101 protein-coding genes (2 of these 101 cut by a window edge) are annotated in these 115,343 nt (G+C 51.2%); 50 read left to right on the top strand and 51 right to left on the bottom strand.

Features of this window, described 5'->3' with window-relative positions; all coding sequences use genetic code 11:
* The 3 genes in view from ONV78_RS24185 to ONV78_RS24175 are tightly spaced (at most 18 nt apart) and all read left to right on the top strand, a layout consistent with a single transcriptional unit that may run on beyond the window.
* Positions 1-215, top strand: the 3' portion of a protein-coding gene (locus ONV78_RS24185; protein WP_011399364.1) for a DUF6127 family protein. 76 nt of this gene lie to the left of the window's left edge; only the last 215 of its 291 coding nucleotides appear in the window; its start codon lies off the left edge, out of view; the stop codon is at positions 213-215.
* A gap of 18 nt (positions 216-233) precedes the next feature.
* Positions 234-638, top strand: a complete 405-nt coding sequence (locus ONV78_RS24180) for a DUF5675 family protein (protein WP_279507014.1) — start codon at positions 234-236, stop codon at positions 636-638.
* On the top strand, positions 638-1,174 hold the full coding sequence (locus tag ONV78_RS24175; RefSeq protein WP_279507013.1) for a hypothetical protein: 537 nt from the start codon (positions 638-640) through the stop codon (positions 1,172-1,174). Before ONV78_RS24180 ends, ONV78_RS24175 begins: the two co-directional genes overlap by 1 nt.
* Positions 1,175-1,257: 83 nt before the next feature.
* Here the strand turns inward: ONV78_RS24175 and ONV78_RS24170 are convergent, their stop codons facing one another.
* Complete coding sequence (locus tag ONV78_RS24170) at positions 1,258-3,129, bottom strand: methyl-accepting chemotaxis protein (protein ID WP_279507011.1); 1,872 nt, start codon at positions 3,127-3,129, stop codon at positions 1,258-1,260.
* A gap of 607 nt (positions 3,130-3,736) precedes the next feature.
* Between ONV78_RS24170 and ONV78_RS24165 the strand changes: the two genes are divergently transcribed.
* From ONV78_RS24165 to ONV78_RS24095, 16 genes are all read left to right on the top strand, one after another.
* Positions 3,737-4,465, top strand: coding sequence for a PEP-CTERM sorting domain-containing protein (locus ONV78_RS24165; RefSeq protein WP_279507009.1), 729 nt, complete (start codon positions 3,737-3,739; stop codon positions 4,463-4,465).
* Positions 4,466-4,823: 358 nt separating this feature from the next.
* The gene (locus ONV78_RS24160) at positions 4,824-6,509 is read left to right on the top strand and encodes a sensor domain-containing diguanylate cyclase (protein ID WP_279507008.1); all 1,686 of its coding nucleotides are present in this window, start codon (positions 4,824-4,826) and stop codon (positions 6,507-6,509) included.
* Between the two features lie 985 nt (positions 6,510-7,494).
* Positions 7,495-7,803 (top strand): hypothetical protein, encoded by a 309-nt coding sequence (locus tag ONV78_RS24155; protein ID WP_279507006.1) that lies wholly within the window; start codon positions 7,495-7,497, stop codon positions 7,801-7,803.
* A 120-nt stretch (positions 7,804-7,923) separates the two neighbouring features.
* Positions 7,924-8,196 (top strand): hypothetical protein, encoded by a 273-nt coding sequence (locus tag ONV78_RS24150; protein WP_279507005.1) that lies wholly within the window; start codon positions 7,924-7,926, stop codon positions 8,194-8,196.
* Positions 8,197-8,241: 45 nt separating this feature from the next.
* On the top strand, positions 8,242-8,607 hold the full coding sequence (locus ONV78_RS24145) for a hypothetical protein (protein ID WP_279507004.1): 366 nt from the start codon (positions 8,242-8,244) through the stop codon (positions 8,605-8,607).
* Positions 8,608-9,079: 472 nt separating this feature from the next.
* The gene (locus tag ONV78_RS24140; RefSeq protein ID WP_279507003.1) at positions 9,080-11,452 is read left to right on the top strand and encodes a PAS domain S-box protein; all 2,373 of its coding nucleotides are present in this window, start codon (positions 9,080-9,082) and stop codon (positions 11,450-11,452) included.
* A 122-nt stretch (positions 11,453-11,574) separates the two neighbouring features.
* The gene (locus tag ONV78_RS24135; protein ID WP_279507002.1) at positions 11,575-12,018 is read left to right on the top strand and encodes a response regulator; all 444 of its coding nucleotides are present in this window, start codon (positions 11,575-11,577) and stop codon (positions 12,016-12,018) included.
* A gap of 4 nt (positions 12,019-12,022) precedes the next feature.
* Positions 12,023-13,123, top strand: coding sequence for a response regulator (locus tag ONV78_RS24130; RefSeq protein WP_279507001.1), 1,101 nt, complete (start codon positions 12,023-12,025; stop codon positions 13,121-13,123).
* Positions 13,120-13,752 (top strand): response regulator transcription factor, encoded by a 633-nt coding sequence (locus ONV78_RS24125; protein WP_279507000.1) that lies wholly within the window; start codon positions 13,120-13,122, stop codon positions 13,750-13,752. Before ONV78_RS24130 ends, ONV78_RS24125 begins: the two co-directional genes overlap by 4 nt.
* Before the next feature lie 168 nt (positions 13,753-13,920).
* Positions 13,921-14,316 carry a response regulator gene (locus ONV78_RS24120; protein WP_279506999.1) on the top strand — a complete coding sequence of 132 codons (396 nt, stop codon included), beginning with the start codon at positions 13,921-13,923 and terminating at the stop codon, positions 14,314-14,316.
* Positions 14,309-14,920 (top strand): hypothetical protein, encoded by a 612-nt coding sequence (locus ONV78_RS24115; RefSeq protein WP_279506998.1) that lies wholly within the window; start codon positions 14,309-14,311, stop codon positions 14,918-14,920. Before ONV78_RS24120 ends, ONV78_RS24115 begins: the two co-directional genes overlap by 8 nt.
* The gene (gene kaiB, locus ONV78_RS31940; protein WP_347815427.1) at positions 14,913-15,203 is read left to right on the top strand and encodes a circadian clock protein KaiB; all 291 of its coding nucleotides are present in this window, start codon (positions 14,913-14,915) and stop codon (positions 15,201-15,203) included. The genes ONV78_RS24115 and kaiB overlap by 8 nt, the downstream gene beginning before the upstream one ends.
* Positions 15,204-15,216: 13 nt before the next feature.
* A complete protein-coding gene (kaiC, locus tag ONV78_RS24110) occupies positions 15,217-16,743 on the top strand; it encodes a circadian clock protein KaiC (protein WP_279506996.1) in 1,527 nt (508 codons plus the stop codon).
* Positions 16,744-16,797: 54 nt separating this feature from the next.
* A complete protein-coding gene (locus ONV78_RS24105) occupies positions 16,798-19,362 on the top strand; it encodes an EAL domain-containing protein (RefSeq protein ID WP_279506995.1) in 2,565 nt (854 codons plus the stop codon).
* Between the two features lie 593 nt (positions 19,363-19,955).
* On the top strand, positions 19,956-20,342 hold the full coding sequence (locus ONV78_RS24100) for a hypothetical protein (RefSeq protein ID WP_279506994.1): 387 nt from the start codon (positions 19,956-19,958) through the stop codon (positions 20,340-20,342).
* 33 nt (positions 20,343-20,375) lie between these two features.
* Positions 20,376-21,038, top strand: coding sequence for a hypothetical protein (locus tag ONV78_RS24095; protein WP_279506993.1), 663 nt, complete (start codon positions 20,376-20,378; stop codon positions 21,036-21,038).
* Positions 21,039-21,230: 192 nt separating this feature from the next.
* Here the strand turns inward: ONV78_RS24095 and ONV78_RS24090 are convergent, their stop codons facing one another.
* The 12 genes from ONV78_RS24090 to ONV78_RS24035 all read right to left on the bottom strand — a co-directional run bounded on the left by ONV78_RS24090 (position 21,231) and on the right by ONV78_RS24035 (position 34,097).
* Positions 21,231-21,695, bottom strand: a complete 465-nt coding sequence (locus ONV78_RS24090; protein ID WP_279506992.1) for a hypothetical protein — start codon at positions 21,693-21,695, stop codon at positions 21,231-21,233.
* 319 nt (positions 21,696-22,014) lie between these two features.
* The gene (locus ONV78_RS24085; protein ID WP_279506991.1) at positions 22,015-22,209 is read right to left on the bottom strand and encodes a hypothetical protein; all 195 of its coding nucleotides are present in this window, start codon (positions 22,207-22,209) and stop codon (positions 22,015-22,017) included.
* A 149-nt stretch (positions 22,210-22,358) separates the two neighbouring features.
* Positions 22,359-22,874, bottom strand: a complete 516-nt coding sequence (locus ONV78_RS24080; protein WP_279506990.1) for a DUF1629 domain-containing protein — start codon at positions 22,872-22,874, stop codon at positions 22,359-22,361.
* A 25-nt stretch (positions 22,875-22,899) separates the two neighbouring features.
* Positions 22,900-23,475, bottom strand: a complete 576-nt coding sequence (locus tag ONV78_RS24075) for a DUF1629 domain-containing protein (RefSeq protein WP_279506989.1) — start codon at positions 23,473-23,475, stop codon at positions 22,900-22,902.
* A 24-nt stretch (positions 23,476-23,499) separates the two neighbouring features.
* The gene (locus ONV78_RS24070; RefSeq protein WP_279506988.1) at positions 23,500-24,063 is read right to left on the bottom strand and encodes a hypothetical protein; all 564 of its coding nucleotides are present in this window, start codon (positions 24,061-24,063) and stop codon (positions 23,500-23,502) included.
* Positions 24,064-24,247: 184 nt separating this feature from the next.
* Positions 24,248-25,099 carry an immunity 49 family protein gene (locus ONV78_RS24065; protein ID WP_279506987.1) on the bottom strand — a complete coding sequence of 284 codons (852 nt, stop codon included), beginning with the start codon at positions 25,097-25,099 and terminating at the stop codon, positions 24,248-24,250.
* Between the two features lie 18 nt (positions 25,100-25,117).
* Positions 25,118-26,251 (bottom strand): hypothetical protein, encoded by a 1,134-nt coding sequence (locus ONV78_RS24060; protein WP_279506986.1) that lies wholly within the window; start codon positions 26,249-26,251, stop codon positions 25,118-25,120.
* Positions 26,248-27,213 (bottom strand): DUF4123 domain-containing protein, encoded by a 966-nt coding sequence (locus ONV78_RS24055; RefSeq protein ID WP_279506985.1) that lies wholly within the window; start codon positions 27,211-27,213, stop codon positions 26,248-26,250. The genes ONV78_RS24060 and ONV78_RS24055 overlap by 4 nt, the downstream gene beginning before the upstream one ends.
* A 71-nt stretch (positions 27,214-27,284) precedes the next feature.
* Positions 27,285-27,827, bottom strand: coding sequence for a hypothetical protein (locus ONV78_RS24050; protein WP_279506984.1), 543 nt, complete (start codon positions 27,825-27,827; stop codon positions 27,285-27,287).
* Between the two features lie 52 nt (positions 27,828-27,879).
* On the bottom strand, positions 27,880-28,404 hold the full coding sequence (locus ONV78_RS24045; protein ID WP_279506983.1) for a hypothetical protein: 525 nt from the start codon (positions 28,402-28,404) through the stop codon (positions 27,880-27,882).
* Complete coding sequence (locus tag ONV78_RS24040) at positions 28,401-32,660, bottom strand: RHS repeat-associated core domain-containing protein (RefSeq protein WP_279506982.1); 4,260 nt, start codon at positions 32,658-32,660, stop codon at positions 28,401-28,403. The genes ONV78_RS24045 and ONV78_RS24040 overlap by 4 nt, the downstream gene beginning before the upstream one ends.
* A 564-nt stretch (positions 32,661-33,224) precedes the next feature.
* Positions 33,225-34,097 (bottom strand): LysR family transcriptional regulator, encoded by an 873-nt coding sequence (locus tag ONV78_RS24035; RefSeq protein WP_279506981.1) that lies wholly within the window; start codon positions 34,095-34,097, stop codon positions 33,225-33,227.
* A gap of 215 nt (positions 34,098-34,312) precedes the next feature.
* Between ONV78_RS24035 and ONV78_RS24030 the strand changes: the two genes are divergently transcribed.
* The 5 genes from ONV78_RS24030 to ONV78_RS24010 all read left to right on the top strand — a co-directional run bounded on the left by ONV78_RS24030 (position 34,313) and on the right by ONV78_RS24010 (position 37,137).
* Positions 34,313-34,921, top strand: a complete 609-nt coding sequence (locus tag ONV78_RS24030; RefSeq protein ID WP_279506980.1) for a glutathione S-transferase family protein — start codon at positions 34,313-34,315, stop codon at positions 34,919-34,921.
* 45 nt (positions 34,922-34,966) lie between these two features.
* A complete protein-coding gene (locus ONV78_RS24025) occupies positions 34,967-35,368 on the top strand; it encodes a nuclear transport factor 2 family protein (RefSeq protein WP_279506979.1) in 402 nt (133 codons plus the stop codon).
* Positions 35,369-35,395: 27 nt separating this feature from the next.
* A complete protein-coding gene (locus ONV78_RS24020) occupies positions 35,396-35,599 on the top strand; it encodes a 4-oxalocrotonate tautomerase family protein (RefSeq protein ID WP_279506978.1) in 204 nt (67 codons plus the stop codon).
* A gap of 192 nt (positions 35,600-35,791) precedes the next feature.
* Complete coding sequence (locus tag ONV78_RS24015; RefSeq protein WP_279506977.1) at positions 35,792-36,262, top strand: RDD family protein; 471 nt, start codon at positions 35,792-35,794, stop codon at positions 36,260-36,262.
* A gap of 50 nt (positions 36,263-36,312) precedes the next feature.
* A complete protein-coding gene (locus tag ONV78_RS24010; RefSeq protein WP_279506976.1) occupies positions 36,313-37,137 on the top strand; it encodes a hypothetical protein in 825 nt (274 codons plus the stop codon).
* Here the strand turns inward: ONV78_RS24010 and ONV78_RS24005 are convergent.
* The 4 genes from ONV78_RS24005 to ONV78_RS23990 all read right to left on the bottom strand — a co-directional run bounded on the left by ONV78_RS24005 (position 37,134) and on the right by ONV78_RS23990 (position 42,744).
* On the bottom strand, positions 37,134-37,358 hold the full coding sequence (locus ONV78_RS24005) for a hypothetical protein (RefSeq protein WP_279506975.1): 225 nt from the start codon (positions 37,356-37,358) through the stop codon (positions 37,134-37,136). The genes ONV78_RS24010 and ONV78_RS24005 overlap by 4 nt on opposite strands.
* 145 nt (positions 37,359-37,503) lie before the next feature.
* The gene (locus tag ONV78_RS24000; RefSeq protein WP_279506974.1) at positions 37,504-37,950 is read right to left on the bottom strand and encodes a hypothetical protein; all 447 of its coding nucleotides are present in this window, start codon (positions 37,948-37,950) and stop codon (positions 37,504-37,506) included.
* Positions 37,951-38,055: 105 nt separating this feature from the next.
* Complete coding sequence (gene parE / locus ONV78_RS23995; protein WP_216736857.1) at positions 38,056-39,948, bottom strand: DNA topoisomerase IV subunit B; 1,893 nt, start codon at positions 39,946-39,948, stop codon at positions 38,056-38,058.
* Between the two features lie 237 nt (positions 39,949-40,185).
* Positions 40,186-42,744 carry a S8 family serine peptidase gene (locus ONV78_RS23990; protein ID WP_279506973.1) on the bottom strand — a complete coding sequence of 853 codons (2,559 nt, stop codon included), beginning with the start codon at positions 42,742-42,744 and terminating at the stop codon, positions 40,186-40,188.
* Positions 42,745-42,920: 176 nt separating this feature from the next.
* On the opposite strand from ONV78_RS23990, the gene ONV78_RS23985 reads away from it, so the two are divergent.
* A complete protein-coding gene (locus ONV78_RS23985) occupies positions 42,921-44,612 on the top strand; it encodes an amidase (protein WP_279506972.1) in 1,692 nt (563 codons plus the stop codon).
* 37 nt (positions 44,613-44,649) lie between these two features.
* Here ONV78_RS23985 and ONV78_RS23980 read toward each other — a convergent pair whose 3' ends face one another.
* The 6 genes from ONV78_RS23980 to ONV78_RS23955 all read right to left on the bottom strand — a co-directional run bounded on the left by ONV78_RS23980 (position 44,650) and on the right by ONV78_RS23955 (position 51,572).
* Positions 44,650-45,282: an MBL fold metallo-hydrolase gene (locus ONV78_RS23980; protein ID WP_279506971.1), complete on the bottom strand. Its 633-nt coding sequence runs from the start codon at positions 45,280-45,282 to the stop codon at positions 44,650-44,652.
* Positions 45,283-45,360: 78 nt separating this feature from the next.
* Positions 45,361-47,859 (bottom strand): EAL domain-containing response regulator, encoded by a 2,499-nt coding sequence (locus ONV78_RS23975; protein ID WP_279506970.1) that lies wholly within the window; start codon positions 47,857-47,859, stop codon positions 45,361-45,363.
* Entirely contained in the window at positions 47,859-49,520 is a 1,662-nt protein-coding gene (locus ONV78_RS23970) for a diguanylate cyclase (RefSeq protein ID WP_279506969.1), read from the bottom strand. The genes ONV78_RS23975 and ONV78_RS23970 overlap by 1 nt, the downstream gene beginning before the upstream one ends.
* Complete coding sequence (locus tag ONV78_RS23965; RefSeq protein WP_279506968.1) at positions 49,510-49,902, bottom strand: response regulator; 393 nt, start codon at positions 49,900-49,902, stop codon at positions 49,510-49,512. The genes ONV78_RS23970 and ONV78_RS23965 overlap by 11 nt, the downstream gene beginning before the upstream one ends.
* Positions 49,903-50,043: 141 nt before the next feature.
* Positions 50,044-50,829 (bottom strand): transporter substrate-binding domain-containing protein, encoded by a 786-nt coding sequence (locus ONV78_RS23960; RefSeq protein WP_279506967.1) that lies wholly within the window; start codon positions 50,827-50,829, stop codon positions 50,044-50,046.
* Positions 50,830-50,969: 140 nt separating this feature from the next.
* Entirely contained in the window at positions 50,970-51,572 is a 603-nt protein-coding gene (locus ONV78_RS23955) for a TetR/AcrR family transcriptional regulator (protein ID WP_216736849.1), read from the bottom strand.
* A gap of 287 nt (positions 51,573-51,859) precedes the next feature.
* Between ONV78_RS23955 and ONV78_RS23950 the strand changes: the two genes are divergently transcribed.
* The 9 genes from ONV78_RS23950 to ONV78_RS23910 all read left to right on the top strand — a co-directional run bounded on the left by ONV78_RS23950 (position 51,860) and on the right by ONV78_RS23910 (position 65,950).
* Positions 51,860-53,659, top strand: a complete 1,800-nt coding sequence (locus ONV78_RS23950) for a DUF1446 domain-containing protein (protein WP_279506966.1) — start codon at positions 51,860-51,862, stop codon at positions 53,657-53,659.
* 1 nt (position 53,660) lies between these two features.
* Positions 53,661-54,524 (top strand): SDR family oxidoreductase, encoded by an 864-nt coding sequence (locus tag ONV78_RS23945; protein WP_279506965.1) that lies wholly within the window; start codon positions 53,661-53,663, stop codon positions 54,522-54,524.
* A 16-nt stretch (positions 54,525-54,540) separates the two neighbouring features.
* Complete coding sequence (locus tag ONV78_RS23940; protein WP_279506964.1) at positions 54,541-56,157, top strand: acyl-CoA carboxylase subunit beta; 1,617 nt, start codon at positions 54,541-54,543, stop codon at positions 56,155-56,157.
* A gap of 42 nt (positions 56,158-56,199) precedes the next feature.
* On the top strand, positions 56,200-57,375 hold the full coding sequence (locus ONV78_RS23935; protein WP_279506961.1) for an acyl-CoA dehydrogenase family protein: 1,176 nt from the start codon (positions 56,200-56,202) through the stop codon (positions 57,373-57,375).
* A gap of 3 nt (positions 57,376-57,378) precedes the next feature.
* Complete coding sequence (locus ONV78_RS23930) at positions 57,379-58,185, top strand: enoyl-CoA hydratase-related protein (RefSeq protein ID WP_279506958.1); 807 nt, start codon at positions 57,379-57,381, stop codon at positions 58,183-58,185.
* Positions 58,182-60,143 carry an acetyl/propionyl/methylcrotonyl-CoA carboxylase subunit alpha gene (locus ONV78_RS23925; protein WP_279506956.1) on the top strand — a complete coding sequence of 654 codons (1,962 nt, stop codon included), beginning with the start codon at positions 58,182-58,184 and terminating at the stop codon, positions 60,141-60,143. Before ONV78_RS23930 ends, ONV78_RS23925 begins: the two co-directional genes overlap by 4 nt.
* A 34-nt stretch (positions 60,144-60,177) precedes the next feature.
* Positions 60,178-61,008 carry an NAD(P)-dependent oxidoreductase gene (locus ONV78_RS23920; protein ID WP_279506954.1) on the top strand — a complete coding sequence of 277 codons (831 nt, stop codon included), beginning with the start codon at positions 60,178-60,180 and terminating at the stop codon, positions 61,006-61,008.
* A gap of 111 nt (positions 61,009-61,119) precedes the next feature.
* On the top strand, positions 61,120-62,955 hold the full coding sequence (locus ONV78_RS23915; RefSeq protein WP_279506952.1) for a long-chain-acyl-CoA synthetase: 1,836 nt from the start codon (positions 61,120-61,122) through the stop codon (positions 62,953-62,955).
* A gap of 187 nt (positions 62,956-63,142) precedes the next feature.
* Entirely contained in the window at positions 63,143-65,950 is a 2,808-nt protein-coding gene (locus ONV78_RS23910; RefSeq protein ID WP_279506950.1) for an EAL domain-containing protein, read from the top strand.
* 449 nt (positions 65,951-66,399) lie between these two features.
* Here the strand turns inward: ONV78_RS23910 and ONV78_RS23905 are convergent, their stop codons facing one another.
* Complete coding sequence (locus tag ONV78_RS23905) at positions 66,400-68,181, bottom strand: DEAD/DEAH box helicase (RefSeq protein ID WP_127968742.1); 1,782 nt, start codon at positions 68,179-68,181, stop codon at positions 66,400-66,402.
* A gap of 262 nt (positions 68,182-68,443) precedes the next feature.
* Entirely contained in the window at positions 68,444-68,590 is a 147-nt protein-coding gene (locus tag ONV78_RS23900; protein WP_158304996.1) for a hypothetical protein, read from the bottom strand.
* A gap of 119 nt (positions 68,591-68,709) precedes the next feature.
* Between ONV78_RS23900 and ONV78_RS23895 the strand changes: the two genes are divergently transcribed.
* From ONV78_RS23895 to ONV78_RS23875, 5 genes are all read left to right on the top strand, one after another.
* Positions 68,710-69,807 (top strand): WYL domain-containing protein, encoded by a 1,098-nt coding sequence (locus ONV78_RS23895; protein ID WP_216736839.1) that lies wholly within the window; start codon positions 68,710-68,712, stop codon positions 69,805-69,807.
* Between the two features lie 20 nt (positions 69,808-69,827).
* Entirely contained in the window at positions 69,828-70,631 is an 804-nt protein-coding gene (locus ONV78_RS23890; protein WP_279506945.1) for a hypothetical protein, read from the top strand.
* A gap of 1 nt (position 70,632) precedes the next feature.
* Positions 70,633-71,148, top strand: coding sequence for a gamma-glutamylcyclotransferase (locus ONV78_RS23885; protein WP_279506943.1), 516 nt, complete (start codon positions 70,633-70,635; stop codon positions 71,146-71,148).
* A gap of 388 nt (positions 71,149-71,536) precedes the next feature.
* On the top strand, positions 71,537-72,559 hold the full coding sequence (locus tag ONV78_RS23880; RefSeq protein WP_279506942.1) for a YHYH protein: 1,023 nt from the start codon (positions 71,537-71,539) through the stop codon (positions 72,557-72,559).
* A gap of 2 nt (positions 72,560-72,561) precedes the next feature.
* Positions 72,562-73,086, top strand: a complete 525-nt coding sequence (locus tag ONV78_RS23875) for a hypothetical protein (protein ID WP_279506940.1) — start codon at positions 72,562-72,564, stop codon at positions 73,084-73,086.
* Between the two features lie 99 nt (positions 73,087-73,185).
* Here the strand turns inward: ONV78_RS23875 and ONV78_RS23870 are convergent, their stop codons facing one another.
* Entirely contained in the window at positions 73,186-73,680 is a 495-nt protein-coding gene (locus ONV78_RS23870; protein WP_279506937.1) for a GNAT family N-acetyltransferase, read from the bottom strand.
* A 77-nt stretch (positions 73,681-73,757) separates the two neighbouring features.
* Positions 73,758-74,360 (bottom strand): short chain dehydrogenase, encoded by a 603-nt coding sequence (locus ONV78_RS23865; RefSeq protein ID WP_279506936.1) that lies wholly within the window; start codon positions 74,358-74,360, stop codon positions 73,758-73,760.
* 102 nt (positions 74,361-74,462) lie between these two features.
* On the opposite strand from ONV78_RS23865, the gene ONV78_RS23860 reads away from it, so the two are divergent.
* A complete protein-coding gene (locus tag ONV78_RS23860; RefSeq protein ID WP_279506934.1) occupies positions 74,463-75,383 on the top strand; it encodes a LysR family transcriptional regulator in 921 nt (306 codons plus the stop codon).
* Positions 75,384-75,404: 21 nt separating this feature from the next.
* Here ONV78_RS23860 and ONV78_RS23855 read toward each other — a convergent pair whose 3' ends face one another.
* The 3 genes from ONV78_RS23855 to ONV78_RS23845 form a co-directional block, all read right to left on the bottom strand.
* Positions 75,405-75,647, bottom strand: a complete 243-nt coding sequence (locus tag ONV78_RS23855) for a DUF6429 family protein (protein ID WP_216736831.1) — start codon at positions 75,645-75,647, stop codon at positions 75,405-75,407.
* Positions 75,648-75,873: 226 nt separating this feature from the next.
* Positions 75,874-76,677, bottom strand: a complete 804-nt coding sequence (gene iolB / locus ONV78_RS23850) for a 5-deoxy-glucuronate isomerase (RefSeq protein ID WP_279506931.1) — start codon at positions 76,675-76,677, stop codon at positions 75,874-75,876.
* A 61-nt stretch (positions 76,678-76,738) separates the two neighbouring features.
* Positions 76,739-77,878: a Gfo/Idh/MocA family oxidoreductase gene (locus ONV78_RS23845; RefSeq protein WP_279506930.1), complete on the bottom strand. Its 1,140-nt coding sequence runs from the start codon at positions 77,876-77,878 to the stop codon at positions 76,739-76,741.
* 569 nt (positions 77,879-78,447) lie between these two features.
* Between ONV78_RS23845 and ONV78_RS23840 the strand changes: the two genes are divergently transcribed.
* From ONV78_RS23840 to ONV78_RS23820, 5 genes are all read left to right on the top strand, one after another.
* Positions 78,448-79,299 (top strand): MurR/RpiR family transcriptional regulator, encoded by an 852-nt coding sequence (locus ONV78_RS23840; RefSeq protein ID WP_216736828.1) that lies wholly within the window; start codon positions 78,448-78,450, stop codon positions 79,297-79,299.
* A 126-nt stretch (positions 79,300-79,425) separates the two neighbouring features.
* Positions 79,426-80,406: an inositol 2-dehydrogenase gene (gene iolG, locus ONV78_RS23835; RefSeq protein ID WP_279506927.1), complete on the top strand. Its 981-nt coding sequence runs from the start codon at positions 79,426-79,428 to the stop codon at positions 80,404-80,406.
* Positions 80,407-80,618: 212 nt separating this feature from the next.
* On the top strand, positions 80,619-81,752 hold the full coding sequence (locus ONV78_RS23830) for a TRAP transporter substrate-binding protein (protein ID WP_216736826.1): 1,134 nt from the start codon (positions 80,619-80,621) through the stop codon (positions 81,750-81,752).
* A complete protein-coding gene (locus tag ONV78_RS23825; protein WP_216736825.1) occupies positions 81,749-82,270 on the top strand; it encodes a TRAP transporter small permease in 522 nt (173 codons plus the stop codon). The genes ONV78_RS23830 and ONV78_RS23825 overlap by 4 nt, the downstream gene beginning before the upstream one ends.
* Before the next feature lie 17 nt (positions 82,271-82,287).
* The gene (locus ONV78_RS23820) at positions 82,288-83,595 is read left to right on the top strand and encodes a TRAP transporter large permease (RefSeq protein WP_279506926.1); all 1,308 of its coding nucleotides are present in this window, start codon (positions 82,288-82,290) and stop codon (positions 83,593-83,595) included.
* 5 nt (positions 83,596-83,600) lie between these two features.
* Here the strand turns inward: ONV78_RS23820 and ONV78_RS23815 are convergent, their stop codons facing one another.
* The 7 genes from ONV78_RS23815 to ONV78_RS23785 all read right to left on the bottom strand — a co-directional run bounded on the left by ONV78_RS23815 (position 83,601) and on the right by ONV78_RS23785 (position 90,385).
* Entirely contained in the window at positions 83,601-84,380 is a 780-nt protein-coding gene (locus tag ONV78_RS23815) for a crotonase/enoyl-CoA hydratase family protein (RefSeq protein WP_279506925.1), read from the bottom strand.
* 147 nt (positions 84,381-84,527) lie between these two features.
* Positions 84,528-85,580: a DUF2156 domain-containing protein gene (locus ONV78_RS23810; RefSeq protein ID WP_279506924.1), complete on the bottom strand. Its 1,053-nt coding sequence runs from the start codon at positions 85,578-85,580 to the stop codon at positions 84,528-84,530.
* A 251-nt stretch (positions 85,581-85,831) separates the two neighbouring features.
* Positions 85,832-87,082: a sodium:proton antiporter NhaD gene (nhaD, locus tag ONV78_RS23805; RefSeq protein WP_279506923.1), complete on the bottom strand. Its 1,251-nt coding sequence runs from the start codon at positions 87,080-87,082 to the stop codon at positions 85,832-85,834.
* A 194-nt stretch (positions 87,083-87,276) separates the two neighbouring features.
* Complete coding sequence (locus ONV78_RS23800) at positions 87,277-88,023, bottom strand: tRNA pseudouridine(65) synthase TruC (protein ID WP_279506922.1); 747 nt, start codon at positions 88,021-88,023, stop codon at positions 87,277-87,279.
* 140 nt (positions 88,024-88,163) lie between these two features.
* Positions 88,164-89,141 carry a hypothetical protein gene (locus tag ONV78_RS23795; protein ID WP_216736820.1) on the bottom strand — a complete coding sequence of 326 codons (978 nt, stop codon included), beginning with the start codon at positions 89,139-89,141 and terminating at the stop codon, positions 88,164-88,166.
* A gap of 301 nt (positions 89,142-89,442) precedes the next feature.
* Complete coding sequence (locus tag ONV78_RS23790) at positions 89,443-89,844, bottom strand: PaaI family thioesterase (protein ID WP_279506921.1); 402 nt, start codon at positions 89,842-89,844, stop codon at positions 89,443-89,445.
* Between the two features lie 40 nt (positions 89,845-89,884).
* A complete protein-coding gene (locus ONV78_RS23785) occupies positions 89,885-90,385 on the bottom strand; it encodes a hotdog fold domain-containing protein (protein WP_279506920.1) in 501 nt (166 codons plus the stop codon).
* A gap of 48 nt (positions 90,386-90,433) precedes the next feature.
* Here ONV78_RS23785 and ONV78_RS23780 point away from each other — a divergent pair, with 48 nt between their 5' ends.
* Together ONV78_RS23780 and ONV78_RS23775 are read left to right on the top strand one after the other, a co-directional pair.
* A complete protein-coding gene (locus tag ONV78_RS23780; protein ID WP_279506919.1) occupies positions 90,434-91,027 on the top strand; it encodes a TetR/AcrR family transcriptional regulator in 594 nt (197 codons plus the stop codon).
* Between the two features lie 67 nt (positions 91,028-91,094).
* Entirely contained in the window at positions 91,095-92,318 is a 1,224-nt protein-coding gene (locus ONV78_RS23775; protein WP_279506918.1) for a hypothetical protein, read from the top strand.
* Positions 92,319-92,329: 11 nt separating this feature from the next.
* Here ONV78_RS23775 and ONV78_RS23770 read toward each other — a convergent pair whose 3' ends face one another.
* The 7 genes from ONV78_RS23770 to ONV78_RS23740 all read right to left on the bottom strand — a co-directional run bounded on the left by ONV78_RS23770 (position 92,330) and on the right by ONV78_RS23740 (position 105,568).
* Positions 92,330-92,740, bottom strand: a complete 411-nt coding sequence (locus ONV78_RS23770; RefSeq protein ID WP_279506917.1) for a hypothetical protein — start codon at positions 92,738-92,740, stop codon at positions 92,330-92,332.
* A gap of 264 nt (positions 92,741-93,004) precedes the next feature.
* Positions 93,005-95,632, bottom strand: a complete 2,628-nt coding sequence (locus ONV78_RS23765; RefSeq protein WP_279506914.1) for a M9 family metallopeptidase — start codon at positions 95,630-95,632, stop codon at positions 93,005-93,007.
* A 362-nt stretch (positions 95,633-95,994) separates the two neighbouring features.
* Positions 95,995-96,312, bottom strand: a complete 318-nt coding sequence (locus ONV78_RS23760; protein WP_279506913.1) for a hypothetical protein — start codon at positions 96,310-96,312, stop codon at positions 95,995-95,997.
* A gap of 15 nt (positions 96,313-96,327) precedes the next feature.
* Positions 96,328-96,657, bottom strand: coding sequence for a hypothetical protein (locus ONV78_RS23755; RefSeq protein ID WP_279506912.1), 330 nt, complete (start codon positions 96,655-96,657; stop codon positions 96,328-96,330).
* A gap of 28 nt (positions 96,658-96,685) precedes the next feature.
* Positions 96,686-97,162: a hypothetical protein gene (locus ONV78_RS23750; protein ID WP_279506911.1), complete on the bottom strand. Its 477-nt coding sequence runs from the start codon at positions 97,160-97,162 to the stop codon at positions 96,686-96,688.
* The gene (locus tag ONV78_RS23745; RefSeq protein WP_279506910.1) at positions 97,149-104,054 is read right to left on the bottom strand and encodes an FG-GAP-like repeat-containing protein; all 6,906 of its coding nucleotides are present in this window, start codon (positions 104,052-104,054) and stop codon (positions 97,149-97,151) included. Before ONV78_RS23745 ends, ONV78_RS23750 begins: the two co-directional genes overlap by 14 nt.
* A 377-nt stretch (positions 104,055-104,431) precedes the next feature.
* The gene (locus tag ONV78_RS23740) at positions 104,432-105,568 is read right to left on the bottom strand and encodes an acyl-CoA dehydrogenase family protein (protein ID WP_279506908.1); all 1,137 of its coding nucleotides are present in this window, start codon (positions 105,566-105,568) and stop codon (positions 104,432-104,434) included.
* Between the two features lie 179 nt (positions 105,569-105,747).
* Between ONV78_RS23740 and ONV78_RS23735 the strand changes: the two genes are divergently transcribed.
* Positions 105,748-106,239: a pyridoxamine 5'-phosphate oxidase family protein gene (locus ONV78_RS23735; protein ID WP_279506906.1), complete on the top strand. Its 492-nt coding sequence runs from the start codon at positions 105,748-105,750 to the stop codon at positions 106,237-106,239.
* A gap of 37 nt (positions 106,240-106,276) precedes the next feature.
* On the opposite strand, the gene ONV78_RS23730 is transcribed toward ONV78_RS23735, so the two are convergent.
* The 6 genes from ONV78_RS23730 to mpl all read right to left on the bottom strand — a co-directional run bounded on the left by ONV78_RS23730 (position 106,277) and on the right by mpl (position 112,270).
* A complete protein-coding gene (locus ONV78_RS23730) occupies positions 106,277-106,603 on the bottom strand; it encodes a YdbL family protein (protein ID WP_127968713.1) in 327 nt (108 codons plus the stop codon).
* 77 nt (positions 106,604-106,680) lie between these two features.
* A complete protein-coding gene (locus ONV78_RS23725) occupies positions 106,681-106,872 on the bottom strand; it encodes a YnbE family lipoprotein (protein WP_041598940.1) in 192 nt (63 codons plus the stop codon).
* Between the two features lie 74 nt (positions 106,873-106,946).
* Entirely contained in the window at positions 106,947-109,448 is a 2,502-nt protein-coding gene (locus ONV78_RS23720) for a YdbH domain-containing protein (RefSeq protein WP_279506904.1), read from the bottom strand.
* Between the two features lie 3 nt (positions 109,449-109,451).
* Positions 109,452-110,213, bottom strand: a complete 762-nt coding sequence (locus ONV78_RS23715; RefSeq protein ID WP_279506902.1) for an ATP-binding protein — start codon at positions 110,211-110,213, stop codon at positions 109,452-109,454.
* A 48-nt stretch (positions 110,214-110,261) separates the two neighbouring features.
* Positions 110,262-110,900 (bottom strand): UbiX family flavin prenyltransferase, encoded by a 639-nt coding sequence (locus ONV78_RS23710; RefSeq protein WP_279506901.1) that lies wholly within the window; start codon positions 110,898-110,900, stop codon positions 110,262-110,264.
* Positions 110,897-112,270: a UDP-N-acetylmuramate:L-alanyl-gamma-D-glutamyl-meso-diaminopimelate ligase gene (gene mpl / locus ONV78_RS23705; RefSeq protein ID WP_279506899.1), complete on the bottom strand. Its 1,374-nt coding sequence runs from the start codon at positions 112,268-112,270 to the stop codon at positions 110,897-110,899. The genes ONV78_RS23710 and mpl overlap by 4 nt, the downstream gene beginning before the upstream one ends.
* A 469-nt stretch (positions 112,271-112,739) precedes the next feature.
* Between mpl and ONV78_RS23700 the strand changes: the two genes are divergently transcribed.
* The gene (locus ONV78_RS23700) at positions 112,740-114,002 is read left to right on the top strand and encodes a 6-phosphofructokinase (protein ID WP_216736807.1); all 1,263 of its coding nucleotides are present in this window, start codon (positions 112,740-112,742) and stop codon (positions 114,000-114,002) included.
* Between the two features lie 71 nt (positions 114,003-114,073).
* Here the strand turns inward: ONV78_RS23700 and ONV78_RS23695 are convergent, their stop codons facing one another.
* On the bottom strand, positions 114,074-114,718 hold the full coding sequence (locus ONV78_RS23695) for a TetR/AcrR family transcriptional regulator (protein ID WP_279506898.1): 645 nt from the start codon (positions 114,716-114,718) through the stop codon (positions 114,074-114,076).
* A 246-nt stretch (positions 114,719-114,964) separates the two neighbouring features.
* Between ONV78_RS23695 and ONV78_RS23690 the strand changes: the two genes are divergently transcribed.
* Positions 114,965-115,343, top strand: the 5' portion of a protein-coding gene (locus ONV78_RS23690; protein ID WP_279506896.1) for a DUF2214 family protein. The gene runs 68 nt beyond the window's last position; 379 of the gene's 447 nt are visible here — the first part of the coding sequence; its start codon is at positions 114,965-114,967; the stop codon falls past the right edge of the window.

Genomic DNA, 115,343 nt, shown 5'->3' with positions numbered 1-115,343 from the left:
ATGCTGCGGAAAAAGGCGCCTTGCGCGTGTTATCTCATCTTGGCTTGGAGAACGGTCATGCCGCTCGCGACATCAGAGAACTACGAGACTTGCTTGAAGCTTGGCGCGATGCTCGACGCACTGCCTGGCGCACGTTGGTGAAAGCCATGACGACCGGGCTGTTAGCGGCATTTTTGGTCGGTGCGGCGATTAAGTTGAAACTGTTTCAGTCTTGATCGCGCAAGGAGCAAACGATGATTGAGGCAATGATGATCCGAGATGAAATTCACTCGGGGTGTATTCTCAGTACGCTGACAGTGAAAGGGGCGACGTTTCAGATCCTCGAGCGGCCCTGGTTGGATAACCGGCCGAAGGTGAGCTGTATTCCTGCCGGCGTTTACGATGCAACGTTTATGGAGCGTTCCAGCAGCGGCAAGTACAAGAACGTGTACTGGCTGCAGGATGTGCCAGATAGAACCGGCATCCTGATTCACAATGGCAATATTGTCACCCACACGCAAGGATGCCTTCTGATTGGCGATCGCCGTGGCTGGCTCTCTGGTAAACCCGCCGTCCTCAACTCTCGCTCAGCCCTTCATGCTTTCACCGAATTACTGAATAAAGAGCCACTGCGGCTGACAATTCAAGGGGAACACTAATGCTGGAAGGATTGCTGGCGCTGTTCTCCTCCTCAGGGTTAGGCGCGTTGGTGGGTATGTTTGGCAGCTGGTTAACCAAACGAGAAGAACGCAAGGATCAACAGTTCAGGCTCACCTATGAGCTGAAAATGGCCACGCTTCGAAAACAGGAAGCAGAGCTTCAATACAACCATGAACTGGCGCTGGCGGACAAACAAATTCTAAGAGCGGACACGGAAGGAAGGATAAACCGAGATATCGCGGAGACTGCTGCCTTCAAGGATGGGCTAAAAGAGCAAAGCCAAACTTATGGGATGTGGTTTGTGGACGCTATCCGGGGCCTGATGCGGCCTCTGATTACTGTCTATCTGCTTGTTCTAGCGACGTTTGTCACCCTTAATATCAGTAGTCATCTCGGTGGCGTTGGCGCGCTGAGCCCGGTCGAGTTAATGATCCTGTACAAAGAGGCCATCGCACAGATGTTATTTCTGACCACGACGGCCGTTACTTGGTGGTTTGGATCAAGACCAAGCAGCATACGAGGAAAAGCGCTTTGAACAAATGTCATCAGCAACAAATGGCGTCTTACGTTAGCTCGGCTTGACTATGCATATACGGCGTTGCGGAAATGCGTGAATATTCATACTTTAAATTGCAATAATTGTTCTTGAAGCTTCTTACCAAGAAGGGTCAAGTTGCGAACCGCTTGTTCTGTTTGCTTCGTTCCTTTCACATTTTCGTTGCTTGCTGACCGGATACTTTCCATCGCTTGGGCAACTTGATCTACGCCTGCGAGTTGTTGTTGGCTGGAAGCGGCAATTTGTAGGGCTGCGCCAGATGATTCTTCAATGCTTTTCGCCAGGGCTTTGATTGAGTTATCAGATAACAGAACTTGCGAATAGCCACCTTCCACAGCTTTACTGCTTTGTTCTGCGACAATAACGGCTTTGCTCAATGCTTTCTGTATGTCATTAAGAATCGTTCTGGCTTGTGTGGTTGCTCGCTTAGATTGATCCGCAAGCATCTTCACTTCTTGCGCAACGACGGAGAAACCTCTTCCTTGCTCTCCTGATTTGGCTGCCTCGATGGATGCATTAACGCCAAGTAAGTTAGTTTGCTCCGCCAAATCATCCACTGTCGTAACGATTTCTGCAATCGCTTGGCTTTGTTCGCTCAGACGTAAGATGCTTTCCGCAACGGCATGCATTTGTTCTCTTATCGATTGCATCTCTTTCAGCATTGAAGCAATGGCTTCTTGGCCTTCTTTGGATGTTAGTAATGTTCTAGGTGCAGTATCGTTGACCTTTGTTGCCTTTTGGCTGGTGACTACAGCTGTTTGTTTTATTTCCTCAATAGTCGCAGTAATCTCGCTTATTGATGTCGCTGTTTCCTGCGCACTGGTGGATACCTGTGTGGCTGATGACAGAATTTCTTGATTAGCCTCGCTGAGTATTGATACTCCGCTTTGTAATTCGCTAGCTAACCGACGCAGGTTTCTTACCATTGATGAGAAGGCTAGTCCTAGCTCGTCCAGCTCTGATACGGGAACAACCTCAATCGTCAAATCTCCTTCGGCGATAAGGGAGGATTTATGCGCAAGCCTTTTAAGATAATGAACCATGTTAATAAAGGCATTGCCAAGCTGGTCCGTACTTGAGACCGGAGAGACATCTATTGCGAGATCTCCATTTGCAATTTTTTCAGATTTTTTTGCGAGGTTTTGAAGATATAATGACATGCGTTGAAAAGCTTGGCTAAGCAGTCCAACCTCATCCTGACGATCATCAAACTTAGGTTTTCCTGAAAGATTACCACATGCAATTTCATTGGCCCAAGCTGTTAACTGTGCAAGGGGAAGAGCAACCAAGTTTGAGGTGAGCCTGATTTGAAACAGAATAATCACGATTATTAACACAACAGCGATAGCCATAGACCGTTGATAGTCATTAACTAGTTGCCTTGCGTCGAGCAAGCTTTTCTGAGCGTTTTCTGTTTCGAGTGCAGTTAGTTCATTGGAAAGTTGACGTATTTGATCTATTTTTACTGCAATTATTCCCTTTCCTAGATTATTTGCTTCGTCAAATGCGCCACTTTCTAAGTAAGGGAACTCTTGTTCTATCCTAATCTGATGAACTTCATCCAATAGTTCGTGAATCCGTTGAACTATATTGTGCATTTTTGAGTTATCTTTCACGCGACTGCTAAGACTCGATAAGAATGTCTTATTTTTCTCTCTGACTTCAAAAAGATTTTTCTTTACTTCGTCTATTCTGTTTGTGTCTTCAGCTAACAATAGCTGAAGAATATCTCCTCTTAATGAGTTGATGTCGATTCGCATATCTCGAATTTTAACCACTTCCGCGAATTCTTTATTAAATATATCTTCTTGTGAATTTTGTATTTTTATTATTTCGAAATACGAAAATATCAATGCAATAAAAAACAATGCTGCTATTGACCCATATCCTATAAACAGCTTGCTTGATGTCATTAAATTTTTATACCAAGCCATAGCTATCTCCTTTTTTATTTTATATTCCTTAAATTCTTTCTAATAACGGGCATTGTTCTAACAACGGCAAGTGGCGATTTTTTCACTCCTGCCGCTAATGATTACCATTAATAATGGTTTTTTGCATGGTAGTGTCATGCCTGAAGTCCCACAATGAGGTAGTATGGCCCAACTTTAGAGAATTTTCTTGTCGACTCATCGTTTGAGGCAGTCCAACCTGAGGCCGTGTCTTTCAAGCGTAAATACCAGTACAACTAGAGAAGCGCCGACCGCTCCTTATAATTCATGCTTGATGCTGGAAAATTCCTGAAGAAATAAAAGTGTAAAGTTTTTTAAGGACAGGGTGTTTAAACTCAAAAATAAATGTTGTGAATTTTTAATAAATCATTCAGCTGGTTGCCATATCTTTTGAAAAATCTGTCACGTATTTTGGTTGAAATCATTAAAAAGCAGTGTCAATAGCTTTTACAAGTAATCTGGTTTTTCAATGAGCCAAAAAACGTGACACATTGAATCCATTCATTAATTTTTACTTGGCATGTGTAATGCCTTCGGATTGCTCGCTGTACCTCGATCTTCTTTTACCACATTTATAAAAGGAGTTGGTATGAACGCCATAATAAAACAAGCCCTTGCAGTGTTTTCTCTCTGCACTGCCGCAGTTAGCGTGCAGGCTGTGACTATCATGGATGGCTATAATGGCGCGGGTCTTTCTTATAACGGTGATGTATTGGGCAATCCAGACGTATACCAAATCACCCATATGGAAGTGACTTTCGATAGCAGTAATCTATACGTCTCTATCTTTACAAACTTTTTTGAAGGCGCTGATTCCCTTGGCTATAAGTACGGTGATTTGTTCATAAGCACCAATGGCTGGCATCCTAATGGTACAGCCTCTAACCGCTATGGAACCGATGATGTAAGTAACGGTGAGCACTGGGAGTATGCGCTGGATACAAGTACAAGCGACCTATACAAGTTATCAGCGGTCGATTACTTAGATCAGTTAGTTTTATCTGGACCTGGAACCAATCTACGGCATAACCAAGAAGTGAGCGTTAACACATCCAAGTCGACAAAGGTTGCAGCTGAAACATCGAGCGCAGACCTAAGCGGCGTAAGCCATACTGTTGGAACGCTTGGGGTTATCTCTTATACGCTTGCTCTGGCGGATATAGGAATTACAAACCTAAGCGTGCCGACCGCTCTGGGGTTTCGTTGGTCTGCTACCTGCGCCAATGATGTTATAGAAGGTGGACTGAGCGTTCCGGAGCCAGGGGTCATGGCCCTGTTAATGTTGGGGCTGATTAGTTTAGGGCTTTCCCGCCGCTAGGAGGAGCTGAAGCCCCCGATAATAAAAGTTGATGACGTATGAAATTATAGTGTGAGTCTTAATATTCGGGTGTATGATTAGTACACAGATCTATAGCTTTTAGGGTTCAGATAGGAGTATAGCGTTCATAGCTGTGCTCCTTGCTCTTAACTCCCTGATGATAGGGGGGGAAAGGTATGGGTGCGATGGTGTCTGAGGGGGCTGTTTCTCTCTCATGGCAAGAATGGAATGAATCATTCGCCCTATACTTTTATAGCCTACCTACTTCAAAAAAGATTTCTTTCCTGTTGCTTAGTAGATTTGTACGAACTACTTTCTATGTGTGGGTGCGTTGGTTAATCATTGCAGGGAAAAGCAAATGAGGCTAAAACACGTACTGACTATCAACTTTATTGTTCTAGCGGCGCTCCCTCTTCTAGCAAGCTTGGTATATCTTAATTTTACCCTCTCTCAAAACTACAGAAATCAAATAGAAGAGCGAATTCTCTCTCTTTCGTTAGTAAAGAAAGGAAAAATTGTGTCCCTTGTTGAAGGGCTTTCAAACGAAGTTTCTCTAATTGCTAGCGGAGCGCTCTTAAGAAGTAGTTTGCTGAACTGGAATCTAAGTGGAGATGAAAGGTCTGCGCCTTTAATAAGAAAGCTTATTACTGGTGCGCGCGTTACGATAGGAGATATATATAATATCGCTGTTTACGATAGCGATGGAAATTATGTTTCGTCGATACTTAACGAGCATGGAAATAAATTTAACAACGTAGAAGGAAAGGCTTATCCATACTTTCTTGTGCATCAAGAAAGTGCCGTCCCTTGCTTAGCCGTGATAATGGAAATTCGTGTAGATGGTGTTGGTGTAGGAATCATTCAGGTTGACTACTACCTAGAATCTCTTATTTACGATTTAAAAGACCAAAACGGTTTGGGGAAATCCGGAGAGTGGCTTTTCACTATTCGCGCGGATGATGGCGGAGCTTTGTTTGTCACTCCTTTGAAATATGATAAGGATGCAGCCTTCAAGAGAAGCGTTTCTACGAACATAACACAATCACCCATTACTCAAGCAATGATGGGGAATGAGATTCTTATGAGAAATTCAATAGGCTACCTTGGAGAAAAAATTCTAGCTTCTACTCGATACATTTCAAGACTTGATTGGGGGTTAGTGGCAAAGATTAATGAGGATGAAGTTAATGCGTTAATTAATTCTCATAATAAAAATTTATATATTATTGAGCTTTTTATTGTGGCCTCCTCAATGTTTGCTGGTTTTCTTGTAAGTTTTTTTATTTCAAGACCTTTAGACAGGTTGAAGTCATACACTTCTGCTTTAAGAGGAGGAATAGATGAAAAAATACTTTCTAATGGCTGGACAGAAATCCGCCAAATAGCTGGTGATGTTGGTGAAATATCACGCTTTGTTAGAGAGCTGAAAGACGATTTTAATAAAAAAGTAGCTGAAAGAACAAAAGAATTAGACGCAGCGAACCTTGCCCTCAAAGAAATGGCGTCTAGAGACCCCTTGACTGGTCTCTATAACCTAAGATATTTCAAGGAGAAGCTAAACTATGAACACACAAGGGCATGCAGGTATAAGTCTAACTATATACTTGTTGCATTTGATATAGATTATTTTAAAAAAATTAATGATACATGGGGGCATGCCGCAGGAGACGAAGTCTTAATCTGCTTGTCGTCGTTTTTAAACCGCTCACTTAGAAGTACCGATTTGATAGCACGGGTGGGAGGAGAAGAATTTGCGATATTGCTTCCTGAGCAGTTAGACCAAGGGGTTCGAACTTTCCTTGAACGACTCAGACATGATATTTCAATGCTTGAGTTCGATTTTAATGGTCATAGGCATCACATTACTTGTAGTTTTGGGGTTGCTACTTTTTGTGGTGACACTAGAACACCAGCTGAAGTTATTAAGAAATCTGATGATGCTCTATATCAAGCCAAAGCATTAGGACGCAATAGAGTGGTATATGAGTCTTCATTGGATAATGTCGTGGATATTTCGAGAGACTTAGCAAAAAATAGCGACTAATATTCGCTTGATACCGTATATACGGACATACAGGTAAGGCGCATGGTAAAGACGCTTACATGTAAGTTGTATTATGTGGTTAACCTTCTAACTGTATTATTTTCTGCCCTATGTGCCCTGAATTCGCTGCCGCTCGCTAGGGTCATGGATAAAAGGTTGCGCAAGGAGTCATTGGAATTCTGCAGGAACTTTAACGCAAGCTTCACGCTGCTATCAGGGATAAACAGGGGGAGCTTCCTTGCCTCCCACTGCCAGAGCAGATCTCAACGGTTTTTCACCCAATAAAACTAACCTTTGTTTCATTACCGAAGTGGCGAAAAAAGAGGCCTGTCAAAACAAGCCCCAAAGATGCCATTTCGTTAACGCGTACTTTTCAGTACATATCAAAGCGTAGAACATAATTGAGAAGCTGTTGTGACGGGAGATAACAAAGGTGGAAGGAAAGTCAGGCGCCCCAGCTTTCCCTTGCTTGGCGTAGTCTGACCCAAAGGCCAACCTCTCGCTCAAATCTATCGTAATCCCTGGGGCAAAAACAGAAAGGAATTGATAGGAGTTTTAGGTTTTACGGACAAAAGGGAGGCGTCCTGACCTCCCAACCTTAGACAAAACGGCTTCCCAAAAGGGGGTGACGTAAGCCATACCCTAATTATAGGTTAGCCTTGCAGTATGTGTAGTAAAGACCAAAGGGGCATTCATATGGGGGCGGCGCTATGAGGAAAGGATACTGCAAAAACGGAGAGGGATATACACGGAGGGCGAACAAACTAAAAACATAAGTGAAGAGAAGTGTTCATCGCTTGGTAGACTCCGCTTGGCTATATCCCTCACTTCCTTATAAGAAATTTGTATAGCCTTTTAGCGATGCGCCTCTTTCATTTGGTTAACATTTAACCAAAACTAAAGGGTGGAGCTAGGATTCAAACGTGTCCACCGTAGATTGTGATAGCAGCGGGAGATATGTTTCACCCCTAGGAGGGAGGATAACATGTTAAAGCCTTTTGTTGATTCTGAATGGATTAGCTCAGGAAGTAAAAGGGACACGGATGAACTGATTAGGGAGTGCATAGAAAAAAAACTATTGCGGCTTAGAGAGCTTGAGGAGCTTGCTACTGAAATTCCTGAGTGGCTTAACCAGATACGAGCGTGTGAAAGCGCGTTAAATAATCTAACTGCTAACCTAGGTGAAAATTTATATTTCATGTTTTATTACAAGGCGGATACCGAGTTGCGAAAACTCGATGGGCTAATTTATTTACATGGCTACGTCTGCAACTATAATCTTGGGGTTATATGATATTGCGCAGCAACCTTTAGAGTTCACGCTTTAGAAACTAAGGCAAAAATCACGATGCTGATCCATACTTACCTCTAAATACGGATGGTTTCGCTAAACATAAAATGTGTAAGAGGGATAATGGTGGTGGAGATTTTGGTTGATCCAGATTGGAAGCTCACATTAAAGGATGATAGAGCCAATGTAGGGATAAGGTTTGGCTTGATTGTGGCTAAGCAGCGTCAGCTGGAACGGCTTAAATCAAAATCGGGCTTGCCAGCTAAGACAGTCTACTTAATAGATACGACCATTAGTGAGCTTAGCTGGCTAAGGGGCAGTATTGCCTCTAACGAATCTGCATCAAACTATGATCGTATTACTTATCTATTGCATCAAATAGAAAAAGAATTGTGAGAAGGGAACTGCGGGAGATGGCAGGTAAATCACAAGGACCACGATATGGATACTATTCACACGGTGCTTGTTCTTTATGAACTGAACCGCTCAAAGGTTGACTGGTTGCAGCTTGGTTACCCATATAGGCCCACTCATAGCCTCGTAAAGGAAGAGGCTATACAAGCGATTATACGCAAAGAAGGCCTTAATCAAGTTAGTGTGTGGTGGATTGCGGCCAACGATGGGGCTTATGGAGCAAAAAAAAAGTTTTGTGCTATTCGTGCAATGGCGACCTTTGGGATTACGTTTTTGCAGATCGTCATTAATGGTAAGCCATCAGCGCTTCTGAGCTATCGACCATATGCTCAGGTGGGCAGAGCAGCAGCTAAAAAGGGGGGCGTTCTCTACAATTTTGAGAACTCGGTATAGGGTGCCGTCAAGACATAGTACTTCATTTACTTTGATCCAACGAACATTCTACGCTTCAGAGTTCTAATGTCGTTTTACCCATAGAAAAGCCACCTGAGCTAACCAGATTTCAGGTTAGCCTAGATAGCCACAGTTAACTACTATATTGCTCTCCGACAACTCGTGTATTGGCTGTCTTGATCTGGCTGATAGGTCCCTACGCTACGCAGCCATCAACAAAGCGTGAGAGCCAACTCTTAGGTGTTCTTCTGCTGTATAGACCAACCTGTCGTATAAATTCCCAGTGAGTCACTTATAAGCGGCTAACCAATTCCCCTATCTCTGCCTATCGTCATGCTCGTTTTTCTGACTCTGTAATACCAATAGTCCTCTACTGGAAGTCAGGATCAAAAAAGCTCTACGTGCTGGTCTAGCCACAAGTCATAGTAGAGACTAAAGCTTAGTGGTAGTATTTCGGTGAGGAGGGAAGTTTATGTCAAAGGAAAGAAATGTCGCTACGCTCATACCCTGGGAGCAGTCTGCTCAAAAAAATTACTTCAAAGCACCCAATGCTATTGGTCTATTTACTGCTGTAATAGGCTTCAGTGTTCTATTTGGTTGGCTGCTTGATATCAATGAAATTAAGAGCCTATTACCAGGTTTGGCAACTATGAAGGCCAACACTGCGCTTTGTTTCATTCTATCGGGCATGTCCCTCTACCACCACCAAGAATACTCCCCAAACGCTGCTTTTTCTCGAGCGCTCATAGCGAGAGCGTGCGCCGGAATAGTGTGCGCAATTTCCTTCATAACCTTGGTCGAGTATGGCTTTGGTGGAAACTTGGGAATCGATGAGCTGCTGCTTTCTGATAGTAACACAGCAAAGGGAGCTTGGCCTGGAAGGATGTCATTAGCCACGGCTTTAGCATTCATGTTCACTGGCTCGGCATTATTATTAATTAAAGTCGAATCAAAATATTATATACAGCCAGCTCAAATACCAGCACTACTGACCATAATACTAGGCGGCGCATCCCTAATCGGGTATATCTACGGCATCAAAAAGTTTCAGCTAATGATGTTTTCTACGATGGCCATTCATACAGCAGCGCTATTTGTTATAATTGGCATAGGTATATTTATGTCCACATCTCACAGAGGCTTCATTGCTGAGTTAAATAGTCAACATACCAGTAGACAATTAGCATTGATTGCAACGCTAACTGCAATCTTGACGCCATTATTAGTTGGTTGGCTAACTCAAAAGGGAATCGAAAGTAATATGTTTAGTGTTGCTTTTGGCCTTGCTATAAACTGTATTGCCACTATTATTATTCTTTCTTTTATGGTTTTTGTCTGTGTCTGCTCTTTTAATGGAATGCAAACGCAGATAAATATTTCAAATTGTCAGAAATCGCTCTTGGCTTCGATTGTGGACTCTTCAGCAGATGCAATTATTAGTAAAGATATTCATGGCAATATCACAAGTTGGAACTCCAGTGCAGAACGTATTTTCGGATATACTAAAGAGGAAGTGCTTGGAAAACCAGTCAACATTCTGTTCCCAAAAGACCACTTAAAAGAAGAAAAAATTATACTGGAGAAAATTAGCCGCGGAGAACGCGTAGAACAAATTGAGACTTTGCGTAGGTGCAAGGATGGCAGCTTAGTTGATATGTCTATCACAGTTTCTCCAATTATCGACGAGCACGGCGTTGTCATTGGTGCATCTAATGTTGGCCACGATATTACAGAACGCAAACGTAATCATGAGCGTATTAGATTAATTGTCGACTCGGCGCCTAGCTCGATGATTATGGTGGATATTGATCATGACGGGAGGATAGTGATGGCCAACTCTCAAACAGAAAAGATGTTTGGCTATTCGAATGAGAACTTAGTTGGACAAAAAGTTGAGACACTATTCCCAAAACGTATTCCCCCCTATAACTCTTTTAGGGAAAAAGATTTTTTATTACAACTGAAAAATTCAAATGTTGATGGTGGCAAGGATACTTACGCTTTACGGGCTGACAGCACTGAGTTTCCAGTAGAAGTTACAGTAACAACGCTAGATACACGTGATAAAGCTCTTACACTAATATCTATTGTAGATATTACTGAACGCAAGCTATTTGAAGAAAATATTTTGTCTAAAACCAGGGAGTTGGAGCGCTCTAATCGGGACTTGGAACAATTCGCTTATGTTGCCTCGCACGATCTACAAGAACCGCTGAGGGCGATTTCAGGTTGCGTACAATTATTGAAGCAGCGTTACCAAGGACAGATTGATTCACGTGCAGATGAATATATCTCTCATACTATTGATGGGACTGCTCGAATGCAGGCTTTGATTGATGACTTACTACTGCTTTCGCGTCTAGGAAAACCAGAAGATAAGTTTTTAAGGACTGATCTAAACAAGTCTTTTAATTCTGCATTGGGCAACCTATTTACTGCGGTGGAAGAAAGCAACGCAAAAGTGATATGTAATATATTGCCAGTACTAAGTGTAGTGCCAACACAAATTATATTGCTATTCCAAAATCTAGTTTCAAATGCCATAAAATTTAGACGCACAGATCAGCCATTAATCATAGAGGTTAATGCGACTGAACAACCTGAAGAGTGGTGTTTTTCAGTCAAGGATAACGGGATTGGAATTGAAGCCAAATACTTTCAGCGTATATTTGAAATATTTCAAAGATTACATACACGAAGAGAATATAAAGGCACGGGTATTGGGCTTTCTTTGTGTAAGCGCATTGTAGAACATCACAATGGATCTATTTGGGTCGAGTCTACTCTTGGGCAGGGAACAACCATATATTTCACGTTGAAATCCTGCTCAAATACAGAAAGATAGAAATACAAAATAACAATAAAATGGCTTTTATTTATATATAAAAATATCTTTACTTTTTGTTTTTCTCACATCGCATTTAAATTAAAAATAAAAGTTTGTGAAGTTAACTTAGGAACATGGAAATGAAAGATTTAAGCAATGGAAAGCTGGTGGAAATACTACTAGTGGAAGACAGCCCCACCGACGTTATGATGACAAGAGAAGCCTTGGCGTATCATAAAGTTATGAACCCTCTGCACGTTGTAGAGGATGGCGTCTCAGCCATAGAGTATTTATTGAGCAAAGCAGCAGAAGACCCAATACGCTTACCAGGTCTCATTATCCTAGATTTAAATCTACCTAGAAAGAGTGGCCGAGAGGTACTCAAGGAAATAAAAGATCACTCTAGACTTATGCGCATTCCTGTTGTGGTCCTCACAACATCTAAAGCGGAAGAGGATGTAATAAAGTCTTATGGACTTCACGCTAACTGCTATATTACAAAGCCCGTAGATTTCTCAAAATTTATTGATGTTGTCAGAGCAATTAACGACTTTTGGTTTGGCGTTGTAACGCTGCCGGTGTGATGCAATGAACAACACTTCCTCTATACGCATTCTCTTAATCGAAGACGATTTGACAGATGTTCTTCTAATCAAAGAAGCATTAAAAGATGTATCTGACTTTGATTACGAATTAATACACACAGAATTCATAAATGATGGAATTGAGCAGTCCAGGAAGCATAAAATTGATGTTGTCTTGTTGGATTTAGGCTTACCTGACTCTCAAGGAGTTAACACATTTCTAGAATTTAATCATCGCTTTCCCCTTCTTCCAGTGCTCGTACTGACTGCACTGGATGATCTTTCTATTGGCTTGCACACACTTAGTGAAGGAGCTCAGGATTATCTGATAAAAAAAGAAATAAACCCTCAAATACTCGGTCGCGCTATTCGTTATGCTATAGAACGGCAAGAGCTTCATATTGAACTGCAAAGGTCTCATGATCAATTACGGATATTCGCTGTCTATCTTCAAACTATACGTGAGCAAGAGCGGACACGAATGTCACGTGAGATTCATGATGAGCTGGGACAAAAGCTATCAGCACTTAAAATGGATTTGAAATGGGTTGACAACCGATTAAATAAAAATCTTGACACAGTGACAATTGGCACAATTCACAATCGGATAATACAAACAAATAACTTGGTTGATGATGTAATTAGCTCTGTACAGCGTATTGCCATTGAGCTTCGTCCAAGCACCTTAGATCATCTTGGACTAGTTGACGCGATCCGCGATGAAACACGCAGGTTCGAAGCTAATACTGAGATTGAAGTTCAGCTAGACTTACCGAAGACAATGAAGATTACAGATAAAGATATTTCTACCACACTATTTAGAATATATCAGGAACTATTGACTAACATCCTACGTCATGCGAATGCGCATTGCGTTAAGGTTCAATTCAAGCAAGTTGGTGAAACATTAGTGCTGGATGTTCGCGATGATGGAGTGGGTATGAGCATCAACCCTGGCAACTCAATGCTCTCATTGGGATTGATGGGGATGAGAGAGCGAGCAGGTTCACATGGTGGCACTATAGAATTTAGTAGTGAAGCTGGCCATGGAGTACATGCTAACGTAACTATTCCACTGAAACATTCCCATGTAGAGTACGTATGATCAATATATTAATTGCAGATGATCATGAAATTGTAATTAGGGGCCTGAAAGACTTGCTTCAAAGTGAGTTTTCGGAAATAGAAATAGGCACCGCGTGCAATCATAATGAGTTGATATCACAGTTGGCACTGCGCCAGTGGAACCTTATTTTACTTGACATCGTAATGCCAGAAATGAACGTAATCGATATGCTCACCCAAATTCGGCATAGTAATCCAGATGTTCCTGTACTAATACTGACGGCCATATCCGAGACAGAGTATGCTGTACGGACTTTATCGGCTGGTGCCAATGGGTACATTACGAAACAACAAGCGGCAAATGAACTGATAGAGGCAGTGCATAGTGTTCTAGCTGGTGGAACATATCTCAGTAAGGAGGCAGTTATTGCTCTGGCGGCAGACCTTAAGAAAGAGAAGCCATGCAATCCCCATGAGAGGCTCTCTAGTCGAGAACTGGAAGTATTCTGCATGATCGCTAAGGGAAAGACCATTAAGGAAGTGGCCTACGAGCTATCAGTTAGTGCAAAGACTATTAGTACGTATGTGATGAGGATTAGAGAAAAAACTGGCCTGGAAAATTACGTCGATATTGCCCGTTATGCGCTATTGCATAAATTAGTGGATTAGCTTGCTTAGATTTTATATGAAGGTTCGTATTGACGATACGCCCCTTCATATTCAAATCATTTCTCAAAGATCCCGCCTCTTTAAACATCCACAGTGTCAGTAATTTACTGACACTGACTCAGGCTTTTCCCTACGGCGGCGCGGGCCATTCATGATTATTCTTAGTTCATGAAAAAGAAGGATACTGCGCCGAAAAAGCTATTGATTGCTGATGATTCAGTCGAGATTACTCAACGCCTGATAGAGCAGCTTAACGAAATTGATGGCATAAAAATTCTTGGGCCAGCCCGTAGCGGTCGCGTCGCGTTAGAGCTTTTCGAACAGCATACTCCCCACTATATGGTACTTGATCTGCAAATCCCTGAATTAACCGGATTGGAGGTGTTAGCTGCTGTCCGCGAATGTGATCAGTCCTGTGTGGTGATAATCGTCACATTCCACAGCAGTGCTACCTTCCACGACCGCTGTTTGGAGGCTGGCGCTGACTATTTTTTCAACAAAGCTGAAACGCTCGACTCCGTCGTGGAAGTTGTGCGCAAGTTAGTGGAGCATTCGAATGAATAGCAAACGCCAAATACGCGTCCTATTAACAGAGGGTAATCAGGAAGACATCTCTGAGATTAGGGATGCCTTGGCGAAGGTACAAGGAGTAGATTGCACCATCACTTATGCTGAGTGCCATACAGATAGTGCAGATCGTTATTCGATAGAAAAATCGAACGCTAGAACCTTGGACGAAGAGCGGGAACAGGAATATCGGTCAATGGAACGCCTGTCACATCCCAAACCAACTTCCGTAACTGCGGGAATCTATTCAGGGGAGCCTTTAAGTGAAAGTGCTCAAGATGTGTTTAATGAGATGGTGAGCCGTTACGCCACTATTCTCGATATGGCCCTCGAAGAACAGTTACATCACGAAGACAACAGGCGTTCTCTGAAATTACGCCAGTTAGGGATAGATTTAGGTTTTCTCAGAGCTAGTCCGAGAGACGTAATTGACATACATACCACCGCAATAAAATCAAAAGCCGCTATAGCATCTTGGTTGAAAGTCCAGGCATACCGCGATGAAAGCAGACTCACAGTGCTAGAGCTAATGGGAAACCTCACAGGTTACTATCGCAGCCTTTGCGCCGGATTAGTGCACATGGAGGTTACAGATGAATAGGTACACTTTAAAGCTATACGTCACTGGTTGTACGCCCAGAACGGAACGTGCAGTCAGTAATTTACGACGTTTATGTGAGGAAGAACTACGAGGGCAGTATGTCATGGAGGTCATAGATATTCTTGAGCGCCCTCAACTTGCGGAAGATGAGAAAATTTTCGCGACACCAACGCTAATTAAACACTTACCGCCCCCGCTTCGGCGGATAATCGGCGACTTATCCGATACAGAGAAAGTGCTACTAGGGTTAGACATTCAGGCGACTGGACACACAGTGAAATAATAAGGAGGGCATCATGCCAGCTCAAAAGTCTAATGTTGAACAAATTGAGAAGTTGGCTACAGGCATACCAGGCCTCGACCTTATTACTGAGGGAGGGCTCCCGACTGCTCGTACGACGCTTGTAACTGGAACAGCTGGTAGTGCGAAAACTGTATTTGCAATCCAGTTTCTTGTTGAAGGCATACGCTTAGGGCAAAGCGGGGTTTTAGTTACTTTCGAAGAGTCTCCAGAAGATATCCGAACCAATATGAAGGGATTGGGCTGGAACATCGCTAAGTGGGAGGCTGAAGGAAGTTTAGCGTTCGTAGATGCATCACCTCAACCGGAGGAAACGGTTGTTGCTGGTGCATATGATTTAGGTGCGTTGCTAGCTCGTATTGAAGCTGCTGTGGCCAAAGTCAAAGCCAAACGTGTATCACTTGATTCCCTGGGAGCCATATTCACGCAATTTTCTGACGCGGCGATTGTTCGACGTGAACTATTCAGAATTAGTACGGCATTGAAGCGAATGAAAGTAACCTCAGTCATGACGGCTGAGCGAAATGAAGAATATGGGGAGATAAGCCGCTTTGGCGTGGAAGAGTTCGTCGCAGATAATGTCATCATACTCCGTAACATACTAGAAGATGAAAAGCGTAGGCGAACCATTGAAACATTGAAGTTTCGTGGTACACACCACCAAAAAGGAGAGTACCCTTTTACAGTTATTCCAGATGAAGGACTTATCGTTATCCCCTTATCCGCCATAGAGTTGAAGCAGCGTTCTACTAATATTCGCATTACATCTGGAAATTCTGCACTAGATAAAATGTGTGGCGGAGGATTTTTTCGTGACTCCATTATCCTGGTAACAGGCGCCACCGGATGCGGCAAAACACTAATGTGCACCGAATTCATAGCCGGTGGCGCGTCTAAAGGGGAACGCAGCTTATTATTTGCATTTGAGGAAAGTCGCGACCAACTGTTTCGCAACGCAAGCGGTTGGAATGTGGATTTTGAGCAAATGGAAAAAGATGGTTTGTTAAAAGTAGTTTGCGTATACCCAGAGTCTGCAGGGCTTGAAGATCACTTAATAAAAATGAAAAAAGTTATCGACGAGTTCAAGCCTAATAGACTAGCTGTAGATAGCTTATCCGCGTTAGAGCGGGTGTCCACACTCAAGGGATATCGCGAGTTTGTCATTGGGCTAACATCATTTATTAAGCACCAAGAAATTGGGGGATTGTTTACAGCGACTACACCGACGTTGCTAGGCGGTAGTTCAGTCACTGAAGCTCACATTTCTACTATTACTGACTCAATAATTTTACTGCGATATGTCGAAATTTTCGGAGAAATGAGACGAGGTATTACGGTTTTAAAAATGCGTGGCTCTATGCACGAAAAAGATATCCGTGAATTCACAATTGACAACAAAGGAATGCATGTTGGTAAGCCATTTCATACTGTCTCAGGAATACTATCAGGATTTCCTCAACAAGTAGCCTCAGAGGAAATGGCGCGTTTATCCAATATGTTTACTGATCCTCCTAAAATTTAGAAGGCATAGTATTTTTTCTTACATATAAGAGCAGGCAGAAGAAGGGACACACATATGGCTGTATCAACTGTTAAACGAGAGGTGCGAATTCTACACTTTGAGGATAGCCCAACAGATGCTTTGCTAGTCCAGAACCAGATATTTGATGATGAGAGACTACTGTCTCAGATAAAACAGGTTGAGTGTTTATCAGATGGTCTGCTAGAGCTTGAACAGCAAAGCTTTGATACAATACTTCTTGACTTAGATCTTCCCGATAGTCAAGGAATTGAGACATACAATAGACTATGCAAGGAAGTTTCAAACTTACCTCCCGTTATTATCCTAAGTGGAAATGATGACAGGTCACTAGCGAGAAGGATATTGCACCATGGAGCTCAGGACTTCCTGGTTAAGGGGCAAGTGGCAAATGGTAAAATCGTCGATACAATTGAGAACTCTATTAGCCGCCAGCAGTTCTCTGAAGATTTGAATAAAAGAACCCGCCAGCTTCAAGAGAGTGAGAATAGGATTAGGTCTATTATTGAAGTGACGACAGATGCAATTATCATTGTCGACTCAAAAGGGGTGATTCAGTTCGTTAACCCTGCAGCCACCAAAATGTTTGGACGTAATGTATCTGATATGATCGGTACTGAATTTGGGTTTCCTCTCTTCCCTGATAAACACTTTGAGTTAGATATATGCCGACCAGATAGAGAAGTTGGCGTCGCTGAAGTAAGAGCTGCTCACCTGATATGGAATGGAAAGTTAGCCTTTCTAGCCTCGCTAAGAGATATTACAGAAAGAGTTGAGAGTGAGAAGAGAATCTATCGATTGAGCCGAATGCATAGAGTATTAAGTGCCATAAATAATCTAATTGTCAGAACAACTGATAGGGATGAGTTATTTACTGGTGCAGTCCGAATCGCAGTTGAGGGTGGAGGGCTCCCTGCCGCATGGATTGCTGCTTTAGATGGAGAAGAAAATAAGTTCAGGTTGGCGTCTTCTTTTGGTGGGGATAATGACTTTTTCTTCTCCGTGATTACATGGCTTCGATCTTTAATTATTATGAATTCAGATGAAGTTTTGAAAGCCAAGATTTTTAAGGAAAGAACTCTCTTTGTAATTAATGATATAGAAAACAGCTCATCAACTTACTTGCGGCAACAATGCCTTGAAAGAGGCATACAATCCTTCGCTCTGTTCCCTTTAACCCTTAATAACTCAGTGGAAGGTATTTTAGCTTTACATGCGACTGATAAAAACTTTTTTGATGATCAGGAACTAGGCTTGCTTACTGAGCTTGCAGGCGATATATCTTTCGCTCTGGACCATCTGGAGAAAGAGAAAAAACTGGAGTACCTTGCTAATTACGACTCTGTAACTGGTTTGCCAAATCGCAATCTATTTTACGATCGCTTAAAGCATGCATTAAATCTTGCAAGCCGCTGCCAGATCAATATATCCGTATTATTTATTGACCTTGATCGTTTTAAGATTGTCAATGATACTCTTGGTCACTCTTGTGGCGATGATGTTTTAAAAATAGCAGCTGCTAGAATCGAAAAGTGCGTACGAAAATCTGATACTGTTGCTCGCCAAAGCGGAGATGAATTCATAGTTCTACTAGCTAACAAAAGCACGGACGAGGATAATATTAAAACTACTGTTGATCGCATACTAGATGCATTTGTAAGCCCATTTACGCTGAACGGTACAGAAGTATTTATAACCTGCAGTATTGGTGTGGCTGTATACAGTGGAGGAACCGTAGATCCTGATAGTTTAATCAAGAAAGCTGACATCGCGATGTATCGGGCGAAAAAAGAAGGCGGGGCAAGCTATCGCCGCTACCATTCTGATTTTGACAGAAACCACCAAGAACGATTAACTTTAGAAACAGCCCTTCGACATTCAACTGAGCGCAAAGAAATTCACCTTTTATACCAGCCTAAAGTTAACTTTGAGAGTGGAAAAATCGTTGGAGTAGAGGCGTTAATTCGCTGGTGGAATCCTAAACTAGGATTTATATCTCCTTCTGAATTTATACCAATAGCCGAGGAAACCGGCTTAATTTTACAAATAGGAGAGTGGGTACTGGACACAGCATGCTCACAAGGTGCCAACTGGGGAGGATTACCAGTAGCTGTAAACCTATCAGCTAGGCAATTCAGGCAGAATAACTTAGTTGAATTAGTTGCTCGGACATTAAATAGAAGTGGATTTCCTCCAGCCTTACTTGAGCTTGAACTTACTGAAAGTATGCTGATGCAAGACGTAGAGTCTGCCATCCTGACAATGCGCGCACTTAAGGACTTGGGTGTACGCATCGCTCTTGATGACTTTGGTACAGGTTACTCAAGCTTGAGTTATCTTAAACGTTTTCCTATTGATACGATAAAAATTGATCGCTCATTCGTCTGTGAAATTACTTCTGACTCAGGTAGCTTAGCAATATCTGAAGCGATAATCTTGATGTCCCGTAGTCTCGATTTAAGCGTAGTCGCAGAGGGGGTTGAGACTCAGGCGCAATACGACATACTAAACAGCCTGAATTGTGACCAGTTTCAAGGATACCTCTTTTCCAAACCAGTATTGCCCCAAGAATTGGATACACTACTAGATACGAAGAGTTAGCCGGAATATCTTCAACTTAATCTGGCCTGGAAATTGATCCCTCTGCTATTACAGTGCCGAGGAATACGATTAAAGCCAGACCTTATAGGAGCGCATTCAGCTGACCTAATCTGGCTAAAATACAACCAGATATACTTGATAATAGTCTGTAACTATTGTCGTTTCTAGATAAACAGAGTTTGATCCAAGCTGCCGTCCCACCACCAAATTTGAAAGGCCAACCTTCTCGGGTTGGCCTTTTTTATTGCCTGTGACCCGATATCAAATACGAACCACGCGAACTGACCCTGCAAGAGCCACACTCCATACAGTTGCATGCCACTCCAGATCAGGTCACACGGATTGAGGAAACCCTACCAGAATAACCCGGTGAACGAAGCCTGGGGTAGCTCGGAGCTTACCGGATACCTTGGGTAGTCATTGCTCGATAAACCTGTTTCCCCATAACCTCTGCCCGGTATTATTGGCATGGGGCGTTACTATAAATTGCGGCATGTTTAAACGAACCGTGATGCAAACTATGGTAAAGTTTTTAAGGCGTCTCGAGTTGATTGAATTAAACGCATATTTGAATTTTTCACTGGGATATTGATATGACAGAAAAGCAAACGTGGATTGTTGTGATAAAAGGTCGGCCTCTTGAGGGCTGTGAAATTGATATTGATGGATGTGAATTTTATTTTACAGACGCCTATGTTTCACTCTCAAGACAGATAGGTGGCGCAAAAGCTCTGGTTAGTATTCTCGAAAAAGTTCAAAAAAAGCTGGAAGATGATCGTCTGGAGCTTAGTGAAGTGAAGATGTGCGTACAGTTTCTTCCAGAAGAGTGGGTTGATCAGACTGACGGAGTATATCCAATGCATGAACTTGCCACTTCATCTCTTGATACTGAAGATGTAGTCCTAAGCGGTTATCGTTCCCAGGAAATTCAGGATCTTTTACTGTATCACCATAACGTTAGAGAACTCGAAGCGGAATAATTCAGGGAATTATATTTAGGCGAGGATAAATTCATGCAAGATCGTTTTGGCGCCATGTCTCTTGGTGAAAGCCAGCATATATTTAAGACGGATGTCGGTTTGATTTTTGGTCGACAAAGAAAGGAAAGGCAGTTTATATTGCGCACTACACTTCACTCTCTGTCAGTTTGGAAAACAAGAAATCCTGGTGTTGGTACATCGCCATTCAAACTGAAGAACATGAGCATTCAAAAAGACGCGGCTGTTATCGACAAAGAAGTCTGGGTGTTTAATGTAAATGGAACACTGGCTCAAGATATCATTATATCAGTCAAAATGGCGAGCATATATTACAATATATCTCCGGCTGTAATATTTTCGGAAGTTTATGCAAAGAATTTGAATATTGACAGAGAAAACGACATGTCCAACCAAGCGCTGATTCGCGCCAACAAGTCGTTGTATTCAAATACATGCAAAGCAATTTTACAAGCTGCTAAGCAGCTTGGAATTTCTTCGGAAATAAACTTTTACGTTTTCAGCCGAAATGATAACTTTAAAATTCCCGGCAACGATCTTCACGAAGCTCTCACAGACGGTGGAGCAACTAATGTTATGACAGACCAAAACCGTTACAAAGTTTCGATTGGAAGGAACGACAACTCTGCTTTTACTACTCAAATGACAAACTTTCATATGGCTTCCTTGAAAGCTTAGCAGCATTGAATTATCTGGGGGAGGATTTATCCGTGCTGCCTGCCCAAGAAGCGCGTGACACAATTGACGTTTTGACCTGCCCCCAGCATTTTGAGCAGAACCCACAATAGCATAACAATATTCGAAGTTAGGGCAATGGACTTTGATGGATTTAAGAGTTCTTGTCGTATCCATAATTAATTACATCTTAAATCATGCGATTATTACGCTATTAGAAATAGGGTCGCGGCGAATCATAATAACAACCACTTTAGAATCTGGTGTGTCGACAGGAGCGCTTAGTTGTGCGTGAATATACCCTGAATATTGATATGACGGCTTTAATACCTTGGGGAAAGCGTAGTTGAATGGTCGGCCGCCTGGACTGGTTGGGACCCTTCTATACTCTCCCCAGTATTTTCTCAAATCTTCTAGGAATAGAGCTATTTCAGGAGAAAGGTGGAGTTTCAATGATTCTGATGATGAAGGATTTTTCACGGTACAAAAGGATAGGAACCCTGAATCAAAAATGGTGTTGGAAGGTGTAAATGAAATATCACCTAAAGATGCGAACTCTTTATCATGGTCTACTGCGATAAGTGTCAGTAAATCAAGGCCATTACTTTTCCCGCTTAGGTATAGGTCTACAATTTCTTCTAACTCTTTAAGCTCTCCCATCTTAAATTATCCAAGTAGTGGGTTAATAACTAGTTCGCTTTTCTACCAAGCTTTTCGCGCCTTGGTCCCGATAGCCCATGGGTCAGCTTCTTCTGGAAAGTTTTGATATCGTTTACGATATCTCACCCTGGCTTTAGGTCAATGTCATCAACTTAAGACCAAGATATAGCTCAAAGCGGTTGAAGGCAGCGGCAAGATGCGCTTCTGCTTACAATCTCGGGCGACCATGGTTCCTGATGATCTGTATAATAAGCGTGTTTCTCAGCCGGTTCCCCTTGGGGCTGGACTAAAGGGTATTTGAAGGCTTGGCTGCATGATTTCAAACACTGAACATTTCTTCAGCTAGTTCAACTATTTTTTCTTTTATATCGAATATTTCTTCTTGCTCTTTTTCAGAGTACAGCGAGCCTGCTCTTTCAAATGGAGTCGATATATCTATAAACTCCATGGCGAGCTCTTTGGGTACGAGCCTGCTATTTTTATAGATGGTTTCTATGGCTTCATTCTCAGTCATATCAAGCCGAGTTAACTAAAAGTTACCTTTGTGATTAGTACTATCCTAGTTCACCACTATGCTTAGCCACCGGACTCGCAGAGTACAGTAGGCTAATGGCTACACACCAAATAAAGCGCCTCCGATACAACGCTCTTTTTGCCAGTAGCCTATGTCGCGATCTTGCCAAGCTTATAAAAAGCTAAATCGGTAAAACCCTTGGCTTGTAGATGTTGTTTCACACTTTCATGCGCTATCAGCATGTTGGTGGACTCCGCCAGGCGAAAAAAGTTGTGCCCGTTGGTTCTTTCTGGGTCAACAACCAAGCGGTCAAAGTCCACATCGTGCAAAGCTGAATTGGTAGGGTCATGTGCTGTGACAATAGACCTTTCCATATCTGCGGCAGAGACCAAGCTAACAATATTCACCACTTTGTAGTGTGTATAGACTTGGTCGCTGTCGGGGTCAATTAGCTCAAGATCGTAAACATCAAGGCTATCAACCCCACACTCTCGTAGTGCGGCAATCAGCTCGTCACTGAAAATTGGAGCTGCTGCGCGAAAAAAAGAAGGCAGATACACAGAATTATTTACAGGGTCCCAGTAGAACCAGTCTACTCCAGGAATGTCTCCTAGCCTCTTCTGTATCCATCTACCGATGCAATCACGATCGAATGCGTAATACATTTGCTAATTCCAATAAGTTCGCAACCTATAGCGCAACCTTACTAGGCTCATAGAATGCAAGATCGGTAAAACCTTTAGCCAGCAAGTGCTGCTTAACCTTTTCGTGAACGATAAGAGCGTTAGTTGACTCAGCAAGTCGGAAAAAGTAGTGCCCACCAGCTTTTGCTGGATCGATGACTAAGCTATCAAAGTCCACATCATAAATATCGGAGCCGTGAACTATTGCATCCGATTTTTGGATGTCGGCTGCAGAAATAAGGCCGATGATATTTACAACCTTATAGTTAGAATATACTGCTCCATTATCCGGGTCTGTAATCTCAGTATTATAAGCTTCTAAATTATCGACACCACATTCCTCCAGCGCTTCAATTAGGTCATCTCTAAAAATAGGGGCCGAGGCATCTAGAAATGATGGTAAGTATGGCGAATGATCCCACGCATGTGGGCTGCATGGTTTCAAAGTAAACTTTAGCGGATTAGGAGGCGGAGAAGGAAGTACCGCCCCCCTACGCCAGAAGTACCAATGAACCCCAGGAATATCGCTGCGCGGGCTCTTAATCCATCTCCCAGGGCAGTCACGATCAAATACGTAATACATTTTCTAATCCCAATTTTCCTAATCCTATAAAGCAACCTTACTTGGCACATAGAAGGCAAGGTCGGTAAATCCCTTAATCAGCAAGTGCTGCCTGACCTTGTCGTGAACGATAAGTGTGTTGGTCGACTCGGCTAACCGGAAAAAGTACCTTCCTCCAGCCTTTGATGGGGCAATATCCAAACTATCAATATTCACTTCATTGAGTGAAGGTTCATCTGACTGCTGCATGTCAACTGCGGCAATTAACCCTACAATATTGACTACTTTATAATTAGTATATGTTTGCCCATTATCAGGATCGAATAGATCAAGATAATAAGTTTCAAGATTCTCAACACCGCATTCTTGTAATGCAGCTATTAGCTCGTCGCTAAAAATTGGTGCTGATGCACGAAAGTAGGATGGCATATGGTGCGAATCATCTGCCGAATGTGGATTAAATGCTTCCAAGGTAAACTTTAACGGATCTGGCGGCAGATCTGGAAGGACAGCTCCTTTTCTCCATGAAGACCACTTAATACCGGGGATATCGCCTCTGGGCTGATCAATCCACCTGCCTTTACAGTTTCTGTCAAAGACGTAGTACATCCGCTCTCTCCCAGAGTTAACCCTTTTTCACGCCACCATACTCTAAAAGTATATGAAGGAAGAGCTGCCAACGATGATATGAGTCCCCACCAATATTACGCCAACTTTTCCTCCTAACAGAGGATGATAATAAGTTTGCGTGGTTACTGAGCCGGGCTGACTCTCAAAGGCTCAAGTTCGCAAGCTACACACCAAATAGAGTTCCTTCGATACAGTATTTAGGCAGGTAGTCAGATTCGACTGTCAGGTCGTTACCAGCATCAAACCATTGCACTGCCATACCTAACAACTCCATAGGAATGTAACTTTCTACTGGGGCCACATCATCTTCTTGGTGAGCTTCATAAAACCCTATATGGGAGACTAGGTTTTTCTCTAACGTTTCGTTGAAATCAAGACCAAGGTTTGTAGCAAGAGCTAGTAATAGCTCAATTTTTCCCATTGTAATATCCAGTGCCTTGTCGCTACCGTCTGCTACGGCCAATTCTGAAGCTTTATTGATCAGAGGAATAAATGTGTCTCGTTTGAAGTGCAAACTCTGCAAGACTTCGACCAATACATATTCAGCTTCGATACTTTTAGTGGCGCTAGAGCGTAAGATATCTATAGGAAACGCCGCCAAACTATCCATACTGACCTTATCTCGCGCCACAACTGCTGTGTAATAGGCTTCTTGCCAACGTTCGGGAAAAACTCGACCGTTTTCTATGATTCCTACTCCATTGTGTACAACTTGGCTGCATCCAGGTAGTAGTATGGTTTGGTCAACTTCAGGGTGTTGGGCTAGCTGAAAATAAGCTGCAAATGCTTTTGCTGCCAGTTGAATATCTGCCGCCCCCTCAGCTTCATGGACTTCATTATTGACAAGAAGCGTGGCTAACCGAGTCTTTCTCAGGCAATCAGTGGCAAGATTCAGGACATTATCGCTCATGCGAAATAAATTACTTTTAGCTACGTTAAGCAGTTTATCAGCTCGATCAATGTCTCTTTGCGCCCACTCATCGCCCATTAGCCCACGGCTACTGTTTTTAATCATTCCAGTTCCTCGTGCTTATTACGAATTAAGCAAATTTTTAAATTTTCCATTGTCCATCTGATATTCTGATACCTTCACCAATTCGACTCGGGATGGATCTTCCTCTATTGGAGTCTGTACTCTCAGGTATTGAATGCTTGATCCATTTCTGGTGGCAGTGAGTATTGCGTCTGCTGCTTCTTGCTCTTTAAGTATTGCTGCATTTTTTTCTTGGGAGTAATTCGGAGATACCTTTTTATTAGCCATTCTCATAGTAACGTCTGCAGCATACTCCGTAGTCCCTTGCTCGTAGTCAATACCGTTGATGTTCCGAGTACCGGTTGTTCCGCCTGCGCCCTTGGCTTCGATGATAATGATTTCACCCGCATCGTTCTGGTAAACCATGTCGAAATTCCCTGAGAGCGAGGGAGCGTTTTCGATATCCTCTGGGTGGATACGCTTGAAATCCGGGAATTCTTTTTGGACATGGACATCGGCGTAAAGCTCGCCAATTTTCCCTGATACAGCAGCGACATTTTTGCTGTTGTATTCGGTCATATCCCAGTCGGAAGGCTTTAAGTCTTCGACTTTCTTACCAAGCTTCTTCGCGGCCTCTTCCTTGAGCGCTTTTCTTTCATCTCGTAGCGTGTCGCGTTCGGCTAGAAGTGCATTAAGGCTCGCAGCGTAGGGATGATTATCCGGCAAGCTCATGTCGTAGGCCGTAATCTCTGTGGAGACGGCCTTGATCGCGTTCTTTTCAACAGAGCAGATTTCCTTTCCGTTGGCCTTCGCCTTGTCTATGGGCTCTCCATCAACGACAACCGCATGTACGAACTCTTCCGATGACAATTGCTTTTTAGCTGGATACTTAACTGCATTTTTCCGAGTTAGCGTGATCTTATCTTCATCAAGATCAATATCGTCGTCGGTAAAGGTATACTCCGGCCGACTACTTTCACCGGTTTTCAGCAGTACCGTCGTGGGGCTGTTCTCGGTTGGCTTGCCATCTTCCAGTACTTTCTTGACCGCAGACTTGTGATCATCTGAAAGCGCCGACATATGCGGTTCAATGAATTTGTCCACCTTGCTCGTCTGTACGCCGGACTGAGGGCAGTTGCCCGCCAGGGAGCTTACATGCAGGTCATCCGCACCATTTAGGCTGTTATCAGTCATGCTTCCAACTTCCCATCCATCATGGACTGTCGCCCACTGTAGTAGTAAAGAGCCTCTAATCGAAGGCTGATATTCCCCAGCTCGGAATTCTCCAGATAGTCCGTTCTAATCCATTTCTGGCTATCGTCCTGGAGGAAGTCCCAACCAAACAGGATACATGCGTTAATAAAGTGGTAGGCGTCTTGCCGGCTTTTAGCGCCAAGTTGATGCATCTGGGAAATGGCGGCATCAACAAGCCTGAACAGCTGGTCTGGCGCAATAGATTTAAGTCGGTCGGGATACTTTTCCAGGAACGTTGCCGCCATCTTTCGTACGAATTCTCGACGGACAGCGTGTGTAAACTGCTCACACTGATCCTGGCGTATTTTGAGAAGATTATCTGTTGTCCCAGAGCCTGGCTGTTCTGTCGGGTCGTAGACGCTTACGTGTGAGTCTGAACCGTCAACATTTATCGAAATAAACTGCAGCTTTCCCTGTTTACGCTGAAATATGCTGATCTTTTCTGGCGTGTCGCCCTCCATCCAGAAAACGCCGGTGTCGCCCAAAATGCGATTGAGTTGCGCCGAGTCGCAGAGAGGCAGCAACACTCTCATATAGCGCGGATCGCAATAGCGAAAGTACCAGTTCTCGTTATTAGGACCGCGAACTTTTGCAAGACGACGGAAGTGCTGAACAAGTTCCGTCATAGGTTTATTGCTGGCTAAAAAAATACACCAGCTGTTGCCCCAGCCTTCCTGAAATAACCACTGGGTGAACGGATCACTGCCTAACTCGACGATGTGGGGAGACGCAGCCTTTAACGTTTCTCCAATCCCATGCCAAAAGAGCGTCGAACTGTCGCAGGAGCTTTGGGTAATTTGCGGATAAATACGCTCATCAATGGCGCAGTCGACTAACGCGTAGTAATGACGAAAGCCGGGGCAATGTTCTTTGAAGCGTTGCAAGCTAGAGGTGTTCAACATAAAACTATCCTATCCCGCGCCTCTCACAAGATAAGTGAGTGATCACGGTAAATCTCTTGAGTAAACAGAAATCAGAATTTTTGATTATCGTCGTCGTCCCCAAACATCAAGTGAGCCATTGCTATGGGGTCATAATCAGGATCGAATTTATGCACCTTCTTAGGCACGATAACAGGAGATTTTAAATACTCGTCTTCTCCCATTTCTTTTAGCCATGTATTCCATTCGTGCGAGCTGATCTTAAGGTCGACATCGCTGGCGTCAAAGAGACCTAATCGAGTCAAGTCTTCATCAATGTCTGGAAAGTTGAAGTCTAACGACGCCAGATAGTCAATAAACTCACTCGGTAGCAATAGATCGTGCTTCTCAACATAGTGATAAAGGCCCTCAGGCCAGATCCATTTCCCATCCGTCATCTCTGAGCAGCCAAGTACGCTCGTTTCTGAGTCTTCGCATTCAAAGCGACAACGTGCGTATCCAAGCCAAGCATTGCAGCGTGCGCCACTCTTCAAGTAACTAACGATTTTTTCCTTATCTGAGCCTATATCTCCACATAGAAAGCTCGGAGTTACGCCGTTTTCGTAGCTATTCGACCAGAAGCCAAGCACTTTCAAGTTGATAGCCTTTATGTTTCGTCCTATGTGACTAGCCATCTGAATATCAACCTTAGTCCCAGTCAGATAGAAGAGTGTCATTACCAAACCGATCCAGTGAGGCTTTGGGAACGACAACAGGGCTACGGAGATAGTCGTCTTCTCCCATTGCTTTTAACCAGTCTTTCCAAATGGAGTCATCCCCCTCGACTTCGATAGCTTCCGTTTCAAGGCCCAGTCTGGCTTTTATCAATGACTCGTCCACATGAGGAAAGTTAAAGTCAAGCTGCCTAACGTGATCCAAAAATTCTGGCGGCAACAATAGGTTATGTGCGTCAACATAATGAGCCAGCCCTTCAGGCCATACCCATACACCGTCGGTAAAGTCAGTATTACCTAACTCTGAAGTTTCAGACTTAAGGCACTCGAACCTGCACCTTGCGTATCCCAAAAACTCTATTCCTCGAATGCCACTTTTTAAGTAATGAACAATCTTTTCTTTGTCGTTTCCAATGTTTCCACGAAGAAACTCAGGAGTTACGCAATTATCATAATTCTTCGACCAATAACCCACGTGGTTTAAGCGTATTCTTCTCACGATATATCCTCCGGATAAAAGGTTTCATGACCCTCTCCAGCAGGGTATAGAATTTTCTGTTGATCCTCATATTTGTCTAGCTTACTGCCTGTTTGGGCAATGAACTCTTCACAGAAAGCTTCGTCATAAACTCTGACTTGCCCCTCTTTATCAACAATCATACGCCCTGTGCCCCCTGTAACAGGAACCCCCATACTGTTCGCTAAGTCTTGCCGAGCGGGACCCGGTTCGAATCTACACGCAACAACCTCAATCTTATCAGGGGTAAAGCCTAACTCTTTTAGCCTGTTACCTAACTCAGCTCCGCTTTTTCCAGCAATATGATCACCGTTGCCGTGGGCTATTAGTGTAAGTTTCTTAACGTTCTTATAGTCGTGGAAGTTATCTTTATTAATGACAGGGATATTACGGGCGGCGATCAGTCTCTCCACGCTTGCTAAAACTACTGGATCTTGCTGAAGCGGCAATACTGCATTTTTGTAGCGATCCTCCATAATGTCATAGTTGTCAGGTATGGCATCTGGACAATCTCCGGGCTTAGCCGTCAAGCCAAATGGATCAACCCAGCTGGTCGGGTTGGGCGCATACAGATAATTGTTGTTTCCTCCAACTAGTCCAACCGGGTCTTGGTTGATGAACCTTGCGCTGCCAGGGTCGTAATATCTGTGGCGGTTATAGTGCAGTCCCGACTCATCATCGAAGTACTGGCCTTGGAAACGCAGCGAGTTTTCAACCTCTTCGGTTTCTTTTAGCGCCAGGTTGCCATAAGCCTTGTAACGCACAGACCAAACGATTTTGCCTTTGGCGTCCGTCATTTCCTGCGGTGTACCGAGGTGATCGAGGTGATAGTGGTAGACTTTTTGATCTTGAATAAAGGCTAGCGGTCTAAACGAGTTCGGCTCGTAAACGTAGATTTTGCTCAGATGCTTACGTTGCTCTGACAGGAGAACGTCGCCATTCCATAGGAACACTGTTTTCCCAAAAGCATCCTGCTTGCTGACGCGACGACCGAGCGCGTCATACTTGTACTCAGTTCTTTGCCCATCTTTCTCTACAGCAACCAGTTGATTTTGCTTGTTGTAGAAGTAGCGAGTTTCAAGTTTGCCGCCTTTACCGCGCTTCTCCCTGATGAGGTTACCAGCTTCGTCATACTCAAAGTGGCGATCGCCATGGAAGTTGAGACGGTTGCCTTTGGCTTGATTAGCGCCCTCCAGGATGTTACCTGCCGGGTCGAATGCAAACTCCTCGTTACAATAACTCTCGACGGCTTTCAAACGATCCAGAGCGTCGTAATGGTAGTGCGTCGCTCCCTTTTTGAAATCGTCAATCAGAGCCAGGTTACCGCCAACGTCGTAACTGTAGCGACGCTCAATGATGCGTTCTTTGGTCTGGCGACTACTTACTTGATGACGGACCAGGCGACCCATGACGTCATATTCATAGCGAGACTCGACAGCGCCCTGTTGTCTTCGCATCTCACGGCCTTCCTGGTCGCGCTGAACCTTGGCGAGCAACTCGCCATTGAAGCTTGCGCGATTAAACAAACCATTTGATTCGTACTCAAATTCCAGTCGGCGCCCATCAGGCAAAGTTGTTTGGGTGCGGTGGCCAAGCGCATCATACTGATGGCGAAGGACAGCGTAGTCCTGCCGTTCCTCGACTAGCTGTCCTAACGTGTTGTAGCCAAATTGAACGCTGCGATTGGAGTTTGCAGCTTTGGTTAGCTGACCGTTGGCGTCATAGCCAAAGCGGGTGACCTCACCATCAGGGCTGTGTTTTTCCAGCAGACGCCCCATGCGGTCGCGTCTAAAGAGGGTGATCTGCGCCTGTTCGTTAGAGTGCAAGCCCTCGATATGAGCCTTCAAATATCCGGCAGGGTCATACTGATATTGCTGCACACGCCCATCGAACCCAACTTCGCGGATCAGGCGCTCATTACGGTCATAAGCAAGCTCGTAGCGCTCGCCTTTTTCGTTTATCAGGCCAACCAGATTGCGTTCATTATCGTACAGGTACTCGAATACGTTTCCGGCCGGATCAATTTTTTTCCGTACCTGCGATAAACCATCGTAGGCATATTCCGTAGTGCGTCCGGCGCCATCAATAAAATGCGTCAACTGATCATTGGCGTTATACCGCAGTCGAACTAGAGAGCCGTCTGGTTGTTTGACCTCTGTGATATTTCCGTTCAGGTCATATTTGTAGGCGGTAACCTCACCCTCTGACGTCGAGGCGACGCTAATATCGCCGTTGTCATTGTAGGCGAACGTCGTGGATTTATTGTTATTGGTTTCGCTGATCAGCTGTCCTTTCCGGTTCCAGCGATAACCTTTCTCGTTGCCGAGAGCGTCTGTGACCGTTTCGAGATTCCCTTGGTCGTTATATTTATACTGCGTTTTGTGGCCGGCAGGATCGATAAGCGCCGTCATTAATCCACGCGGGTCATACTCTCGCGTCCACTTATGCCCGAGCGCATTAGTGATGCTGATAGGTTGGGCGTCTGCGTTGTAATCGATCTTGTAAATACCGCTATTCGCATCAACCAGGGTCGTCAACTTTCCTTGGTCGTTATAGGCGTAATGAGTACTGTGTCCATTGGGGTTGGTTTCCTCGATGAGATTACCCGCTGCATCATATGCTCGGCGGGTGACGCCGCCCTCTGGATCAATCTCTTTTACTACTTGCCCTCGCTCGTTGTAATGGTAGGTGGTGACCCCGCCATTACTGTCGGTGGCTTGAGAAATACGGTTCTTTAGGTCCCATTCAAAGCGATAGTCATAGATGCCGTTGTCGCACCACTGACGTAAGCAGCGAGCGGATTTGTCATAGCGATTCCACTCAAAATAGACGCTGAAGCCAGTCTTGAGGGTGTGACGGGTAATCACGTGATTACGATAACCAAAGGTTTCGCTATTACCAGCGGGATCGGTTACTGCAACCAGGTCTTGGGCTTCGTCATATTGATATTTAACGAGGCTATCTACGCGACCGTCGTCATTGACATTCTGAACTTCACAGATCAGACCGTATGCGTTATGCAGTAGATGCAACCGTTTGCCGCCGGAGGTGGTTACAATCGTTACCGGACGCTCATGCTCTTCTAACTCCACCCAATAGCTGACATCAATACGGTTACCCAATGAATCCAGCACAGACTCAAGTCGATATACGCCGTTATTGCCTGAGAAAGCCAGATTGGGTTTGCCCAGTTGTTTCAGTACAAAGTGGCGCTCGCCCAAGCGATGCAGCTCAAAGTGCTCTGCACTGTTTCGGACCATCTCGCCTTCTGACGGCAAAGGGAAATCGATGTAACGTCCTTCATCCGTTGTAAAGACGATACGGCCATCAATTTCTTCTAACTGCTGGCTAAGAAAGTGTGTCCAGCCATGACCTAATCCACGCTGATTATGGTTGGAGGACTTGTACGTTCTTTTCCAAATCAGAGGGAGGGGGCCTGAGAGTTTAAAATCCAGCTGGTCTAATAACTCTTCGCCAGTGACCATACTGATAGGGTGGCCATTTTTGCAGGAATTGACGTTATCCTGAGAGGTTTCGCCATTGTCGTTTACGCCCGTTTTATCACTGGTCGCGGGGGTATCTCCAGACTTGGGTGCGTTTGCTGGCGCGGCGGCCTTTTCGCATTCCTCACAAAACGGCATCCCTTCCTGAGCGGTATTCTTTAATGTCTGCGCTTGCGCTTCCTCATCGGGCCTTTTCGCCTGTGCTGGCGCAGAGCTTGGTGCGGCGGCGGGCGCTGCAGCTGCGGAAGCTTGATGGCTACTGGACGCTCTTTTCTCACTAGACCAGCCGGGATTGCCGGCTAATTGCGTGACCTCCATGACTTCTCCAGTCACCGCTGGCGGCGGCGGTGGAGTCGGATTGGCGCGAGCAATCAAACGCTCAGCAAGTCTCACCTCTGAACTGACAGGTACTGGTCCTTCTTCGCTCTCGTTGATAACTGGACAGAAAGGCTTCTTCTTGTCAGTAAAAATCAACAACACCTCACCACGCTCAACGCCTCTGACAAAGTCATCCTTCCACTTGCGGAAGTGAGGTGAACCACGTCCAGGAAAAGCGCCAAAGCCCGAGCGGAAGTGATAGCCGCATAAATTGCTGGCGACATTGCTGACCTTGAAGTCGTTGCTCAAGCAACGGTCGGCAAAGCTCGCTGCAAAAAAGGGAGACTCGATAAATGGAAGATCGGCGACAGTGATATCAGACCAATGCCTAAACGCGTATGAGCGGGTGGAATACATGCAGGAAACATCCCTTGTATTACGCCTTTCCTGACCCTTAAGGCGGAGATGGCGCTGAGCTAAGAAGTTTTACGTATTAGTACAATGCAAGAATATTTTACTATCCGGAGACGTCAGGATGTATAACCCTATCGGCATAGGAGGTAAGAGCAAGCTTACAATAATAGCTTGAAGGGATGATTGTAAAACGCACACCACAAAATTGCTTTACCTTGGGTTAAGGGGCTGCATTGTATATATATTCGTACAGTCAAGAATCTACCTCTCAAATTGCGGAAGAAACAATTCAACAATGCGCCCCGGAATATGTGCCTGAGGTAGGTCCTGTTGTAGCTGAAGAAAAGCTTAAAACAATGTCCGGGATTGGTTGACCACTACAGTTGCGGCTTCCCTAAAACGTCAATCATGAGCGGCAAAACCTCTCACACAAAAGTTTAGACGTATTATGGATTGAGCTTAAAGGAAGACCCTTGAGTAATGAATCTATCGTCAATAGAATATCCACTATTCCCCCCCCAAATATACCCAACCCCCAACCCCCAACCCCCAATTCATCAATAAACACTATCTCTCAAACCACTCCTCAAGAAATTGAATACAGTGAGTTAACGCTGGCGGTACATAACGTCGCGCAGGGTATAAGGCGTACAGTGTGAGGTTGGGTTTGGTTTCATCAGCGAGAATCTCCACCACTTCACCTTTTTCTATCGCGTCGCGGCAGACAAATTCGGGAATAAAACCTATGCCCTGTCCACGTTTAATGGCCTCCATCATGAAGATGGTGCTGTTGACTCTGAGCTTCCCCTCTATCGTGACGCCCTCGCCGATAGGCCACAGATTTTTACCTTGAAAGTAGCTGTACACAAAACAGTTATGCTGGCTCAAATCTGCCGCGGAGGTGATTTCTGGGTGATTTTCTAAATAGCTGGGGGCTGCGCATACACGATATTCAAAGCGAGTAAGTGGCCGGCCCACGTATTGTGAGTCGAATGGACGACTGGAAGCTCGAAAGCCCAAATCAAATCCTTGCTCCACTAAGTCCGTGTTTTCATCTCCCAAATGAATATCTAACTGAATATCTGGATAAGCTTCCATGAAGTCAGCAAAGACCAAAGATAGATCTGTCAGGCCCAATGCCATGGGCGCATTGATTTTCAACTTACCTTTAGCGTGTTGTTGCAAGTCCTGCACGAATGAATCTGCGTCATCCAGTTGCGCCAATATGGCTCTGGCCCTTTGTAAATAACCTTGGCCCACATGGGTCAGCTCTATATTGCGGGTGGAGCGGTGAAGCAATCGCGCTCCCAGGCTTTCTTCCAGCTTGGAGATCTCCTTGCTGATCATAGACTTGGTGGTGTTGGTTTGCTCAGCGACTCGCGTAAAGCTGCCGAGATCAGCCAGTCGAACAAAGAATTGAAGCGCTCTGAGTTTATCCATGGACGTTAAGCAGGTAGTTATCATTGGGCTAATGGTTTCCATAATGGAAACTATTGGTTCTCATTGTAGCGATATATCAAAACAAATAGAAACTCTAGACTTGCAGCTGTTGACCTACCAACTGGCCCATCAACTTCAACGGAGAAGCTGCCCGGCCACAAGTAGGGCGACAGACTATTTATCAAACCAAACAGCTTCAGAAGAAGGAACACATCATGTACACACTTTATTACGTTCCAGGCGCCTGTTCCCTAGCGACCCAGGTAGTACTTCACGAACTCAACCAGCCCGTTCAGATCATTAACAAACAGGCAGTGGAAAATTTCCAAGCCATTAACCCTGTTGGCACAGTGCCGGTCTTGAAAAAGGACGATAAGACCTATACAGAAGGCGCCGCAGTCATGCTGCATTTGCTAGAAGCACACCCAAATGCTTTGTTCCCGACCGAGAAAGCAGCACGGGCTCAGGCCATTCAAAATATCATGTTCGCCAACGCAACCATGCACCCCGCCTATAGCAAGCTATTTTTTGTAGCCAATACAGATCTTAGTGAATCTGCAAAACAATCCGCCTACGCCTCTGCGGCAAGCAGCATAAATCAACTGTGGAATGTGGTTGAAGACAGATTAACGGAGCAGAACTTCCTTGGGGGCGAAACGGTGTCTGCAGCTGACATCATGTTGACTGTGTATTCACGTTGGGGCGCCAGTTTCCCCGTGGATATTCATATTGGGCCCAACACACAAAAGATGATTGACCATGTCTTAGCCATGCCGAGTTTTCAAACTGCTTTGAACAACGAGCAACGCCAAGCAGCGGCATAATGACAGCTTAAGCGTCATCAACGCCAGCAATCGAAGGGGAAAAGAATGGACAGGGGTTTAAAACATAGAACGAGCGAGCTTGATTTTGGCCAGACAGATTTCATAACCATCATCAACATCGTTGGAGCCTATTTTGAAGGACTTCATTACGCCGATACTGCACTGCTAGAGCGCATCTTCCACACTGACGCTGTACTAAAAGCGCCAGGGTTAAGACGCTCTCTCAAGGACTGGCTCGACGCAGTGAAAAGCCGTCCTGTCCCTTCTGAACAGGGCTTACCCTATGAATTTCGATTACTTTCGGTGGAGATAACGGGGGAGCAAGCCATGGTAAAAGTGGCTTGCCCCCTGTTCGAATACAACTACGTGGATTATCTGGGTTTGTTAAAAGAAAACGGTCAATGGCTAATTGTCAATAAGATGTACGCAGATCTATCCAACGACTAATTAACGCGTCTAAAACAGGTAAAAAATATGCCTTACATAAACATTAAAGTGACAGATGAAAACGTCACCCGCGAACAGAAAAAAGCACTTATAAAAGGCGCCACTCAGCTAATGGTGGATGTACTCAACAAAAATCCCGAAACCACATTTGTGGTTATTGATGAGGTCAATACGGATAACTGGGGAATTGGGTACGATCAAGTGACGGATTTGGGAAATAGAAGAAGTTAGAACGTAAAATGCTGATGCGGAAACACAGGGAGTGTGTTTGTAAATATGATTCGCGTGAATTGAATCGCCACTATGACTAGACCTCGATTCCAGCTTGATACAACCCCTACCCACCATCCCATCCACCCAGGCTCATTAACCTGTTATCCTAAACAGCTTCAATTTAGATACTCGGATGTATAAGGTAACTCAATGAATCCCTACCAAGCTCCTCAGGCGGAATTGACTTCAGAAATTCACAAGGAAGATATGGACTATGTCGGTTTCTGGGCTAGAACCGGCGCCAGTATTATCGATACGCTGATTATGATGGCGATCTCCTATCCGATTCTGATCTCCCTATACGGCTTCAATTATTTCGATGGTGAGACGTTTATCGCGGGCACGGCGGATGTGCTGCTCAACTATGTCTTCCCGGCGCTCGCGGTCATTTTATTCTGGATCTACCGCTCCGCCACACCCGGAAAAATGCTGGTTAACGCCGTCATCGTCGACGCCAAAACAGGCGCTAAACCATCTAAGGGCCAAATGATCGGGCGTTATTTCGCTTACTACCTGTCATTACTGCCTCTGGGCCTGGGTTTTCTGTGGGTCGCCTGGGACCCGAAAAAGCAAGGCTTCCATGACAAGCTCGCCGGCACCGTCGTTGTACGTTCCAGCTAAATAAATCCAACCATCCCCTTTAGCGTTATAGAATTAGTTTCGAGGACTCTATGGCTTCCATCATTGTGGTGAACGGCGAGCAATACTGGCCAAAATACCTCACTGGTCATGAGGTGCATTACCGGCGCCTGCAAACCAGCAAATGGCTGTATCACGACAACCGGCTGTGGGTGTTTGACGCTTCCGGCGTCGTGCGGGCGGACGCGGTGTTGTGGCGTCTTGGCGCGGTTAAGCCGGACGAGTCCCATCGTAGCGTCCTTGAACTGATTCGTTTCGCCGGCGTTCCCTGCGTAAATCCAGCACGCACCTTGCTGCGTGGCTATGATCGTTTATCCATGCTGGCGGAACTGCAGGAAGCAGGCCTGACCGTATCGCCGCATACTATCGCCATCGGCGAGAACCTGTTGGATAAAGTCGATCCTCCCCTGCCCTCGGTGGTTAAAGTCGGCAATTTCCACGGCGGTTACGGCAAAGCCCTGGCGGAAAACGCAACCTCCTGGTCGGACATCAAGGACCTGACGTTCATATCCAATGACTACGTGACGCTGGAAGATTACATCCCTTACGTCCGCGACATCCGCTGTCTCGCTATCGGCGACAGAATGTGGGCCATGTCCCGCCGCGGCGCCCGCTGGAAAGCCAACATCGAAACCTTGGACTTTCAACTGATGCCGGTCCCAGACAATTTGCGAGAACAGACCCAAATCGCAATGGACCACCTGAATGCGGACATACTTGGCCTGGACTTTCTGGAAACCGAAGACGGCGAATTTATCCTGCTGGAAAGCAACGATATCCCCGGCTTAAGCGGATTCCCAGAGGATGCCCTGGAAGCGCTGGCGAGGATTTTGAGGGAGAGAGTTGAGGGCGTTTAGAAGCTTGGCGACGCCTCTGCTGATAACGGCAAAATGGACTTGCCGTCAGCGCTGACGCACAGATTTAAAGTTTTGCTATTTTCGCCAGGGAAGCCAAATTGCGAGCCGATCTGCCTGATAGCTTCCGCCACCAGCTTGGGCGCCACTGAAAAAGCAAAGTCAGGAGTGGCCTCGGCAATCTCAGGGGAAAATCGCCACGGAATATTCACGTCTTTATCCAATGTAAACCAAGGGGCTCTCTTTTCCCCTTCTCGCCAGACTTTTAACCTGAACAGGTTCCACTCTACTTCATCGACCAACCAGACATATCGAGCGTCGTTGACAGTTATTAATCTAGTCTTTGATTTCATAGAAAAAACAAGGCTGCTATTCGTTTAGCTGTTGATTGATTTCCAGCAATACTTCTTTGTTGTCCCTATACCAACCTAGTCTGGCGGTATCGAACTCATCCTTTCCCTCATGCCGCCAAATGCCCATCAATTTCAGGGCTTCATTAATCGCTTCGCCGGATTCGACTGGCCCATAGATAATGGAGCCGTACTCCCATACCACCGCCAACTGGCTACCGTAGCCTCCGTGATATGAAGTTTCGATAAACCCACACATTCCTGTAAATGACAGCTCTTTCGTCAGTTTTTTGATTTTCGGCGTTAGATTGGAACCAAAACGCGCAAATGGAGCAATCGCACTTCCTCTAAAGCCTTTCGTTCTCGCGCAGAGCGGGATGAACGCGTAATTTCCCACCAAATACAGATGAGGCAAGTCGCCCTGGTATTTAAAGCTAGTGACGATGCCAGAGATATTGTGGCCCATAAATCAGGATGTTAATGACAGGAAAGGGGATGCTTGAACAAGCACAAAGTGTGTCGAGTGGAAAGCGGGTAATCCGCTTTCCACTCCGAGGTGACTAGCCAAGAATCAGACCGCAATCTCAGCCAAGTTCCCTTTGCTTTCGAGCCATTCGCGTCTGTCGGAGGCGCGTTTTTTGGCCAGGAGCATGTCCATTTTTTCTTCGGTGTCGTCGGCGGCTTCCACGGTGAGTTGCACCAGACGACGGGTGTCGGGGGCCATGGTGGTTTCGCGGAGTTGCAGGGGGTTCATTTCGCCCAGGCCTTTGAAGCGTTGGACGTTGGGTTTGCCTTTTTTCTTCTCGGCGGCGATACGGTCGAGAATCCCCTGCTTCTCATAGTCGTCGAGGGCGTAGTAGACGTCTTTCGCCACGTCGATACGGTATAACGGGGGCATGGCGACGAAGACGTGGCCGGCTTCCACCAGCGGGCGGAAGTGCTTGACGAATAACGCGCACAGTAAGGTGGCGATATGCAGGCCATCTGAGTCGGCGTCCGCCAGAATACAGATCTTGCCGTAGCGCAGGCCTTCCAGATTGCTGGAGCCTGGGTCGACGCCGATGGCGACAGCGATATCGTGTACTTCCTGTGACGCCAGAATCTGCTCTGAGTCTACTTCCCAGGTATTAAGAATCTTTCCACGTAGCGGCATCACCGCCTGAAATTCTCTGTCGCGAGCCTGTTTCGCGGAACCGCCTGCAGAGTCCCCTTCCACCAGGAACAATTCGCCGCGCATCGCATCGCTGCCGCTACAGTCGGCCAGCTTGCCAGGCAACGCCGGGCCGCTGGTGATTTTTTTACGCGCGACTTTCTTGGCGGCGCGCAAACGGCTTTGGGCGTTATTAATGGCCAGCTCAGCCAGTTGCTCCGCTTCCGCCGTATGTTTGTTCAGCCACAGGCTGAAAGAGTCTTTCACCACACCGGAAACGAAGGTGGCGCATTCACGGGAGGACAGACGCTCTTTGGTCTGACCGGAGAACTGGGGCTCCTGAATCTTCACCGACAGCACATAGGCGCAGCGATCCCAGACATCTTCCGGGGACAACTTGACGCCGCGCGGCAACAGATTACGGAACTCACAGAACTCCCGCAGCGCTTCCAGCAGACCAGTGCGCAAACCGTTTACATGGGTGCCGCCCTGGGCTGTGGGAATCAGGTTGACGTAGCTTTCAGCGATCAGTTCGCCGCCTTCCGGCAGCCACTGCACCGCCCAGTCCACCGCTTCCGTATTGCCCGCCATCTGGCCGATAAAAGGTTGCTGCGGCAAGGTGACGAATTCGTTGGTGGCGCCGCTCAGATAGTCTTTCAGACCATCTTCGTAATACCACTCGTCTTTCTCGCCAGTGTTTTCGTCTTTAAAGGTGACTTTCAGACCGGAGCACAATACCGCTTTGGCGCGCAACACATGACGCAGGCGCAGAACGGAAAACTTGGGAGAATCAAAGTACTTGGGGTCAGGCAGGAAAGTCACCGTGGTGCCGGTGTTGCGCTTGCCGCAGGTGTCGATCACTTCCAGGTCTGAAGCTTTATCGCCGTTGGCGAAGGTAATGCGATGCACTTTGCCGTCGCGGCGGATCAACACTTCCAGATTCAGGGACAGTGCGTTCACAACAGATACGCCCACCCCATGCAGACCACCGGAGAATTGGTAGTTTTTGTGGGAGAACTTACCGCCTGCGTGAAGCTTGGTCAGGATCAGCTCAACGCCGGGCATCCCTTCTTCCTTGTGGATGTCCACCGGCATGCCGCGACCGTCGTCGGTTACGGACAGAGAGCCGTCTTTATACAGTACGACGTCCACTTGTCGCGCGTGTCCCGCCAGCGCCTCATCGACGCTGTTGTCGATAACCTCTTGAGCAAGGTGGTTGGGCCGCGAGGTGTCCGTATACATGCCCGGACGGCGGCGAACCGGGTCCAGGCCATTGAGGACCTCAATGGAGTCGGCGTTGTAGTTGTTTGACAAAAGCTTCTCCTGAATACAACTCGTTACTTGCCGACGCGCTTTCGGGCGGCGCTCCCTGCCCGCTATTGACTGATTGGGCCGGACAACGGCCTTTCCCGGAAACGCGCCTGCATGCGCTTGTGACTTTCTCCGGGGGCGCAGGGGCCATTCGCCGGAGATTGGAATTGGGCATTAATTTATAGGAATGCCGCCAAAGATCAACTGGGAAGGGGTGAAATTCCTTTCACCCGCCCGTCCTCACTTGTTAAGAAGGCGATATTCCTTATGCGCCTGTGAGTCGCCCGCTCCGGCGCTACCAATGTCGCCTTGAAAGCCGGTGGCGAATGAAAATCCTGACTTGGATTCATTCATCTCTATCGTTTCCAGGGCATTGCGCACGGGATACTCGGCGCAGGCTTCGCCCGAATCGCAGATTTTACCGTCATTATCCAAATCTGTGCCGGCCACCAAGAGGTAGGTTCCTGCTTCCACACCGCTGAAGGCGAAGTTGTAAACGCCACCCGAAGCAGTGGCGCTGATCTGATATGGAACATCTGATATGTCTTCTGGGTTAACCAACAAAATATAATGCTTGCCGGCATCCGGCTTAGCATTTGGATCAGCCAGGGTCAGCGTGGCGGGGATCGACAGTTTGACCGCCTTAGACGATTCATCAATCACATAATCCACTGTAATTTCGCCTGGATAGCTGACTCCCACGTCCAAACCGGTGGCGTCCGCACTGATGCGATAAGTCGAGTCATCAAGGTCGCCATTGTCATCCACGCTCAGCCATACGACGTCACCAGACGCAGACGTGGATACGGTCACGCCACTAACGCCAGACGGAATGCTCAGGGTGATGACCGTCGAACTGGTGTTGGTGAATTTCAAATTGTTGGCGGATGCTTTCACAACTGGCGGCGGCGAGCCTCCTGCCGCCGTCACGGCTTTGGCTGCATCTATTAAACCGTAACCATAGATGTCATCTCTCCCTGTAGCGCCGATATCAACCGACAGCTCGCCATTTGTCAGATAACTGTCGATATCCGATGGCGTCACATCACGGAGGGACTCCATTAATGCGAAAACTCCCGCCACATGAGGCGACGCCATGGACGTGCCCTGCATCTGCGAATAAGCGAACTGGACAGAGCCCGAGCTGTCATTCCCCCATGTGCTTAGCACGCCGTCTTGTTGGCCGTCTCCATCCAGATCAAGGAAGAAGTTTCCGCCAGGGGCCGCGACATCAACCGTGGAGCCATAATTTGAATAAGGCGCTTTCAGTCCATCGGACCCCACCGCACTGACCGAAATCACGCCAGGGTAGGCCGCCGGATAAAACGGAGACGAGGTGTTTTCATTACCTGCGGCCGCCACCACGATCACACCGGCATTTAATGCATCCTGAACAGCGACGCCCAAAGCTGTAGAAAACCCAGCGCCGCCAAGGCTCATATTGATGATGTCAGCACGTCGGCTGGGGATAGTCCCCGAAGAATTGGAAAGTCCCGCAGCAAAACGAATCGCCTGCACCAGATCCGCATCAGAACCACTCCCACCTTGCCCGAGCACTCGTATCGGCATTACTTTAGCCTCAAAGGCGACGCCTACCCCTCCGATGGAATTCGAGGCGGCTGCGACGGTTCCGGCGACATGCGTGCCATGAAAACTGCTGCTTCCAAACACGCTATCGCCAGGATCTGTGGGGTCGCTATCAATGCCGTCGCCATCTAGAGACGAGGACAGGGAACTGACAAAGTCGAAATCATCGTTGGCGCTCACTAAACGCCCAGACAAATCAGGATGGGTTAGTAATACGCCAGTATCTAAAACCGCCACAACAACTCCAGAACCATGAGTGACATCCCACGCACTGGGTAAACTGATCAAAGGATAATGCCATTGCAGTCCATAAAGTGGGTCTGATGGCGTTTCCAGCGCTTTACGAATGTAATTGGGCTCGGCGAACTCGATATCCGGCCGCTGACGTAAAGCTTCTATCAGCTCAATTGTGCGCTGTCTTTCATCCACTTTCTGCGCCAAGGACTTTAGCGCCGGTCCCTGCACTATCTGGGCGTCATCGAAGCGGAACAAGCCTGTATTAGCGTCGCCGAATCTTTCCAGAAAATATCCCGGCAGCGCCTGCGCGGAATATCCTTTCGCAGCCTTGTAGCGGATAATCGCCTCACCCGGCGCAAACTCCGCCTGGGTCGGTATCGATAGCGCAGAATAATTATTGAGCGCACTGCTTGAAGCTGCCTCGCCAACTACCAGGATGTAGCTGGAAGGGCCTGAGAAACCTTCAACTTTGATATAAAAATCACCGTCAGCGGGTACGGTAAGCGTTTTAACGCCAATATTCGTTGCAACTAAAGGGTCTGTTGCGCCGTCGACCCGAGACAGGGTTAAGCGCTGAGTGGATGCAATCCCTTTTGCAGACGCTTCCGCGTTTAATTTAACCGTCTGACTAGCCAACAACTTGACTCGGTAGTAATCAACCAAGTCTCGGCGATATGAATGCTCACCGTCGTAAGCGCCAGATGAATCGCTGACGTAGCCTCCGACGATTGCCGGATTCGAAATGATCTGCGCTTCACTCTCACTGTTGTTAGAAGTAGTGCCCGCTGAAACGTCAGAAGAATCCGAATCCACCTGCGTAAACGACGGAATACTGATAGAGCCAGACAACGTATAGGTCACAGCGGCGGGCGTATCACCGCTATCGCCGCCCCCTCCTCCACCGCCTCCGCAGGCGGTTAACGTCGTCGCCAGAGTGAGCATGAAAGCTTTGCCGGTAAATGAGAGGCTTCGCATATAAATTCCACAACGCAAATGGGTCATATATGTATATCCTAGCAGGAGACAGGAGGACGTGAGCGCCAATTGCAGCGCCTTCGTCATCATTTGGCGTTTATACTAAAGCGTTCTATATAAAATATAACCAATTGCGTCAGAGCATAAAAACGCAGCTTCACCCCGGAATGAGTTTTATGTCTTACGATTTGAAGTCTTTGAAGTTTCCCCGCCTTGCCGGTACGCCTCTGAAAACCCTGGTGGGCCTGCTCGAAAGCAACTATTCCCGTCGTATTCTGGGACTGGCGCTGCTGCGCGAGGGCGGCGCCTACAAGCTGCGCGAGGCGGAGCTGAACACCACGCCGACGCTATTTCCCAAACATCCTCCCGGACGCGCGCCGGAAGCGGCGCACGCCCGAGCCAGCATCGCCATGGCGGAGGAAGCGATTAAAAACGTACAGGACGCCTTCCCGCTGACCTCAGCCAGAGACCTTATCCAGGCTTATCGCAAAGGCCAGACCACGCCGCTGGATGTTGCGCGCCGGGTCATCGCAGCGCTGCAGCAAAGCGACTCTGGTCAGCCGCCGCTGCGCGCCGTCATTTTCAGCTCGGAACAAGACATCCTGATGCAGGCGAAAGCCAGCGCGCAACGTTATCAGGAAGGGCGTCCCCTGAGTTTGTTAGACGGCGTGCCGGTGGCGATCAAAGACGAACTCGACGCAGCGCCCTACGCCACGTCTGTAGGAACCCAGATTTACGGGCAGGACTGCTCCGTCGACCAGGACGCCACCGCCGTAGCGCGGCTGCGCGCCGCCGGCGCCATCATCATCGGCAAGGCCAACATGCATGAGATCGGCCTTGGCGTCACCGGGGCCAACGTGCACCATGGCCACTGCCGTAATCCTTACAATCTCGACCACTATGCTGGCGGCTCTTCCAGCGGCAGCGCCGCTGCGGTGGCGGCGGGTCTGTGCCCGATCTCCCTCGGCGCCGACGGCGGCGGCTCCGTCCGCATTCCCGCTGCGTTATGCGGCGTAGTGGGACTCAAGCCGACCTGGGGACGCGTCAGCGAGCATGGCGCTTTTCCACTTTGCTGGAGCGTGGCCCATGTCGGCCCCATGGGACGTTGCGTCGACGATGTGGCCCTGGCTTACAGCGCCATCGCCGGCGCAGACTTAATGGACCCCTTCTCTATCGATCAACCGCCGCCCCATCTTTCCGACTATATGAAGCAGGACCTGTCCGACCTCCGCATCGGCATTTACTCTCCCTGGTTCGGGCACGCCAACCGGGAAGTGGCGCAGTCCTGTCAATTGGCCGTAGAAAAACTGAAAAGTCTGGGCGCTCAGGTGCAGGAAATCACTCTCGAAGGTCTGGATCTGCAGCGGGTCAGTCACGCCATCACCATTGGGTCGGAAATGCTGGCGGCGGTGGACGCCGAGTATCGCCGTAATCCGCAAAGCTTCGGCCTGGACACGCGCCTTAATCTGGCCGTGGCGCAGCAGTTTTCCAGTACGGACTACATCAAGGCGCAACGCTTTCGCACTCAGGCCATGCGCGACTTCGACAACCTCCTGCAGAAAGTGGACATTATCGTCACGCCCACCACCGCCATGACCGCTCCGCGCATTCGACCGCAGAAAGAGCCCAGTGGCGAATCCAATTTGCAGGTGCTGACGGAGCTGATGCGTTTCGCCTTCTCCGCCAATCTTACTGGCCTGCCGGCGCTGACTTTGCCGGTGGATTACGACGCCAAAGGCCTGCCGATCGGACTGCAACTGATGGGCGGAGCCTGGCGCGAACATACATTGCTGCGCGTAGGACGGGCGCTGGAAAGCAAGGTGGAGCTGCGACGTCCAGCGCTGTACTTCGATCTGTTAAAGCCCTGAGCGTCGCAAGAAAAAGAGTAGCGCAGAATAGACGCGGCTAGTCTTTCACGAAAGGATTGGTTCTGCGTTCTGCGCCAAAGGTGGACATGGGGCCATGACCAGGGATGAAAGAAACATCATCGCCCAATGGCCATAATTTGGTTTTGATGGACTGAATCAACGTGGCGTGATCGCCTTTGGGAAAGTCAGTGCGGCCAATGGAGCCATTGAACAGGACGTCTCCCACCAGCGCCAAACGTGCGCCTTGATGGTAGAAAATCACATGTCCGGGCGTATGTCCCGGGCAGTGGAACACCTGCAGGGTTTCCTCACCGACGCTGACTTCATCGCCATCGTTCAACCAGCGATTCGGGGTGAACTGCTTGGCGTTGGGGAAGCCGAACATCATGCTTTGCTGCGGCAAGGCGTCGATCCAGAACTTGTCCTCATACTCCGGTCCTTCGATCGGAATTTCATGAGAATCCGCCAACTCAGCCGTGCCGCCGGCATGATCGATATGCGCATGGGTCAACAACACTTTTTCCAGCGTCAGACCGTTACGCGTCAACACGGCTTCAATCTTGGCGAGGTCTCCGCCTGGGTCCACCACGGCGGCCTGACGCGTTTTTTCGCACCAGAGTACGGTGCAGTTCTGCACAAAAGGGGTAACGGGCACTATTTCGTATTTCATGACTACTCACTAAATCCAAGTCCTACAACAGGCGCAGCCCCATTCTATTACACCGGGTCACCGACGCAACCGCTGGATTTATAAGGCCCCGCTCTCTTGACCTGAGCCGCTCAGGTAGTCTCCCTCAAATTGCTCCACCGGCATGGGACGAGCGACATAAAAGCCCTGGATCAGATCGCAACCCTGTTGCCGCATAACGCGGATCTGATCAATGGTCTCCACCCCTTCCGCCAGTATCTTCAAACCCAGGGTTTTCGCCATTTGCACAATCGCAGTGACGATCGCCAGATTATCCTGATCATGTGGGATATCGCGAATAAAGGACCGGTCGATTTTCAATAAATCCACAGGATAACGCTTCAATGACGCCAGATTGGAAAAGCCGGTGCCGAAGTCATCCACCGCCACCCCCACCCCGAGACACCGCAGCTCCATCAGTTTGGACACCGCCGTCTCTATATCCTTGGCCAGGGCGCTTTCCGTGATTTCCAGCTCCAGCAGACGTCCATCCACATGGAATTCCTCCAACAGCAAGCCAACCTGGGATACAAAATCAAAACGTCCGAACTGACGCGGCGACACGTTCACCGCCAGACGCACCGCGCGGCCATATTGACGCTTCCAGTCGGCAATCTGCTTGATGGCGCAACGCAGCACATATTCGCCCAGTTGATCGATCAGGCCATGGGCTTCCGCGACAGGAATAAACTCCGCCGGCGACACCGGTCCGCGCACTGGATGGTTCCAGCGCAACAGCACTTCCGCGCCAAATATGCGATGGTTGTACAAATTAACCTGGGGTTGATACACCAGATGAAACTCCCGGTTGACCAGGGCCTTGCGCAGATCGCTGGTCATGCTCACCTGTGCTTTCAGCTCTGAAGCCATGTGCTCTTCAAAGATCACAAAGTCGTTCTTGCCCATTTTCTTGGCGGTGAACAACGCCATGTCGGCCTCTTTGTACAACTCGATGCCGAAGTTGGATTTGTGTTCGCGACTGTAGGTGGCGACGCCAATACTGAGGCCAATGCTGATTTCATCCATGCCGATATTAAATGGCGTCTCACAGGCCTCCAGCAGCCGCTCGGCATATTGAATCACCTGTTTCTTATCCCGCACGCCTTTGAACAGAATGGCGAATTCATCCCCTCCCGGGCGACACAAGACCGCGCTGTGAGGAATCAGGGATTCGAGTCGTTTGGACAAATCGACGATCAGTTGATCGCCCAGCTCATGCCCGTAGGCGTCGTTGATATGCTGGAAGTTGTCCACGTCGATCAGAAATAGTGAAAACTGATCCCGCACGCCATAACGCACGTTGCGAATCGCCAGCTCCAGGCGGCGCTCCAGATGCAATCGATTGGGCAGCCCGGTGAGCGCATCGTGTTGCTCTTTAAAGGACATTTCCTTGATCAGGCTGCGCACATACATGCTCACCATACGGGCCCGACGCGCGCGCGCTATCAGATTGATACGCAGCACTTCAGGGTCGATGGGCTTCATCAGAAAATCATCACCAGCCAGTTCGATGGCGGTCAGTTGCGCGCTGGAATCGGACTCCGCGGAGAGAAACACCAACGGCACGTTGGCGAATTGCACATGCTGGCGGATAATCTGCCCCACTTCTAACCCAGTGCATTCCGGCATATGCAGATCGAGAACGATGAGTTCCGGTTTGAACTCCGTGATTACCTGCAGCACTTTTCTCGGTTCACTCAGCGTGCGGGCCTCCACGCCAGCCGCTTCCAGATGCGCCCGATACAAGGCGGTAATGTCTTCATCATCATCCACCAGCAGGATACGATACGGCTCCGCCGGCGTCTCTTCCACCATGTCTTCAATACTGGCCAGCAGACTCTCGGAGTCCAGAGGTTTGGTGAGATAGTGACGCACTCCGGCCCGCACCGCCTGTAGACGCGCATCAAAGTCAGTGCGCTTGGAAATAACCACCAAAGGCACGCCGCACATCTCCGATGAGTTCTGATTAATGGCGAAATCCAGCCCGGCGTTTTCCCCTTCCGGCAGAATAACGTCCATCAGAATCGCCAGCGGCGTTTCGTCTTGCGGGCGCTGCCCCAGCGCCGTAAGGCTGTTGAAGATACGCGCGCTGTAACCATGCTGTTCGATATGGGTTTTCATCCACTGCGCCAGCATCTGATCGTCTTCGACGATGTAGACCAAGCGTCCCGGACGAGGGTTACTCTCCATCTCGCTAGCTCCAGGCGCGGCGTCGCCGGTGTGTGGGCGGCGCATCAGTTGTAAAAGCAGCCCCATGCGTTCGTTGTGCTTGTCAAACGCAGTCGAGCCGTCTCTGATTAAGTCCTGCAAATAAGCATTCAACTCCGCCGCCGCCGCGCTGAGTTCGGGAAGCCCAAAGGTTTTTCCCGATCCCGCCAGGCTGTGCAGCGTCATACAAATATCGTTCAGGCGTTGACGATCGCTCTTTTTCAGCAATTCGTCCCACCATTTTTCCAGCGCATCCGCCCTGGCGCCCAACGACTGCCGATAATGTCGCTGGATCTGCGCCAGCTTGTTTATCAGTGCACCGTCCATGCCTTTATCACTGCTCCTGTCCATCAATCCGAGGCCTTGGGTTTATAAATACAGACTTTATTGCGCCCCTGCTGTTTGGCGTCATACAAAGCGTCGTCCGCCGCCTTGGTGAGGGTCGTCATGTCGTCGATATCAGGAAAGGCGGCGATGCCCGCGCTGAAGGTCACCCGAAGAGGTTCTTCCGCTGTATTGTGATTGATGGAAGCGAAGCTCATGCGCATGGACTCGATGACAAAACGGGCGTGCTCTTTGGTCGTGTCCGGCAAGATCACGACAAACTCTTCACCGCCGTAACGTCCGATCACATCGCTACGCCGCAAACGCCCCTGCAGATAACGCGCGAAATTCACCAATACGCGGTCGCCCATCAGGTGACCGTAACTATCATTGACCTTTTTAAAGTGATCCAGATCGACCATAACATACGCCAAACTACTACCCATCCGGCGAGCCCGGGATAACTGTTGCGATAAATACTCTTCCGCACTGACGTGATTGAGCAGCCCGGTCAGGCCGTCCCGGCTTAACATGCCCCGCAGCTCCCTGCCGCGCCGCGCCCGACTCTCCACTGACGCCAGCAGAAAGGGCGCCGGCACCGGCTTGATGAGAAAGTCATCGCCGCCGGCGCGAATAGCGCCCAGGTGGCGCGCGATATCCTGCTCCACCGACACAAAAATAATCGGCACGCCGTACAGGGTCGCGTCCTGGCGTATCGCCACAGCCAGCTCAATGCCGTTGTACCCGGGTAAATACAAATCCATCAGAATCACATCGGGAAAAAATTCCAGCAATACTTCAGGAATATCCTCAGGCTGGGACACCACCCGCGCATTCATTTGCGCCTGCTCCAACAGCTGTGCGTGGTACATGGCCAGCTCACTGTCATCATCGATCAACAGCACCCTATAGGGCACATCGACTTCCGAGATAAAACATTGGTCGAACTTACTCAGTAACTGAGAAATATCCGGCGGCGACTGCAACACTTCGCGTATGCCGGCCCGGTATGCCTGCACACGCAAAAACAGACTCGGCGTTTGATGTAATACGAACACAAAAGGGACTTTGGTTTTACCCATTTCGATAGGCGCCGGACAGGCCTGGGACGCGCCCAGTTCTTCATACACTACAATGTCCGGTTCAAACCGTAGCGCATTCTCAGTCACTTCTTCCGAAGCACAGGCGCGCACCTCATAACCGTAATGTTTCAATTGCTCCGGCAGCGAGTTGCAGGCGCTCTGTTTCGACAAAGCCAGCAACGCCTTGGGCGCCGCCGGTCGCTGAATGCGCTGGGAGGAAATCAGGGAGAGTTCTTCGTTGCTCTGTTCGTCCGGTTGCGCGGAAGAGTCAACCTGCGTCAGCAGGTTATCGATCTCCAGCACCAAACGCTTGGCGTTCTCGGGAAAATCTGAGAGCTGATCGATTTTTTGTTCGATCTTCTGCATCAACGCGGAGAGTCGGGCGAACCCATATGAAGCGCCAGAGCCTGCCAAACGATGCACCAGATGCCGAAACGGCATCAGAATTTCCCGGTTGAAATTTTGCAGCGTTCTGACTGAACTCCAACTGTCGCGTACATTGGTCAGCTTTTGCGGCAGCGCACTGGCGTATGCCGTGCGCAAGGCCTGCATTTTTTCCATCGGCGAGCGTGAATCGTCCTTCGCGTTCTCCCGCTCATCCCGCATGCACCTTCTCCCAAAGCCGCTTCACCTCTTCGGAAAGCTTCATCGGGTCAAAGGGCTTGGGGATCACGCCAACCGCCCCGAGACTGATAAATTCGTCAATTTCCGACTTCTGTACTTTGGCGGTCATAAACGCAACGGGCAGATGCTTGCATTCCGCCACTTCCCGTAAAGCTTGTAACGTAGAAGGACCATCCAGCTCGGGCATCATCACATCCATCAGCACCAGGTCCGGCATTTCCTGGGGGATCACCTCCAGGGCCTCTCTGCCTGAGCTGCACAATACGACCTCAAAACCGCCAATGGCTTCCAGGGCCATCTGCGCTATAGCCTGAATATCAGGTTCATCTTCCACATAGACAATTTTCCGAATAGGCGGAGCCACAGGTATCTCCTTGCTCATTCACGCGCGCCACAGCCGCCGGCGTCGACGACCGGACACACGTCGACATTTTTCATTGAACCTTAGCTAAAAGCATAGACCCCGTTTGCGATGCGGGACAATTTTTTGTTTGTTTTAAAGGCGTTAATTCAATGTTTCGGAGGTCTGCGGCCAGGACTCCCGCAGATAACGCCATTGCGGCTGCAAACCCCACTTTTTGTATATACGCTCCAGTTCTCCAGACTCATACAACTGCGGCAGCTTGCGAGCCAGAATCGCCTTGAATAAACGTCCGCGTTCGTTATCCGCAAAGCCCACATAAAGCTTCTCGCCGCTTTTCACCGTCACGGACGTGTAATCCCGCTCATCCAGTTTCAGCTCACCCAAAGCGCGCTGAATATTGACGGAATAATCAATGACATATTTGACTCTCTCCCGCGTCAGCAACCCAATCCCCTGCTCAATGCTTTCCAGCTCCACGGGCTCCATATCCGGATTGAACCATTGCTTAAAATCGTAGCCGCGTATCCAGGCCGCTTCGCCGCTGCGCACCCGCCCTGCGCCACGCCATTCCTGCTGCGCTCCCTCCAGAAACAACGCGACGACAGGATCATCCACACAGAAATGCAGCTCAGGGATCAACATAACGTCCTTCCGGCTATCATAGACGCCGACCAGCGCGTCTCTCTCTTTGTTGGAGACCCAGTACAAGGCGCGCTTCCAGGGCACGACCTCACAGATAATCGTGACGCCATCCGGCTCATAAATCGCAGCGAGAACATCCCAATAGAGACCGGTGCAGTCAGCGTTAGAGTATTCCGCCCACTCTTCTGAAACCGCATGTAGTCTGAGTTCAGATTCAGCGGTGCATAGCAGGGGTTGCAACCAAAGGAGCGCACAGCACAGGGCGCTGCTGCGAAGAGAGATCATGGCGATATTCCCAGCTGGGGAGGCGAACGCGCGAAGTCAGCGCGCCGTCCCCGTCAGCAGATTTTCCTGACGACGAATTTCAAGAAAAACTATAGACCATGATGAGGGGAAACGCGTCGTTGGACGCGACAGCAGGAGATCTAATCTTTGACTACCAGATAAAGCGCCTGTTGCGCCAGATCCTCCACGGTCATGCTGCCTTCCGATTTGTACCAGGTGATGGTCCAGCTCAAGGCGCCGGTGAGAAAACGTCGCAACACCGCCACATCGCCTTTGACCAGTCCTGCGTCACGGGCTTCGCTCAGCGTATCCAGCCACAGGCCTTCATATTGATCGCGCAATTTGAGGATTTCTTCCTGTCGTGCGTCCGACAGGCTGCGCCATTCGTACACCAGTACGGTCATCGCCTCGCCGGTGCCGCCGAGTACGGACTCCAGTTCGCAGCGCAACAGCGCCAGCAGTCGATCGCGAGCCGTCGGCGCCCGCTCCAGGGCCTCGCGCATTTTGGCGGTTATGTAGAGGATGGTTTCTTCCATCACCGCAAACAGAATGTCTTCCTTACTGCGGAAATGATGAAAAATACTGCCGCTTTGAATGCCCACGGAAGCAGCCAGATCTCTGACCGTGGTGCGTTCGTAACCTTTTTCCTTGAACAGGTGCGCAGCCTTGGCCAGTAACCTGCCCCTGGCGCTCTGAGGGTCGGTGATGCGTCCCTCTTCGATAAGTTGCGCAAGTTGTTTCATAAGCAATCACATTCCTGAGCTGACTGATGGGAGACCCACGGCGGAATCCGGGGCGCCGTGCAGGGCCGCACATTCTAACGGCAAACGTCGAAAAAAACTCCCTTATGGCGCTTAGCCGAAGATTTAGGTCGCTCCTAAGTCTATCTCAATTCGGCCCCTTTACAAACCAAGCGCTTGCTTGGTATCGTTGACCGGGCTCGCATCATCGACAATAACCATTCAAAACGACATACCAGGGCGATACGCGCATATCCGCGTTATCGACCAGAAAGGAACGGGCGACGATCATGACCACCAAGTCTACTCTGCGCATTGGCTGCGCAGCCGCATTTTGGGGCGACACCAACACCGCCGCGGCGCAATTGCTGGAAAAAGGCGATCTCGATTACATGGTGTTCGACTATCTGGCGGAAATCACCATGTCCATTCTCACCGGCCAGAAGCTGCAAGACCCGAACAAAGGCTACGCCACAGACTTCGTTGACCATGTGATGAAGCCGCTCCTGCCGCGGCTGAAGGAAAAAGGCGTGAAGGTGATCAGCAACGCTGGCGGCGTAAATCCCCAGGCCTGCCGCGACGCCCTGCAGGAAATCATCGATAAACTGGGCCTCGATCTGAAAATCGCCGCCGTCATGGGAGACAATATTCTGCATCGACGCGCGGAGTTTGAGCGCCAGAATCTGACCGATATGTTCTCCGGCGCGCCTCTTCCCCCGGTCAGCGTCAGCATGAACGCTTATCTGGGAGCCCCGGGCATCGCCGCCGCCCTGGCTTACGGCGCGGACATAGTGATTACCGGGCGGGTTGTGGACAGCGCGCTGGTCCTGGCGCCGCTGATTCATGAGTTCGGCTGGACAATGAAGGACTACGATAAACTGGCACAGGGCAGCCTCGCAGGCCACATTATCGAATGCGGCGCACAATGCACGGGCGGCAACTTCACGGACTGGCGCGAGGTGGAAGGCTTCGACAACATGGGATTCCCTGTCGTGGAAGTCGACGCCAACGGAGACTTTACCGTCACCAAGCCTGAAGCCACCGGCGGTCTGGTGAGCATTGGAACGGTCTCGGAACAACTGGTCTATGAAATCGGCGATCCCGGCGCCTATCTGCTGCCGGACGTCACTTGCGATTTCACCCAGGTAAAACTGCAGCAAACAGGTCCGGATCGCGTGCGCGTCACCGGCGCTCGCGGACGCGCGCCCACCCGTCTATATAAGGTATGCGCCACCTATCCGGACGGCCATAAATGCGTCGCCACGTTTCTCATGGCCGGCATCGACGCCGCCGCTAAAGCCAAAGTCACCGCCGACGCCATTATTAGTAAAACCCAGAGACAGTTCGAAGAGCGCGGCTGGCCAGCCTTCACCGATGTCGATATCGAACTGCTGGGAACAGAAGCCACTTACGGCCCCCATTCCCGCATCGCCGGCAGTCGGGAAGTCGTGGTGAAAATCTCCTGCGCGCATCCCCAGAAGGAAGCCCTGGCGCTATTTTCCCGGGAGATCGCCCAGGCCGCCACAGGCATGGCTCCAGGCATTACCGGCATTGTGGGCGGCAGGCCGACCGTGTGGCCCAAGATTCGTCTGTTTTCCTTCCTCACCCCGAAGAACGGCATCACCATCACCGCCAATATGGACGGGGTGGGCAAACCAGTGAAGGTCGAGTGGGACTACGAGGCAACGCCCTCCCCGGCGGACACAGCGGTAGTTGAGGCAGCGCAACTGGAAGCGACCACCACGCAGGCGCCGCTGGTCAAACTGGCCTGGGCGCGTTCGGGAGACAAAGGCGATCACGCCAATATCGGCGTCATTGCGCGCCGGCCGGAATATCTTCCCTATATTCGCGCCGCCCTCACCGAGGCCGCGGTGGGCGACTATATGCATCATGTATTGCACCCGGAGAATGGCCGCGTCACCCGCTGGGACTTGCCGGGTATATCCGCCCTGAACTTCCTGCTGGAGAACAGCCTGGGAGGGGGAGGCGTCGCCAGTCTGCGCATTGATCCGCAGGGGAAAGCCTTCGCTCAGCAATTGCTGGAATTCCCGATCCCCATTCCGAGCGCCATTGCAGAGGAGCTGGCCTGATATGTCTTATCAATCGGTATTCCGGGAAAACGCATTCGCCGACCGCACCATCATCGTCACCGGCGGCGGCAGCGGCATCGGGCGCTGCGTCGCTCACGAACTCGCGGCGCTGGGCGCACGAGTCGCCATCATCGGACGCAAGCAGGAAAAGCTGGACCGAGTGCTGGCGGAGATCCAGGAGGATGGCGGCCGCGCCAGCGCATACGTATGCGATATTCGCGAAGAGGATAAAGTCAAAGCAGTCATCGCAGAAATCCTTGCGGAGCTGGGCCCGGTCCATGGCTTGGTGAACAACGCCGGCGGTCAGTACCCTGCGCCTCTCTCCGCCATTAATCAAAAAGGATTTGAAACCGTCGTGCGCACCAATCTGGTGGGCGGATTTCTAATGGCCCGCGAGCTGTATAACCAATGTTTCAATAAACAGGGCGGCGCCATCGTCAACATTATCGCCGACATGTGGGGCGGCATGCCCGGCATGGGTCACTCCGGCGCCGCCCGCGCCGGCATGGACAACTTCACCAAAACCGCTGCCGTGGAATGGGCGGCGGCGGGGGTGCGCGTCAACGCCGTAGCGCCAGGCTGGATCGCCTCCAGCGGACTGGACCATTACGACGCCAGCATGAAACCCATGCTGCTGTCGCTGGCCAATGGCGTGCCATTAAAACGTTTGGGAACGGAGGCCGAAGTTTCCGCCGCCATCTGCTTTTTACTCAGCAAGGCGGCGGCTTTTATCAGCGGAGCCACCTTGAGAGTGGACGGCGCCGCCTCCCTGGGCGGCCGCGTATGGCCGCTGCCGAAAGCGAAAAACGTACCGGTCTACAACGGCTTCCATCGCGCCGTCCGACCCAAAGTCCTCGACGATTAACAGCCGGAAACGCGCCATGCCGAAACTCACCTCTCAGATTGACGTTCATTCCGAAGAATTCGCCGCTAACCGTCGCGCCATGATGACAGCGATCGAATCCTTCCGCAGCATTGAAAACAAAGTACGCGAGAAAGCACTGGAGGCCCGCGAGAAGTTTCACAAAAAAGGTAAATTGCTGCCCGGTGAGCGCCTGAACCTGTTACTGGATCGCGGCGCGCCTTTTTTGGAACTGTGCTCCCTCGCTGGCTACAAAATGCATGACGACAAAGACGGCTCCTACGCCGGTGGCGGCTCCATCGTCGGCATTGGTTATGTGCAGGGCGTGCGCTGCCTGATCATCGTCAGCAACAGCGCCGTCAAAGGCGGCGCGATTTCCCCCGCCGGTCTGGAGAAGACGCTGCGCGTGCAGCAGATCGCCATGGAGAACAAGTTGCCGGTGATCACCCTGGCGGAGTCCGCCGGCGCCAACCTCAACTACGCGACGGATATTTTCGTGCAGGGCGCGCGGGGCTTCGCCAACCAGTGCCGCCTGTCCGCCGCAGGTCTGCCTCAGGTCACCGTGGTGCACGGCAACGCCACCGCGGGCGGGGCCTATCAGCCGGGCCTTTCTGATTATGTGATCGCAGTAAAGAACAAAGCCAAAATGTTTCTCGCCGGTCCGCCCCTGTTGAAAGCCGCCACTGGCGAAATCGCCGACGACGAAACACTGGGCGGCGCGGAAATGCACGCCGCCATCGCCGGAACCGCAGAGTTCTTAGCGGAGGACGACGCTGACGGCGTACGCCTGGCGCGAGATATCCTGAGACGCATTCCCTGGAACGAACAGCTCACTCCGGCGCCTGCGCGCACCTGGAAGGAGCCACTGTATCCGGCGGAAGAACTGCTGGGCGTGGTTCCCGCCGACGCCCGCAAGCCCTATGACGTACGCGAAATCGTCGCCCGCATCGCGGACGGCTCGGAGTACCTGGACTTCAAGCCGCTCTACGACAATCAGACCGTATGCGGCTTCCTCCACATCCAGGGCATGGCCTGCGGCGTCATTGGCAACAACGGCCCGATCACGCCCAAAGGCGCCGCCAAAGCCGCTCAGTTCATCCAGCTCTGCGAGCAAAGCAATACGGCGATCCTGTTCTTCCATAACACCACCGGATTTATGGTCGGCACCGATGCGGAACAGAACGGCGTCATCAAACACGGCTCCAAGATGTTGCAAGCGGTGGCCAACGCCAAGGTCCCACGACTGACCATGGTGGTCGGCGGTTCTTACGGCGCCGGCAACTACGCCATGTGCGGCCGCGGACTGGACCCCAGATTCATCTTTTCCTGGCCTAACAGTCGCACCGCCGTCATGGGCGGTGCCCAGGCGGGCAAGGTATTGCGTATCGTCACTGAAGAAAAGCAGGCCAAACTGGGTCTGACGCCAGACCCGAAAATGCTCGACGCTATCGAAAAAACCGCGGCGGAAAAAATTGAACAAGGCTCCAGCGCGCTCTACGGAACTGCGCGTTTGTGGGACGACGGGCTGATCGATCCCCGCGATACACGGCGCGTACTGGCGCTGTTGCTGGACGTTTGTTACGAAGCGGAGCGCAGGCCCTTGCGCTCCAACACTTTCGGCGTGGCGCGCTTCTGACGCAGGCGCGGCGAGGCAGGTTTACACAGAGGAAAAATAACAATGATATTCACTCAGGAACACAGCGAACTACGACGCACCGTACGCAATTTCGTGCAGAACGAAATCAATCCGCACATTGATGAATGGGAAAAAGCCGGCGCCTATCCCATGCGGGAAATCTTCAAAAAGCTTGGCCTGCTTGGCCTGCTTGGCATCCACAAGCCGGAGGAATACGGCGGCCTGGGTCTCGACTATAGCTACAATCTCGCGGCGGCGGAGGAACTCGGGGCCTGCGGCGCCGGCGGCGTGCCCCTCTCCATCGGCGTACAAACCGACATGTGCACCCCCGCCATCGCCCGCTTCGGCTCCCATGAACTCAAAAGCGAGTTTCTTACTCCCGCCATCCGCGGCGAGATGATCGGCTGTATCGGTGTGAGCGAAACCTCCGCCGGCTCTGACGTCGCCGGGTTAAAAACCAACGCTCGCAAAGACGGCGACGACTATGTGATCAACGGCTCCAAAATGTGGATCACCAACTCGCCGCAGGCGGATTTCATATGCTTACTGGCCAATACCAGTGACGACAAGCCGCACAAGAACAAGACCCTGATGGTCGTCCCCATGAACCTGCCGGGCATTGAGGTGGCGCCGCATCTGGACAAGCTAGGTATGCGCTCCTCAGAAACCGCCCAGGTGTTTTTCGATGATGTGCGCATTCCCCAGCGTTACCGCATCGGCGCCGAAGGCATGGGATTCATGATGCAGATGGTGCAATTCCAGGAAGAGCGCATGTGGGGCGCCGCCAACACCATCAAGGCGCTGGAAGCCTGCGTCACTCAAACCATTGCTTACTGCCGGGAGCGCAAAACCTTCGGTCAGCCGTTGATCGACAATCAATACATTCATTTCCGCATGGCGGAGCTGCAGACGGAAATCGAAGCCCTGCGCGCCCTGACCTATCAAGCCTGCGAGCTGTATATCCAGGGCAAAGACGTCACCCAACTGGCGTCCATGGCGAAACTCAAGGCCGGCAGACTCGGTCGCGAAGTCACTGACAGCTGCCTGCAATACTGGGGCGGTATGGGCTACATGTGGGACAACCCGGTGTCGCGGGCGTTCCGCGACGTGCGTCTGGTGTCCATTGGGGGAGGCGCTGATGAAATCATGCTTGGCATCATCTGCAAATTGATGGGGACGCTGCCGGGCAAACGCAGCGCCAGTTCCACAGGAGAATAAATCATGAGTCCGCCCGTCACTGAAACTCTGCTGGCTGAATGCCGTGATCACGCGCTGCACATCACCCTGAATCGGCCGCAAGTGCGTAACGCCATGAGCCTGCAAATGGTGCGTGAGATTATGGCCCTGTTCGACTATGCCGACACAGATGAACACATTCGCGCAATCGTCCTGCGCGGCGCCGACGGTCATTTCTGCGCCGGGGGCGATATCGCCGATATGGCCAACGCCCGCGCGGCGGCGGAGTCAGGAGAAGCCGATCCGTTTCAGGCGTTGAACCGGGAATTCGGGCGGATGATCACTCGCGTCAATCAGGCCCCACAAACCGTCGTCGCCATACTGGAAGGGGCCGTGCTGGGCGGCGGCTTTGGACTGGCCTGCGTCAGCGACGTCGCCGTCACCCTGAACAGCGCCCGCTTTGGCTTGCCGGAGACAGGGCTGGGCATTCCTCCGGCGCAAATCGCGCCGTTCGTTGCGCGCCGCATCGGACTCACGCAAGCCCGCCGTCTGGCGCTATTAGGCATGCGTTGCGACGGAGAAGAAGCGACACGACTAGGCATTGCTCATGAGTGCGTGACAAACGCCGATGAACTGGCGGACAAACTGGCGACGATCCTGGCGCAGATCAAACGCTGCGCGCCCCAGGCCAGCGCCGTCACCAAACGGTTGTTGCTGGACGTTGAAGGCGCCGATCTGGAAACGTTGCTGGATCGCACCGCCGCCGACTTCTCCCGCGCCATTCAAGGCCCGGAAGGCAGAGAAGGCGCGCTGGCGTTTATGCAGAAACGTAACCCGGAGTGGGCGCAATGATCACCAAAATACTGGTCGCCAACCGAGGCGAAATTGCGTGCCGGATAATCCGTACCGCCCGCGACCTCGGGTTTCGCACCGTCGCCGTCTACAGCGACGCCGACCGCGACGCCCCTCATGCGTTAATGGCGGATGAAGCCGTGCATCTCGGCCCTGTGCCCGTGGCGGAGTCGTATCTGGACGCCGATAAAATCCTCGCCGCCTGTCGCCTGAGCGGCGCTGACGCGGTGCACCCTGGCTACGGTTTCCTCTCAGAAAACGCCCGCTTTGCGGAAAAATGCGCTGACGCCGGAGTGACGTTTATTGGCCCTCCCGCCGACGCCATCGCCCTGATGGGCAGCAAACGTCTGTCCAAGCTCGCCATGCAGGAAGCGGACGTGCCCTGCATTCCTGGCTACGAAGGCGAGGATCAAAGCGACGCCACATTGATAGCCGAGGCCAGACGCATCGGCTTCCCGGTCATGATCAAGGCTTCCGCTGGCGGCGGCGGACGCGGCATGCGTCTGGCGCAGAGCGAAGCGGAGTTGGCGGCGCAAATCAAAACGGCGCGCTCGGAGGCCCTCAACGCCTTCGGCAGCGATGAGCTGATTCTGGAAAAAGCCCTGCTGCAACCCCGCCACATCGAAATCCAGGTGTTTGCGGATACACAGGGCGTCGCCCTGTATCTGGGGGAGCGGGACTGCTCCGTACAGCGCCGCCATCAGAAAGTAGTGGAGGAAGCGCCCTCGCCCTTCGTTGACGCGGATCTGCGCGAACGCATGGGCGCGGCAGCGGTGAAGGCGGCTCTGTCCTGTGGCTATGTCGGAGCCGGCACCGTCGAGTTTCTGGTGGATCAGGACAAGCGCTTTTATTTTCTAGAGATGAACACGCGCCTGCAGGTGGAGCATCCCGTCACCGAACTGGTCACCGGCTTCGATCTGGTGGCGTGGCAGATTCAGGTCGCCGCCGGCGCGCCCTTACCTGTCACCCAGGAGCAAGTGCGCATCCAGGGCCACGCCATGGAAGTACGTTTGTATGCGGAAGACCCGCAGCAGAATTTCCTGCCGCAAACCGGCCGTATTCAACGTTGGCGACCTGCGTTAAGCGAAGGCGTGCGCATCGACGATGGCGTGAAAGAAGGTCAAACCATCACACCCCACTACGACCCCATGCTGGCGAAAATCATCGCCTGGGGCGCCGACCGCGAACAGGCTCGCCGTCGTCTGCAACGCGCGGTGGAAGACAGCCTGCTGCTCGGCGTCAATGGCAATCAACGTTTCCTGGCCAATATTCTCAAGCACCCCACTTTTCAACAAGGAGAAGCCAATACCGGCTTTCTCGCCAACGAATTCAAGGACGATCCCTCGCTGTCGCCACAAACGCCGACCGACTTAGTCGTCGCCTTGGCGACGCTGCTTTTTCATCATCAGAGCGAGCTGAGCCAGCCTCACCGCCATTGGCGCAGCGCCGGCTATTCATCCTGGCCTTACGAACTGCGCAGCGGCGACGACATTTGGGAGCTGGCGCTGGAGGCGCAGGAAAACGGCGCGTTTCAGGTCAACCTGGACGACCGCGCTATCACGCTGGGACTGCAGCATATTGAGCCCGAGCAAGCCCTGTTCGAATGCGACGGCCTACGTCGCCGGGTTCGCTATCTACGACAGGAAAACCGGCTATCTTTGCATCTAGACGGCGTTGTTTATGACTTTGAAGACCTAACCCATGCGCCAGCGGAAGCCGGCGACGCGACTGGCGACGGCAGCATCCGCGCATCTATGGACGGCCGCATCGTGGACGTGCTGGTCGAACCCGGCCAAAGCGTGGAGAAAGGCGCAACGCTGGTCGTGCTGGAAGCCATGAAAATGGAGCATCCGTTAAAAGCGGATATATCCGGCGTGGTGGAGGACATCAAAGTAAAAACCGGCGATCAGGTCAGAATCCGGGAACTGCTGGTTACTCTCACTCTAAGCGCAGAATAAACCGCCAATAAAAACAACAAACAAGGACACGCTCATGTCGCCCCTACATAATAAAACCATCCTCATCACCGGCGCTTCACGCGGTATCGGCCGCGCCATGGCGTTACGTTTCGCCCGGGACGGCGCCAATATTGTCCTCGCAGCGAAATCCGCCGAACCTCACCCCAAGCTGCCCGGCACCATCTACAGTGTGGCGGAGGAAGTCGAGCAGGCTGGCGGCAAAGCGCTCCCCGTGCAACTGGACGTGCGCGACGATAACGCCGTAGAAGCGATGGTGGAGCGCGCCGCTGCAGAGTTCGGAGGCGTGGACGCTGTCATCAACAATGCCGGCGCTATCAAGTTGTCCGGCGTGGAGCATACACCAATGAAACGCTTTGACTTGATGCATCAGGTCAATACCCGCGCCGTGATGGCGACCGCCCAGGCCGCCCTGCCCTGGCTGAAGAAGTCCGGGCTGGGACATATCCTCAACCTGTCTCCTCCGGTCAATCTCAACCCCAAGTGGTTCGCTCAGTATTCCCCCTATACGCTGACCAAATACGCCATGTCCATGTTGACCCTGGGGATGGCGCAGGAGTTTCGTCGCTATAACATCGCGGTGAACTCACTATGGCCACAAACCCTGATCGCCACCGCCGCAGTGGAGTTCGAAGCCGGCGGCAAACAGGCCCTGGACCGGGCGCGCAGCCCTGAGATTATGGCGGACGCCGCCCACGCCATACTGACGGATAAAGAAGAGCGCCGCAGCGGCGAGTGGCTCATTGACGAACAAGTGCTGCGCGACACAGGCGTGACGGATTTTTCCGCCTACACCTACAACCCCGGAGCGGGTCAGGCGTTGATGACCGACTTGTTTATCGACTAGCAGAGACGGTCGACTAACCGGGTTTATTGACTAACATTGAAAGGCAGTACCGGACCCGCTCTCTATTGATAGATAGGCAATTAGGAAACAGGAAAACAAGAGGACCGAACTATGCCGCAGGAAGGCCGCATATCCGCGCGAGATCTGGCCCGTCAACTGCCCTTCGTCGCCCAGAAACTGCCTTCCCTGCTCAAAGGTTATTACTACTACGCCCTGCTCAAGCCGGATAAAGCCCTGGCCATTGGCGACATCATCGAACGCAATGCGGACACCCACGGCGAATGCGACGCGGTGCTCTACCGCGACCGGCGCATCAGTTATGAAGCGTTTAATGCCTGGGCCAACCGCTTCGCCCATTACTATCGCGCTCGCGGCGTGGCGCGGGGCGATGTGATTGCCCTGAACCTGGAGAATCGACCGGAGTTGCTGGCGGCGCTGGCGGGAGCGTTAAAACTGGGCGCCGCGGGAGCGATGATCAATACGTCCCTGCGCGGAGACGCATTGGCACACTGCCTGAACCTCACTCATCCCAAACTTGTGGTCGTGGGCGAGGAGCAATTGGAAGCCATCGCTTCCGCTACGTCGCTACTGAACATCCCCGTCGACTCACAACGCATGCTCTTTCTGGCGGATGCGGATACGCTCAAGGAGGATTCGACCGCTCCGGAGGGATATGTAAATCTGGGCGCCATCATTAAAAACTATCCCGACGCCAATCCGGTTGTCACGGACCGTCCCCTCGCCGGCGATACCGCGGTCTACCTGTTCACCTCCGGCACCACCGGCCTGCCCAAGGCGGCGCCCAGCAGCCATCGCAAATGGTTCAAGGCGTATGGCGGCTTTGGTCATATGTCGCTAGCGCTAACCGAAAAAGATGTCGTCTATGCCCCCCTGCCCTTGTATCACGGCACCGGACTGCTGGTGTGCTGGGGCGCTGTGCTGGCGGGCGCGTCCGCTCTCGCCATCCGACGCAAATTTTCCGCCAGTGAATTCTGGAGCGACGTGCGTCTGTATGGCGCCACTTGTTTCGGCTACGTCGGCGAATTATGCCGCTATCTGCTCGCCCAACCGCCGGGGCCTCAGGATCGCCATCACAAACTGAAAAAAATGATCGGCAATGGTCTGCGCCCTTCCATCTGGCTCCAGTTCAAAGAGCGTTTCGGCATTGAACAGATTGCGGAGCTGTATGCCGCCAGCGAAGGCAATGTCGGCTTCACCAACTTTTTGAATCTGGACAATACCGTCGGCTTTTCCACTGCGCCTTTCGCCTTGGTGAAATTCCATGAAGGCACCCGCGAGCCAGTCCGCAACGGCAAAGGCAAACTGCAAAAAGTCGCCAAGGGCGAACCGGGATTACTGCTGGGTAAAATCACACCCAAATGGAACTTTGAAGGTTACTCCCAGCCGGAAGCGACGGAGAAAGCCATCATCCGCAACGCTTTCCGCAAAGGCGACGCCTGGTTCAATACTGGCGACGTATTACGGGAAATCGGCTGGCGTCATCTGCAGTTCGTGGACCGCATGGGCGACACCTTTCGCTGGAAAGGCGAAAACGTCTCCACGACTGAAGTGGAGAATGTGCTGGACAAGCTGGACGATGTGGAAGAAGCCGTCGTCTACGGTGTAGAGATTCCCAACATGAGCGGCAAAGCCGGCATGGCGGCCATCGTGGCGAAGGACAAGCAACGCGGTCTGGATATGCGACAACTGGCTCAGGTCATGCGGGAAGCATTGCCGACTTACGCCATGCCAGTCTTCATTCGCGTTACGCCGAGCATCGCCAAAACCGGCACCTTCAAATACCGCAAGGTGGACCTGCAAAAAAACGGCTATCAGTTGAATGAGCCGGAGGATCAGGTTTATCTATGGGCGCCGGAAGCCGGAGAATACCGTTTATTGTCTCAGGAAATGATCGCCGCACTGGAGTCCGGCGTCTACCGCCTTTAGCGCCAAGTTAATATTACAGTTGTTCACGTTTGCCGCTTTTAACGGGACGCTGCATCGCCTATTTTAGTGGCCTTCTATTGCAGTAACCCCAGGTATGATCCGGCGCTCAATAATTTTTCCGATATTTCCAGCACCACGCTTTGCGAACGCGCTGTCAGCCGTAATCGCTTTGGCGTTGTTTTGCTTGATGTCGCTGCACGCGAGCGCCGACGACGTGAATGTGTACGCCGGCGAGTTTCCGCCGACCATTCCACAGGTTCATCACTTCGCCACCGAGATCAGCTCATCGCCACTGGAGCAGGCGCGACAGGCTCTGCGCACAGCGCCAACCGTCTCCGCGTCACAGATCAACTTCGGCTTCACCGGCAAAGAACACTGGTTCGCGTTCAAACTTCTGAATCGCAGCAGCGACAGCCGCGAACTATTTCTTAGCCTCGGCAACCCACTGCTGGACAACATTGAGCTATTCCTGTTCCGGGTCGGCGAAACCCAGCCGGAATACGCTATCAGCAGCGGCGATCAACGCCCCTACCATGAGCGTCCGATCAATCACCCGCATTTTGTCTTCCCTCTGCAGCTGGCGGGAGATACCGGCTATGAGGTGATCTTAAAGATCGACGCCACGTCCTCTATCCAGGTTCCCATAAGCCTGTGGGAACCCTCTCAGTTCACCGCCTACAACCACAAGGAAGCCAGCCTGTCCGGCGCATTGCTGGGCATCATCGGCATCATGGCGGCGTACAATCTGATGCTGTTCCTGTTCCTGCGCGACAAAGGCTATCTGTATTTCACCGCAGCACTGGCCAGTTACGCTCTGGCTGAGGCGACGCTGTGCGGGATGGCGTACGCGTATTTCTGGCCGGACAACCCTGTATGGAACGACAAGAGTCTGGTGTTTTTCATCAACCTCTGTCTTGCCGCGCTGGCGTTGTTCACCCGTAGTTTCCTGTCATTGCCGGAGCGTCTGCCGGCTATGGCGCAGGGCTTCGTGCATATCGCCGCCTGGTGTCTGTTGTGCGCGGCGCTGGCGTTTTTCGCCTCCAACACCGCCATGCTCAAGTTATCCCTGCTCAACATCGCCGTGACGCCGATGTTCGGCTACTTCACCGGATTGTATCTGCTGCGCTCCAACTTCCGTCCAGCCCGATATTTCACCCTGGCCTACACCTTCCTGGTGTTCGCTTCCCTGGTGTTCTGCGCAGGCAAATTCGGCCTGCTGCCGTTAAACGGCGTGACTGGACACGCCACTCAATTTGGCGTTGTCGGCATGGTGTTGGCGCTCAGTCTGGCGTTAGCGGACCGTCTGAAGGGCGAAAAATCAGCGCGCGAGTTCGCGCAGTTGCAGGCGACAGAAAACCTGGAAAAGTATCGCGCCATCTATGAAAACTCTCTGGAAGGCATGTTCCGTCTGGACGCCAAAGGCGCTCTGATGGCCTGTAATCCCGCATTCGCACAGTTATTAGGCGCGCGTAATGAGAAGGAGCTAGTCAGCAATACCCGCGACCTGACCGGCATGATTCCCCTTCAGGAAGACGCCCGCCGTTTGTTTTTCCTGTCGCTGAAGCAGTACGGCCATGTTTTCGGATTCGAGGCACGTTGCCAGCGCCTCGACGGCAAACAGTTCTGGGCCACCATCTTCGCCCGACAGATCCTCACACCCGGCGGCCCCGGCTTTGTGGAAGGCTCTATTGTCGATATCACAGAGAAAAAAGAGAACGAGCAGCAGCTGCACTATCTGGCCCGCCACGACCCATTGACCGGCCTGCTCAACCGTACAGAATTCGAATACCGCCTCAACAGCGCGCTGCTACGCTCTCGTGAGCAGGGGCTGCATCATGCGCTGTTGTTCATGGATCTGGATCAGTTCAAGATCGTCAACGACACCAGCGGCCACGCCGCCGGCGACGAGCTGTTGCGCCAGATCGCCGTCATGTTCCGTCAACATCTGCGGGAGCGCGACTCTCTCGCCCGTCTGGGCGGAGATGAATTCGGCATCCTGCTGGAGCGCTGCGGCATAGAAAAAGCGTCGGAAATCGCTCACCGTTTACGTAATGAAGTCAGCGAATTCCGCTTCGCCCTGAAAGAGAAAGTGTTCAGCGTCGGCGTCAGCATCGGCATTGTACCGATTACAGCGGCGACGCCCTCCATCGAGGAGATATTCAGCCTCGCCGACACCGCCTGTTACGCCGCCAAAGACGCCGGCCGCAACCGCATCATCGTGCATAACGAGAAGACCGGGGAAATCATTCGCCGTCAAAGCGAGATGCAGGTAGTCACTGCGCTGCAGGAAGCGATCAAGCAGAATCAGTTGGTGCTCTACAAACAGAATATCGGCGCGTTGAAACCGGAACTTTGCGGCGAGCGTTATGAAATTCTGGTGCGTTTGAAGCAAGGAGCGGACATTCTTCCTCCCGGCGCCTTCCTGCCTGCGGCCGAACGCTACAATATCATCCGCTCTTTGGATCGCTGGGTTATTGACGCCTACTTTAAGTGGCTGCATGCAAGACCAGGACAGTTGGAACGGCTAAGTCAGGTCAACATCAACCTGAGCAGCCAGACTATCAACGACTCGGAATTCGCCGACTTTCTGCTGTCCGCGTTCAGCAAATACAGCATTCCTCTGGATAAAGTCTGCTTTGAAATCACGGAAAGCTCCGCCATCTCCAGCCTGGTGGAAACCACCGCCCTAGTGCAGAACATGCGCGCCAAAGGCATCAAATTCGCCCTGGATGACTTCGGCAGCGGCTTTTCCTCTTATTCGTACCTGAAAAGCCTGCCGGTAAACTCTCTGAAGATTGACGGCAGCTTCGTTCGCGACATTCTCAGCGACCCCGTGGATCTGGCCATGGTCCGCTCCATCACTGAAGTCGCCCATATCATGGGGCTGAACGTGGTGGCGGAGTTCGTGGAAAATGAAGAAACGGTGGAGCGTCTGAAAAGCCTCGACGTGGATTTCGTACAGGGTTATCACATCCACAAGCCCATGCCATTATAAGAGCGCCTCTCCACTATAGATCCTGGCGAGCGCGCTCCTGGCCCATCACCCCGCAGTACGACTTACCCATTCCATACCCACTCATATCACTCTTGTCTCTTTTTATCTCTCACTGGTCAGCCGCTACGCACAGGAAGATCTCTGCGTCGAGTTAGAGGCAAATAACGTCGTAAGCATGCGCGTTAATACGATCTGAAAGTTCTAAAGAATCACTGATGCAGGCCCGGCGGAATGCGGAATGCGGAATGCGGAATGCGGGATGCGGAATGCGGAATGCGGAATGCGGAATGCGGAATGCGGAATGCGGAATGCGGAATGCGGAATGCGGAATGCGGAATGCGGAATGCGGAAAAAGTGTGGGAGTGTCGCTGAAGAAAACAAAAAACCAGTGGGTGGCGAGAAGCCATCCCACTGGTTTGAATGCCGCTGTTAGATCAGCGGGCTAAGTCTTACGAGCGCGGACGCTTAGAGGAAGGACGAGGACCGCCACGACCACTACCGCTGCGGGGCTTGCGCTCTGGCTTACCGGCATCCGGCTTCATGTTGATCAGCTGCTGACGAATGCGTACTTTCTGCAGGTGCTGAAGCACTTCTTTCGGCATGCCTTCTGGCAGCTCAACGGTACTGAAGTTGTCGTAAATGGCGATGTGGCCAATGTACTTGCTTTCAATGTTCGCTTCGTTCGCGATAGCGCCGACGATATCGCCAGGGCTAACGTCGTGGGAGCGGCCCACTTCGATGCGGTAACGCTCTCTCGGTATGCCGTCGTCGCGACGTGAATCACGACCTTCGCGGCCTTCACGACCACGACGATCACGGTCGCGAGGGTTACGGCCACGGCCGTCACGATCGCGGTCACGACCACGGAAGTCTTTATCCAGCTTCGGCAGATCCTTCAGGATCGGGAACAGAGGCTGTTCCACCTGCAGACGGAACGCCAGCGCTGCGGCGACGTCTTCCAGCGACAACTCATTTTCCTGACAGAAGTCCAGCACCACCTTTTTCATGGACTCCAGATCCTGACCGTCCAGAGTGCGGTGCAGGTTTTCCTGGAACTGCTGGATGCGCTGCTCGCTGATTTTTTCAGCGGAAGGCGCTTCGTAAGGCGTCAACGGTTGCTTGGTGGCCATTTCAATTGCGCGCAGCAGGCGACGCTCTTTAGGCGCGGCGAACAGAATCGCTTTCCCTTCACGACCAGCGCGTCCAGTACGGCCGATACGGTGAACATAGGCTTCAGTGTCGTAAGGAATGTCATAGTTCAGAACCAGACCGATACGCTCTACGTCCAGACCACGGGCCGCAACGTCAGTCGCGACAACGATGTCCAGACGGCCTTTCTTCAGGCGGTCGATCGTCTGCTCACGAATCTTCTGGGTCTGGTCGCCATTCAGGGCTTCAGCGGCGTAGCCGCGCGCCTGCAGCTTCTCAGCCAGTTCCGTGGTGGCGGACTTGGTGCGCACGAAAATGATCATGCCTTCGAAGTTTTCAACTTCCAGTACGCGGGTCAGCGCGTCCAGTTTGTGAGAGTTATCAACCATCAATACGTGCTGGCTGATGCGCTCAACGGTGGAAGTCTTAGCGGCGATACGAACTTCTTTCGCCCCTTTCAGGTATTTTTCCGCCACGCGTTTGATAGCGGGAGGCATAGTCGCAGAGAACAGTGCGTATTGGCAGGCGCCGGGCGCGTTGGAGAGGATTTCCTCTACATCGTCGATGAAGCCCATGCGCAGCATTTCGTCAGCTTCGTCCAGCACGACTGCGCGAATTTGCGACAAATCCAGGCTCTTGCGCTGTAAATGGTCCAGCACACGGCCAGGCGTACCGACAATAACCTGCACGCCGCGTTTCAGGGAACGCAATTGTCCGCGCATATCCTGACCGCCGTAGATCGGCAGTACTGTGAAGTCAGGCAGGTAACGGGAATAGCTTTTGAATGCTTCCGCCACCTGGATCGCCAGTTCCCGGGTGGGAGCCAGCACGATAATTTGTGGAGACTGAATCTTTGGATCAAGTCTTTCCAACAACGGCAGAGCGAAAGCCGCTGTCTTGCCGGTACCAGTCTGCGCCACCCCTAAAATGCTCTCGCCCTGCAGCAACAGGGGAATACTTTGCTCCTGGATCGGTGAGGGTTGCTCGTAACCCACGTCTTTTAGAGCGGACAAAAGAGAATCAGATAAACCAAGAGAAGCGAAATCTTTCGACAGCGCGGTTGCAGAATCAGTTGAAGACATTAATTCGGGACCTATCAGGGGGGCTGCTTTGCAGTGAATAAAAAATGGTCGCTAATTGTACAGATCTAGCTTGCGGAATAACAGTAAAATTTTTAATGCCGGAGAAAAGTTACACGCGCTTACAAATGCGTAATCAATAACTTGAGTGGCGGGAAGGGAGTTTTTACTATGAAGTCGCCGCTTACCTGGGGCGAAACGGGAAATATCCGGGGAGGCGGCTACTGCAGACGACGCGCCGGCCCCGGAAAGGGAGAGCCATTCGTCATACTACCGGTTCAACGACAACCAGGCGCATTTTGCGACCTTCGAAGATGCGATCCAGGATGTCATGCAAGTCGGCGACGCTTTCGCTTTGGATACGGAAGCGGAATTTGGCTCCTTTTTGGGTAAACGCATTGACTCTGTACATTTTTCTTTCTCCCGAGATGGTTTATTTCGTCTACAGGAGTTAGATTAGGAAGTAAAACGACCATTGATGTCGCAAAAGAATGTATTCTTTAGTCTTCGCAAAGTTTTTATGGGGAACTGATGAGAACTTTTCTACGCCGCTTATCCATCCTGGCTTATCTGAAATCGGCCAGAACGCCCAAATCCACCGAGGAAATCATCAACCACCTGATTTCTGCGGACTATATGGAAGAGGGCGGCGATCCAAATTCACAGAAGCGCCTGATCCAGCGCGACATGAATTTCCTGTACGGCAAAAACGAAATGGAGGACGAAGACGAAGAGCCCGGCAACGAGTTCGGCCTGGAAGTGGTGAGGGGCGTAGGCAAGAGCCTGCTATGGAAACTCGACCCCTACTCCACCCTGCAATACGACTATGAGAAGATGCCTCAGTACATGGCTATCGCTTTCGCCATGGCCAAGAAGCATCTGTCCAATCTTCTGCCGCGCAACACCATCTCCGAGCTGGAGCGTTTTTTCGCCCAGGCGGAAGAGCGCCTGGAGCAGTCGGAGAAATCCTTGTCTCCGCAGTTGTACAACCGTCTGCGCGATTCCGTGGAGTTCTATCAGCGCGGCCAGCGTCTGCAACCGGCGGATTTCGATATCGAGCATCTGGACACCATCTATCGCGCCATTCTGAAAAACAAGCAGGTGTTGTTCACTTATCGCGGCAAAGAGTATCGCGCCCATCCATTCGGCGTTGCGATCCTGCTGCCAAAAATCTATCTGGTGGCGAAAAAGGACGAGGACATCGACACCCCTGGCGCCTATCGCCACTTCCTTCTGCATAAGATCGAACGCATCACCATGGATCAGCGCAGTTCCCGCGTGCCGAAGAAATTCCGGCTGCGGGACTACCTGGAGGCGGGCAAGATGGACGTGTTCATCGACCCAGAAGACAACTCTGTGTACTCCATGAAGTTGCGCATCACGCCGGCTAATCCATACAGCAACCTGATATCCGACCTGAGCGAAAACCCCATCGCCGTGGACCAGAAAATCAAACCGTCTACTGACGAAAGCGGTTCCTACATTCTTACCGCCAAGGTGCGACGCACTATCCAGTTGCGGAACTGGCTGATGAATCTGGGCGCGGAATGTAATGTGATGGAGCCGCAGGAAATTCGCGACGATCTGATTTCCGCGCTGCGGGATGCGCTGAGTAACTACGGCGCCTAAGCCAACCAAAGGAGTCCGCCATGCAGACAGCCACCCCAACGCCGCCATCGCTCGGTATGCGCAAGCTCAATCCGGCGGGATGGACGGCTGCGTCGATCCTGCGTCTCATGGCGGCTTTATTGATCCTGCTCGGGTTGGCCGCCTGCGCCCATCAACCCACGCAAAGCAAACCGGGTTTAACGACTCCAGGCGTTCATCCTGTTGCGCCGACGCAGGAACAATACTGGTGGCGCGCCTGTTTCAAAATGCCTTTTGACGACAACGGCGATCCCAATTGGAACATGGACTTACTGTTGGCGGACCAGGTCGTCGCCCCCGTATTGGCGCAACATGCGGGCGCTTTGCCATTGTGGCGCTTTCATCGACGCGCCGCGCCGGACGCCGCCGGTCACCAGTTCAGCCTGCTGTTTTACACGGATCCGAACACCGCCGGCCGCGTCTTCAAGGGTCTGGAGAGTTCGCCGGTCGTCGCGCAGCTCCTGCAAAGCGGCGATCTCAATCAGTTGGTGATCAAATGCGGCTACCGCGACCTGACGTCCGACCTGCAGGCCACCAGCGATCCCAACTGGGAGCCTCATCTGCAAAAAACCTGGCCATATTTCATCATGGGCGTCAGCGCCCACTGGCTGGCGTTGATTCAATCTTTTGACGAGGACATCCCCCTGCAATCCGAGACGCCCTCCGCCATGCTGGAGCGTTACGGACAAATACGTCAGAAAATCAGCGGCGTCTGGCAGGGACAAGGCCAGCATGCCTACCTGCATCACCTTAGCGCCCTGTTCGGTTACGAGCCGATGCTGATTCAGAAATTCATCCAGTTCTGATATGACTTCCCTGCCCCGCTTTGACTACTTCGCTTATGGCTCCAATATGTCCCTGCTTCGGTTGCGCGGCCGCACACCCAGCGCCCGCTTCTTGTGCACGGGCCGGTTAACGAGTTATCAGCTGCGTTTTCATAAAGTGGGAAAAGACGGTTCCGCCAAGTGCGATATTTTTCATACCGGAAATCATGAAGACGTAGTCTATGGCGGCCTCTTCCAGATTAACGAACACGATCGACGCGCCCTTGATCTCGCCGAAGGCGCAGGAAAGGGGTATGACCCCACCGACCTATGGATAACAACAGAAAGCGGCGCGGTTATGCGAGCGCTTACTTACGTTGCAACACTCACTGACGCAACGCTTATCCCTTTTGACTGGTATCTGGAGCATGTGCTGCGGGGCGCAGAAGCATTACAGCTGCCGAGCCATTATCTTGCAAGTCTGCGCGCAACCCAGTCGACTGTGGATTCGGATACTGATCGCGTCCAAAGAGAGTTGGCGATCTATCGCCACGCTTAACCCACTCCTCCTGGAGCGTGACCTTCTTCGTTAACTTGCCGTCTTTAAATCCCTAACATTCCTTGCGTACATTTTCTGCCTGCAAATTAACCAGCCGTTAACCTCTCCTTCGAAATAATTCGCTTATCCCGATCATCGGCTGATTGTCCTCATAGGCCACTGCACCTCAAATCAGCGTCGGGAGCAAAGGAACCGCCAAGCCAAACATAAGAAGGACACCACTATGCCGACACCTTTCACTCCTTCCCGCTAGCCTTGTGCGGCTGGCGCGATTCGACCAATTCGTTAAAGCAAGCTCGTAAAACAAGAAAGGCGGATTATCTCGCCACTGAGATACAGCAAGCGCTCACATACAGGAACTATTCACCAGCCAAAAAAGGGAACTGATATGAAAATACGCTCGATCTCCATTCGCGCCATCGCTCTTCCGGCCGGACTCGCCGCTGCAATAACGGGAGTGTGGATGACTGCGGCGAACGCCCAGGAAATTCAATACGGGAGAGGGTATTTCTTTCCTGCGTTAATTCCTTCCTATTTCGATAAAGAGCACTTCCTGGAGGATATTTCCATGGAGCGCTGTGAACTGAATAACGGCTATCAATCCTGGTGCTACAAACTGAAAGTCAAAAGTAACCCCGTGGAAAACGGTCCTTATTGCCCGGAAACCATCAATGATATCGGCGGCGTTTATCCTTATGACGGCGCGACCAATCCCGGTTTGCGAGTTTTGAAAAGGGATCTGTTCGAAGACATGGAGGCGGACGGCTACGATATCGTGGATGACGACGGCAACATCCGCTTCATCATGATCAAAACCGGCGAAATACCTAATCTGGACCCGGACTTGTCCTACTGTATCGAGGTCGAGCCCGACAATAGCCTGCAACTCTCGTACATGATTCCCGTCTTCTCCTGGCATGCCCAAGAATCCACGCCCATGGATGACGCGTCCAAGATTGTCGGCTTATCCCTGATCGGGATGCCCATTAACGGCTTGCCGCCCTCAGTGGCCAACGGCATTCCCGGCGCCCCTACTGGAGTCGGCAGTATGCCCGCCCTGGACGCCTGCGGCGGTCACATTAACGAAGGCTTCTACCACTCCCATATTTTCCCGGAAACCATCAACGATATTTACGCCAAGCATCATATTGGCGAAGTTCGCTGCGAAGCGGTCTATCCGAAAGGTTCCGGCGACCTGGTGGCGTACGCCATGGATGGATATCCCATCTACACCAATCTGGAGATGAACGGCGCGACGCCAGCCAATCTGGATGAATGCAATGGCCATTTCGGCCCGACCATCCATTATCCGACCGGCATGTATCACTACCACTCCTCCTCAGCGGAGGACGTGAATATTCCGCGCTGTCTGAAAGGCGTGCTGGCGAAGCAACAGTTGATCGTGGAGTGACGATGCGCAGATACAAAACTTTCGCTCTAACGCTGTTCTGGCTGGCGTTATCAACGCCGTCCGCTTACGCGCATTACCCGTTCATGTCGTTCTTCAATCTCTCTCGCGGAGAGGACAATGTCTGGCGCCTGAACGCGATCCTCGCGCAAGCCAGCGTTTCCACCACGCTGAGTCAGCTACAGACTGAGCACAGCGGCGCGCGCTTCACTCGTGAGGAACAGGAGAAGGAACTAACGAAGTATTTGCTGGACACCGTCAAGCTCAAGGTGGATGGGATCGACATTGCGCTGACGCCAACCGTCGTCAATCTGGGCGACCATGAAACCCGGGTTATGTTTGAACTGAAAAACGCGCCCAGGGATTTCCGCCGTGTAGATGCAAGTATTCGCAGTTTTTCCGATGACGCCAATCACCACAATATCCTGACCCTGTTTCAGGAAGGAGGACGCAGCAAGGTCGTGCTGTCATCCAGGAATAATTACAGCTCGCAACTCAATGCGCTGGAGAAACTGGCGGAAGGCTCATAAGTAAATCGTAAGACGCCACCCTATCAACAGCACGCAGGCGTAAGTTGATCCGAGGGGGGAGTACTCGCCTGCTCTTTAGGGTCTGAGGGCCATGGCCGTTTACGACGCCGGAACGTCGGCGGCGCCAAGCGCCTTGCAGTACAGACCCACTTTTTCGCCGTGATAATCCAGTTCTTCCAACAAGCGCCAGCCACCGCGACGCATCAACGAGGCGGCAGTCGCCGTGCCGCAATAAAGTTTGTCATACCCCAGCGCTAACGCTGCGTCTTCCAATGCTGTCAGCAGCGCTGCGCCCAGTCCGCGTCGGCGCAGTTCGGGCTTCACCCAACCCGCCGCCGCCCAGGGACCAAGATGAGGATGCGTGGTGATGGATTGCGCTTTCAATGCCGCCACGCCGACCAGTTCACCGTCCAGGAAGGCCACCATCCCTACCGGCAAAGCGTCCCGGGAACAGAACTGACGCAAATCCGCTTCCGCATCACCAGGCCCTTTGGGGCCGTACCAATCCGGCCACTCCGTCTCAAAAGACGCCGCCAGGGCGGGAACCGCTTCCGGCGCGTCCGCCAGGTATTTCACCACTAACCGCCGATCCATACGCCCTCTGTCTGGCTATTGAGAACCACTACTTGCGCCCGAGGCTCCGAGCGCATCAGAGGCCAGAGTATATCGCTCTAACCTCGCAGATAAATCACTTTGCCAGTCTGCGCGCCTTCTATGGATTTTTGAAACGCCTTCGCCACCTTTGCAGCATCTACTGGCGTTTCACCTGGGAAAAATGAACCGTACTTATCCCAGGATTCCGTTAATACCGTCGGGCTGACGACGTTTATACGCACCCCGCGAGGCGCTTCGATCGCCGCCGCCACGGCGAAGTGCTCCAGGGCGCCATTCACCGTTGTGGCCGCTGCGCCCCAGGCGATAGGATCAACGCTGAGAATGCCGCTGGTCAGAGTGAAAGAGCCTTGATCGCGAATATATTTCAAGCCATGGCGCACCAGATTAATCTGCCCCATCAACTTACTGCGCAACCCAACGTCCCATTGCTCAGAGGTCATTTCTCCCAGCGCCGCAAACGCCAGATCACCTGTCGCGCTGACTAACGCGTCAAACTCGCCAACTTTCTCAAACAACGCCTGAATTGAGGATTCATCGGCGATATCCACCTGATAATCACCGCTGCTCTTGCCGACCTTGATCACTTCATGCCGGTCCTGAAGGTTTTCTACAACCGCTTTGCCAATAGTGCCTGAGGCGCCAATCACTACGATTTTCATTGTGCTTTCTCCACGTTGATTGTTGATAAATCCACTTTAATGAAAAACACATTCGGGATAATCTAGCTAAAAACCAACTCACTGTTTCCATGCAGAAACAATATGCATAATTTATTGACTCACCTCGACCTGATCGCCGCCTTTCATCAGGTGGCGCAGGACGGCAGCTTCACCCGGGCCGCCACCAGCCTGAACAGCTCCAAGTCCCAGGTCAGCAAACAGATCAAGACGTTGGAGTCCTTGCTGCAGACTCAACTGCTGCACCGCACCACCCGAAGTTTGCGGCTGACGGAAGCCGGTGAAGCGTTGTTTCGTTATAGCACGGAAATTCAGGCGCTGTTTCGCCAGGCGACGGAAGTGGTGAATGATTTGAACGCGGACACGGTTGGCGTGCTGCGCTTTACCTGTCCGGTTTCTCTGGGCATTTCCATGATGCCGGAGATCCTCAAACTGTTTCGGTTGCGTTATCCCCGGGTAAAAGTGCAAATCGACCTCGCCAATGAGAGCCGCAACCTGATCGCGGAGGAGTTCGATCTCGCCATTCGCGCCACGCCGCAACCAGATCCTTATCTGATCGCGCGCCCCCTGGGAGCGATGGTGGACGCCATCTGCGCCAGTCCGGAATTCATCGCGCGCCATGGCAGACCGGAAACCCCGGAGGAGCTGACGCGCTTTCCCTGCATCGCCCATAACCAGCATCAGCAACTGAGCCAGTGGAGATTTACCGGCCCCGAGCGTGAAATCAGCGTGCCGATTCAGGCGGAGATCGCCGCCAATCAATATCCCATGATGCGGCAATGCGCGGTGGAAGGACTCGGCGTCACCAAGCTGCCGTTTTATGAAGCCTATCGAGATATTGAAAGCGGGCGGCTGGTGCGACTGCTGGAGGACTACCCTTCCCACACCCACACGCTGTACGTGGTGTTTCCCGCCCAACGCTATCAGCCGAAGAAGCTGATTTATTTCAAGGAATTATTGATAGAGTGGTTCAGCGGACGCCCGGAATTTTTTCACCGTTTATAAGGCCGCATGAGGCGTCGGGGATTATTCCTGCTCTTCCTTGACGAACAAGCGCTGGAACAAACGCTCGGATTCCTGCATGCCGCGTTCGGTCAAAGCGACGGATTTGGTTTTTTCTACCGGGTCGTGGATCAGCCCCTTTTCATAGAGCCGGTTCATGACCTCCCAGTCGAAACCTTTCCAGGCCCGGTTGCCCTGGTGCAACGTCAGATGCAACAGAGCCAATACGGTTTCGTCAATTTTCTCCTCATCAATCACCATCGTCATCGCCCGACCTCCTCTGTTTCGATAAAAACCAAACACAGAATTCGTCATACGAAGGAAAACGTTCGAATATACGCTACCGGGGCGCAGGCGTTTTCACAAGAGGCGCCCCGCCTAAATAAAAAAAGCCACCGGGACAGGTGGCCGCCTGATTATTAGCATGCCAATGTTATTGCCATGTTAATAGGCTAAGCGCCTATGACGCTCTACAGGTCGCAGCGAGAGGGCTTCATGATGAGGACAGAATCCACTCGTGGTCTGGGTCGTTGTGAAACTTCCAGTCACGAACCGGTCCCGCCATCACGTTGAGGTAATAAGATTCATAACCATGAGGCACGCCGACCGGGTGATAGCCTTCAGGCACGATCACGCAATCGCCGTCGTAAACGGACATGGTTTCATCCAGAGAGCGGTCGTCGTTGTAGACTCGCTGAAATACAAATCCCTGGGCCGGATTGATGCGGTGATAATAGGTTTCTTCCAGATAGGACTCTTCCGGCAGACGGTCAGAGTCATGTTTGTGCGGCGGATAACTGGACCAGTTGCCGCTGGGCGTGAACACTTCGGTCAACAGCAGTCGCTCCGCAGGCTGATCCAGCATCAGGATATTGTGAATACGACGCAGATTGCTGCCCTCGCCACGGTTCATCACCGCCACCTGATCTGGCTTAATCAGCCGCACCGGATATTGCCCGGTGACCTGTGAAGACAATCCCAGGCCGACTTCCAGGTCCGTTTGCGCGCTGATGCGAATACGGGTAGCGGGCGGAACATACACCGCATAGGGCGGCAGTTTTTCAAAGGGCGACATACGCTCGCCGATATCTGCAAACGTATCCGCTCCGGCCTCTACGGTCGCTTTCCCCGCCACCAGCACCAAACAGCATTCAGCCTCGGCGAACTCGCCTTCCCAGATCTCTCCCGCCTGCAACGCCAGCGCCTGAAATCCCACGTATTTCCAGGGCGCATTTTCCGGCGTGACGTGGATACGTTGCTGTTGCTCCCGTCTGGCTTTGCGTAACAGATGCGACATCGGGCTCTCCTCTACGAACTTAGTGAATGATTAATCCTGTTGATCTGCGACTCGCAGCGCCTCAAGCGATCTCTTCGATACTGACCCAGCGGCGTTCCTGATGAGACAGCTCCACCGCATCCAATACCCGGTTCACTTCATAGGCATGGCGAAACTGCGGCCACATGGGGCGGTCTGCACACAGGCCTTCCACCAGATCCCGCACTTCCACGATCTTTTGATCGTTGTAGCCCAGACCATGTCCCGCGGACACACAGAAATTAGCGTAATCCGGATGCTGCGGGCCAACTAACAGGCGGCGGAAACCTTCCCGCGGCCCAGCGTCTTTGCGTGAATAAAACTGCAGCTCGCTCAGTCGCTCCTGATCATAAATCAATGTGCCCAAGGTTCCCGTCACTTCAAACCAGAGCGAGTTCTTGCGGCCGCAGGCAATGCGGCTGGACTCCAATGTCCCCTGTGCGCCGTTGGCGAAGCGCGCCAACAGATGAACCTGATCGTCGTTTTCCACTTCGCCGAACTCACCGGGCGCATTGGCGATGGGGCGGTTCTTATGCACGGTTTTCAGATCCGCTACGACTTCCGTGATGTCGCCGACCAGATACTGCGCCATGTTAATAATATGAGAGCCCATGTCTCCCAGGGTTCCAGAACCGGAGAATTCTCTCTTCAGGCGCCAGCTGAACGGCACATCAGGGTCGGAGAGATAGTCTTCATTATGAGTGCCGCGAAAATGGACGATGTCTCCCAGCTCCCCGCTGCGAATGATTTCCCGGGCCAGGCTCACAGTCGGGTTTTTTGCATAATTGAAACCCACCAGCGTCTTCACCCCGGCCCGCTCAGCCGCTTCGGTCATCATGCGCGCATCCGCCGCATTAAGCGCCAGAGGTTTCTCTGCGTAGACATGCTTGCCGGCGGCGATGGCCGCCAACGCCATTTCCTTGTGCAGCCAGTTGGGAGAGCATATATCCACTACGTCGATATCAGGGTCGCTCACCAGTTCACGCCAGTCTCCGGTTGAGCGCTTAAAGCCCATCACCGCAGCTTTCGCCGCCGCCTGTTCAGCGCTGATATCCGCCAGCATCTCAAGCTCGATATCCGCTGAGAGTTCAAATACTGCGGGGGCGGAGCGAAACGCAATTGCGTGCGCCTTACCCATGTAACCGCTGCCGATCAGGCCGACTCGTAGTTTCTTCTTGCTCATACCCACCTGCGAATTTAGATACCGTCTGCATCACACGGAAATTGTTGTTTTGATGGTCGCGGAGCGCAACTCAGTCTGTTGCGACAGGCGCCGCTATGGCTAATGCGAAACAAGATTAAAACAATCATTCCATAAACGAAACAAAAATTTCAATAATTTTAATTTCAGATGGCACGTTTCAAATAACCCAAGTCAGCTACAACCCCTGTGTAGATAGAATAGAAAAGGAATAGAACAGGTTATCCTGGAAAAGAAGGGAAAATTCCATTTCGATATTTTTTGGAATAAAAAGTTTGAAAAGCGGAGTTTTTTTAAATAGGATGGATCATACGTTCCATTATTGGAGCGCCGTAGAACAACAAGAAGCCAATAAACCGGGGGCCGTATGAACGCCTTGAACCAGCCATTCCAAAACCATTTTCACGTTTTTGCAGCGCCGGTTTGTTCTTGTATCGCCTCGCTGGCGCGGCCTAAGCGCAATCTGGAAGTGAATTTACACTCGCTCCGCACTGAAATTTTCTTGTAGGATTGGCGACACTGTATTTCATTTTCATTGCCGGAGAATCGAATTGTCCACCGCGATTAAGCCCACCAACTTACTAGAACTGCAGCAGGCCATCACTGAGCGCTACAACGATCTCAGCAAACGGCTCAAGCAAATCGCGCAGTTCGTCATGGACCATCCCAGCACAGTGGCGATGGAGACGGTGTCCGTCATTGCGGAGCAGGCGGAAGTGACGCCTTCTGCGCTGATACGCTTCGCGGCGGCGTTTGGTTACGATGGCTTCAGCGAAATGCAGCAACTGTTTCGTCAGAAGCTGGTGGAAAACAGCACCAGCTACCGCGAACGCATTCGTCTCTCCAGCGCGCAACCAGTTCATTCCGGCAAAGTGACCTCTCACACCATTCTCAACGAGTTCGTAAACGGCAATCTGCTCAGTCTGGAGCACCTGCCGGAGATGGTGTCCGACGAGAACATGGACGCCGCGATCAAGCTGCTGCATAACGCCAAAGCCATTCATGTGCTGGGCATGCGCCGTTCCTTCTCCGTCGCCTCTTACCTCACCTACGCCCTGCGTCAGATCAAACGCAGGGTGTATTTGATCGACGGCAGCGGCGGCATGTTGCAGGAGCAGGCGTCGTTTCTGGACAAAAGCGACGTGCTGGTGGCCATCAGTTACAGCCCCTACGCTCAGGAAACCCGCGCGGCGGTCATCAAGGCTTATGAAAACGGCGTTCCCATTATCAGTATTACTGACAGCCGGCTGAGTCCGCTGGCGCCAATTTCCTCCGTCTATTTCGACGTCAAGGAAAGTGAGGTGCGCGGATTCCGCTCGCTGACATCCAGTCTGTGTCTGGCTCAGGCTCTGGTGATCGGCATGGCCTACCAGATTGAGCAGCAACAGCTGGGCGACGGCTGACGCCGGGCCGACTCAGGGATAACACAAGCTTCCCCGCCGGTCGCGCCGTTTGCATCGTCAGTATGGATGAAAGGCAAACCTTATTACTGTTGTGATAACCAGCGTATAAAGTAGAGGCGCAATTTTATGATTCGAATCAGTCTTCTCGGCGCGGGCCGTATTGGCGTCATTCACGCGTTGAACGCCAAGGCGAACCTGAATGTGGATCTTCGTTACATCGCCGATCCCCGGGAAGAGGCGGCGCGGGATCTGGCGGAAAAAGTCGGCGCGAAAGTGGTGGATGTAAACGCCGCCATTAATGCGAATGACGTGGACGCCGTGATCATCGCCACGTCCACCAACACTCACGCGGAACTCAGTCACGCCGCGCTCAATGCGGGCAAAGCGGTCTTTTGCGAAAAGCCCATTGATCTGGATATCAACAGCGCCAGCGGCGTAGCGGAGCACGTGCAACAAAGCGGCCTGCCCTACTTCGTGGCGTTCAACCGCCGCTTCGATCCCTCTTTCGCCGCCCTGCAACGCGGCCTTGGCGATCTCGGCAAGCTGGAGCAACTGGTAATCACCAGTCGCGATCCTTCGCCGCCGCCCGTGGAGTACATCAAAGTGTCCGGCGGCCTGTTCCGGGACATGACCATTCACGATTTTGACATGGCGTTATGGCTGCTGAATGAGCCCCTGCGGGACGTTCACGCAATTGGCAGTTGTCAGGTTGATCCCGCCATTGGCCAGGCTGGCGACATCGACACCGCCACTATTACCCTGACCACTGTGAGTGGAGCCCAGTGCGTCATTCTCAACAGTCGCCGCTCCGCCTACGGCTATGACCAGCGCGTGGAGGCCTTCGGCGCCAAAGGCATGTTGCAAGCGCACAATATCAAACCCACACAGTTGCATCGTTTCGGCGCGGAAGGGGAAAACAGCGACAGGCTGGAAGACTTCTTCCTGCAACGTTACGCCGCCGCCTATCAGGCGGAAATGGCCGCCTTCGTACAGGCGCTAGTGACTCAATCTCCAATGCCCGTCAGCGTACAGGATGGCGTTAACGCCTTAAAACTCGCCAACGCCGCCTACGCGTCCCTGGAACAGGGCAAGCCAGTCGGCTTCTAAGCTCTCAATACCCCGGGGCGTCGCCGACGGACCGGGGTTCTCGCCTCTTGTTGCAAGCGCTTTTGCCGCGATAACTCGACCCGTTCACCCTTCCAAATTCAAAACAAGTCATCAGATTGACGGGGCTCCCGACATTACTTTAATGTAGGACCTGCAGCGCTAAAGGGGTCGATAGCGCGCTCATTCTAAGAACTGAGTTGGAGAAGGAAGCCATGCGATCACACGCCGTCATGCGACTTGGCGACGCCCTGCTTGCGGCCGGGGCGCACAAACAACCCAAACTTACCTCTAAATTTCTAACCCTGCTAGCGATCTCATTCGCCGCCACTACGCTTTTTTTCACTACCCTGCTTTTCCCTGTTTTTTCCCACGCGGCGGAAGTCACGCTGCGGATGCATCATTTCCTGCCGGCGACCTCTCTGGATCAAGAGGGCTGGATGGAGCCTTGGGCGGAAAAGATTGAAAAGGAATCCGACGGACGCATCAAAATCAGCATCTATCCCTCCATGCAGTTGGGAGGCAAACCACAGCAACTGTTCGATCAGGTCAGAAACGGCATCGTCGATATCATCTGGACTCTGCCCGGCTATACGCCCAGCCGCTTTCAGATGACCTCTGTTTTCGAGCTTCCTTTCGTGGCCTCATCCGCGGAAGCGACCAGCCAGGCGTTTCATACCTTTATCGAGAAATATGCGCCAGAGGAGTATCAGGATGTGCACGTGCTGTCCCTGCATACTCACGCCGCCGGTTCGTTCCATATTCTCGGCAAGCCTATTGAGCAGATCGCCGATTTGGAGTCCCTGAAAATCCGCGCCCCCACCAGAGCGTCAGGAGAGGCCCTGCGTCTACTGGGCGCCAATCCCTTGTTCATGCCCGCTCCAGAAGTCCCTCAGGCCATTTCCAAAGGCGTCATCAACGCGGCGTTGTTGCCGTTCGAAGTCGTGCCCTCACTGAAGCTGGACGAACTGGCCGAAAGCCATACCCTGCTCAACGGCGCCCGCGGTCTGTACACCGCCACCTTCATCCTGGCGATGAACAAGAAGAAATACGACTCGCTGCCTGAGGACTTGAGAGCCATTATCGACCGTAATTCCGGCATTGCATTGAGCAAACAGATCGGCAAGGCCATGGACGATTTCGAGAAAGTGGGAATAGAGCTGGCCAAGAAAAACGGCAACCGTTTTTATTCCATCAAGGCGGACCAGTTGAAGGAGTGGGAGAAACGGGTGGAGCCTGTGCGGGAAGACTGGGTCGCCAAAGTGAATTCCCAGAACAAGAACGGCGAGTATCTACTGCGGCAAGCTGAAGATCTGGTTACTCAATATGAGAAGTCGCGACAGTTATGATTGCGTCGTCGACATATCCCGCCTTGCGCCAAAGCGTCCGCACTGCTGACGCCTGGCTTGCCATCGCGGCGCAGTGCAGCGCTTATCTCAGCGGCGCTGCGCTGGTCGCCATCGTCATGATGGTGACTATTTCCGTATTCGGACGCTGGTTGTTCGGAACGGCGGTGACGGGCGATTTCGAAATTGTCGAAATCGGCGTCGCAACCGCGATCTTTTACACCTTCCCCGCCTGCCAATACGGCTATAAACACCTGGCGGTGGACCTCCTCGTCAAGCGCCTTCCCCTGGGATTGGAGAAAGCCGCCTGCATGATCGCCGAATGCGCGCTTTGCGCGATTTTCGCGTTCATCGGCTGGCGCCTTGTGCATGGCGCCGAGGAGTTCTTTTCCTACGACGAACAAACCATGATCCTCGCCATCCCGTTAGGCTGGGTGCTGCTCGCCTGCGCGCCGCCCTGCTTTCTGTCGGCGCTGATCGCCGTGAGTAACTTATTGCAGAAACTAGTCACCGATAAATAGCCAAGGACAAGGCCCTTATGGATGATCTGTACATCGGCGTAATCGCCTTCGCCTCGCTGCTCGTGTTGATTTTTCTGCGCATCCCGGTGGCTGCGGCCATGCTGTTGACAGGAGCGGCTGGTTACACCGCCATCCTGGGCTGGGATGCGTTGATGAATCATTTTAATTCCGGTCCTTTCTACCGGTTTTCCTCTTATGATCTCGCCGTCATTCCCATGTTCCTGCTGATGGCGCAATTCGCCACCGTAGCCAACCTTAATAAAACCCTGTTCAGCGCCTGCAACTCCTGGTTCGGCTCAGTGCGCGGCGGACTCGCCATGGCCTCCATCACCAGTTGCGCTTTCTTCGGCGCCATCAGCGGCTCTTCCCTGGCCACCACGCTGACCATGTCGAAAGTGGCGCTGCCGGAAATGCAGCGCCACGGCTATTCCAATCAATTAAGCGCGGGCGTCCTCGCCGCCGGCGGCACTCTGGGGATACTGATTCCACCGTCCATCGCGCTGGTGATCTACGCCCTGTTAACGGAGCAGAACATTTCCAAACTCTTTATCGCCGCCGCCGTACCCGGCATTATCGCCACCATCGGCTATTTACTGGCGGTGCAGGTGTACGTGCGTCTGTTTCCTTCCGTAGGACCGCAAACCCACAAGGCGTCCACCGTAGAAAGACTGTCGGCGTTGCTGCGGGTCACGCCGGTGCTGGCGATCTTTCTCGGCTTGCTGGGAGGGATTTACGGCGGCGTGTTCACCGTGACGGAAGGAGCCGCCATCGGCGCATTCGCCACCTGGCTGCTGGCTCAGCTCAAACGCCAGCTCGACAGGGAGGCGATGATGAAGATATTCAGGGAAACCGCCGTCACTACCGGTCTGGTGTTTTTCATCATACTGGGGGCGGATCTGTTCAACTCCGTGATTGTTCTCTCCAACATACCCAATGCCTTCGCTGACGCCATTACCTCCATGCACCTGAGCGCCACGGCGGTAATCATTATTCTGTTGTTGATCTACCTTGCATTGGGATGTTTCCTCGACAGTATGTCGATGCTGCTGCTCACCGTGCCAATCTTCTTTCCGGTAGTGATGTCGCTGAACTTCAACATGCCGCCGGAACACACCGCCATCTGGTTCGGCGTGCTGGCGGTGGTGGCGATTGAGATTGGCCTGATCACGCCGCCGGTGGGCATGAACATCTTCGTGCTCAAGTCCCAGGCGGAGCACATCAATCTGGTTGATTGCTACAAGGGCGTGACGCCCTTTATCATCGCCGATATATTGCGCCTGGCGATTCTGGTGGCCTGGCCCGGAATTGTGCTGATATTTCTCTAAGCGGGTTACCTGCCTTTAAATACAGCGTCGCGTCGCTCCAGAAAGGACGCGATGCCTTCCTGCATATCCTCGCTGCTCATCAGGCTTTTGATCTCGCTGAATAACTGGGTTTTGGCGACCACTTCTCCCTGCAGACGCGCCAGTTTAGAAGAGGCCAGACTGCCCTGCACGCCGAGAGGCGCCGCGTTGGCGATACGCTCTGCAATGTCCAGGGCCTTTTCGAACTGCGCTCCTGGCTCGACCAGCTCCTGCACCAGCCCCCAACGATAGGCGTCCTGCGCAGTCCAAACGTCTCCAGTTAACAAATAGCGTTGCGCATTCGCCCAGCCGATTTCCTGTTGCAGACGCAGCGTGGCGCCGCCGCAAGCGAATAAGCCGCGCTTCACTTCCAACTGCCCAAAACGGGTATTGTTCGCCGCGATACGCACATCCGTGTTCAGCATCATTTCCACACCGCAGGTGTAGCAGTACCCTTGCGCCGCCATCACCACCGGTTTACGCAGCGGTTCGCCGCTAATAAAAAAGGGATCGATTTCTCCTTCGCCCAATTCCGGCGGCTGTCCTGTCGCAAACGTCTCAGCCCAATCGTTCAGCTCCAGACCCGAAGTGAAGTGGTCGCCCTGCGCCCACAATAAACCGACGCGCAAATCCGCTTCGCGCTGGAGTCGTCCATACGCCGCCGCGATGTCGTGAAACATCGCCACTGTCAGGGCGTTCATTTTTTCCGGACGATTCAGCCCGATTAACAGGATATGCCCGCGCTTCTCCACGTTGACCAATGACATGCAATTTCTCTCCTGAGTGATGGTTGAATTCCTTCTGCACCGCCATGCCAGAAAGACTATAACTCACTTCAGTATCATCCTCGTCGCCGCTTTGCGAGCCCATTGTCTACATCGACGAATTTTGGGCCGATCGCGCCATCAACGGATTTAGCGTCCCAGCACGCCCGTTCCCGCCATCAGGCTCCATAGCAATCGCGGAGGGGAAAGGTCTTTGTAGGCCAGATACCATTTACGCTCCTCTCCTCGATAGCGGGTTTTGTGGTATGCCAGCGGCGCAAAGGCGTATAGTCCCGAACCGTTGCGATACAGCCATTGGCCAAGACGCCGCAACAACGGACTTTCTCCCGCTATTTCCTGCAAGTCATGCAAGGGCGCAATCCCCAGTGAGAGCCGCGGCACACCTTCCCTGCGAAACTGCTCGATCGCCTGCAGCATGGTGTAGTCCAGTAATCCCGCCGGCCCAATACTCGGCAGACAACGCAGGATATTGGCGCAATATCCGGTGACCGCGCCTTGCGTAAAGTAAGGATCGAAGTAGATGTATCCCAGTAACCGCTCTCCCTGAAAACAATAGAACCGGCGCGTCAGCCATTCGTCCCGGTGCTGCGGGGGACGCGTCAACAGACGCAGTTCACTGCGCTTCACCGCCTTCTGCTTGAGCCAACGTTGCGAGATCGCCTCCACCTCCTCAGCATTCACCTGCGAAGCGCGCAGCTCCTCTACCTTCAAGTCATAGCGCGCTCCCAGATTGGCGGCGTGGCGTAACTGCTTCTTGTGCTTGCCACGCACGCAAAAGTCCTGCAAAGAAAAGCTGAACTCTACGCCCATTTCATTGACCACATAGCCCTGCTGCGCCAGCGCCTCCGCCACCTTGCTCTCAATGCCGACAAACACCGCAGGACGCTCGCGCGACGCCAGAAAACGATTGAGCAGCCAAGTCAGATTCTGGTCCGCACATACCGGATTGTTGAAGATCACATCCACCCCACCCTTCCACCTGTCTAGCGGACAGTAGCTGACAAAACCATGCTGAGCGGAGCCAAAAAACTGCACTCCTGGTTGAAAGCTGAAGTAGGCGCTGGACTGGGCGCCATATTGCAGAAGCAGATGTCGGCGCTCAGCTACGGAGAGCGGCGCTTCCCATGGAGCAGAGTCGAAAGCGGATTCCGCATAGAGCATATCGGAAAGGACAGGCTGCATAGACGCCCCCGTTTAACTGTTGTTCTTATAGGCTCCGGTGAGCTTAACAATTGCCTTGATGGGACAAATCCGCCTTTAGAAGGAGCGGACGGAACAAGGGTATGAACCAATCGACAGATTTTGATGAGCAGGAAAAGGAGGTCAGGCGAGCCAGAACAAGAACAAAAATAAGAACAATAAAAGACGAGAGAAAGGAAGTGATCAGAAGAAAGCAACGCTGGAGAGCGCCACTGCGCTCTCCAGCGTAAGTATTACATCGCGTAATGGGCCAACATATAAACGCCGGCGTAACCGACGGAATAAGCGCCCAGCAGTGCAGGCACGTACTTGGCGTAACTGCCGAAAGTCAGGCCGCGAACTTTGGACATCGCGACAATCCCCGCCGCAGAACCGATAACCAGCAGAGAACCGCCAACGCCTACCGCATAGGTCAGCCCCATCCACTCCGCTTTGCTCATGGTGATGCCGGACTTGAGCAGCGCCGCCGTCAGAGGCACGTTGTCGATACACGCAGACAGCAGACCCATCAGGTAGTTCGCCACCAGCGGCGCCACTTGCGAGTACATGGCCAGTAAGGATTCCAGAACATGCACTTCTTTGAGTACGCCAACCAGCAGCAGAATACCCAGGAAGAACAGCAGGGTTTCAAACTCGATAACGCGGATGTATTCCAGAATCGGGTCGTTCTCGATGTCGTCGTTAAAGAAGCGCGCCACCAGGAACATCGTTGCAAGACCAAACAGGAATGTCAGAACAGGAGGAATCTGGTACACAACGTTAAGAACGATGGTGCCCAGAATCGTCGCCAGAAATACGCCGGCGATGGCCATATCAACACCGCGCACGTCAGTGCGGTGCTGCTGCACGATGACATCGCCGGACAGGCCGAAACTCAACATAGTCGCCATAAACATAACGGCGACGAAAGAAGGAATACTGAGCAGCAGCAGATCCAGAATATCGACTTTATGCTGCAGGAAGATCATCAGTGTGGTGACGTCGCCAGTGATCAGAGCGACGCCGCCGGAGTTAACGGAGAATACCACCAGAGCGGCGAAGCGCAGTGTCTTGGCGGTGTCCATTCGCAAGGACAGAATCAGGGTGACGGAAACCAGGGTCGCGGTGATGTTGTCGGCGAGAGAGGAGAAAACAAAACAGAACAGGCCCGTTAGAAATAAAAGCTTGCGCTCCGATACCCGTTTGGGAAGAAACAGATAAATAAGGTTCTCAATCATTCCCTTTTTGTTGAGGTAGGCGACGAAGGTCATAGCCGCCAAAAGGAAAAGCCAGAGCCCGGCTATTTCGGCGATGTTGCTTTCCAGTCCATGAATGACCGCTTCTTGATGTTCGGGATCGCCGCTATTGAATGCAAAGAGTAGAATCCAGGCCAGTGCGCCAAGGAAAAGGGTGATTTTGGCTTTGTTTACGTGAATCACCTCTTCCAGGACCACGCCTAGGAGAGCGAGAACCGCCAAGCCTATCACCGCGTAATTCAACCACATAACAACAATTTCCTCTTTATTGGGAAGTCTTGATCGCTCCGGCCGCCGACGCCTGGCGATGAAAAAATGGACAATTATTGGAATCAGGCCCCCAATAGACCATACGCACTGTTACTCACAGGCAGGCGGGAATATCAGAAAATGACGCAGGCGGGCGCAATACCCAGGGAGCGCGCCAATGATACAGGTTTTGATTAAAATTTTCGCCACTCCAATGGTATCGAATTTAACCAATCCAGAGATTCCAGCAATTGCAATACCTCGCCCGTCACCGGCGCACAGATTGTCAAAGGTTCGCCGCTGTAGGGATGAGGCAAACGCATTTCCGCCGCATGCAATAATAGACGCTGCACGCCGAATTGCTCAGCGAAGAAGCGGTTATGCACGCTCTTTCCGTAACTGGTGTCGCCGATCAGAGGGTGCGACAGCGATTTGAAGTGGCGACGAATCTGGTGGCGTCTGCCGGTTTGCGGATGCACTCTGACCAGGGAATAACGCGCAGTGGGATAGCGATCCACCGCATAAGGCAACTCACACGACGCCAAACGCCGATATTCCGTTACCGCCGGCTGTTCCGGCTTGTCCTTGCTGACGTTACGATCGCCTAAACGATCCCAAGGCTCTTTTAACGGTTTATCGATGGTCCCCTCTTCTGCGGGAACGCCGCGCACAATCGCCAGATAGGTTTTATCGACGCCTTGCGCCCAGGACTCACCGCATGTCTTTGCGGTGTCGGAATCCAACGCAAACAGGAGAACCCCGGAAGTCGGCTTATCCAGGCGGTGCAACGGGTATACCCGGCGCCCAATCTGATCGCGAAGCAGCTGTATTGCAAACTGAGTTTCATGGCGATCGATTTCACTGCGATGCACCAAAAGGCCGGAAGGTTTATCAATGGCGACGAGCCATTCATCTTGATAAAGAATGCTAAGCGGGATCAAAGTCCGCCATCCAGAATATTGTCAGAGGGTTGTCGGCGCGCTCTAGTTGAGGAACTGAGCGAATTTAGTCGGATCAGACAAACAGGGACCGCTCACTGCGGCCCCGTTTGCTATGGAAAGCATCTTCCTCTCGACGAAGCTTATGCTTCGGAGCTGGACGCGGAAGGCGCTGCCGGCGCTGAAGTGGACTCAGTCGTCGCTTTTGGCGCTTCTGGAGCGGCTTCCTTCACTGCTGGCGCAGCCGGTTTTTTGGCGGCGGCTTTACGCGGCGCCGCTGGCTTTTTAGCTGCAGGCTTCTTGGCGGTAGTGGAAGTTTTAGCGGCGCTTGGCGCCTTCGCAGCAGGTTTCTTAGCGGCGGGCTTTTTAGCAGCAGGTTTTTTCGCTGCTGGTTTGGCTGCCGTTGTCGATGCAGTTTTGCTGTCCGCTGCCGCCGGCTTCGCATCAGCGGCTTTGTCCGCTGCGCTCTTCGCAGCTACGGCTGGTTTAGCAGGCTTAGCTGCAGGTTTTTTAGCTGCCGGCTTCTTGGCGGTAGTGGACGTTTTAGCTGTGCTTGCAGCCTTGGCAGCAGGCTTCTTAGCCGCTGGCTTTTTGGCCGCAGGTTTTGCTGCAGCGGTTTTAGCCGCAGATGCTGTGGAAGCGGCTTTGCTGGCGGCGGCAGGCGCTTTCTTAGCAGTCGTCGCAGCGGGTTTCTTCGCGGCTGGCTTCTTGGCTGCAGCAGGTTTCTTCGCAGCAGGCGCTTTAGCAGCTTTGCTCGCGGCTGGCTTAGCGGCGGCCTTGGGCTTTGCGGCTGCAGGCTTGGCGGTTTTACTGGCGGCGGCAGGCGCTTTACCAGCAGGCATAATGGCTTCCAGCATTTGCTTTTGGAAATCCAGCACAGCGGCGAATCTCGCTTCGAAATCTTTCTGCCATTTATGCATGTTATCGATCTGTTTCTTTTGCAGATCTTCGATGCGGGCGAATACTTTTTTCAAAGACTGATCCACTTTCAGGTCAGCTTCAGCCTTAGTCACCCATTGGCCCACATGAGTGTTGAGTTTGTCTTGCGCGCTGCGCAATTCCTCAATAGCCTTGTCAAAGAGTCGATCAAGGCCGATTTTGCCTTTTTTGCTGGTCGCCATCTTGTCACCCCAAATTAATTAAGCAAAGGAGAGAGGAAACACTTCCTCTTTAAATGTAATCGGAAAGTACAATTTGTCTAGAAAACGCCCAATAAGAATGCGTTTTTTCTATCTTTTTTTCGCGAAAAAAGATAATTCCGCACCTTATATCAAGCGATAGTTCAATTGACTGGCAAGTATGTACAAAAAAAGATTTGAGGCAAGCGATTATTCGCCTGAGAGGTCGATTTTACGTGATTTATTCACAAGTTAGGCCGACTAACGCGCCGCCGACATCGCATCGTAACGGCGCGTCAATGACTCAGACTTTTCCAAGCACGGTTCCCTGCGCGGAGGCGCATAGAAATTCTTTCTCATCATTCAGGCAGTAAATTTCACAAGTGCAGCACACGACTTTTTTCCCCGAAGCTTCCGCCTTCGCTTTGGCGATAAGCCGCTGCCCCTGCGCCGGTCGTTGGTAATTAATCTTAAACTCCACCGTTAACGCGTCACCGAACAAACTGCCTCCGGCGAACGTCAGCGCATTGTCCGCCAGATAGCTGATGACGCCGCCGTGCACATAGCCGTGCTGTTGCAAGAACTCCGGTTTGATATCCAGCTCCAACTGCGCAAAGCCCGGCTGCAGTCTCTCCAATCGGGCACCCAATAAGCGGCTGAAAGGTTGTTCATTTAGAATCTTGGTTCCGATCTGCATGATGTCCATGCGGCGCCTCCTGTTTGTTATAGCAGCTAATTACTAGCAGCTAACGATGTTGGTTTTTCTCACTCAACCACATGGTGATGACTGCGCGCGACACCGCGTCGCCGTTCGCATTTTTCACCATGACTTCAACCTCATAATCTCCCGGAGATAACGTCTTTGGATCAGCAATCACGGCGGTCGCCACCAGATCCGTCGTCGCTTTTTTCAGGTACTCAATCTGCATGCCTTTGGGAATCCAACGCAGACGCGACGGCAATGACGCCTCCATCAGCGTTCCCGCGCACAGCTCCGCCAAGTTGCCCATCGCCAGGGCGTGCACTGTTCCCAGATGGTTGCGCACACTGCGACGGTTCTTGATTTCCCACTCTGACAGTCCTGGTTTTAGCTGCCGTATGCGTGGCCGAATGCTGCTAAAATAAGGTGCTTTAAAGCACAGTGCGCGGCTGAACAGCCAGGCGCCCAAAGGAAGACGCGCAAAAGAGTGATATAAACGAAGCGTGGAACTCGCCTGTTCCGATGGAGCAGCCGCTGCGGCAGTCATAACAGCCTCCTGACAAATTAGAATTTTATTCTAGAATATTGTTCCAATATGAAGATTTCAAGCACCCGCTCCAAAAGTCGCCGTGACGACATTCTCAATGCAGCGTTAAAGTGTTTCACCCAACACGGCATCGCTGCGACCACCATTGATATGATCCGCGCGGAATCCGGCGCCAGCGTAGGCAGCGTTTATCACCATTTCGGCAGTAAAGAAGCTATCGCCGCCGCCTTGTATATGCTAGGAATGGAAGATCATTTCGCGCAGTTGAAAGATGCGCTCGCCGAGTGCGCAACCGCCGAAGAAGGCGTGAAGTCCGTCGTGCGTGTTTATATAGAATGGATAACGCAAAATCCTGACTGGGCCCGCTATATTTTCGGCTCCAGAGGCGAAGCGCTCAGTGAAGAGCAACAGCAGAAACTCAAGCAGGATAACAAACGACATTTCACCTACCTGAAAGACTGGTTTACCCCCTATCTCGAAAACGGCCAGATCCGCGCCCTGCCCTTCGATCTTTACCACTCGCTGTTGATCGGCCCTGCGCAGGATTACGCTCGCCACTGGTTAGCCAGTCGCGTGAAAAAGCCGCCGACGCACTATATCGATATCTTTTGCGACAGCGCCTGGTCTTCATTAACCCCTTAAGGGCAAGTTCCCGGGCATTGGCTACACTGTTTATAACAGTTTGATAAATAAGCCGGAGTCTGGAGCAATGCAAAGTAATGATGAGCGGGCCCTGGAGCGCAAGCAGCGCTCTATCGAAATGCGCGAGCAGAGCCTGACTCGCAAGGAGCAGGCCCTGACCCGCCAGGAAGAGCAGTCTAAGCAGCGCGCCAAAAGCAATGATGAAAAAGCCAGCGATTTACGCGACAAAGAACAGGCGCTGAAAGAACGTGAGCGCAGCATGGAAGAGCGCCAGCGCGATATCGATCAGCGCATGAAAGAAGTGGAATCACAACTGGCGGCGCAGCAGGCTGCGGCGCAAGCCGCCAGGAAAGGCGGACGTTTACAGGCCTTGCTGACCGTTCCGGCTATCGTCATCTTCGTCGCCGTCGGCTATCTCGTCTTCCAACTGCAAGAGCGCCAGCAAAGCGTGCGCGGCGAACTGGATAATTTGTTATCCCAGGCCCAGCGTCTGACAACGGCGTTAACGGAGTCAGCCCGACGTAACGAGCAGCTTAATCAAAGCCTCTCCAGCAGTCGGGCGGAAGCGAGTAGCGCTGGCGCGGAACTACAGGGGCTACGCAAAGAAAAATCGCAATTACAACAAGAGAAATCCACCCTGCAAAGCAGCCTGAACGCCAGCGAGACCAAGACCCGCGAACTGACGCAAGCCCTGACCAGCGCGCAAAATGAATCCGCGTCCTTGCAACAGCAACTGCAAGATAAAGCGTCGGAAAACGCCGAGTTGGCGAGCAAACAAAAAGACATGGAGGGCGCCCTCGCCCAGCAGCAAGAACTCATTCAGCAGCAAACCGCCCGCATCGAGACATTAGCCAGTGAGCTCGCTGATACGGCCGCCGCTTTACAGCAAGCGACAGATGCGCTGGAACGCGGCAACGCGGATATCGCCGCCGCAAGCCAGCGTGAGCAAAGCCTCAACGCTCAGTTAGAGGAAATAAAGGCCGCGCTGGCGACGCAAAACACCCAACAACAAAAAAGCGGCGACGCCCAGGCGGCGCTGACGACTCAGGTCGAGTCACTGTCGGCGCAAGTAAAAACACTGGAAACGTCCAACGCCACGTTGGGCCAGGAAAACGCGGCGTTGACTCAAGAGAACACGACGTTGAGCAAAAATCTGGCGGGCAAAAACAAAGAGGTGGAATCCCTGACGAATCAAGTCAAAACCCTACAGCAGGAGGTCACCGAATCGCGTAAAGAACCCAAGCCGGAGGCTCAGGCCCCATTGGTCAATTCTGATGCTGGCGTATCTTGATTCAGGCCAGATCAATGAGTGCGACTGGACCAGTAATCCATTACGCCGACCAGCATTAGCGCAGGGTTTTCTATGTCTTCGCGACTGGCGGAGAGGTATTCAGCCAGCGCATTGGCGGCGTCAAATATCAACGTTTCTTCTTTGTTGCTGAGCCGTTTCGCACTAGCGCTCTGTATATCCCCCGCCTCCAGATATACCGATGCTTCACGGGTCGCGCCATTCACATTAACGCTGACCTTGACCAAAGCGTCCCGCCCCAGAAAGCTGGCGAATTCAACGCGGTCTTCTCCCACCTGATAGGCGCCTGAGAACGACTTATCAGAATCAACTTCCACCGTGAGATTTTCCTGCGCCTGAACACTGGCCGCGAAAAAACCGGCTAGTATTAATCCCAGAGCCGCACTTTGCAGGATGTTCTTCATAACGCCTCCCGAATTGATTCCCCTGATTGCCGTTCAACCAACAAGGCAGAGTTTAAAACATCCGTTTGAAACAGTCGTTTTATGTGCTGTAAATAACTGTAAAACCTTGCGATAAAACTTATATGGGAGAGAAAGGAGCCGTAGCTGCTCAGGTCGGTTCTGCCGTGCGGAAACAAAAAAACCGGGCGCACGATACGCCCGGACAATAAGGAAGGGTGTTCAAGCTTGCCAGCGCAGCCAGGGTGACTGCGCTGGAGGCTTCAACTACCGTAGAGTCAGCTGCAGGTTAACGCCGCTGTATCCGCCGTCGGTTTTCAACCACACATGGTAGTATGTGCCGACATTAGGATTTCTCACTACGATTCTTTCGTTGTTGCTGCGTCTTGCGGACACGTCATCGTAAGTGCTGGCGTCTGGCCAGCCTGCGTTACGCACATACAGATCGACATTGCCGCGACCGCCCCAGGTGTTCAATTCAAAGGTGCGGGTTCCCGCAGGAACATAGAACCAATAATACTCGCCATGAGTGGACTCCAGGTTGCTGCGCGGCTTGCCGCTGGACAGCTCTGGACCATCAGATGAGTCACCGCCGCCATCATCGCCGCCGCCAGTGTCGCCACAGTCGGTTGGCGCGTCGTTCAAGCCTACAGTCACACATAGGTCACTGTAGCCGGATGTGGACGTCAGCAGCACATGGTAATAGGTACCGCCTTCAGGTGAAGAAACCTGAATGTTGTTGTCAGCAGCGCCGGAAGTGGACTTCTGGTCGTAGTCTGTCGTTGTCGGCCAGCCGTCGTGCTTCACGTAAACGGATACATCGCCATTATCGCCGCGAGTCAGCAAATGCAGCAGGTCCGTGCCGCGAGGCGCGAACATGAAGTAGTACGCCTGGCTGCCTGCGCCCGCAGTCAGTGACTTGGGCTTGCCGGGCTCCAGTGCGCGCGGATCGTCGGAACCGTCGTCGCCACCATCATCACCGCCATCATCACCGCCATCATCACCGCCATCATCACCGCCGTCGTCGCCGCCATCATCGCCACCGTCATCTCCGCCGTCGTCGTTGCCTTCCAGCACCGCCGCCAACCAGTTGGCGAAGTGCTCGTCGTAACGCTGACCAGTGGAGTTCAACCAAGCTTCGAAGCTCTCGTAATCACCGGCTCTGAACCAGGACAGAATCTGGGCGGTGTCCGAGGGACGTTGCTCCAACATGTAACGAGCGGACCAGTAGCCCCAACGATAGATACGGTCAACACCATCGTCATAGGTGTTGCGCAGGATTTTAGACAGCGCCACTTTCTCGCGACGAGCTACATCCTCCGCTCCCTGGTTGTCTTTCAGCTTGGACACGTATTCCGCCAGACCTTCAGTCCACCAAACGGTGGGAACCTGCATGCCGGTGTTGAAATCGCCGTACAGGTCAAAGCGTCCGTCCAGGTAATGCGTATACTCGTGCTCCAGGTTCCAGACCCGATGGTCGCCCGGGGCGTAATCCGCCTGATAAGCGATGAAACGCGCCTGATTATTAGGATCGGAAGGCGTGCCTTCCAGATACATACCGCCATTGTTGGTGTCTATGCCAAACAGCAGCCAGCCGAAGTCGCCGTATGCGCCACTGTTTTTAAACACGACCAGTTCCAGCTTGTCGTTGAAGTCATCAGCGACGGGCTGTTTATTGGTCTTCAACATGTCGTGGAAGATTTCTTCGCGCATGCCCAACGTCTCACAGGCGGAAGCCAGTTCTTTGGAGGACATCGACTGGGCGTTCACAGTAATCGTCGGACTACAGTCATGACGAATGGTGAGCACCACTTCCTTGACCCGCTCTTTCACGTTACATGCGTTATATTCGCCGCAGTTTTCCGGGTCGTTCAACTCCACGGCGCCGGCCAGCAACGCCCACATATTCACGGTATCGGACGCCAGCGGATACTTATCCATTAACGCGCCAATCCAACCGCCCACCGCTTTACGCGTGCCGTCGTACTGCAGGAAGCGACCCAGTTCTCTGGTCGCGTTGAGCACCAGGTAATCACGGCCATCGTTCAGCCATGCGCCATTCTTCATGATGAAGTCATACAGTGCTTTGGCGACGCGGGAATCGTTGGCGACTTTTTGTTTGAAGTCATCGTAGCCATGGCCACGGAAGTAGATGGTGAAAATGCTGTTCAGTGCGCGGGCATATGCATCTTCAGTCGCGGCTTTGTCTTGCAGCAGTTGCAACCAGTAGATGGTGTCGTAGACGAAAACGCCCTGGTTCAACGAGCTGTCCACCAACGTCAAGGCTTCACCCATGACCGATGCGTTTTCCCGCTTATTCAGGTAGTTCAACGCACTGTTCATGAACGCGGTGATCGCCGTGGCGGCTTGCTGCTTCAGATTGTTACTGTAATCACCCACTTCATCGGAGTGATACCACTGCACGAAGTAACCGGCGCGCATGTAGAGAATCAGCTGCTCCATACCCGTGGTGTTGTCACCCTGGTAACGGCTTGATTCAGACGCCATCGCCTGCGCGACCGTAATCATTTTGCTTTCCTGGAACAGATTGCGCGCCAAATCCCCGCGCGCCTGAAACAGGTCGTTGATACACCCCATATCGGATTTCTGGATGGCCTGGGTCAATGCTGACCCGGAGAGAGAAGCCAAATTCTGAGGATCGCAATCCGCCGCAATCTCCTTGGCGGCCATCACCATAAAGCTCTGATGAATTTTGGTGGGCGTCATCACTGGCGGTGGAAGCTCCGTCTGCTGCTGAGACGGAATGGCGTGTTCGTGAACTTCTATAGGACGGCTGTTAGACGCGCCCTGCACTGGCGGTAGGGAAGCTTGCGCGGCGCTGGCTAGCAAAGCAGTCCCAATAAATACCCCAACTTTTCTGTTCTTATGAAACATAAGTCAGCCCTTTTTGTAGTTTGTATCTTCGAGCGGTGGCCCAAAGTCCTTTAGCATTTTCGATAGAGCGGAAAATGCTATGCATATAACCTTAGACCCACATGGCCGGGCATTCTATTAACGTTGTTAATTTCTTTGTATCGGTCAGGCCGTCTAGCCCTAGGACTAGTCCGTTATCTCTAGTGGATAGTACACAACCAACCTAACCGGCATGAGATTGCAGACGCATTGATCTTAAACGTTAAAGCCGCAACCGGCTGAGCCTCACGCGTGGTAAGGGAAGACGGAGAAGAAGGGAAAATCTGGAGCCTGACTGCAGACGAAATTATCAGGCTCCAGAGGGGGACTAGACTACCCGAGGCTTACTTATTAATACGTACCATTTGGGTGATGTCATACCCATTACAGGACGAACCATCTAACCGAATTGTGACGGACTGCCCAGTTGTCAATGCCGTCAACGCTGCGCTGAACATCGCCGTTCCTTGTGATTTACTCATATCCCAAGTCACCCAATTCTGATTTGGGCAATTGCTCTTAGATGGCCAGCCACCACAGGGCATCAGAAAGCCATAGTCACTGTTATTCATCGCCTGCACACTGCAAACCGTCACATCATAATCCGCCGCCTGCGCAGACAACGGCAATAAAGTCAGCAAAGCCATACATAGCTTTTTCATGAACTGCTAATCCTTTTACTTACTAACACGAATCATTTGAGTCACATCATAACCATGGGCGCATGAACTACCGTCCAGTCTCACTCTCACAGTCTGCTCTGCGGTCATCGCCGCCAACGCGGCGCTGTACATAGCTTTACCTTGATGCAAACTCATATCCCAAACTATCCATGGCCCAGTACCGGAACAACTGTTTTTGGACGACCAACCTTCACATGGCTGCATGAAGGCATAATCGTTGTTATTCATCACCTGCAAGCCACAGACTTTTAGATCGTGTTCTGAGGCTTGAGAGACTCCCATAATGTTAGCTGAAAAAAAAACAAAACTAATATACTTCCGCATATTTAAAACCTTACATAATAGAAAACATCTACATCCTTCTAATATACCATTCATGGTTAATTCTTTTAATATCCCCACTCTGGATGTCTTCTTCTATACCTACAGCGTGCTCACTTAAGTACACTAGAGCAACACCACTCCCCGATACAGATAAACCCTTAGTATAAACCAGAACCATAACAGATACTAATGGAGCATTTTTCTTCGACCTGTCCCGATTACAAAGTACACCCTCAACGCCTATTTTAGCTAATATTTCCCTTACATCACTAACATCATCTGTATTATAAAGCGCATCTTCATCAACCAGGGATAGAGAATCTCTTTCGGCTCCAACCCTTTTAATTGCAGAATTCCTATCACAAACCCCGACAATTTCATTTAATCCAGCAGCATTACCATTATATATACTAACAACTTCATCATCGCTCACTTCTGACAGCTTAGAACATCCGTCTAAGACCATTGCAAAGAGAACAAAAATGCAATATCTATAGTGAGTCATAATAGTCCCATCCATTCATAATATTAATTGCGTCACCATCATTATCACCCCAAGTAAAACCAGCATTTGTCATGCTCCTGGTTACAGCATCTGGCAATGTATACCCGCCATGGGTATAGCTAAGCAGGCGGGTAGCAGTAGCCAGATCCGTAGGGTTCCCCCCCCCCTGAACAGTAACTTGGTATAATCCAGCCCCATACATTGAACCTTCTAGGTTAAAACCATACGCAGCTGCAACAACTCCGAAATGCCAGTTTCCAAAATTATCAAGTAATTTAGAATTAAACCCTCTATTAGCTAAGACATTTTTATAATCCCAATCCCCTCCCGTTTCGACTTTCTCTTTCCATTTTTCTAGGGAAATACTCTTAGCTTCTGCAATATTTTTATCTAGGTCTATGTGCGCTTTTTTTATGACGTCGTTAAATTCCTTGGGTATCTGATTCTTTAAATCATTGAACAATCGTGCAAATGCAGCACTTCTTGCCCCATTTGCAAAGTTCCCTCCAGCGATCTTGGAAGCTGTTCCGCCAACGACTGCGGCTACAGCCGCATTAAAGAACTTATTATCTCCCATTATGCTGTCCAGGTTAGCGCCGCCAAATTTCCCATGGAATGCGACGTGGCTGGCAAAAGCGGCAACAAAACCACTTTTTATATCTCCGCCGCTCACGCCACTCATAAGGCCGCCTATTGCGCCATGAACAATCGCCTTAGTAAGCGTTTCTGTCCAAGTACTGGAAGGCATGTTATGGACAGCGCCAAACATTTGCGCGCCGATATACGCAGTAGCCGATGCAATAAGCGTGGCTTTAAAGTCCCCACCCGTAACACCATACGTCACCGCAGCAGTCGCCGCGGCGCAACCCAAGGGGCCACCCAACGCACAGCCAGCGATCTGAGCGATTTCGGCTACATACTTATTCTTCCTCGCAAAGCGGCCAAACTCTCTGAGTACTTTATTTGCAATCCATGTTCCTGGAGAGACAACGCCCCAAGCCTTCTTAACCGCATGCCTTATTTGCTTCCATTTTTTGCTAATCCAACTAAAGCCGCTAGGATCAGTAAGCGATAGAGGGTTGTTTCTCACATAGGCATAACGATTGTATGACTGTAGGTCAGTCGGGGCCTGAACCAATGGGTCTGCACTTAAGAAACGTCCAATGAATGGATCGTAAACTCGGCCGTTCATGTGAACTAAACCGACGCTATCAATTTGCTCGTGCCCAGTATAACCACGATCACTTATCGCCGATTTGAAACTGAAAAGCTCATTTGCGCCGAGTCCGGTCCAATCAGCAGCACGACGTTTTCCCCATGCGTCAAAGCTAGTGCGCTGGACAGCAGAAGCCGAAGATATAGCAAGCTGCTTAACGTCTACATAGGCAACCACTGACCCCAAATGGTCTTTTAGCATGTAACTTTCTTTAAGTTCCGCCACCCCGCTTTGTTTAGTAAGGACTGCAAAACCACCAATATAATGACGCTCGTCGATAGCGCCATTAGGCTTGGTTACTTTCTCATAGCCACCAGTATATTTGGTTACTGTGGAGCCAGAAGAACTTGTATCGACCCGCTTAATACGATGACGGTCTGGGCCATAAGTGAATTCGACGGACAAGGAACCCCGTGTTATTTTCGAAGGCTTGCCAAAAGTAGTCCACTGAATACTTCTTCCTGCACCAGAGGTCATATTTCCATTTCGATCGTAACAATATGCGTTACCACCAGCTTCGGTTACAGCATGAGGCCCTGCCTGAACACCACAATTAACTCCGCCATACTGATATTCCCCCTCAATGTCCCACTTGGTGCGAATATTTCCATTCGCTTCATATGACATCGTTTCTCTGGAGTCCGCCGACGAGCCTGACTTGTAATTTTTCCAGAATGAGAGGGCCTTTAGCCTGTTCAGGTCATCGTATTCGGCTACTTCCCTTTTGTTCTGACGTGCATCATGCCTGGAAGCTAAGTTACCCAGCTTGTCCCAGCTGATCATATTAAACTGGAGGTCGCCAGGCGCACCCATAATGCTGGTAGAAACAATAGACTCAGAACGCCCCATTTCAGGCGTGTAGCTTCTATCAGTAGAGATTAAGCCATTAGCAAACTTTTCCAGCTTGACGTTTCCACGAAGGTCAATATCAACCATCTCCCACAGCTTCGTGGTGTTATCGTCCTTGAGAATCTTGTCTAAGGCGCCAAACTGGTTATAGTGATTTCTAACGGCGAGACCACTTGGATAAGTAATACGGACGGGTCTGCCATAAACATCATATTGAGTTTGAGATACAAAAAGTTCTCCCTCTATCTTCTTCGCAACAGACACAACCCGGCCAAAAGAATCGTATTTATATTCTTCCTCATAACCACTCTCACCAATTATCTTATGCAACTGCCCTGCGCCGTATTCAGCAGTATCATATATCCAACGGGTGGTTTTCGGGTTTGAAGCATCACCAGAACATCCATCCGCCGCTCCAGACTCCCAACTCCCCTGATAATTGTCGATTCGTAATACAAGACGTCCCAGTTCATCATATGCTTGGCACACTACTTTGCCTTCAGCATCTTTTTGCGCGACTAAAGAACCGAAGGCATCGTATTGATATGACCACTCCCCTTTATCAGGGTCATTCATTGCGATTTTACGCCCGCGTAGATCATAGCTAATTTGAGTTAAGCCACTGGAAGCCGCCGTTTCATCCTTAACAGTAACCATATTTCCCGCGCCGTCGTATTCATATGAAATGATATTACTTTCATGATCTATGGCCTGTTTGAGCTTCCCATCTGCAAAAGAAACATCTACTTTCTTCTTTCCAAGCTCATTTATGTATGTTACTTGGTTAGCGGAAAATATTACTGACGCAACCGATCCTTCAGGATTCTCGATACTTGTAGGTCGCATCAGCTCATCAAAGGATTTATTTGTAGTCCAGTATTCAGGAGCAGCACCAAATTCAAAGGGCTCAGACGTACGGAGGTGGTTTCCTTGAGCGTCATACTCTGAGCGAACAACAACGACTTTCCCTAGTGCATTTCTTGAACGAGACTCAATTGTATCGCCTCTGGCGTTAATAAAAGTCTGAGTCCAACCTCCCAGGCTGTTTGTCAGTGTTATACTATAGTTTGTTCCGGCAGGATCCCCGGTCTGCGCAAAGTCAAACTTAGTATTAGAAGCAACACCTGTTGCCGAAATAGATTTAGTTTCACGTCCAAACCCATCATAGAACCAAGTATTTTCTTTACCCAGCACGTCCACACTACGAATTTTCAACCCAGTTAAGGCGTCGTAGAAAGCCCTTACAGTATGCCCCTTACTATTTGACGAAGAGATGATATACCTACCCTTTGAATCCCACTGATAGTAAGAACTTCTGCTATGTCCATAGTAGTCGCTAGTTGTCTCGCTTATCTTTTGCCCATGATTAGAGTCATATCCATATGTTGTTGTAACTTGCAGCAATGGATTATTAGGTTCAATCGTTTCACTTAGTAAATTTCCAGTAGTCGCGTCATAAGTCCAAGACGACTCTTTAGTCACAGCCTCGCGATTAGTTCCCTGGGAAGTAGTTTGAGTATGCGTGACTCTGCCTAATATCCATTTACCGTAATCTTCTGCACCATACTGGCTTAAGCTATCAACAGTGTAAGCTTCGCCAGTACTGGGGTTGCTCACTGTCGTTTTAACCGAAACCATATTGCCCGAAGCAGAAGAAACCGCATAGGCACTTGTAACGTCAGGTATATATTCTGTAGTTACAGTTTTTTCAAGCGCCCCAGATAAGTCATAGGTATGCTCTACCATCTTAGAAGGGTAAGTGAACCAGCCAGCCTTACCTGTCTCTATAGCGGAAGAGCCTTTTCTATACTTAGTCTCGTAAACCAAGTTCCTAGAAGTGAGGTTAACAGGGCCTCCTGGTTTATATACACTTGTGCTTTCACTAACGAGCATACCTTGCGTTTTATTGGCCCAATCTAAGCTATAGGTCTGCTCGCTTTTACTACTCACACTTCCTGAGTAAGTATTGACCTCAACATTTTTATACCCTAAAAATCCAAGTCCGCCGGTATGGTAATAACCGTTTTTATATTTATATAATGATGTACTGGTTTTTACTCCATCAACATAGCTTGTAACTGCACTAACTCTATTAAGAGCGCTAACAACTGGAATAACATTCTTTTCGCCTGCCGAAACCTCTTCGCCATTCCCCAATATATCCGATTTATAGTTAAGCTCGTAAAGAAGACCAGTTCCGTTTGATATCCTCTTTACATAATCCTGCCTAAAAACCACGTCAATACCTAAAAAGTCTGACGAGGTTTTTGAGAAAGTTCGCGTAAAATAGCCGGGATTGCAATTAACATAATCTTTGGCAGTACACCCTGTAAAAACCAGATCTGTAACTCCATCGCCATTATTTTCAGTGACCCACCAATCAGAGGTATTAAGGACACTCAGAAAACTTGTACTAACGGAGCCATGGTTGAACCAAGGCTTTTTCACATAACCAGAAGTGGTATTTGATATTACGAAAAATTGTTTATTATCAGAAATTAATAGATCGTCTATGCCATCATCATCGTAGTTTATTACTTTGAGCGTGGACCAAGCGGAATCATCAATCGAAGTGTTTATTAATGCCTGAAAATTACTTCCGTTGTTATAAGCAACATATATTCTACCTTGATCCCTCACCAGCAAATCAGCTAAGCCATCCCCATTCATGTCGGCCAGCCTAGCATCCTTGTAACCCATGGTATTTTCGGATACCACAACGGTGGAAATAGAACCATCAGTGCTATTTCCATACGAAATCCACTTCCTAATGAATTTGGGAACCGTTGTCCAACGCTCGTCGTTTTTTACCCTAACGAACTCAACTTTCTGATCTACATATAGAAGCTCCTGGCGCCCATCGCCATCCCGATCATAAACCATTGTGTATGGAGTCATGGACTCTTCTATTTCTATACCAGTATCAATGGCATTCCCGTCAAGTCTTCCTCCGAGGTTCATCCTTAGGTAGTATCGATTATCGTATTGAACAATCAAGTCTTGAAGGCCATCTCCATTAGCGTCCAATACTCTAGGGTTACTAGCATACCCATTATTTCTTATACCAGTGTCGGTGATAGTAAATTCCCGATTTTTATAATCGATGAGATGCCATGTCCCCTCATTAGGGAACAAAAGTTCACCATCACCGTCGCCATCAATATCAATAGTAATAGCATAGTCCCAGTATGGCGAAGTGGTACTAACAGGTCTAAAGCTCGCTCCGAAATCACTAAATCCAGTTACAAAGTGAGATTCTCTGCTGCCAAAAAATGCCTCTAGACCGCCTGACTTTGTTTTATAAATAAAATCATCTCGACCATCACCATTAAAGTCAACAATACGCATATTCCCTTTATAGTTGGGAGCGTATAATTCGCCTTCTGGTTTCTCTGTTCTTTTCCACTCGCCCCACTCGAAAGTTGATTTTTTAAGACAACCGCCATCAGAACCACACTGCTGAATTGCAGAAATTCTACTAACTCCAGTAATCCCACTAATCTCATAAATGAAATCAAACGAGCTAACCAACCCAACGTCAGACCATGACTCAATCTTTTCAAGTCTTTTATTTGTTTCGGACTTACTTCCCAAATCGAAGCCCTTAATGGGATCAGGCCTAGAATTTGAATATTTATATTCAACGTGACCACCGGGATATGAAATAGTCTTTAGATAATGTTCGCCGGTTGCTGTGTTTAGTTCATAACTATAGTCGCGACGATTTCCATAGCGGTCGGTAATATGGGACAAAAACCAAACACCCCGGCCTGGAATCAAGGATGTTCCAGCATACGATGAAGTGTGCATTCGCTTGTCGTCACTGCCGCCAAAATATGCTATTTCTCCGCTCTTGTACTCAACCTTAAACTCAGTAACGTTTTTGTAAAACCCAAAGAGAATACTGGAACTTTTTGCTGTCACTCTAGTAAAGCTTTCATTCTCTGGATAATAAACGCCTCCGCCATAACCTGTAAGGCGCTCACCATTCAGGCAATAGCGACCCACTGGGCGTACTTTTTCATCAATCGCGTAATTGAGACCACACTCCGTAATCATTTCTAAACCGGAATGACTCCATCCCATACCCATTTCGCCATTTCCTGCCCCACTGTCGTATGAGACAGACAGCTCTGGCTGCATCCCAGCGCCTCCAGATGCTACAGGAATAGAAATGGAGTAGGTTGCGCTCCCCGTGGGAGAGACATCTAAAGATCCTGCTATGGCGCCTGGCGTGGTGTATTTAGGTTTCGTTATCTCTGACGAAAAGTCACCTGACGCATTAGCCAGCGCGATAAGCTCTACGCCCTCATCTTTCTGAATTATCAGGTCATCTCGGCCATCAGAATTAACATCTCTGATAAATAAAGCAGCGTATTGAAGGTTTTGCCCTGAAACTATTGACTGAATCTTTAATCTCGTCGGAGCGTCGCCAGAACTACCGGTTAGTATAAAGGTGTCAAATCTCGTATCTTGTACCTGAACCAGCAAGTCATAAGCGCCATCACCGTTGAAGTCACCTTGATGATACCTAACATCATATAGCTCAAGAGCGTCCAGGTTGACCGCCGATTCCCAGACATAGAGATTATTATCTAACCCACTAATTAAGAGGCTTTTTGAGCCTTGGATATAAAGGGGAACTGATATATCACCCGCAATCAAGACAAAGTGCTGCTTTGACTGTAGATAAATATCTTCATATCCGTCCCCGTTCACATCTCCGTAGTAAGCGGTATACGTATCTGTCTGCAGATTTGTCGCCGAGGCATGGAATGTGCTAACGATAGACAATACAAAGAGGAGAAGCCTGCTTACGCTTCGCATAAATCGGTCCTTTTTTGAGCAAAAAACATCTGTGCCCAACCACTGCAAATTTCGTATCAAAGCAGATGGGTCGAACGGATAACGCCACTAAGTTAATGGCTCTTTATAAAAGAATGAGATAGATGAATCGGAAGGAAAGGGTGTCTTGATGCTGGACTGGGCTAAACATCCCTATTTACTTCTGTCCCAAACTTGGAAAACGAATAATAAATAATCTTTAACCTAATGACCACTAAAAAGCCAGTTATAACAATAAAAATTGTAAATAAAAGACAAAAAATACGATTTCTGCAAAAAAAAACAATATTTATTTTATATTGGAGTAAACTTTTCGTAATAATATGCCTTACTTACTAACGCCGACTGAATAGCTCAATTCACAAAGACCGAGCCACTATCTCTTTCATGATCTCATTCGTGCCGGCGTAGATTTTTTGGACTCGCGAGTCGGCCCAGGCGCGGGCGATGGGGTATTCCCACATGTAGCCGTAGCCGCCGTGGAGTTGGACGCATTCGTCCATGACTTTGCATTGCAGGTCTGTGGACCATTGTTTGAGCATGGCGGCGGTGGGTACGTCGAGTTTTTTATCGAGATGGAGTTCCAGGCAGCGGTCCAAGAAGACCCGGCCTGCTGTGACTTCGGCTTTGAGTTCGGCGAGTTTGAAGCGGGTGTTTTGAAACGCCATTAGCGGTTTGCCGAAGGCGTTGCGTTCTTTGCAGTATTTGATGGTCAGGTCGAGGGCGGCTTCGCAGGCGGAGATTGCAGTGATGCCTACCAATAGCCTCTCTTGCGGCAGTTCCTGCATCAAGGCGATAAATCCACTGTTTTCAGCGCCTAACAGGTTTTCCGCCGGAACAGTCACATCCTGAAAGAACAGCTCAGAAGTATCCTGAGCTTTCATGCCCACTTTTTCCAGGTTCTTGCCCTTGCTGAACCCCTTCCAGTTACTCTCCACCAAAAACAGACTTGTGCCTTTGGCGCCCTCTTTGGGATCGGTCTTGGCGACCACGATCACGACATCCGCATGTTGTCCGTTAGTGATGAAGGTTTTCGAGCCGTTCAGGACGTAATGATCCCCGTTTTTAACCGCGGTGGTTTTCACGCCCTGTAGATCTGAGCCTGCGCCGGGCTCCGTCATTGCGATGGCGGACACCATCTCCCCAGTCGCCATTTTGGAGAGGTAGTTTTTCTTCTGCGATTCGGTTCCGTAGTGAAGAATATAGGGGGCCACAATATCCGAGTGCAGTCCGAAACCAATGCCGGATAATCCCAAATGGGAAATTTCTTCGGAAATCACCGCGCTGAAGCGAAAGTCCACGCCAGAGCCGCCGTATTCTTCCGGCATCGTCGGGCATAAATATCCCATCTCTCCCGCCTTGTTCCACAGGCCACGATCCACCTGCCCGTCTTTTTCCCACTGCAAATGAAAAGGAGTCGCTTCTTTTTCCAAAAACTTGCGGAAAGAATCTCTGAACTGTTCCAGGTCGCTATCGAAAAGTGCTCTCGGTATCATGACCGTCTCCTGTTGTTATTCTGTGTGGAGGTTTTCCATGGTGTGAATATGGATTCAGTGTCGCAATTACGCCAGGACCCACCAATAACGAAAAGTTTCATTTTGACTGACGAAAACAGACAGTTCGCGATCGAGCGAAACCCCTGACTCGTTGGATTAACGCGAAGAGGAAGACGGACTTGTCAACAGAAACGGAATCACTGAGGACGGAAATAGAGGCGCTGATCGAACGCTTTAAGACGGTGCAGTTCGCCTGCGTCAATGAGAACAACGAGCCTTTGGCGAGCTATGCCCCATTCGTCAAACAGGATGGAGACTTTTACATCTACGTCAGCGCGCTGGCGCCTCATACAGCCTGTCTGAAAACGACTCCCGTCGCGAGTTTGCTGTTTATAGAGGAAGAGCAGGCAAGCCGGAATCTCTTCGCCAGACTGAGGTTGATTCTGCGATGCGCAGTGTTAGAAGTCAGTCGTGATAGTCAGGATTACGAAGCCATGCTTGACAGGTTCGCCGACAAATTCGGCCCAACTATCGCCATGCTGCGTCAACTGCCGGACTTTAGCTTATTGAGGCTGGAGATCACCAGCGGTCGTTTTGTGAAAGGATTTGGAGCCGCGTATACCGTGACGGATAAAGCGTTTAACCAGCTCCAGCAAATAACAGGGAAATAGAGGGATGCATGTCGCCGCTATTTCCCTTGCGGGGTGATTAAAGCTTCTCTTTCATTACCCAGCCGCCGGAACCTTTAACGTAATCTTTAGGGCCAGCTTTCTCTATGAGCAACTTACCGGCTAGTTTGCCGACTTCGTCTACAGAGATGCCGCGCTCCGCAGCAATTTTTGCGTACTTCTTGCTGCGTTTATCGTTGGTTTCCGACACCAGCGCGTTGACCTCCGCGCCAGATTTGACTGCGCCCAGATAGCCGTCAGCCTGCTCGCCGACCAAGCCTTTCGCTTTGGCCTCGTCTAAATCCAACGCCCACGCGGGCATGCTGACAAACAGACTACAAAATAAAGCCAGAATGATCTTTTTCATACAGAAATCCTCTCTCGCGCCTCTACACACAGGTATGCGGTCGTTTGGTTACTTTTATCGCAACGTAGGGGCGCTGCTTAGAACAAATCATCTTCTTCGGAGAAGAGCTTCTCGAGATCCTTCTCAACCTTCACCCTGATCTCATGCTCAATTTTTACATTGAGGTTAATCGTGATGGGCTTGTCAGGCACCGCCACTTCAACCCTTGGAGCGCATGCGACGATAAGCGGTAAGCATAACGCACACAATATTGAGTTTTTAGTATTCATCAAATAACTAAGCCTTATTTACTTCAGTTAACTATAGCAACCGTAGCTGAACATAAACTGAACTGCCGCCACGGTTAATAAGTCCCTTTTTCCAACTTTTTCTGAATAGAGCCAGGGACCAAAATGCTCCGCAGATTATCAATGATATTGGTTTGCAGATTCACGTTCAGCGCGATAGGAGCGCCGGAGTAGCGTTTATTCGCGCTCCTTCCCGCCAGCTCAATATCAAACAGCAGAACGCCATTCTGTTGGTAATCCACCCGGCTGACCAGAGAATTGTAGTTAAAGTTCTCCAGCGCATCGACAGCAAACTGCAAACTGGGATTGGCCGCGCTGAGCGCCCGCCAGTAGTCCACATCCACCAGATTTATCGAACCGGACGACTGGGCGGCGATCCGGCCGTTATTGGCGATGACGCCGCCGTCCTTAATGGTGATAGGCAACAGACCGGCAATGCGGCCGCTGGCCTTGATTTTATCGCTCTCCAGCGCAACCAGCTTACCCAGGTCCAGATTGGAGACTTCCACCCAAAAGTCGGAGTGGGTCAACGGGCATTGTACTTTCGCCGGTTGCACCAGCCTCGCTTTACCGTCAAAAAGCCCAATGGAGGCGCGGTCCAACTGCAGGTCGCATGTGAACCCCTTGGCGTATTCCACACGACCGGAAACCTCCGCCGCCGCATCGCTGGTCTGCAACATATCCGCCGCCTCAACCGAGGCGACAGTGAGGCGCAGCGGCTGAGTAAAGGAAGCCGCCTGTCCGGTGAATTGAACATCCGAGGTCAGACTAACGCCTTTCGCTTTAATTTCTTCGTAGGTCGCTCCCCAATTGGACAGCGCGACATTCGAGCGCCCATCAATCGCCAAAGCGTCTTTCATTGACCAGTTCAGGGCGCCGCTGGCGGAGACTTTGCCAAGACTGATCGTCAATGCTTCGGGAAAAGCGGCGATATAGGATTTAATAAAGTTGAAGTTCGCTAATTTGCCTTCGACATCGTAAGACAGCCAACCTTTATTTTCCGCAGTCCGGTATATCACTTCGATCGGGCTACTCAGTCCCAATGCGCTCAACTGTCCTTTATCCAGCGCGATACGTTTGTCATCCGCTTTCACCCTGCCCGCCAAGTTCACTTCCGCATTTTGCCCCTTGTGAGACAGGCTGACTTTGGCCTTGGCATCCGTAGTCAAACTCCAGGAAAATGCGGGCTTACCCTGCCCCGGCTGAGTTTTGGACGCTCCCGTATTAATCGACAGAGCCGTCTTCCCAAGCTCGATGTTTCCGTCCTTGAGTTCCATTGACGCGTCTTGAAGCGACCAGCCGCTCCAAGCGATACGAGCGCCTTTTTTAAGATTCACCTGGATATCCGTCCCCAACTTAACTTGCCCATCCAGCGCCAGCTCTACTTTTTGCGGGTATTTAGGATCGGTCAGGGTTGCATCGGTTTGCAGCACCGCGGCCACGGTTTTTGTCGCCGCCGCATATTGCAGCGACGCCTTGGCATTGAGCTGCGGCTCCGTGTCCGACGCTGGTTTGGAGTGCAGCTCCAGTTTCAGTGCGCCAGGACAACTCGGCTCCGCAGATAGATGTTCACAGCGCACCGCTTCCAGCACGCTTACCTGCCATGACAAAGGCAGCGATGGCGCGGACTCAGGCCATTGCGGCACATTGACTAGAACCGTCGAGGGCTGGATCACCGCGGTTTCTGGAGTTGTCACGCCATTAAGCTCAATATTCGTTTCACCGGAAATCTTGATATCCTGCTGCGCCAGTTGCGTTTGGAACTTGGGCTTGATGCTGAACGACCAGGGAGCGCTACCAATGACATCTGGAAACATCAGCTGTAACACGCCCGAAGTATGCAGTGAGGTTATGGACTCTTGCGGCATTCGAATGGCCGCGAGGGACGCCGCCCAATCCGCTGAATGTTCCCCACTAAAACGCCAGACGCCGTCATCGCCCAACTCTCCCTCGGCGCTAAGCGTCATGCGTTGATCGCTCGCCAGACTGAGAGAGAGCGACGTAGGCGCCACCCAGTTTAACGACACGGCCAATGGCGCATCCTGATATTGGGTTTGAGCCTGCAGATCCAGCCCTTCCAGCGTCCGCTCCAGAGACAGGCTGGCGGTCAGCGTCTGGTCGCCAGCCGGTGTTTCCAGCTGCTCCACCTCAACCGTGATAAAGGGAATACGTTGCGCCACACTGTATAACAAGGCGCTCACCGCCACCGGCGCACTCGGCTCCACAGTGCTTTTCTCCGCTGGCGTATAGACAATCCGTTGCGCTTTCGCAGTCAGTGATTCTTCAATTTTTTGGCAACAACGCCAGCCGATTTTGACGTTTTCCCCGTAGACGATGGCGCCACCGTCCAGGCCAAGTTCGACCTCCCGTAAACGCCAGCCTCCCCAGCCGGGACGACCAATTTCCAGCTTGCGGATATCAACGCCAGCGCGGCCCGCCAGCTCCTGCGCCAGAGGCGGCAACCATTGCGGCGCAAACCACCAGGCCACTCCCGTCAAAATACAGAGCGTCAGCAAGGTGATAAGACCGCCCCACGCCAGCCGCTTGCGCCACGTCATCGACTAATTTTCGCTATGCTGTTTGTAGAACTGAAACGCCACGCGACCGCTACGGCCGCCTCTGGAGGTGGCGAACTGAATCGCCAGCCTGTGCAGCGCCTCGCGGTCGCCCGTGTAGTCATGAAAATAGTGATCGATAATATCCAGATAACTGTCCTGGTTGAACGGATAAAAAGAGAGCCACAGGCCAAAACGATCCGACAGCGAGACTTTTTCCTCCACCGAATCCCCTTGGTGAATCTCATTGTTGACCAGCTTAGTCTCCAGGTTTTCCGACATGTACTCAGGCATCAAATGACGACGATTGGAGGTCGCGTAGATCAGCACGTTTTTCGGCGGCAGTTCAATAGAACCTTCCAGTACGCTTTTCAGAACCTTATAGGTTTTCTCCCCCGCTTCGAATGACAAATCATCGCAAAAAATAATGAAGCGCTGAGGCAAGTCGCGTACTTCATCGACGATTTCCGGCAGATAAATCAGATCGTCTTTGTCGACTTCAATGACACGCAATCCCTGAGGGAAATATTCATTCAACATGGCCTTGATCAGTGAAGACTTGCCTGTGCCGCGAGAGCCCCATAACAAGGCGTTGTTAGCTGGTTTACCCGCCAGAAAGCGCTCTGTATTGCGCCGCAGGGCCGCTTTCTGACGATCCACGTTCAATAGCTCATCAAAACGAACAGGGTCAATTTCACGTACGGCGCGCAGGTTGCCTTTGAATTGTCGCCAGATTGCGGCGGGAGTCACGTTCCAATCAATACTCATAATGCTGCTCGCAATATTTGATTTTTAAGACAGGCGGACGACGTCAGATCAGGATTCGTCGTCGCCGGGAGTCGAGGAAGCCCTGCCCCACGCTGGAGTCAGATCCTGGTCAATGCCGAGGTGATTCAGAATGCGGGCGACGATGAAGTCGATCATCTGCTCCACAGACGCCGGCTTGTGATAGAAACCGGGAGATGCAGGCATAATCGTGACGCCCATTTGCGACAGCTTCAGCATGTTTTCCAGTTGCACCGTGGAGTACGGGCTTTCTCTCGGCACCAGAATCAGTTGCTTACGCTCCTTCAACACAACGTCCGCAGCGCGTTCAATCAGATTATTACTCGCGCCAGTGGCCACAGCGGACAGGGTCCCCGTACTGCAGGGACAGACCACCATTCTCGCTGGAGAGCCAGATCCGGAAGCCACGGGAGACATCCAGTCCTCTTTCCCAAATACGCGCAACTGGCCGGGAGCCGCGCCAAACTCTTCTGTCAACGCCTGTTCCAGCTTCGCCGCCTGACCAGGCAACTTGATATCGGCTTCCACGCTGGCGACCACATACGCCGCCTTCGACACCATCAAATAAACCTGATGCTGCTTTTGCAGCAACACCTGCAACAAACGCCAGCCGTACTGAAAGCCGGAGGCGCCGGTAATCGCAATGGTAATCGGCTCCTTGAACGTCACGACGACACCGCCTCTTCTTCGGCGAGCAGGCTTTTCAGTTTCGCAGGTAATCCCGCGAAACCGCCATTGCTCATGAGGACAATATGTGCGGGACCTTTCACGTCGGCAAGCAAACGGGTGATTTCGTCAACATTGCTCACGCACTGGTGCTTGGGCGCCGCATTACGCACCGCGTCATCGAGCCATCCGTAGCTATCCAGATTGGCCCAGATCACATGATCCGCCAGCTCCGCAGACGCCAACAACGTGTCCCGATGCACACCCATTTTCATGGTATTGGAACGCGGCTCGACGACCGCCCAGATCGGTGCATCGCCAACCCGTTTGCGCAGTCCTTCCAGCGTCAGTTGAATCGCGGTGGGGTGATGAGCGAAGTCGTCGTAGGCGACCACGCCGTTGCGCTCGCCCAGTTTCTCCAGACGACGCTTGACTCCGGGAAAGCCAGATAGGGCAGGAATCGCGTTTTGCGGCCGAATGCCGATATGACGGGCGGCCAGCAAGGTCGCCAACGCATTCTGTACGTTGTGAGCGCCGCTCATGCCCCACTCCACGACGCCGCATGACTCGCCGTTTAAAAACACTTCGAAACGACTGCCGTCTTCCGCCAGACACTCCGCTCGAATATCCGCTTGATCATCGCTCAAAGAGAATGTCTGCCGCGGCGACCACAATCCCATCGCCAGCGTTTCCTCAACAGCGGGCGTCTGCGTAGGCGTAATCACCAGCCCCTGGCGCGGCACTGTGCGCACGACATGGTGAAACTGGCGCTGTATATCGCCGAGATCGCGGAAGATATCCGCATGATCAAATTCCATGTTGTTGATGATCAGGGTGCGCGGACGGTAATGAATAAACTTGGAGCGCTTGTCGAAGAAAGCGCTGTCGTATTCGTCCGCCTCGATGACGAAAAAGGAGGTATCGCCCAGTCTGGCGGAGACATCAAATCCCTGGGAAACACCGCCGATCAGAAAGCCCGGCGCCAGACCGGCCTGCTCCAGCACCCAGGCCAGCATACTGGTGGTGGTGGTTTTACCGTGAGTGCCGGCCACCGCCAATACCCAGCGCTCCTGCAACACGTGCTCCGCCAGCCATTGTGGGCCGCTGGTGTAAGGCAACCCCTTATCCAGAACATACTCCACCAGCGGATTACCCCGGCTCATGGCGTTACCGACGATAATAAGGTCGGGTTTGGGATCAAGGTGGGAGGGGTCATACCCTTCGCGCAACTCTATTCCCTGCGCCATCAGCTGAGTGCTCATGGGAGGATATACATTTTTGTCGGACCCGCTGACCTTGTATCCCATTTCCTTGGCGAGCAACGCCAGGCTACCCATGAAAGTCCCGCAAATGCCTAGTATGTGTACATGCATGTTTCTTGCTAATCGCTATCTTTTAATCAGTGAAAAGAATCAGTGTCTCATCCGTCCGGCCGCCCACGCAGGCGGTCTGTTTGGCGCAGATTGCGAATTGAACGTCAGAAAACTGAGCTTCAGGCGCATATCGGTCAATTATTACTGACGGGTTCCCTAAGCGCCAGCGTCGGACCGGAAATGGCCCTATGTATTGAGTAAATTTAAGAAAATCCGTTCCAAGCGCGGTTGGCAAAGGCAGGCGAGCAGCGCATTGATTACGCAATCCTGAATTACAGGTCGCTCCAAATAACATGCCCTGCTTTGCCGGCAAAGTGATAAAAGTCCGGGGACTTTGCACGCCAGACGCCCGCCCCTGGTTAGTTGACTACCCGGTCAAACGCCCGTCAGCGCCTGTAAAGGGACATGAAAATGGCATTAAACTCGCGTATGATTCGCGCCCATAAGACGACGAGAGGCGACAACGAATATGACGGTTAAAAACGCGTTTTATGCGCAGTCCGGCGGTGTGACCTCGGTCATCAACGCGTCTGCCTGTGGCGTGCTGGAAACAGCGCGCGCCCATTCCGATAAAATCGGCAAAGTTTACGCTGGCCACAACGGCATTATCGGCGCATTGCGTGAAGAATTGATCGACACCAGCCTGGAGAGCGACGCGGACATCGCCGCGCTGAAACATACTCCCGGCGGCGCTTTCGGCTCTTGCCGCTATAAGCTGAAAGACATCAAAACCCACAAAGCTGAATATGAGCGCCTGATCGAAGTCTTCAAGGCTCACAATATCGGCTACTTCTTCTATAACGGCGGCAACGATTCCTCCGATACCGCCTACAAAGTCTCTCAGATCAGCGAGCAGCTGGGTTACCCGATCATCAGCATCGGCATCCCCAAAACCGTCGACAACGACCTGCCTATCACCGACTGCTGTCCTGGGTTCGGCTCCGTCGCCAAATATATCTCTACCTCGATTATGGAAGCCTCCCTGGATATCCAGTCCATGTGCGAGTCCTCAACCAAGATATTCGTCATGGAAGTAATGGGGCGTCACGCCGGCTGGATTGCGGCGGCGGCGGGACTGGCGCAGCGCGAAGAAGGCGGGGCGCCGCAGATTATCCTGTTCCCGGAAACGCCATTTGATAAAGCCAGCTTCCTTCGCCGCGTAGACGAAGTAGTCAAGCGCGACGGTTTTTGCGCCATCGTGGTGTCGGAAGGTGCGCAATATGCGGACGGGCGCTTCCTGTCCGACGCCGGCGTCACCGATGCTTTCGGACACACGCAATTGGGCGGCGTAGCGCCGTTCATCGCCAATATGATCAAAAGCGAGCTGGGCTATAAATACCATTGGGCGGTAGCGGACTATCTGCAGCGCTCCGCCCGCCACATCTCTTCCGCCACCGATCTGGATCAGGCCTACGCCGTGGGCAAAGCCGCCGTGGATCTGGCCCTGGCGGGTAAAAATGCGGTCATGCCGGTCATTGTGAGGGAGCAGGATAGCCCCTATAAGTGGTCGATTGGCGAAGCGCCTCTGGCGAAGATCGCCAACGTGGAAAAGAAAATGCCGAAAGAATTCATCACCGAGGATGGTTTCGGCATTACTGAAGCAGCGCGCCGTTATTTGCAGCCATTGATTCAGGGCGAGTCCTACCCGCCCTACAAAAATGGCGTGCCGGATTACGTGAAGCTGAAAAATCAGTTAGTGGCGAAGAAGCTCGCTCATTCTTTTAACGTCTGACGACGAGCCCCATATCGCATTAACGGCGGGACATTCTCCCGCCGTTGTTTCAAATGTCATCTCCCGCCTGTTTAATCCCCGTCCCTTTTCAAAATTCCGTACAGCGAGATTTTCAAAGAATCCAGAATCATCGACTTTTCGCCGCTGCTCTCCGTGCATTTATACATTCCATCTATCCAGAGACTGGCGATGCCATGCACCATTGACCAGGCGGCGTGGGCGATCAAAGAAACATCCCGGTCAGTAAATACGCCCTCGCTCACGCCTTTTGTGGCGATGTTCAAGATAACCTGAAACGCGCTGCTGCCTGCTTCCGCCAGCTCCGGATAGTCCATCGGACAGGCGATCACAGGGCCGAACATCAATTTGTAGAGTTCAGGGTTATCTCGCGCGAACTGAATATAGGCATTGCCGGAATGGCAAAGTTGTTGCGATGGGTCGTTATGCGCGTCAGCGGCTTCCTGGGTTACCCGCTGCAGCTCTCTATATCCCTGCGCCGCCAGGGCGGCCAGCAATGCATTTTTATCCGCGAAGTGGCGATAGGGGGCGGTTTGCGACACGCCGATTTCACGCGCCAGCGCACGCAGACTGATCTTGTCCGGCCCGACCTGCTTGAGCTGCGCCAGGGCTTTGTCCAGCAACTCATTCCTTAGGTTGCCGTGATGGTAGGGCTGGTGCGCGTCAACGCCTGCGACAGCTTCTCTCAAATTACTCACCTTACTCTCTTCTACTTATTTGTGTTTATTGGCTCAGGATAAATCCATCTCAAAGTCTCTCCCATGATCCACAGCAGCTTAACGCCGTTTCGTGCGATGCTTCCGAAGTTAAGCGTTAAATTCCGCTTCAAACCGGATATCTCTGATAAGTGTGGGGCGCAAAACCACAAGCGTCAACATTGTTGACACAGAAAACATTTTAGACACACAATGTTTTCGCCGACAACATAAACAGGAAATCACGTCATGTTCCTTCCCATCGCTCTAACCTGGCTCCACTTTATTTGCATCTTTGCGCTGGTCAGTCTGTTGCTGCAAGAGCGGAAAATCCTGAGTATGAATTGGTCACTGGACACCGCCAAGACGTTGATGGCGACGGACCGCTGGTTTGGGCTGAGCGCGATGACAGTCCTGGCAAGCGGGTTTGCGAGGGTATTTTTCGAGAAAGGCGAGGCGTACTATTTTTCCAACTTCTTCTTTTGGAGCAAGCTTGCGATGTTCATCATCGCCGGGCTGATTTCCATTTATCCGACAGTGCAGTTTCTGCGCTGGCGCAAGCCGATTCAGGCCGGACAAACGCCGGAATTTAGCGTCGACGCCCGTCGCAATGTCACTCGCGCAATCC

Origin of the sequence: Hahella sp. CR1 (genome assembly GCF_029813005.1) — a bacterium.
In the GTDB taxonomy this organism is placed as follows: domain Bacteria; phylum Pseudomonadota; class Gammaproteobacteria; order Pseudomonadales; family Oleiphilaceae; genus Hahella.
This window is presented reverse-complemented; position numbering and strand designations above follow the sequence as displayed.

Bases quoted from the DNA above. Each gene is read 5' to 3' on its own strand.
- ONV78_RS24180 (WP_279507014.1), top strand. From the start codon at position 234: ATGATTGAGGCAATGATGATCCGAGATGAAATTCACTCGGGGTGTATT.
- ONV78_RS24175 (WP_279507013.1), top strand. From the start codon at position 638: ATGCTGGAAGGATTGCTGGCGCTGTTCTCCTCCTCAGGGTTAGGCGCG.
- ONV78_RS24170 (WP_279507011.1), bottom strand. From the start codon at position 3,129: ATGGCTTGGTATAAAAATTTAATGACATCAAGCAAGCTGTTTATAGGA.
- ONV78_RS24165 (WP_279507009.1), top strand. From the start codon at position 3,737: ATGAACGCCATAATAAAACAAGCCCTTGCAGTGTTTTCTCTCTGCACT.
- ONV78_RS24160 (WP_279507008.1), top strand. From the start codon at position 4,824: ATGAGGCTAAAACACGTACTGACTATCAACTTTATTGTTCTAGCGGCG.
- ONV78_RS24155 (WP_279507006.1), top strand. From the start codon at position 7,495: ATGTTAAAGCCTTTTGTTGATTCTGAATGGATTAGCTCAGGAAGTAAA.
- ONV78_RS24150 (WP_279507005.1), top strand. From the start codon at position 7,924: ATGGTGGTGGAGATTTTGGTTGATCCAGATTGGAAGCTCACATTAAAG.
- ONV78_RS24145 (WP_279507004.1), top strand. From the start codon at position 8,242: ATGGATACTATTCACACGGTGCTTGTTCTTTATGAACTGAACCGCTCA.
- ONV78_RS24140 (WP_279507003.1), top strand. From the start codon at position 9,080: ATGTCAAAGGAAAGAAATGTCGCTACGCTCATACCCTGGGAGCAGTCT.
- ONV78_RS24135 (WP_279507002.1), top strand. From the start codon at position 11,575: ATGAAAGATTTAAGCAATGGAAAGCTGGTGGAAATACTACTAGTGGAA.
- ONV78_RS24130 (WP_279507001.1), top strand. From the start codon at position 12,023: ATGAACAACACTTCCTCTATACGCATTCTCTTAATCGAAGACGATTTG.
- ONV78_RS24125 (WP_279507000.1), top strand. From the start codon at position 13,120: ATGATCAATATATTAATTGCAGATGATCATGAAATTGTAATTAGGGGC.
- ONV78_RS24120 (WP_279506999.1), top strand. From the start codon at position 13,921: ATGAAAAAGAAGGATACTGCGCCGAAAAAGCTATTGATTGCTGATGAT.
- ONV78_RS24115 (WP_279506998.1), top strand. From the start codon at position 14,309: ATGAATAGCAAACGCCAAATACGCGTCCTATTAACAGAGGGTAATCAG.
- kaiB (WP_347815427.1), top strand. From the start codon at position 14,913: ATGAATAGGTACACTTTAAAGCTATACGTCACTGGTTGTACGCCCAGA.
- kaiC (WP_279506996.1), top strand. From the start codon at position 15,217: ATGCCAGCTCAAAAGTCTAATGTTGAACAAATTGAGAAGTTGGCTACA.
- ONV78_RS24105 (WP_279506995.1), top strand. From the start codon at position 16,798: ATGGCTGTATCAACTGTTAAACGAGAGGTGCGAATTCTACACTTTGAG.
- ONV78_RS24100 (WP_279506994.1), top strand. From the start codon at position 19,956: ATGACAGAAAAGCAAACGTGGATTGTTGTGATAAAAGGTCGGCCTCTT.
- ONV78_RS24095 (WP_279506993.1), top strand. From the start codon at position 20,376: ATGCAAGATCGTTTTGGCGCCATGTCTCTTGGTGAAAGCCAGCATATA.
- ONV78_RS24090 (WP_279506992.1), bottom strand. From the start codon at position 21,695: ATGGGAGAGCTTAAAGAGTTAGAAGAAATTGTAGACCTATACCTAAGC.
- ONV78_RS24085 (WP_279506991.1), bottom strand. From the start codon at position 22,209: ATGACTGAGAATGAAGCCATAGAAACCATCTATAAAAATAGCAGGCTC.
- ONV78_RS24080 (WP_279506990.1), bottom strand. From the start codon at position 22,874: ATGTATTACGCATTCGATCGTGATTGCATCGGTAGATGGATACAGAAG.
- ONV78_RS24075 (WP_279506989.1), bottom strand. From the start codon at position 23,475: ATGTATTACGTATTTGATCGTGACTGCCCTGGGAGATGGATTAAGAGC.
- ONV78_RS24070 (WP_279506988.1), bottom strand. From the start codon at position 24,063: ATGTACTACGTCTTTGACAGAAACTGTAAAGGCAGGTGGATTGATCAG.
- ONV78_RS24065 (WP_279506987.1), bottom strand. From the start codon at position 25,099: ATGATTAAAAACAGTAGCCGTGGGCTAATGGGCGATGAGTGGGCGCAA.
- ONV78_RS24060 (WP_279506986.1), bottom strand. From the start codon at position 26,251: ATGACTGATAACAGCCTAAATGGTGCGGATGACCTGCATGTAAGCTCC.
- ONV78_RS24055 (WP_279506985.1), bottom strand. From the start codon at position 27,213: ATGTTGAACACCTCTAGCTTGCAACGCTTCAAAGAACATTGCCCCGGC.
- ONV78_RS24040 (WP_279506982.1), bottom strand. From the start codon at position 32,660: ATGTATTCCACCCGCTCATACGCGTTTAGGCATTGGTCTGATATCACT.
- ONV78_RS24035 (WP_279506981.1), bottom strand. From the start codon at position 34,097: ATGGATAAACTCAGAGCGCTTCAATTCTTTGTTCGACTGGCTGATCTC.
- ONV78_RS24030 (WP_279506980.1), top strand. From the start codon at position 34,313: ATGTACACACTTTATTACGTTCCAGGCGCCTGTTCCCTAGCGACCCAG.
- ONV78_RS24025 (WP_279506979.1), top strand. From the start codon at position 34,967: ATGGACAGGGGTTTAAAACATAGAACGAGCGAGCTTGATTTTGGCCAG.
- ONV78_RS24020 (WP_279506978.1), top strand. From the start codon at position 35,396: ATGCCTTACATAAACATTAAAGTGACAGATGAAAACGTCACCCGCGAA.
- ONV78_RS24015 (WP_279506977.1), top strand. From the start codon at position 35,792: ATGAATCCCTACCAAGCTCCTCAGGCGGAATTGACTTCAGAAATTCAC.
- ONV78_RS24010 (WP_279506976.1), top strand. From the start codon at position 36,313: ATGGCTTCCATCATTGTGGTGAACGGCGAGCAATACTGGCCAAAATAC.
- ONV78_RS24000 (WP_279506974.1), bottom strand. From the start codon at position 37,950: ATGGGCCACAATATCTCTGGCATCGTCACTAGCTTTAAATACCAGGGC.
- ONV78_RS23990 (WP_279506973.1), bottom strand. From the start codon at position 42,744: ATGCGAAGCCTCTCATTTACCGGCAAAGCTTTCATGCTCACTCTGGCG.
- ONV78_RS23985 (WP_279506972.1), top strand. From the start codon at position 42,921: ATGTCTTACGATTTGAAGTCTTTGAAGTTTCCCCGCCTTGCCGGTACG.
- ONV78_RS23980 (WP_279506971.1), bottom strand. From the start codon at position 45,282: ATGAAATACGAAATAGTGCCCGTTACCCCTTTTGTGCAGAACTGCACC.
- ONV78_RS23975 (WP_279506970.1), bottom strand. From the start codon at position 47,859: ATGGACAGGAGCAGTGATAAAGGCATGGACGGTGCACTGATAAACAAG.
- ONV78_RS23970 (WP_279506969.1), bottom strand. From the start codon at position 49,520: ATGCGGGATGAGCGGGAGAACGCGAAGGACGATTCACGCTCGCCGATG.
- ONV78_RS23960 (WP_279506967.1), bottom strand. From the start codon at position 50,829: ATGATCTCTCTTCGCAGCAGCGCCCTGTGCTGTGCGCTCCTTTGGTTG.
- ONV78_RS23955 (WP_216736849.1), bottom strand. From the start codon at position 51,572: ATGAAACAACTTGCGCAACTTATCGAAGAGGGACGCATCACCGACCCT.
- ONV78_RS23950 (WP_279506966.1), top strand. From the start codon at position 51,860: ATGACCACCAAGTCTACTCTGCGCATTGGCTGCGCAGCCGCATTTTGG.
- ONV78_RS23945 (WP_279506965.1), top strand. From the start codon at position 53,661: ATGTCTTATCAATCGGTATTCCGGGAAAACGCATTCGCCGACCGCACC.
- ONV78_RS23940 (WP_279506964.1), top strand. From the start codon at position 54,541: ATGCCGAAACTCACCTCTCAGATTGACGTTCATTCCGAAGAATTCGCC.
- ONV78_RS23935 (WP_279506961.1), top strand. From the start codon at position 56,200: ATGATATTCACTCAGGAACACAGCGAACTACGACGCACCGTACGCAAT.
- ONV78_RS23930 (WP_279506958.1), top strand. From the start codon at position 57,379: ATGAGTCCGCCCGTCACTGAAACTCTGCTGGCTGAATGCCGTGATCAC.
- ONV78_RS23925 (WP_279506956.1), top strand. From the start codon at position 58,182: ATGATCACCAAAATACTGGTCGCCAACCGAGGCGAAATTGCGTGCCGG.
- ONV78_RS23920 (WP_279506954.1), top strand. From the start codon at position 60,178: ATGTCGCCCCTACATAATAAAACCATCCTCATCACCGGCGCTTCACGC.
- ONV78_RS23915 (WP_279506952.1), top strand. From the start codon at position 61,120: ATGCCGCAGGAAGGCCGCATATCCGCGCGAGATCTGGCCCGTCAACTG.
- ONV78_RS23910 (WP_279506950.1), top strand. From the start codon at position 63,143: ATGTCGCTGCACGCGAGCGCCGACGACGTGAATGTGTACGCCGGCGAG.
- ONV78_RS23905 (WP_127968742.1), bottom strand. From the start codon at position 68,181: ATGTCTTCAACTGATTCTGCAACCGCGCTGTCGAAAGATTTCGCTTCT.
- ONV78_RS23900 (WP_158304996.1), bottom strand. From the start codon at position 68,590: ATGTACAGAGTCAATGCGTTTACCCAAAAAGGAGCCAAATTCCGCTTC.
- ONV78_RS23895 (WP_216736839.1), top strand. From the start codon at position 68,710: ATGAGAACTTTTCTACGCCGCTTATCCATCCTGGCTTATCTGAAATCG.
- ONV78_RS23890 (WP_279506945.1), top strand. From the start codon at position 69,828: ATGCAGACAGCCACCCCAACGCCGCCATCGCTCGGTATGCGCAAGCTC.
- ONV78_RS23885 (WP_279506943.1), top strand. From the start codon at position 70,633: ATGACTTCCCTGCCCCGCTTTGACTACTTCGCTTATGGCTCCAATATG.
- ONV78_RS23880 (WP_279506942.1), top strand. From the start codon at position 71,537: ATGAAAATACGCTCGATCTCCATTCGCGCCATCGCTCTTCCGGCCGGA.
- ONV78_RS23875 (WP_279506940.1), top strand. From the start codon at position 72,562: ATGCGCAGATACAAAACTTTCGCTCTAACGCTGTTCTGGCTGGCGTTA.
- ONV78_RS23870 (WP_279506937.1), bottom strand. From the start codon at position 73,680: ATGGATCGGCGGTTAGTGGTGAAATACCTGGCGGACGCGCCGGAAGCG.
- ONV78_RS23865 (WP_279506936.1), bottom strand. From the start codon at position 74,360: ATGAAAATCGTAGTGATTGGCGCCTCAGGCACTATTGGCAAAGCGGTT.
- ONV78_RS23860 (WP_279506934.1), top strand. From the start codon at position 74,463: ATGCATAATTTATTGACTCACCTCGACCTGATCGCCGCCTTTCATCAG.
- ONV78_RS23855 (WP_216736831.1), bottom strand. From the start codon at position 75,647: ATGACGATGGTGATTGATGAGGAGAAAATTGACGAAACCGTATTGGCT.
- iolB (WP_279506931.1), bottom strand. From the start codon at position 76,677: ATGTCGCATCTGTTACGCAAAGCCAGACGGGAGCAACAGCAACGTATC.
- ONV78_RS23845 (WP_279506930.1), bottom strand. From the start codon at position 77,878: ATGAGCAAGAAGAAACTACGAGTCGGCCTGATCGGCAGCGGTTACATG.
- iolG (WP_279506927.1), top strand. From the start codon at position 79,426: ATGATTCGAATCAGTCTTCTCGGCGCGGGCCGTATTGGCGTCATTCAC.
- ONV78_RS23830 (WP_216736826.1), top strand. From the start codon at position 80,619: ATGCGATCACACGCCGTCATGCGACTTGGCGACGCCCTGCTTGCGGCC.
- ONV78_RS23825 (WP_216736825.1), top strand. From the start codon at position 81,749: ATGATTGCGTCGTCGACATATCCCGCCTTGCGCCAAAGCGTCCGCACT.
- ONV78_RS23820 (WP_279506926.1), top strand. From the start codon at position 82,288: ATGGATGATCTGTACATCGGCGTAATCGCCTTCGCCTCGCTGCTCGTG.
- ONV78_RS23815 (WP_279506925.1), bottom strand. From the start codon at position 84,380: ATGTCATTGGTCAACGTGGAGAAGCGCGGGCATATCCTGTTAATCGGG.
- ONV78_RS23810 (WP_279506924.1), bottom strand. From the start codon at position 85,580: ATGCAGCCTGTCCTTTCCGATATGCTCTATGCGGAATCCGCTTTCGAC.
- nhaD (WP_279506923.1), bottom strand. From the start codon at position 87,082: ATGTGGTTGAATTACGCGGTGATAGGCTTGGCGGTTCTCGCTCTCCTA.
- ONV78_RS23795 (WP_216736820.1), bottom strand. From the start codon at position 89,141: ATGGCGACCAGCAAAAAAGGCAAAATCGGCCTTGATCGACTCTTTGAC.
- ONV78_RS23790 (WP_279506921.1), bottom strand. From the start codon at position 89,844: ATGGACATCATGCAGATCGGAACCAAGATTCTAAATGAACAACCTTTC.
- ONV78_RS23785 (WP_279506920.1), bottom strand. From the start codon at position 90,385: ATGACTGCCGCAGCGGCTGCTCCATCGGAACAGGCGAGTTCCACGCTT.
- ONV78_RS23780 (WP_279506919.1), top strand. From the start codon at position 90,434: ATGAAGATTTCAAGCACCCGCTCCAAAAGTCGCCGTGACGACATTCTC.
- ONV78_RS23775 (WP_279506918.1), top strand. From the start codon at position 91,095: ATGCAAAGTAATGATGAGCGGGCCCTGGAGCGCAAGCAGCGCTCTATC.
- ONV78_RS23770 (WP_279506917.1), bottom strand. From the start codon at position 92,740: ATGAAGAACATCCTGCAAAGTGCGGCTCTGGGATTAATACTAGCCGGT.
- ONV78_RS23765 (WP_279506914.1), bottom strand. From the start codon at position 95,632: ATGTTTCATAAGAACAGAAAAGTTGGGGTATTTATTGGGACTGCTTTG.
- ONV78_RS23760 (WP_279506913.1), bottom strand. From the start codon at position 96,312: ATGAAAAAGCTATGTATGGCTTTGCTGACTTTATTGCCGTTGTCTGCG.
- ONV78_RS23755 (WP_279506912.1), bottom strand. From the start codon at position 96,657: ATGCGGAAGTATATTAGTTTTGTTTTTTTTTCAGCTAACATTATGGGA.
- ONV78_RS23750 (WP_279506911.1), bottom strand. From the start codon at position 97,162: ATGACTCACTATAGATATTGCATTTTTGTTCTCTTTGCAATGGTCTTA.
- ONV78_RS23745 (WP_279506910.1), bottom strand. From the start codon at position 104,054: ATGCGAAGCGTAAGCAGGCTTCTCCTCTTTGTATTGTCTATCGTTAGC.
- ONV78_RS23740 (WP_279506908.1), bottom strand. From the start codon at position 105,568: ATGATACCGAGAGCACTTTTCGATAGCGACCTGGAACAGTTCAGAGAT.
- ONV78_RS23730 (WP_127968713.1), bottom strand. From the start codon at position 106,603: ATGAAAAAGATCATTCTGGCTTTATTTTGTAGTCTGTTTGTCAGCATG.
- ONV78_RS23725 (WP_041598940.1), bottom strand. From the start codon at position 106,872: ATGAATACTAAAAACTCAATATTGTGTGCGTTATGCTTACCGCTTATC.
- ONV78_RS23720 (WP_279506904.1), bottom strand. From the start codon at position 109,448: ATGACGTGGCGCAAGCGGCTGGCGTGGGGCGGTCTTATCACCTTGCTG.
- ONV78_RS23715 (WP_279506902.1), bottom strand. From the start codon at position 110,213: ATGAGTATTGATTGGAACGTGACTCCCGCCGCAATCTGGCGACAATTC.
- mpl (WP_279506899.1), bottom strand. From the start codon at position 112,270: ATGCATGTACACATACTAGGCATTTGCGGGACTTTCATGGGTAGCCTG.
- ONV78_RS23700 (WP_216736807.1), top strand. From the start codon at position 112,740: ATGACGGTTAAAAACGCGTTTTATGCGCAGTCCGGCGGTGTGACCTCG.